This is a genomic window from Sporosarcina saromensis (assembly GCF_033253735.1).
In the GTDB taxonomy this organism is placed as follows: domain Bacteria; phylum Bacillota; class Bacilli; order Bacillales_A; family Planococcaceae; genus Sporosarcina; species Sporosarcina saromensis.
Map to the genome: position 1 here is coordinate 1 of NZ_JAUBDI010000005.1, position 115,343 is coordinate 115,343.

96 protein-coding genes and 1 riboswitch (1 of these 97 running past the window's edge) are annotated in these 115,343 nt (G+C 41.7%); of the genes, 28 read left to right on the forward strand and 68 right to left on the reverse strand.

Going from position 1 to position 115,343, the window contains the following annotated elements:
• From QT711_RS07280 to QT711_RS07295, 4 genes are all read left to right on the forward strand, one after another.
• On the forward strand, window positions 1–183 hold a 183-nt coding region (locus tag QT711_RS07280; RefSeq protein WP_317943029.1), incomplete at its 5' end, for a hypothetical protein.
• Between the two features lie 279 nt (window positions 184–462).
• Window positions 463–1,698, forward strand: a complete 1,236-nt coding sequence (locus QT711_RS07285) for a dicarboxylate/amino acid:cation symporter (RefSeq protein WP_317943030.1) — start codon at window positions 463–465, stop codon at window positions 1,696–1,698.
• Window positions 1,699–2,517: 819 nt separating this feature from the next.
• Window positions 2,518–4,470, forward strand: a complete 1,953-nt coding sequence (locus tag QT711_RS07290; RefSeq protein WP_317943032.1) for an FUSC family protein — start codon at window positions 2,518–2,520, stop codon at window positions 4,468–4,470.
• Between the two features lie 258 nt (window positions 4,471–4,728).
• Window positions 4,729–5,013, forward strand: a complete 285-nt coding sequence (locus tag QT711_RS07295) for a phospholipase (protein ID WP_317943034.1) — start codon at window positions 4,729–4,731, stop codon at window positions 5,011–5,013.
• Window positions 5,014–5,016: 3 nt separating this feature from the next.
• Here QT711_RS07295 and QT711_RS07300 read toward each other — a convergent pair whose 3' ends face one another.
• The gene (locus QT711_RS07300; RefSeq protein ID WP_398295752.1) at window positions 5,017–5,313 is read right to left on the reverse strand and encodes an excalibur calcium-binding domain-containing protein; all 297 of its coding nucleotides are present in this window, start codon (window positions 5,311–5,313) and stop codon (window positions 5,017–5,019) included.
• 164 nt (window positions 5,314–5,477) lie between these two features.
• Between QT711_RS07300 and QT711_RS07305 the strand changes: the two genes are divergently transcribed.
• The gene (locus tag QT711_RS07305) at window positions 5,478–6,119 is read left to right on the forward strand and encodes a metal-dependent hydrolase (protein ID WP_317943036.1); all 642 of its coding nucleotides are present in this window, start codon (window positions 5,478–5,480) and stop codon (window positions 6,117–6,119) included.
• Window positions 6,120–6,168: 49 nt separating this feature from the next.
• Here the strand turns inward: QT711_RS07305 and QT711_RS07310 are convergent, their stop codons facing one another.
• Window positions 6,169–6,984 carry a hypothetical protein gene (locus QT711_RS07310; protein ID WP_317943038.1) on the reverse strand — a complete coding sequence of 272 codons (816 nt, stop codon included), beginning with the start codon at window positions 6,982–6,984 and terminating at the stop codon, window positions 6,169–6,171.
• Between the two features lie 199 nt (window positions 6,985–7,183).
• On the opposite strand from QT711_RS07310, the gene QT711_RS07315 reads away from it, so the two are divergent.
• A complete protein-coding gene (locus QT711_RS07315) occupies window positions 7,184–7,654 on the forward strand; it encodes a DUF4352 domain-containing protein (protein ID WP_317943039.1) in 471 nt (156 codons plus the stop codon).
• Window positions 7,655–7,984: 330 nt separating this feature from the next.
• Here the strand turns inward: QT711_RS07315 and QT711_RS07320 are convergent, their stop codons facing one another.
• Window positions 7,985–8,401 (reverse strand): VOC family protein, encoded by a 417-nt coding sequence (locus QT711_RS07320; protein ID WP_317943040.1) that lies wholly within the window; start codon window positions 8,399–8,401, stop codon window positions 7,985–7,987.
• A 542-nt stretch (window positions 8,402–8,943) separates the two neighbouring features.
• Here QT711_RS07320 and QT711_RS07325 point away from each other — a divergent pair.
• Window positions 8,944–9,612 carry a hypothetical protein gene (locus QT711_RS07325; protein WP_317943042.1) on the forward strand — a complete coding sequence of 223 codons (669 nt, stop codon included), beginning with the start codon at window positions 8,944–8,946 and terminating at the stop codon, window positions 9,610–9,612.
• Between the two features lie 58 nt (window positions 9,613–9,670).
• On the opposite strand, the gene QT711_RS07330 is transcribed toward QT711_RS07325, so the two are convergent.
• Together QT711_RS07330 and QT711_RS07335 are read right to left on the reverse strand one after the other, a co-directional pair.
• Entirely contained in the window at window positions 9,671–9,898 is a 228-nt protein-coding gene (locus QT711_RS07330) for a hypothetical protein (RefSeq protein WP_317943044.1), read from the reverse strand.
• 14 nt (window positions 9,899–9,912) lie between these two features.
• Window positions 9,913–10,233, reverse strand: a complete 321-nt coding sequence (locus QT711_RS07335) for an ArsR/SmtB family transcription factor (protein WP_317943046.1) — start codon at window positions 10,231–10,233, stop codon at window positions 9,913–9,915.
• Window positions 10,234–10,380: 147 nt separating this feature from the next.
• On the opposite strand from QT711_RS07335, the gene QT711_RS07340 reads away from it, so the two are divergent.
• Window positions 10,381–10,800 (forward strand): DUF4183 domain-containing protein, encoded by a 420-nt coding sequence (locus QT711_RS07340; protein WP_317943048.1) that lies wholly within the window; start codon window positions 10,381–10,383, stop codon window positions 10,798–10,800.
• A gap of 95 nt (window positions 10,801–10,895) precedes the next feature.
• A complete protein-coding gene (locus QT711_RS07345) occupies window positions 10,896–11,216 on the forward strand; it encodes a DUF4183 domain-containing protein (protein ID WP_317943049.1) in 321 nt (106 codons plus the stop codon).
• A gap of 434 nt (window positions 11,217–11,650) precedes the next feature.
• On the opposite strand, the gene QT711_RS07350 is transcribed toward QT711_RS07345, so the two are convergent.
• The 3 genes from QT711_RS07350 to QT711_RS07360 are packed head-to-tail and all read right to left on the reverse strand — an operon-like array spanning window position 11,651 to window position 13,884.
• Window positions 11,651–12,415 carry a tyrosine-protein phosphatase gene (locus QT711_RS07350; protein ID WP_317943050.1) on the reverse strand — a complete coding sequence of 255 codons (765 nt, stop codon included), beginning with the start codon at window positions 12,413–12,415 and terminating at the stop codon, window positions 11,651–11,653.
• 37 nt (window positions 12,416–12,452) lie between these two features.
• The gene (locus QT711_RS07355; protein ID WP_317943052.1) at window positions 12,453–13,154 is read right to left on the reverse strand and encodes a CpsD/CapB family tyrosine-protein kinase; all 702 of its coding nucleotides are present in this window, start codon (window positions 13,152–13,154) and stop codon (window positions 12,453–12,455) included.
• Between the two features lie 7 nt (window positions 13,155–13,161).
• Window positions 13,162–13,884: a YveK family protein gene (locus QT711_RS07360; protein WP_317943054.1), complete on the reverse strand. Its 723-nt coding sequence runs from the start codon at window positions 13,882–13,884 to the stop codon at window positions 13,162–13,164.
• A gap of 131 nt (window positions 13,885–14,015) precedes the next feature.
• Here QT711_RS07360 and QT711_RS07365 point away from each other — a divergent pair, with 131 nt between their 5' ends.
• Window positions 14,016–14,852, forward strand: coding sequence for a hypothetical protein (locus tag QT711_RS07365; RefSeq protein WP_317943056.1), 837 nt, complete (start codon window positions 14,016–14,018; stop codon window positions 14,850–14,852).
• Between the two features lie 182 nt (window positions 14,853–15,034).
• On the opposite strand, the gene QT711_RS07370 is transcribed toward QT711_RS07365, so the two are convergent.
• The 6 genes from QT711_RS07370 to QT711_RS07395 form a co-directional block, all read right to left on the reverse strand.
• Window positions 15,035–15,745 carry a hypothetical protein gene (locus tag QT711_RS07370; protein WP_317943057.1) on the reverse strand — a complete coding sequence of 237 codons (711 nt, stop codon included), beginning with the start codon at window positions 15,743–15,745 and terminating at the stop codon, window positions 15,035–15,037.
• Window positions 15,742–16,872 carry a hypothetical protein gene (locus QT711_RS07375; protein WP_317943058.1) on the reverse strand — a complete coding sequence of 377 codons (1,131 nt, stop codon included), beginning with the start codon at window positions 16,870–16,872 and terminating at the stop codon, window positions 15,742–15,744. Before QT711_RS07375 ends, QT711_RS07370 begins: the two co-directional genes overlap by 4 nt.
• A 54-nt stretch (window positions 16,873–16,926) precedes the next feature.
• Window positions 16,927–18,213 carry a hypothetical protein gene (locus QT711_RS07380; RefSeq protein WP_317943060.1) on the reverse strand — a complete coding sequence of 429 codons (1,287 nt, stop codon included), beginning with the start codon at window positions 18,211–18,213 and terminating at the stop codon, window positions 16,927–16,929.
• A gap of 188 nt (window positions 18,214–18,401) precedes the next feature.
• Window positions 18,402–18,992, reverse strand: a complete 591-nt coding sequence (locus QT711_RS07385; protein ID WP_317943062.1) for a class D sortase — start codon at window positions 18,990–18,992, stop codon at window positions 18,402–18,404.
• A gap of 16 nt (window positions 18,993–19,008) precedes the next feature.
• On the reverse strand, window positions 19,009–20,784 hold the full coding sequence (locus tag QT711_RS07390; protein WP_317943064.1) for a hypothetical protein: 1,776 nt from the start codon (window positions 20,782–20,784) through the stop codon (window positions 19,009–19,011).
• Window positions 20,785–20,801: 17 nt separating this feature from the next.
• Window positions 20,802–21,944 carry a hypothetical protein gene (locus QT711_RS07395; protein ID WP_317943066.1) on the reverse strand — a complete coding sequence of 381 codons (1,143 nt, stop codon included), beginning with the start codon at window positions 21,942–21,944 and terminating at the stop codon, window positions 20,802–20,804.
• A 322-nt stretch (window positions 21,945–22,266) separates the two neighbouring features.
• On the opposite strand from QT711_RS07395, the gene QT711_RS07400 reads away from it, so the two are divergent.
• Window positions 22,267–23,388: a response regulator gene (locus QT711_RS07400; RefSeq protein ID WP_317943067.1), complete on the forward strand. Its 1,122-nt coding sequence runs from the start codon at window positions 22,267–22,269 to the stop codon at window positions 23,386–23,388.
• 153 nt (window positions 23,389–23,541) lie between these two features.
• Here QT711_RS07400 and QT711_RS07405 read toward each other — a convergent pair whose 3' ends face one another.
• From QT711_RS07405 to QT711_RS07430, 6 genes are all read right to left on the reverse strand, one after another.
• Window positions 23,542–28,959 (reverse strand): SpaA isopeptide-forming pilin-related protein, encoded by a 5,418-nt coding sequence (locus tag QT711_RS07405; protein ID WP_317943068.1) that lies wholly within the window; start codon window positions 28,957–28,959, stop codon window positions 23,542–23,544.
• Between the two features lie 52 nt (window positions 28,960–29,011).
• Entirely contained in the window at window positions 29,012–29,644 is a 633-nt protein-coding gene (locus QT711_RS07410) for a class D sortase (protein WP_317943069.1), read from the reverse strand.
• Between the two features lie 188 nt (window positions 29,645–29,832).
• Window positions 29,833–32,886: a hybrid sensor histidine kinase/response regulator gene (locus QT711_RS07415; RefSeq protein ID WP_317943071.1), complete on the reverse strand. Its 3,054-nt coding sequence runs from the start codon at window positions 32,884–32,886 to the stop codon at window positions 29,833–29,835.
• A 434-nt stretch (window positions 32,887–33,320) separates the two neighbouring features.
• Window positions 33,321–34,043 (reverse strand): DUF6904 family protein, encoded by a 723-nt coding sequence (locus QT711_RS07420; RefSeq protein WP_317943073.1) that lies wholly within the window; start codon window positions 34,041–34,043, stop codon window positions 33,321–33,323.
• A 376-nt stretch (window positions 34,044–34,419) separates the two neighbouring features.
• A complete protein-coding gene (locus QT711_RS07425; protein WP_317943075.1) occupies window positions 34,420–34,551 on the reverse strand; it encodes a hypothetical protein in 132 nt (43 codons plus the stop codon).
• A complete protein-coding gene (locus QT711_RS07430) occupies window positions 34,551–35,849 on the reverse strand; it encodes a tetratricopeptide repeat protein (RefSeq protein ID WP_317943076.1) in 1,299 nt (432 codons plus the stop codon). Before QT711_RS07430 ends, QT711_RS07425 begins: the two co-directional genes overlap by 1 nt.
• Window positions 35,850–36,089: 240 nt before the next feature.
• Here QT711_RS07430 and QT711_RS07435 point away from each other — a divergent pair, with 240 nt between their 5' ends.
• Window positions 36,090–36,284, forward strand: a complete 195-nt coding sequence (locus tag QT711_RS07435; protein ID WP_317943077.1) for a hypothetical protein — start codon at window positions 36,090–36,092, stop codon at window positions 36,282–36,284.
• A 276-nt stretch (window positions 36,285–36,560) separates the two neighbouring features.
• Here the strand turns inward: QT711_RS07435 and aspA are convergent, their stop codons facing one another.
• The 3 genes from aspA to QT711_RS07450 form a co-directional block, all read right to left on the reverse strand.
• The gene (gene aspA / locus QT711_RS07440) at window positions 36,561–37,979 is read right to left on the reverse strand and encodes an aspartate ammonia-lyase (RefSeq protein WP_317943078.1); all 1,419 of its coding nucleotides are present in this window, start codon (window positions 37,977–37,979) and stop codon (window positions 36,561–36,563) included.
• 193 nt (window positions 37,980–38,172) lie between these two features.
• Window positions 38,173–38,994: a DUF6574 domain-containing protein gene (locus tag QT711_RS07445; RefSeq protein ID WP_317943079.1), complete on the reverse strand. Its 822-nt coding sequence runs from the start codon at window positions 38,992–38,994 to the stop codon at window positions 38,173–38,175.
• Between the two features lie 168 nt (window positions 38,995–39,162).
• The gene (locus QT711_RS07450; RefSeq protein WP_317943080.1) at window positions 39,163–40,953 is read right to left on the reverse strand and encodes a S9 family peptidase; all 1,791 of its coding nucleotides are present in this window, start codon (window positions 40,951–40,953) and stop codon (window positions 39,163–39,165) included.
• A 233-nt stretch (window positions 40,954–41,186) separates the two neighbouring features.
• Here QT711_RS07450 and QT711_RS07455 point away from each other — a divergent pair, with 233 nt between their 5' ends.
• The gene (locus tag QT711_RS07455) at window positions 41,187–41,642 is read left to right on the forward strand and encodes a hypothetical protein (RefSeq protein ID WP_317943082.1); all 456 of its coding nucleotides are present in this window, start codon (window positions 41,187–41,189) and stop codon (window positions 41,640–41,642) included.
• Window positions 41,643–41,708: 66 nt separating this feature from the next.
• On the opposite strand, the gene QT711_RS07460 is transcribed toward QT711_RS07455, so the two are convergent.
• From QT711_RS07460 to QT711_RS07505, 10 genes are all read right to left on the reverse strand, one after another.
• Window positions 41,709–43,103 (reverse strand): IS1096 element passenger TnpR family protein, encoded by a 1,395-nt coding sequence (locus QT711_RS07460; protein ID WP_317943084.1) that lies wholly within the window; start codon window positions 43,101–43,103, stop codon window positions 41,709–41,711.
• Between the two features lie 1,096 nt (window positions 43,104–44,199).
• Complete coding sequence (locus QT711_RS07465; protein ID WP_317943085.1) at window positions 44,200–44,457, reverse strand: hypothetical protein; 258 nt, start codon at window positions 44,455–44,457, stop codon at window positions 44,200–44,202.
• A 62-nt stretch (window positions 44,458–44,519) separates the two neighbouring features.
• Entirely contained in the window at window positions 44,520–47,192 is a 2,673-nt protein-coding gene (acnA, locus tag QT711_RS07470) for an aconitate hydratase AcnA (RefSeq protein ID WP_317943087.1), read from the reverse strand.
• Window positions 47,193–47,210: 18 nt separating this feature from the next.
• Window positions 47,211–48,365, reverse strand: coding sequence for a PrpF domain-containing protein (locus QT711_RS07475; RefSeq protein WP_317943088.1), 1,155 nt, complete (start codon window positions 48,363–48,365; stop codon window positions 47,211–47,213).
• Between the two features lie 15 nt (window positions 48,366–48,380).
• Window positions 48,381–49,283: a methylisocitrate lyase gene (gene prpB, locus QT711_RS07480; RefSeq protein WP_317943090.1), complete on the reverse strand. Its 903-nt coding sequence runs from the start codon at window positions 49,281–49,283 to the stop codon at window positions 48,381–48,383.
• A gap of 243 nt (window positions 49,284–49,526) precedes the next feature.
• Window positions 49,527–51,038, reverse strand: coding sequence for a tripartite tricarboxylate transporter permease (locus tag QT711_RS07485; protein ID WP_317943092.1), 1,512 nt, complete (start codon window positions 51,036–51,038; stop codon window positions 49,527–49,529).
• 16 nt (window positions 51,039–51,054) lie between these two features.
• Window positions 51,055–51,498: a tripartite tricarboxylate transporter TctB family protein gene (locus QT711_RS07490; protein ID WP_317943094.1), complete on the reverse strand. Its 444-nt coding sequence runs from the start codon at window positions 51,496–51,498 to the stop codon at window positions 51,055–51,057.
• 68 nt (window positions 51,499–51,566) lie between these two features.
• Window positions 51,567–52,544, reverse strand: coding sequence for a tripartite tricarboxylate transporter substrate binding protein (locus QT711_RS07495; protein ID WP_317943096.1), 978 nt, complete (start codon window positions 52,542–52,544; stop codon window positions 51,567–51,569).
• Between the two features lie 156 nt (window positions 52,545–52,700).
• A complete protein-coding gene (locus QT711_RS07500; RefSeq protein WP_317943098.1) occupies window positions 52,701–53,375 on the reverse strand; it encodes a response regulator in 675 nt (224 codons plus the stop codon).
• Window positions 53,368–54,900 carry a sensor histidine kinase gene (locus tag QT711_RS07505; RefSeq protein ID WP_317943100.1) on the reverse strand — a complete coding sequence of 511 codons (1,533 nt, stop codon included), beginning with the start codon at window positions 54,898–54,900 and terminating at the stop codon, window positions 53,368–53,370. Before QT711_RS07505 ends, QT711_RS07500 begins: the two co-directional genes overlap by 8 nt.
• Before the next feature lie 337 nt (window positions 54,901–55,237).
• On the opposite strand from QT711_RS07505, the gene QT711_RS07510 reads away from it, so the two are divergent.
• Complete coding sequence (locus QT711_RS07510) at window positions 55,238–55,684, forward strand: DUF4385 domain-containing protein (RefSeq protein ID WP_317943102.1); 447 nt, start codon at window positions 55,238–55,240, stop codon at window positions 55,682–55,684.
• Between the two features lie 201 nt (window positions 55,685–55,885).
• On the opposite strand, the gene QT711_RS07515 is transcribed toward QT711_RS07510, so the two are convergent.
• The 11 genes from QT711_RS07515 to QT711_RS07565 form a co-directional block, all read right to left on the reverse strand.
• Window positions 55,886–56,590 (reverse strand): CBS domain-containing protein, encoded by a 705-nt coding sequence (locus tag QT711_RS07515; protein ID WP_317943104.1) that lies wholly within the window; start codon window positions 56,588–56,590, stop codon window positions 55,886–55,888.
• Window positions 56,591–56,785: 195 nt separating this feature from the next.
• Window positions 56,786–61,120, reverse strand: a complete 4,335-nt coding sequence (locus QT711_RS07520; protein ID WP_317943106.1) for a S8 family serine peptidase — start codon at window positions 61,118–61,120, stop codon at window positions 56,786–56,788.
• 304 nt (window positions 61,121–61,424) lie between these two features.
• Window positions 61,425–61,964: a signal peptidase I gene (lepB, locus tag QT711_RS07525; RefSeq protein WP_317943108.1), complete on the reverse strand. Its 540-nt coding sequence runs from the start codon at window positions 61,962–61,964 to the stop codon at window positions 61,425–61,427.
• Window positions 61,964–62,602 carry a hypothetical protein gene (locus QT711_RS07530; protein WP_317943109.1) on the reverse strand — a complete coding sequence of 213 codons (639 nt, stop codon included), beginning with the start codon at window positions 62,600–62,602 and terminating at the stop codon, window positions 61,964–61,966. The genes lepB and QT711_RS07530 overlap by 1 nt, the downstream gene beginning before the upstream one ends.
• Window positions 62,603–62,664: 62 nt before the next feature.
• Entirely contained in the window at window positions 62,665–63,438 is a 774-nt protein-coding gene (locus QT711_RS07535; protein WP_317943111.1) for a hypothetical protein, read from the reverse strand.
• A gap of 37 nt (window positions 63,439–63,475) precedes the next feature.
• Entirely contained in the window at window positions 63,476–63,928 is a 453-nt protein-coding gene (locus QT711_RS07540; RefSeq protein ID WP_317943112.1) for a hypothetical protein, read from the reverse strand.
• A 322-nt stretch (window positions 63,929–64,250) separates the two neighbouring features.
• Window positions 64,251–64,892: a response regulator transcription factor gene (locus tag QT711_RS07545; protein WP_317943114.1), complete on the reverse strand. Its 642-nt coding sequence runs from the start codon at window positions 64,890–64,892 to the stop codon at window positions 64,251–64,253.
• Window positions 64,893–65,077: 185 nt separating this feature from the next.
• Window positions 65,078–65,161: riboswitch (cyclic di-GMP riboswitch) on the reverse strand.
• Between the two features lie 280 nt (window positions 65,162–65,441).
• Window positions 65,442–66,095: a hypothetical protein gene (locus QT711_RS07550; protein WP_317943115.1), complete on the reverse strand. Its 654-nt coding sequence runs from the start codon at window positions 66,093–66,095 to the stop codon at window positions 65,442–65,444.
• Window positions 66,096–66,120: 25 nt separating this feature from the next.
• On the reverse strand, window positions 66,121–66,732 hold the full coding sequence (sipW, locus tag QT711_RS07555; RefSeq protein ID WP_317943116.1) for a signal peptidase I SipW: 612 nt from the start codon (window positions 66,730–66,732) through the stop codon (window positions 66,121–66,123).
• The gene (locus QT711_RS07560) at window positions 66,680–67,297 is read right to left on the reverse strand and encodes a hypothetical protein (protein ID WP_317943118.1); all 618 of its coding nucleotides are present in this window, start codon (window positions 67,295–67,297) and stop codon (window positions 66,680–66,682) included. The genes sipW and QT711_RS07560 overlap by 53 nt, the downstream gene beginning before the upstream one ends.
• Window positions 67,298–67,436: 139 nt before the next feature.
• Window positions 67,437–68,039 carry a CalY family protein gene (locus tag QT711_RS07565; RefSeq protein ID WP_317943292.1) on the reverse strand — a complete coding sequence of 201 codons (603 nt, stop codon included), beginning with the start codon at window positions 68,037–68,039 and terminating at the stop codon, window positions 67,437–67,439.
• Between the two features lie 1,057 nt (window positions 68,040–69,096).
• Here QT711_RS07565 and QT711_RS07570 point away from each other — a divergent pair.
• A complete protein-coding gene (locus QT711_RS07570; protein ID WP_317943120.1) occupies window positions 69,097–69,990 on the forward strand; it encodes a hypothetical protein in 894 nt (297 codons plus the stop codon).
• 215 nt (window positions 69,991–70,205) lie between these two features.
• Here the strand turns inward: QT711_RS07570 and QT711_RS07575 are convergent, their stop codons facing one another.
• Entirely contained in the window at window positions 70,206–70,652 is a 447-nt protein-coding gene (locus QT711_RS07575; protein WP_317943122.1) for an alcohol dehydrogenase catalytic domain-containing protein, read from the reverse strand.
• Window positions 70,653–70,947: 295 nt separating this feature from the next.
• Between QT711_RS07575 and QT711_RS07580 the strand changes: the two genes are divergently transcribed.
• The 7 genes from QT711_RS07580 (at window position 70,948) to QT711_RS07610 (ending at window position 78,743) form a co-directional block, all read left to right on the forward strand.
• On the forward strand, window positions 70,948–73,203 hold the full coding sequence (locus tag QT711_RS07580; protein ID WP_317943123.1) for a TOTE conflict system archaeo-eukaryotic primase domain-containing protein: 2,256 nt from the start codon (window positions 70,948–70,950) through the stop codon (window positions 73,201–73,203).
• Between the two features lie 405 nt (window positions 73,204–73,608).
• Window positions 73,609–73,914: an antibiotic biosynthesis monooxygenase family protein gene (locus tag QT711_RS07585; RefSeq protein WP_317943124.1), complete on the forward strand. Its 306-nt coding sequence runs from the start codon at window positions 73,609–73,611 to the stop codon at window positions 73,912–73,914.
• Window positions 73,914–74,273: a hypothetical protein gene (locus QT711_RS07590; RefSeq protein WP_317943126.1), complete on the forward strand. Its 360-nt coding sequence runs from the start codon at window positions 73,914–73,916 to the stop codon at window positions 74,271–74,273. Before QT711_RS07585 ends, QT711_RS07590 begins: the two co-directional genes overlap by 1 nt.
• A gap of 11 nt (window positions 74,274–74,284) precedes the next feature.
• Entirely contained in the window at window positions 74,285–74,947 is a 663-nt protein-coding gene (locus QT711_RS07595; protein ID WP_317943128.1) for a cobalamin B12-binding domain-containing protein, read from the forward strand.
• Window positions 74,934–75,701 (forward strand): STAS domain-containing protein, encoded by a 768-nt coding sequence (locus tag QT711_RS07600; RefSeq protein ID WP_317943130.1) that lies wholly within the window; start codon window positions 74,934–74,936, stop codon window positions 75,699–75,701. The genes QT711_RS07595 and QT711_RS07600 overlap by 14 nt, the downstream gene beginning before the upstream one ends.
• 699 nt (window positions 75,702–76,400) lie before the next feature.
• On the forward strand, window positions 76,401–77,588 hold the full coding sequence (gene gltS, locus QT711_RS07605) for a sodium/glutamate symporter (protein WP_317943132.1): 1,188 nt from the start codon (window positions 76,401–76,403) through the stop codon (window positions 77,586–77,588).
• Window positions 77,589–77,768: 180 nt separating this feature from the next.
• Window positions 77,769–78,743 carry a hypothetical protein gene (locus QT711_RS07610; RefSeq protein ID WP_317943133.1) on the forward strand — a complete coding sequence of 325 codons (975 nt, stop codon included), beginning with the start codon at window positions 77,769–77,771 and terminating at the stop codon, window positions 78,741–78,743.
• Window positions 78,744–78,956: 213 nt separating this feature from the next.
• Here QT711_RS07610 and QT711_RS07615 read toward each other — a convergent pair whose 3' ends face one another.
• From QT711_RS07615 to QT711_RS07640, 6 genes are all read right to left on the reverse strand, one after another.
• Complete coding sequence (locus QT711_RS07615) at window positions 78,957–79,409, reverse strand: hypothetical protein (RefSeq protein ID WP_317943135.1); 453 nt, start codon at window positions 79,407–79,409, stop codon at window positions 78,957–78,959.
• The gene (locus tag QT711_RS07620; RefSeq protein WP_317943136.1) at window positions 79,409–80,209 is read right to left on the reverse strand and encodes a DUF3100 domain-containing protein; all 801 of its coding nucleotides are present in this window, start codon (window positions 80,207–80,209) and stop codon (window positions 79,409–79,411) included. Before QT711_RS07620 ends, QT711_RS07615 begins: the two co-directional genes overlap by 1 nt.
• A gap of 45 nt (window positions 80,210–80,254) precedes the next feature.
• Window positions 80,255–81,136, reverse strand: coding sequence for an NAD(P)-dependent oxidoreductase (locus tag QT711_RS07625; protein ID WP_317943137.1), 882 nt, complete (start codon window positions 81,134–81,136; stop codon window positions 80,255–80,257).
• 43 nt (window positions 81,137–81,179) lie between these two features.
• Window positions 81,180–82,628 (reverse strand): aldehyde dehydrogenase family protein, encoded by a 1,449-nt coding sequence (locus QT711_RS07630; RefSeq protein ID WP_317943139.1) that lies wholly within the window; start codon window positions 82,626–82,628, stop codon window positions 81,180–81,182.
• 85 nt (window positions 82,629–82,713) lie between these two features.
• The gene (locus QT711_RS07635; protein WP_317943141.1) at window positions 82,714–84,339 is read right to left on the reverse strand and encodes a helix-turn-helix domain-containing protein; all 1,626 of its coding nucleotides are present in this window, start codon (window positions 84,337–84,339) and stop codon (window positions 82,714–82,716) included.
• 271 nt (window positions 84,340–84,610) lie between these two features.
• Window positions 84,611–85,138 carry a hypothetical protein gene (locus QT711_RS07640; RefSeq protein ID WP_317943143.1) on the reverse strand — a complete coding sequence of 176 codons (528 nt, stop codon included), beginning with the start codon at window positions 85,136–85,138 and terminating at the stop codon, window positions 84,611–84,613.
• 509 nt (window positions 85,139–85,647) lie between these two features.
• Between QT711_RS07640 and QT711_RS07645 the strand changes: the two genes are divergently transcribed.
• Window positions 85,648–87,315 carry a hypothetical protein gene (locus QT711_RS07645; protein WP_317943145.1) on the forward strand — a complete coding sequence of 556 codons (1,668 nt, stop codon included), beginning with the start codon at window positions 85,648–85,650 and terminating at the stop codon, window positions 87,313–87,315.
• A gap of 5 nt (window positions 87,316–87,320) precedes the next feature.
• The gene (locus tag QT711_RS07650) at window positions 87,321–88,844 is read left to right on the forward strand and encodes a hypothetical protein (RefSeq protein WP_317943146.1); all 1,524 of its coding nucleotides are present in this window, start codon (window positions 87,321–87,323) and stop codon (window positions 88,842–88,844) included.
• Between the two features lie 89 nt (window positions 88,845–88,933).
• On the opposite strand, the gene QT711_RS07655 is transcribed toward QT711_RS07650, so the two are convergent.
• The 5 genes from QT711_RS07655 to QT711_RS07675 form a co-directional block, all read right to left on the reverse strand.
• Window positions 88,934–89,386 (reverse strand): putative toxin-antitoxin system toxin component, PIN family, encoded by a 453-nt coding sequence (locus tag QT711_RS07655; protein ID WP_317943147.1) that lies wholly within the window; start codon window positions 89,384–89,386, stop codon window positions 88,934–88,936.
• The gene (locus tag QT711_RS07660) at window positions 89,379–89,507 is read right to left on the reverse strand and encodes a hypothetical protein (RefSeq protein ID WP_317943149.1); all 129 of its coding nucleotides are present in this window, start codon (window positions 89,505–89,507) and stop codon (window positions 89,379–89,381) included. The genes QT711_RS07655 and QT711_RS07660 overlap by 8 nt, the downstream gene beginning before the upstream one ends.
• 269 nt (window positions 89,508–89,776) lie before the next feature.
• Window positions 89,777–90,922: an o-succinylbenzoate synthase gene (gene menC, locus QT711_RS07665; RefSeq protein WP_317943150.1), complete on the reverse strand. Its 1,146-nt coding sequence runs from the start codon at window positions 90,920–90,922 to the stop codon at window positions 89,777–89,779.
• Window positions 90,903–92,054, reverse strand: coding sequence for a M20 peptidase aminoacylase family protein (locus QT711_RS07670; protein ID WP_317943151.1), 1,152 nt, complete (start codon window positions 92,052–92,054; stop codon window positions 90,903–90,905). Before QT711_RS07670 ends, menC begins: the two co-directional genes overlap by 20 nt.
• 15 nt (window positions 92,055–92,069) lie before the next feature.
• Window positions 92,070–92,861 carry a MurR/RpiR family transcriptional regulator gene (locus QT711_RS07675; protein ID WP_317943152.1) on the reverse strand — a complete coding sequence of 264 codons (792 nt, stop codon included), beginning with the start codon at window positions 92,859–92,861 and terminating at the stop codon, window positions 92,070–92,072.
• 120 nt (window positions 92,862–92,981) lie between these two features.
• Between QT711_RS07675 and QT711_RS07680 the strand changes: the two genes are divergently transcribed.
• Window positions 92,982–94,382 carry a YfcC family protein gene (locus QT711_RS07680; protein WP_317943153.1) on the forward strand — a complete coding sequence of 467 codons (1,401 nt, stop codon included), beginning with the start codon at window positions 92,982–92,984 and terminating at the stop codon, window positions 94,380–94,382.
• A gap of 198 nt (window positions 94,383–94,580) precedes the next feature.
• On the opposite strand, the gene QT711_RS07685 is transcribed toward QT711_RS07680, so the two are convergent.
• The 4 genes from QT711_RS07685 to QT711_RS07700 all read right to left on the reverse strand — a co-directional run bounded on the left by QT711_RS07685 (window position 94,581) and on the right by QT711_RS07700 (window position 99,293).
• Window positions 94,581–95,258, reverse strand: a complete 678-nt coding sequence (locus tag QT711_RS07685) for an S-layer homology domain-containing protein (RefSeq protein WP_317943155.1) — start codon at window positions 95,256–95,258, stop codon at window positions 94,581–94,583.
• A gap of 687 nt (window positions 95,259–95,945) precedes the next feature.
• Window positions 95,946–96,770, reverse strand: a complete 825-nt coding sequence (locus tag QT711_RS07690; RefSeq protein ID WP_398295775.1) for a phosphoenolpyruvate hydrolase family protein — start codon at window positions 96,768–96,770, stop codon at window positions 95,946–95,948.
• 2 nt (window positions 96,771–96,772) lie between these two features.
• The gene (locus QT711_RS07695) at window positions 96,773–97,996 is read right to left on the reverse strand and encodes a Tm-1-like ATP-binding domain-containing protein (protein WP_317943158.1); all 1,224 of its coding nucleotides are present in this window, start codon (window positions 97,994–97,996) and stop codon (window positions 96,773–96,775) included.
• Between the two features lie 94 nt (window positions 97,997–98,090).
• Complete coding sequence (locus QT711_RS07700; protein WP_317943160.1) at window positions 98,091–99,293, reverse strand: phosphoenolpyruvate hydrolase family protein; 1,203 nt, start codon at window positions 99,291–99,293, stop codon at window positions 98,091–98,093.
• Window positions 99,294–99,590: 297 nt separating this feature from the next.
• Between QT711_RS07700 and QT711_RS07705 the strand changes: the two genes are divergently transcribed.
• The 3 genes from QT711_RS07705 to QT711_RS07715 all read left to right on the forward strand — a co-directional run bounded on the left by QT711_RS07705 (window position 99,591) and on the right by QT711_RS07715 (window position 102,778).
• Window positions 99,591–100,703, forward strand: coding sequence for an ABC transporter ATP-binding protein (locus QT711_RS07705; RefSeq protein WP_317943162.1), 1,113 nt, complete (start codon window positions 99,591–99,593; stop codon window positions 100,701–100,703).
• 70 nt (window positions 100,704–100,773) lie between these two features.
• Window positions 100,774–102,279, forward strand: coding sequence for a glycine betaine ABC transporter substrate-binding protein (locus QT711_RS07710; RefSeq protein WP_317943164.1), 1,506 nt, complete (start codon window positions 100,774–100,776; stop codon window positions 102,277–102,279).
• A 166-nt stretch (window positions 102,280–102,445) separates the two neighbouring features.
• Window positions 102,446–102,778 (forward strand): helix-turn-helix domain-containing protein, encoded by a 333-nt coding sequence (locus QT711_RS07715; RefSeq protein WP_317943166.1) that lies wholly within the window; start codon window positions 102,446–102,448, stop codon window positions 102,776–102,778.
• A gap of 714 nt (window positions 102,779–103,492) precedes the next feature.
• Here the strand turns inward: QT711_RS07715 and QT711_RS07720 are convergent.
• The 8 genes from QT711_RS07720 to QT711_RS07755 form a co-directional block, all read right to left on the reverse strand.
• Window positions 103,493–104,512: a sensor domain-containing diguanylate cyclase gene (locus QT711_RS07720; RefSeq protein ID WP_317943168.1), complete on the reverse strand. Its 1,020-nt coding sequence runs from the start codon at window positions 104,510–104,512 to the stop codon at window positions 103,493–103,495.
• A gap of 923 nt (window positions 104,513–105,435) precedes the next feature.
• A complete protein-coding gene (locus QT711_RS07725; protein ID WP_317943170.1) occupies window positions 105,436–106,104 on the reverse strand; it encodes a DUF4956 domain-containing protein in 669 nt (222 codons plus the stop codon).
• Window positions 106,105–106,125: 21 nt separating this feature from the next.
• Window positions 106,126–106,839, reverse strand: coding sequence for a polyphosphate polymerase domain-containing protein (locus QT711_RS07730; protein WP_317943172.1), 714 nt, complete (start codon window positions 106,837–106,839; stop codon window positions 106,126–106,128).
• Entirely contained in the window at window positions 106,840–109,965 is a 3,126-nt protein-coding gene (pelG, locus tag QT711_RS07735) for an exopolysaccharide Pel transporter PelG (RefSeq protein WP_317943174.1), read from the reverse strand.
• A complete protein-coding gene (pelF, locus tag QT711_RS07740; RefSeq protein ID WP_317943176.1) occupies window positions 109,946–111,412 on the reverse strand; it encodes a GT4 family glycosyltransferase PelF in 1,467 nt (488 codons plus the stop codon). The genes pelG and pelF overlap by 20 nt, the downstream gene beginning before the upstream one ends.
• Window positions 111,384–113,228: a DUF2194 domain-containing protein gene (locus tag QT711_RS07745; RefSeq protein WP_317943178.1), complete on the reverse strand. Its 1,845-nt coding sequence runs from the start codon at window positions 113,226–113,228 to the stop codon at window positions 111,384–111,386. Before QT711_RS07745 ends, pelF begins: the two co-directional genes overlap by 29 nt.
• A 2-nt stretch (window positions 113,229–113,230) precedes the next feature.
• Entirely contained in the window at window positions 113,231–114,124 is an 894-nt protein-coding gene (locus tag QT711_RS07750; protein ID WP_317943180.1) for a hypothetical protein, read from the reverse strand.
• A 5-nt stretch (window positions 114,125–114,129) separates the two neighbouring features.
• Window positions 114,130–115,343: the 3' portion of an NAD-dependent epimerase/dehydratase family protein gene (locus QT711_RS07755; RefSeq protein WP_317943182.1), read on the reverse strand. The gene runs 961 nt beyond the window's last position; only the last 1,214 of its 2,175 coding nucleotides appear in the window; its start codon lies beyond the right edge, outside the window; it ends in the stop codon at window positions 114,130–114,132.

Consider the following 115,343-nt stretch of genomic DNA (forward strand, 5'->3'; position numbering starts at 1 on the left):
AAACTGTTAAACTACGTCAACCGAAAGCTCAGAAAGAGTAAAGGAAGGCAAAAAGTGTCCAAGGAAGAAGAGAAACCAATAAATTATGGTGAAGACTCTGCCATTGTCGACCCGATAAATAAACAACATTTCATCAAAAAAGAGAAGAAGTTAAAAGCAACAAAGAAAAACAAAGCTAAATAAATTAAATTACAAAAAAAGGGAACTGATTTAATTGTAGACCCCTGTTCCCTTTTTTAAATTTTACCGGAGTACCATAATGTAAAAATATAGATTTTAATGTATTTAGTGTAAACTATGCAACGCTAGTGTCAAGGGACAGGCACCTGAACAATTCAGAATCTTGTCGGGGACTGGCACCCAAATACAAGCAGGGGAATTGACTGAACCGTCAGTTAGAGAGTACACTTTATTAGATATGCACTTTTATAAAATGATAAAGAATAGGTGGAAATAGAATTCATGTTGAAGCAAATTTGGAATGGATATCGGAAGACGCCCTTTGCGTTAAAAATGACCATCGGCTTCCTTATCGGTATTGCAGCAGGGCTACTTTTTGGACAGCAGATGCAAGTACTAAAACCATTTGGTACCTTACTCATCAACTTACTTAGCCTCGTAGCCATCCCAGTCGTCTTTCTCACGGTCGTCAAGGCAGTTGACCAAATGAGCATTGCCCAGCTTGGCCGTATGGGATGGAAACTGATTTTATATTACGCAGCAACGACTGCTGCAGCTGTTGGAATCGGCGTCGGCTTAGCCCTCTTCTTCAAACCCGGTCAATCTTTACGTTTGCCAGATGTAACGGTAGAGCCAAAAGAAACACCTCATTTCTCAGACATCCTTTTACAAATGGTTCCGGATAACTTGTTCCAAGCATTTGCAAGCGGTGACCTGATGGCCATCATCTTTTTAGCCGTCATCATCGGGATGGCGATGTCCTCCATGAAATTTTCGACGGATCAACGGATGCAACGAAATGCAGAGCTGCTTGACCAAGTCGTCGTCGCTCTGAATGATTTGTTCTACAAACTGTTGAATGGCATCCTCTTATACGCACCAATCGGCGTGTTTGCCATCAGCGCAGTTGCTTTCGGAAGCCAAGGATGGGAAACGTTCAAATCACTGTTGACTTTTACAGGTGTATTTTATTTAGGGATCGTTCTATTGTGGGTATTCGTTTACACCGGCTTTCTCCGTTTTTCCGGCACACCCGTTATCCATTTTTTCCGTCGGACGAAAGAAGCGTATACAACCGCATTTTTCACATCAAGCAGTATTGCATCCTTACCGATTGCCATCAAAGCTGCCAAAAATGCAGGCATCTCAGAGAAGACAGCGAATTTCGCATTGCCACTTGGTGCGATTTTCAATTCAGATGGCGGCGCATTGCGGATGGGAATTTCGATTGTGTTTGCGGCCAACATTACAAGCCTACAACTCTCTGCATCTGATCTTTTCGTCATCGTCCTCATCGGCACATTACTATCGATTGGGACTGCCGGCGTGCCAGCGGCCGGACTCGTCACATTGTCTGCCGTGTTGACAATGTTCGGCTTGCCGCTTGAAATTGTCGCTCTCATTGCAGGCGTTGACGCCATCATCGGCATGGGTGGAACTGCCTCAAACGTCGTCGGAGACATCGTCGGTGCTGCCGTCGTCGACAAATCAGAGAAAGAAACTTCGTTGCAAGCTTAGTGGAATCGCGACACTGTGTTGTTAATCTATCGTTGATTGCTCCGCAAAAATAATTTATATAGCCTACAAACGAGTGGCATCCAAGTACCAATAACTTGAATGCCACTCGTTTTTTTATGGTTTTTTCGCAGCAAATCGTATTCGGTACATTCTATCGCGGGTGACTGGGATATGAGACTAAGCATAGTCACGCTGAATGTGTTTTTACATATTAAGGCTTTTTTCTTTTATCTTCTGAGTATGCGGCGTTCCCGAGTGATATGCCGATATCTGCAGAAGTATGCGCCTTTCCGAGGAGTTATGCCGCGTTTTGCAGGAGTTTGCCGCGTTTCGAGGAGATATGCCGCGTTCTGAAGAAGTATGCGGTGTTCCGAAGAATTATGCCGCGTTCTACAGAACTATGCGGTTTTCCCTGAAACTACGCCTCGTTCGCAGAAGTTTGCTTCATTTCGCGGTTTGCTACCTACGATTCTCACGCATTGTCGCGCTAAATGGGTTTTGACAAATCAATCCTTTTCTCTTTCGCTTTAAAAAAGGCATTTCAGAAGCACTGCCCGTTGCCGCGTCTTACTAAAGTAATCAGCATCCACGTTTACATCCTTTTTATTACTTTCGCCCAACCGTCATATCGATTAAACAAGGTTTTGCAGGGAATGCTTCATCTAAAGGATTCGATTTCCTCTTGCAACAAAGCTGTCACTTCTCCAAGACTTTTCACTACTTTTCTCTTCAAATTGTTTTACCGGAAATTAATTTGATGTTAAACTTCTTTTCGCAACTTAGAAGATAATCGATAATTATGCGTCGACTTTCTTACGAATGAAGACATTTTTATTAACACGAAGTGAGGAGTTTACTGTGAACAAAAAAACAATTATTACAAATACAGTTTTATTTGTTTTGATTGTCGGATTTATTATGGGCTTTGGAGCGATTTTTGGGAATGAAAATATCCTTATTGGTGTCTCAACGATTACTGCAATGCTCATGTTGCTGGAACGTGATTTAACGAGCCGTCCAGTTGGCAATACATTGAAATTTATTGCACTGAATTTGTTCATCGGGATTGGAGCGTTTCTTGCAGGATTTAACGTTTGGTTAGCCATTCCCATTCATTTTATCGTCATGTTTGTGGTGAGTTATTCGTTACTTTTCAACTTGAAGAACCCTCTTTATTTACCCTTTTCGTTACAATATTTGTTTATTTTAGCGTCCCCTGTCCCGTTGAATTTAATGCCGACGCGTATCGCTGCCCTCGTAGTTGGGGCGTTGGCGATCATGGGCATTCAAATGCTTGCGAATAAAAACAAAATAACGAAAAGCGGAGATAAGAAAATCCAAGCAATTTGTACATCGTTAATTGACAAGATTGATTTACTGAAAAAAGGTGAAGATCACGTTAAAGTTGATGAAAAAATTGTAGAGGATATCGCGGGCTTACGAAGTATTATTTATGACAAGCGCGAAGAGAACTACTATTTGACGGAAGAAGGACGTTTAAAGTTAAACATTTCGGCCGCTTTAGAAAAGATGAATATGTTACTCGACAACCTATCAAAAGACGAAGCGCAAGCGGTTATTTTGGAAGACGTGCATCAATGCTTGCAGTTGGCGAGCGAAGCAGTTCAAGATAAGAATGCAGTCGACAAATTCGATACGTACTATTCAAGTATGTTAGCGAAGTATAAAGAGGAGCATAATCACTCGCTTATCGTCTTGCGCATGTTGAACAATGTCGACTTTTTAAGAAGTAGCCTTGCTGATATCCAAGACCTCAGCAAAAAACAGACGAACGTCGTGAAAAACTTGGAACAAATACCGAAAAAGTTCCAAAAGATGACGATTTCTACAGCACCCAGTCATACGAACTCCATTAAATTGTCGTATGCTGTTCGAATGGCTGTCGGGATTACACTTAGTGGATTCATCGTCGACTTTTTTGAAATCCAGGAAGGTCGCTGGATGATGTTTACGGTGTTATCGGTCATCATTCCGCTTTATGAGCAATCTCGCCAGAAAATGCGTGACCGGGTATTTGCTACCATTACCGGTGCAATTCTTGTTACGGGATTCTTTATGCTCTTCCAAGGGGACGTCATGCGTTCGATCTTGATCATGACTGCTGGTTATTTGATGAATTACATTAAAGTGTATCGCTACAGTACGATTCTCGTGACATTCTCTGCAATTGGTGCAGCAGCGCTCGTCACCGGAACAACAGAAATCTTGACGTTGAACCGGATTTTACTCGTCATTTCAGGAGTCGTTCTTGCTTTGCTTATTAATAAATTCATCTTGCCATACAAACTGGATGATGCCAATCGTGATTTGCAATCGATGTATGAAGATACGATCCATGAAATGCTGAAAGAAGTACATGACAAAGTGCATCGGAAAGGCAATGACCACGGCATTAAAAACTTGTTGCTCATTACAACGATGATTGAAGACCGTTTGAAACTGAACAATCAAGAAAACCATTCAGAAGAAGGCATAACCTGGTTAAAACATCAACGAAGAATTGCGTGTACACTCTATGAATTGTATGGGTGGATTGTACGAAACGGCATTACGGAATCGAATGTGGAAGTTGTTTCTTCGAGACTTACTTTATTGATGGATCGCTCAGCGAATGCCGATGTGTTAAGCAAGACTGCTCATGCATTGGATGCACATATTCATGTGATGCCTCGCATTGAGGATCGGATGGTTGCAAGTATGATTCTTGATGTAACTGAGGAAATGAAAGCGTTGAAGTTGATGAATGATTAAGTAAAATTTTGTGGAGAAACTCACTGCTAGAAAGCATGACCTTGCAACTTGCATGATGATCTTCCTGATTTTGCGGGAAGTTGTACAGTAAAGAAAACTTTATGGCGCGATTCAAAAAAAGGGTTTTAATAAAATGAAAAGGAAGTCCGCCGGTTCGTTCGGTTGGACTTCTTTTTTTGTTGGCGTATGCATCTGTACAGCTGCTTGGCCACTCGTTGCATAAGGTAGAGTAAAGACTTTTTTCAGGAGGTTTTTGCCATGCAACGGAGAGGTTTTCGGCGGCCACGGTTTTGTGTGTTTCCCGGTTATAACTGGTGTGGACCGGGGTGTAGTGGACCGGGTGCGCCTGTAAATCGTGTGGATGCTGCGTGTAAGGCGCACGACGAATGTTATCTTTCGGGCAGATCGCGTTGTGAGTGCGACCGGGAGTTCATGCATCGGTTGGAACGGGAAATCGATTCAACTAATCCCGAGAGTCGTCACGCGCGGATTTTGTATCGATACATGAAATTGCAGTCCGCTTTCCATTGTCGGTTTCGGTGATTGTTAGCGTTCACACGCAATGCCGTCTTTGTCACGGTCAAGCTTTGTATGATTTTTATAGATTTCCGACGAAACAGTAGGTGTGTATTTTGTTTTGCCACCTTTGTTTCGTACTTTTGCGTCTTTCGCGATCCCGCCTGCATACGTTTTGTTCAGTTCCTTACAGTTTTTGAATTTGACAGGTGCCGCGTCAGCTGTATACATCGGTGCTGCAACGATTGTACTTGCAAGTGCGAGTGCTGCGAATGCCTTCAGCCGTTTGTTCATTTTCATTCCTCCATGATCATAATTAATATTCATTAATTGTAACACATTTCCATCTAATGAACATCTTTACTTTGAAGATTATGTTAGCACATGTTACCTACTTCTGTTCGTAACATTATTAGCCCATTGCAATGATTCATTGGAATCAGCGATAATTGGACAACATCTTAGATTTCACAGACGAAAGAGGTTTTCACATGAAAGGAAGTTCACATGCGTTAATCGGCGTTGGTGCCGGTGCAATCGCAGGCTTACAAATAGAAAGTGATGTCATGACGGTTTCCGTTTGTTCAGCTATCGGCGCTATTTCTGCGCTCGTCCCTGATTTAGATACGAATGGGCTCGCACGAAACGGGATTACCCTTTCTAAACAAGTGGCGAAATGGCTCATGCACGCAATCGGGACATTGTTGTTCATCGCCATTACCTATCGTTTTTTCCAAACAGGGATGACACCTGACATTTTGTTGTATGGCGGTATCGCCGTGCTACTTTTCGTTGTTTCAAGATTTTTGAAGCAGAAGTGGATGTTAACGATGACCGGCTTGCTCGTTATGCTCGTAGGATTCGTCTTGCACCAATCGATTGGTATCATGTTAGCAGGTAGCTACATGATCATCGCTTCGTTTTTACCACATCGGTCGTATACCCACTCACTCGTTGGTCTCGCGTTTTTCGCATTCGTTTTGCATCATTTGCATGAACAGTGGCCGATTGACGGAATGTTGGCTGCCGGAATTGCCGGCTATGCAAGCCACCTTATCGCTGACATGAAGCTCCTACCAATGAACCGTCGAGGCGTCAAATGGTTCGCCCCCCTCTGGAACAAAGAATTTTGAATGGGGACAGGCACCGGGACAATTCAGAATTGTTCCGGTGCCTGTCCCCTTAAAAAGATGCGATGAAGACGTTGCTAGCTTCGCCGTCCGAACGTCCGTTGTATTGAGGTTCTTCTGATTCATCGTATCGATCAGCAATGATGCGTACCGTATAATTCCCTTTCGGAAGTGCGTCAATGCCGGCAATTTGCTGCACGATTTCTTTAAATTTACTGTTTGTCATTTCACCATCGTATTGCAAGTACAACCAAGTAACTAGCTCCTCTTCATCATCCATCGGTTGTTCGAATTCCACAAGCCATTGCTTCGCTTGTTCTTCAGATGGATTGGCAAATTGCTCGTCTCCGTACAACTTTAACAATTCATCGAGCTTGTCTTTTTGATAATCAACACCCTTAAAACCGATCTTTTCTTCCCCTTCTTCCCATGTCACCCCAGGATACAATGTGCTCACTTTTTCTACATTCGGAATGAGCGATTGGTTAGCTGCTTGCTTTAATTGTTCAATGAGGACTCTGCCAATTGGAAAGTTGCCGTAACGATCATCTAACCCAAGTCGGTTGATCCCATCGAGTTTACGAGGGCTAGCTTCTATATCGACGTCCACAAACGCCCTTCCCACATACGTCGGTTCATGCAACGTTTGATAATCAACAACGATGACACTTGTATCGATCTGTTTCCCATGATGTTCATAATCAATTTGTTGTATGGAAACGTTCAATCCTTTCTGCTCCATCGCACCCACGACTAATTCCTCGACAGCTTCAATTGTTTCAGCTTGCTCAATGAATTCCTGTGCTTCTTCGTCAACACATCCTGTAAGGAATAAAATGGTTCCCATAAGTCCTACTATTTTCTTCATAGACGCCTCCTTAACGATTTATCAAGAATGATGAGGTTGTACGAATGACAAGTTGGCTAGACTAGTGACACCAGCATGAGCGGTAAGCAAATCTTACTTGAAATAAAATACGAATTTCGTAATTGAACGTCGGCATATTACACACCTGCAGACTTGTACGAATTAGAGTTCATGCAACTACCATTCGGAGGTACTCTTTATGACAAAACTTTCTTGGCGCATCAAATTACTTGGCATTGGGGCAATTGTTACACTTGCAATTGCCGTTTTCTTAACACTGAAACCAAGCTCGTCCATCATTTCAAAACTACCCGTCAATAAACAAAACGGCTTCACGTCTGAAGTGTTACAGTTTGATGATGTGGCCATCCAATTGCTCGATTCATCGCATACCGAAAAAGATCAAACGTTTCATTTTACAATTGAGAACACACGCAATACACCGTTGTCTGTATCAAGCACTTCATTCAAAATCCATAATCAAGATAAAACCTATGCAAGTGAAACCGTCGACTTTGATCAGGAGCGATTGAATCCGGGAATGAAGACCACTGTTACAGTCACTTTTAAGATGAACAGTGAAGCTGTACTTTCCGGACAACCCGAAATGGAAATCACACGAGGACTCTTCTTTAGCAACAGTCAACAATTTCTGTTGCAACAAAAATAAGCTACAGTACAGGCCGAATGCCGCATTTCTCTTCCAAACGCGGCATATCTCGGCCAATCCCAGCATATCCAGCAAAAACGCAGCATTCCTCTTCCAAACGCAGCATATCTTGGCCAAACACAGCATTCCTTTTCCAAACGTGGCATATCTCGGCCAAACGCCGCATTCCTTTTCCAAACGCGGCATATCTCGGCCAATCCCAGCATATCCAGCAAAAACGCCGCATTCCTCTTCCAAACACAGCATATCTTGGCCAAACGCAGCATATCCAGCAAAAGCGCCGCATTCCTCAACCAATTGATTCGTTTAGAAACAAAACTAGTATTCCATTCAATCTTCGCGAACATTTTTCCGTAGTTGTCCCGCGACGTACGCTCGTATTTCCGTTTCCACCATTTCCGCATAATTCTCATGATACGGTTCCCATAATTCCACTGGATACCCATCCACATCTTCAATTCGAACAAATTTTCCGTAATCAAATTCTTCAATCTCCGTTAAAAACTTTACGTCTTTCTTCCTCAAATCATGAACAAACGCTTCCAAATGATCAACCGTAAAATTCAATATAACAGACTGTTCCTCTGCATCTGTAAATGTTAACAACGTGAACTCATTTGGCTTCAGGAAATTAACCCCGTATGCACTGACGTCCACACCGAGGACATCATGATACCACTGTAAACGTTTTTTCACATCACTGCTCAATTGAATAAAAACCCCACCTAAACCTGTAACTCCAGCCATTCTACCCACTCCCTCTTTTGACTGCAAACGAAACTTCCGTTGACATAGCAAACTTATACGATTAAAATTCATACAATTCTGTTCTACAAAACTAGTTACCCTTAATTTACGATGGTAATACCAAATTAGTTTCAAAACAGTTTCAATGGGGCAAGTGGATTACAAGTGGAAACTATTTTCCCTTGAAAGGTCATTTACGCTGTTTTGCACAAGTTTGCCGTATTTTCAGCTCATATGCCGCTTCATGAATACTTTTGCTGCATTTTCATGACATATGCCGTGTTCGAGGATATTATGCGGCATTCTGATGAAGTATGCCGTAATTGAGGATATTATGCGCTGTTCTGACATAGTATGCGGATGTAGTCTATTCGCGGGAAGCTCAATGCCATTCTTGCCACTGTCGCGCTACATGCACTTCACCAATTAGGAAGTGAATAGATGGAGCGGAATGTGCGTTGAGAAAATAGTATATTCAATACCAATCACGCATACATCAATAGGTCATCCTACTAAAAAGACTAAGAAAGTGGGTGGAAGCATTGAAAAAATGGATTGTCCTATTAAGCATGCTAATTGTACTTGTTGGATGTAATGAAAAACAAGAGGAATCGCCGATCGATTCTCCTCCTGATGAGCAAGATGGTACTAAGGTGGAGGATAGAGAAGGTTCATTTACACATGAAGCGATTCTTGAAGGAGCGGATATGGCGGCATTTTTCTTGGAAAATGGAGCAATTGCACACTTTCATGGTGAGGGGAATGAGTTTGCCACTTATACAACCCGCACAGAATGGCTCGATGAACGACATGTCAATGTGTATGAAAATAACGGAGGAGTTGAGCTGGCTAAGTCGTACCGGATTGATGATGACCGTATCGTTTTATTGCGCGAAGAACCGTTACAAACTGAAAACGAAACCGTATCAATTGAGGAGTTAAAAGAATTAAAACCCATTCGACCCTATCTTATTTTCCCTTTGGAAGTTGGAGATGAGATCGGTTCATGGACAGTCGTCTCAGTTGACGAAACGGTAGAAACACCGATGCAACAGTTTGAACAAGTCATCGTACTCGAAGAAACGTTTGAAGATGGTGCCGTCTCTAGGAGCTATTTCGCGATCGGTTTTGGGGAAATTAAACGATCCTACAGTGCTCAAGATGGAGACAATCCATTTGAAGTCACTTCCGAAATTGAATCGATTGAGTAAACAACCCGATGCAACCAATATCCATCTTGGTTGCATCGGGTCTTTTTCTATCATTCCCTCACTCTACTTCCTTCAATAATCTTTCAATATCAATCAAACGGTTATCCATCTCCTTCAACCGTTCTTGTAGCATATTGCTGTTTTCGCGTTCAATGGCTAGCCTTTCATCCGCACGCTTCTCAAATCTCTTCACGGTTTTCACAATAAAAACGACCGCAATGATAATCGCGAGTATCGGTAAGACAAAACTAAATAAGCTTGTAAAAACAAACAATTCTGTTAGCATCTTCAACTTCCCCTCTACTTCTTTTTCTTCATCGTCAATGTCGGTGCGAGCTCGCGAATGAGCCGCTCACTCATTTCAAACTGAAATGGATGTAACATGTAAAACTTTGCAGACTTGCCACTCTCCAGAATTTCCAAATTGCTTGTAACCAAGTTCGCCTCCTCCAACTTTTGAAGATGCAAGTACAACAACGGACGACTCATTTCCAACGCCCTCGCCAGCTCACTGACATATTGCCTACCCTCCGACAAAACGGCAATAATTTTCAGCCGATGCGGGTTCGACAATGCTTCTAGCACAAGTAATAAATGATCACCATCACCAAAACGTATCATATGTAAGTATTTTATTACACGTATATGAATTGTGCAACAAAATTCTCAAACAAATTGCAACTTCCTTTTCCTAGGGGATAACACCGTAGCTAAAAGACCAATGAACTCGCACTTTTTTCACATATGCTACTACATTGGAGGTGATACATGATGTACAGGTGCGATGATCAATCCAAAACCATCATAGCTTGCGATCGACGACAAAGAAGATATACGTATGTACTTCCACCATTTCCTCCACTCGAAGAAGAAAACGGAGGAAGTCCACCCACTTCTACGGTAACACCAATCGTCAATCGCTATTTCTATGTGGCCGAATCTACGATAGACTTGACGAATGGCGCTACATTGTCCGCTAATAATTTTACAGATGATGCAGGAAACCAAGTAAATTCTTTCACTTTATTCTCCCCTAACGGCTATGTAAATTTGTACGTGAATGGCGTCATGCAGCAAGGGAATATGTATACATTAGATACTAACTCCTTGACCATAACGGCTGATAACACAACGGTTGCCCAGGGAACGCCAATTATCATAGAAACTGTTGGCTTTACAACAACATAGTCGCTAATCAAATAAACCTACAATTGATTGGACAGCCCTGACAAGTTCAAGCACGCTTGCATGTACTGTAAAAGAATTGAAAGGAGGTGAACGAAATGGCACTATCCCTAATGAATATCCATGTCAACGTTGCAGCTTCTGCCGAGCGCTTCTTCAACGTGTTAGCGAGTGATTTAACGGTTGCAGACGGGACAACCATCCCGGCAACTAGTTTCCAAGATGACACAGGTACGGCAGCAACTGCATTCCCAGTCGTTACAAATGGCTATTACAACTTCTATATCAATGGTGTCTTACAAGAAGGGGCGTCTTATACGATCTCTGCAACAGAATTGACGTTTAACAATGTCACTGGCACCATTTCCGCAGGTACTCCGTTAGTCATTAAAGCGGTTGACATTAACACGCTTACGTAATAAAACTCGATAATCTTTCTCACCACTATTTCTACTCAATCACTAAATTGAACAGGGACAGACCCCCTGCTCACTTCTCCCACAGCTACTCTACCTTCCTAACAGGTTATCAAAAAGCCGCTTCCTTTTTTATAGGGAGCGGCTTTTTAGATGACGAAAAATGTAATTCAACATAGTAGCGCTGAAATACTAACCACTTTATTACTCTGCTAAGTTAGCAGACGGTGGTTGTTTTACGAGACTAAAGTCTTATATGCAGAATATGACAGGAGTGATTGATATAGGTCGTTTAAGAACGTCATTAGTTTTAAGATGAGTCCCTAAACACATGCCTGTAAGCTATCGTTCATACTTATTTCAGAAGCCACACGAATGAAAATGGTATTTACTAACTATCGAATAAGTAAACACAAAATTCTTTATAACGGTATGAATCACCATATACCAAATAACTTTTTAGCTCCAATTACTTCCGGTTCGAGCATGAACAATGGCTCATTTTTAATAATTCTTTCATTATTTTCGAGTATAACATCAATATGATCAAACATTTTTTTCTTTTCAAGAATAGCTAGACCTTTATCAAAAAGTAATGGCCTTGTACTACTATTATGGGCATCTGAGCCGTATGTATGCACTAAGTTAGTAGAAATTAATTTCAACGATAACTTCTGGATATTCTTACCGAAGTGTCCAGCAACACTTCCCGCTGTGATTTGAGAGATAGCTCCATGTCGAATCAGTTTTTCAAGGCGTTGCGGATTCTCAGCTATTGCTCGATTCCTTTCTGGGTGTGCTATTATCGGTACAATATCTATACTTACAAGAGATTGGATAATGTTAATTATATACGAAGGTATTGTATGTGAAGGTAATTCAAGTAATAAATATTTTGAATTCGCAAGCGTAAGAACTTCTCTGTTCAAAACTTTCTCAACTAAGTCTTCACACAGTCGAATCTCTTGCCCTGGATGTAATCGTATAGAAAGTCCTTTTTTCTCTATATTCTCAGACAATAAAGCAAGTTTATTTGTAACTTGCTCAATGGTTACATTGTATTGAGGGTGTAGCGCATGAGGGGTGCAAATAATATCTGTAATACCTTCATTACAAGCGTCTCCCAATAACTCCATCGACTCCTCTAGAGTTTCACATCCGTCATCAACACCAAACAGAATATGCGTATGTATATCTATCATAAGTCAAATACTCCTTTAAAATGAGTTAGGCAAATACTTAATTTGTTCCGTAGTAATTATAGTAGCCTTGATTTCTATCCATAACATAGTTATTTAATATTACGCCTAATACATTTGACTTAGCGGAGTTAAGCAGATCTTTTGATTTTAAAACACTTTCTTTTTGTGTTTGTTTCGTATTAACTACCAGTATAGTTCCATCACATGTATTTGATAAGATTTGAGCATCTGCAACCGATAATAAAGGTGGTGCATCAAAAATAATAATATCATATATTTTCCTTAATTCTTCCATTAAATCTTTCATTGACTTTGATCCAATTAACTCAGCTGGATTTGGTGGTATCGGTCCAGACGTAATAAGATGAAGACCATCAATATTCGTAACTTTTGTAACCTCTTCAAGTCGCCACTGCTTTGTTAACAAGTTCGAAAGACCCGTCGTGTTCGTAGTATGAAATGTATAATGCATGGTAGGCTTTCTCATATCAGAATCGATTAAGAGTACCTTCTTCCCTTCTTGTGCAAAAACAATTGCCACATTTGCAGCACTGGTAGATTTCCCTTCACCTGGGAATGATGAAGTGAAAAGCAAAGTTTGGAGGTCAATATCGGCATTTGAGAAATTAATATTTGTACGTATAGTTCTATATTGTTCAGAAATAATACTTTTCGGATTCACACTAGTAATTAACTTTCGTGCGACTGACTGCAAGTTATCTTTCTTTTTATTAAACACTGCAGTTTCACCTCTTTCTTCTTCTACGTTGTATGATTGTCGTATTACTTGGCATTTCACGGTCTGTTATCGGACTGACCAATCCAATAATCGGTAAAGAAAGTATTTCTTCTACATCTTGCTCAGTTTTAATAGTTGTATCTAAAAATTCCAATAAAAACGCAATACCTATTCCAATCATAAGTCCTACTACAGCAGCAATCGCTATATTTAAATTGGGGGTTGGCTTAATTGGGCTCTCCGACTTCTTAGCTGGTGAAAGTATATTAACGTTATCAACTTTCATGTAAATTTTTACTTTTTCTTGAAAAACCTCAGCTGTAGTATTTGCAATCTCCGCTGCTAATGCTGGATTAGGATGTTCAACTTTTATTACTACTACTTGTGAATTCTGCTCATTATTTATTGAAATATTGCTGTTTAATGTATCTGCCGTTTGGTCTAAATCTAATTTTTCTATGACTTCCGATAAAATGGCAGGACTTTTAATTATTACTTTGTACGTATTTATTAACTGCAGGTTTGTTTGGATATCTTGTGTGTTGAATTGTGCCTGTTCGGTTTTCTGTTGATTTACAAGGAGCTGTGTGGAGCTTTGATAAATTGGTGTCATTATAAGATAGCTATATACACCGGCAAGTGTAATGGCAAATATCGTCACCAAAAAAATAAGTGTCGCCCTCTTTTTGATTGTCTTGAATAAATCCTGAAGGCTTAAAGTTTCTTCCATAGTAAGTATTCCTTTCTATTCCATTCTATTAACCAGTACAATTATATCATAGGATGTTAGATTTTTCTCAGCATTTATTATTTCTATGTTATATTAAATTTATAAGTCATAAGGTAAGGGGGACCCGACACGTGAAAATTTATCGTTTCATACCGTTTTTATTCTTCATCATCTGTATTAGTGTTCTTATTTATAGTTACTTAGGTTGGAAATCAAAATTAGAAAACGTCCTTAGTAGTCAAACACCTTCGCATTCTGTCGACAATCATAATTTCGACTCGAATCCAAAATTAAATTCGACTGTTGAAGACACCAACACTCTTGACAACAAAAATCTTACATTAAAACAAATTGAAAGCTTATCAAGAAACATGGATAGTGATATTGCTCAATTGTTCATAACAAAATATAACAGTGATGAAACTCTCAGAATGCTTTTAATAGGTTCTACATCTTTAGAAGCTGGTGGAGACGGAGGTGCGGCAGGCTTAACAAAGTCAAAACTTAAGGAGCTATATGGAGACTTTATTGATATTGATATAATAATTTCGGATGGTACTTCACAAGATTTTATTGATACAATTGATGAAAACATAAATTGGAATAACAAATACGATTTACTAATAATTGAACCTTTCACACTAAATAACAATGGAAAAGTAGTTATTGAAGATGAACATCAACATATTCTTATGATAGACGAACATCTAAAAAGATTTAATAATGAAGCGGTTTTAATAATTACACCATCACAGCCTATACTTAAACCAAATTTTTATCTCTTACAAATTAATACGCTTAAGCAGTTTGCACTTGAAAACGAAATACATATTATTGATCATTGGGATAATTGGCCTGATGTTAAAACAGATGAACTTTTATCTTATTTAAATGAAGAGAGCTTACCGAATTCACTTGGTGCTAAGGCTTGGGCAGACGCATTACTTAGTTACTTTATTGGAGAATGATTCTCAAGAAACTAACAAGTGAAAACAATTACCTTAAATGATTTCTTTCTGCATCACCAAATTGACTAAAGAAGAACTTTCGTCAATCTGAAATACACAAAAACCACACGTAATGAGAGCTACTACGTGTGGTTTTTACGTATTTTTTTATGAAAAAAGAGTCATCTTATTGAACTGCCGTTTCAATCAACTTTCTTAAAGGTAATGAAAGAAGCATTCTTCACGCGAACAATTTGTCCATCGTGTAAATCGATGCGGCTTTCCGACTTCGCTACCGAACCACCAATCATTTCATAGACCAATGGCTCCTCGCCTTCCTCTAAGACGTGCAAATAGCCATAACCGGAGTCAATTGAAACTGTATACGTTCCTGCTTCAATATCTGTTCCCACTACCCATAGTCCTGTTGATAATGATTCAGTTTGGATAGAAGTCGAAATAGGTGTGAACGATACAGTATCATAGCCTCCATCTGCTCGGACCGTATACGATGCGTCGACGTCAATTGTTAAACTGCCCGCTCCTGCATAACTGCCCACAATCTCCGTTAGTATGAGACGCCCCTCTTCATCATACACAAAAATATTGCCAACGGGATCCCCCGTCATCACATACCTGCCTGTCGCAAGCTGCACGTCCACGCCTTCTTTCGGGACGACAGGAATGGATATTTGTTCAGCGTTTTCATTGCCCCGATCTACTTGCTTGTAAATTGCAGAAGAAACTGTTCCAATCATTTGTTCTTTTTCTTGTCCTTTAATCTCAAAGTTTTCTTCATAAGCTATCAATTTCTCAGTAGGGGCGGCGTTCATTGCATTACAACCTACGAGTAACGATAGACCGATACCATAACCGATGAGCAACAGCGTCCTCTGTTTCAATCGCATACTCAATTCGCGCTCCCCCCGCTTTCGGTCACAGGCAACCTTGCGTTCCGGTAAGACCATTTATTTTTCAGGAATAAACCTACAAACAGGACAATATTCATCCCGACGAGCCAAATAAGCGCACGCCGATAATCGAGCGTTTCACTTCCTAGCGCAAGCGCAGCATTCCCACTTAGAATGGCTTCAATATCTAGCATGTATAGCGGGTATAACCACTCCACGTGCATATCCGCAAACTGAAGGCCAGCTGGTACGAGTAAAATGAGAATTACGATAAAGAGACTCGCATACACATTTTTCGTGACAAGCGTTAACAATGCGAGCGCGAATAAAAGCAGCAATGCAGTGAGCATGAATGCCAAAAGCATATACAGTACATAACGAATTGTCGACACAGCGATATAGTCTCCACCCGTATAAAGCAGCATCGGTGATTGAACACTTCCCCATCCTGTTTGGAATGATACATATAAACCACCTGCTACGAGTCCAATCACGAGGAACAGTAAAATCTGCATCGCATGAATCCCCACTTTACTAAGCAGTTTTTGCATAAACGATACAGGAAAGATGCCGATAATCGTCTTTCTTTGCAAGTCATGTACATACATACTGCTACCTATAAGTAATACGAGTAAACAAAACACCAGTCCGCTTAACGATTCTAACGCGACAGGCAAATAATTACTTGCCACGAATGGATCCGGAACGAGCGGCAAGCTATGCTCTTTATAGTAGCGCAACAATGCCATTTCCTTGTAAATCTCTTCTTTCGGTATGACGAATGAAGGATGAATCCCTTCATTATCAAGCTCATGTAACCGAAGGCGCAGTTCATTCACACGTAAACCACTTTCGATGAATGCATCATGATCGACGTCTTTCTGCCAAAGCGCAAAACGCTGGTTATTCACAAGCGATGATTGTTCAGTAAGATTAGTATAAATTTCATCTCCTACTGACGTCTCCCGGTATTCTTCAGGCAAGTAGAAAAAAATTGATTGATACGTGTTTGCTTCTTCGTTTTTCAATGTTTGCAGATCTTGTACTTCCGTATCACTATAATGCATGTAATAGAGTGGGAAAAAGAGGAGCAATGCACAACCTAGCAACCAATTTTTCTTATTTCTCATTACTAATTTGAGTTCAAATAACAAATAGTTCCGATACATTTAATTGTCCTTTCTTCAGCCGATTTTATAAAAACGACGTTTATTGACAATACGGGACAAGACCCATATGCACACTTCGAGGAGTAGTAACGTAATGAGCAAAACCACAATTCCCTTTGTCATCGTAATCGTTTCCACGTTGAGCAAGAAATTCTTCTCCCCAGTGACGACTTTTCCAAAATCGATATACGTTTGAGGGAACGAGCTGATATCAATGCCACCTAACGTGCGCGTCGTTCGCGTAAAGTAAAATTGCTCCAGAAACAACAATGCACTACAAATAATCAATACAACCCACTCATTTTTAACGAGCAACCCGATCGCAATGGTTAAACGGGTGAACAAGTAAACAAGAACGAGCATCGCAACCGCCATGATGCCGATAAATGTCCCCATTGATAACACGTCATATTCTTCCCTCGTAAAGGTTTGTTGCGCAATCATGATGGGCACGTCCAAGTTCAAGTACCCAAATCCATATTGAATGGAGATGAGACCCACTGCTATTACAATCGTCACTAATGCAAATAAGCTTGTATACAAAAACGTTGAGAGCGTTTTCAAATTCAGCTGGCGATACCACGTTAACGGGAGCCCTTGCAACACTGATCGATTTTTCCGGTTACGTGTCAACACATCGCTACTGAAGAAAATGGCACAAAATAAGAAAAAGTACATGCCATAGTTGAGCAAGAACTTTTGCAACGCTTGCAAACCGGTCTTTTCCATGAGCAATCCATATGTAATCGGACGATTGTTTGACAAATAATCCTCAAATCGGATCATCGTTTGGTGATAAGCATGTTCTCGATCCTTTCCTGGAAAAGGAGAGTCTTTAAAGAATTCTTTGTCGTTCGTATATTCCCAGACATTATTCTCTAAGTAACTCGCACGCAAGTGCAAGAATCGATCATAGTTTTTATCCTCATAGGCTGTCAACAACGCACTATATAAACTGTAATAGTAGGCGTTATTCGCATAGACCGGCATCCCCGAAAACAACACGACCCCTGTATTCCCTTTTTGCAATCGGAATTGTTGCTCAGCATCCAACATCGTCAAATACTCTTTCGTCTTTTCAGGATAGAAAGTTTCCTTCACCTGTTCGTTTGGCAATAAAAGAAAACAGTAACAGAGCAATAGCACACCGATAAACACGACGAACGGAATGTTCTTCATACTTCTCGCGGTAATCAAAAACTCATGTTTCAAATATGTACGATTCATCCGAGCTTCCCCTTTGTTCATTTGCACGTCTGTGTAGGTACCAATAAATTGCACAAAGCGATTTACCAATTTCATACATCCAGCTTACTAGACACACAAGCATTCATTTAAAAACAGAAAAATCAAACTGCCAATCTACTATACCACTAAAAACAGTATTTTCCAACATATACTTACAATACCTGTCGATAAACGCCTGCAAAATTCATTAGTTGTAAACGTAAAAAAGCTGCACCTCCCATTGGAAGTACAGCCGTTCTTGTTTACTCTTCAATTTTTTTAGCCTGAACAACTAACCGATAATCATTTGAATAAGCTGGATAGCACGTTACGAGCGATAACATTGCTATACCGTCACGCGCTTTAAGCACGTCTACTTCATGAGGACGGACAATTTTAATGTTGAACACTTCGAACGTCAGATTTTTCTCCAACGTTTCAAATGACAATTCCTGACCGACTTCAACTTCATGCAACCGATTGAAGAACTTGCCAAAGACACGTGCTTGGTGACCTGCTATTGCGTAACTCCCTCCGACTTCACCTATCGGATCCATTTGTTCGATTGCACCAAGCGATCGATTCAACGTTTGCGCATCTGCTCCTTTAAGAACGGGCGCTTTCAAGTCGATTTGCGGAATGGATAAAATCCCTTCCACTTCACTTACATCTTGATTTCCTGCATGTGCATCGCTCGTTGACTCGGCGGTTTCATTCAGCGGTTCCGTAACTTGAATCGATTTGAATGCTTCTATTACCTCTTGCTGTTCATTGTCCGCTTTCGCATTGCCGGCATATAACCAGATGAGCAATCCACACCCACATCCAATGAATAACGTACCCATCCACTTCATGGCTTTTCGCATCTACTTATGCTCGCTGCCCTAGCGGGGAAGTTTTTCCAACATGTCTCAAGCCAACGCCCATTGTCAGTAACAACAATGCGATGACAATGATTCGTTTACCATCTAAAAGTCCACCAGTTGTAGGCAATGCCGAACGTTCATCCGCATTGCTCCATGGTGTTTGCGTGGATGTATTCCCATGCGCACCTGCTACGCCCCCTTCTGTAGAACCGTTCACGTTCCCGTTCGTCGGAGGTGTCGTTGTTCCGTCTTCCGTTGGCCCAGCATTGTTTACGCCACCATTGATACCTGTGTCATCGTTTGTTGTTCCGTCAGTCGTCGTATTTCCATTGCCATTCGTTGAATCTGATGAATCACCTGGCATTTCAGTTCCCACATCATCGTTGTCATTACCATCTACAGATGTGTCACCATTTTCTTCATCCGTACCCCCACTCGTATCCTCTTCATCGTCAGGTTGGGATGCATCATTTGATCCAATGAATCCAAATGAAGGAAGGAGATCTACGGAAATACTTCCTACTTGTGATGAACCGAGTTGAATGCCGACAACTTTGCCTAGCGATACATAGCCATCATTTGTCCCTATAAGCTGTTGATCCACCAAACTGAGTGATGTTTCATCCAGCACATTGCCTCCTACATTTACATCTAGCACAGCCGATGAACTGAATTTTCCTTCTTCACTCAGTGAAAGATTATTTTCAAGCAGACCGACTGATGTATCCTCCAACAATCCACCACCAACGTCTACTTGTAAAACGCCTGACGAACTTGTGAAACCTTCTTCATCCATGTTGACGTCTTGATCGAGCACACCAATCGATGTCTCTTCAAGCAGTTCACCATCTACATCGACTTGCAGCACGCCGGATGAACTCGTCAAACCTTCTTTAGTTGTTTCCAGATGTTGATCCAACACACCGATATGCGTTTCACCAACAAGTGGCAATTCTTCTACATTCACTTCTACAAAACCACCGTCAAACGAAGTGCCTTCTTTGTCAATTGCTACCTCTTTTGACGCAACATCGACTGCTACATCCTTAGTCAAAGGTGTTGTGACTGCGATCGATGCTAAAGAATGCTTTGCAGAAGTTGAATTCTCTGTAGCAGACGATTCTTCTTTGAGGACAGAAACCGTAACATCATCTACCACACTTTCGACAAGGCCTCCGCCGACATGAATATCCGCTACAGCAGCACTGTTCGCTTCACTTGTTGTTGATGATTCGTGCTCCCGTGCAAGGACGTTAACGGAAGTATCCTCTAGCAACTCTCCATTTACATCGGCTTGGACAACTCCTGTTGAACCGGATAAGCCTTCCTCATCTTTTTCTACATGTTTATCCAACACACCTGCATGTACATCGCCTACGACTGGCAAATCTTCAGCTTGCACTTCGACAAGGCCTTTTGTAGCTGTGTCGGATTTCACGTCACTTGTTGCAACGTCAGCTTCCACATCTCCCGTTAATGAAGTGGACAACTCTACGTTCACGAGGGAATGACTCTTTCCTTCCTCCGTTGGCTCTCCCTCTGAAGACGCCTCTTCGTGATTGTCACTCTCTGTAGACGCATTTGAAGGAATGTTCACTTGTAGTTCCTCAATGACGGGAAGCCCAGTGACCTCCACATCGACGACCGATGATTCACCCTGTTTGTCATTTAATAAATTCACCATCGTCTCGTCTGTAGACGCTTCCATGAACGATGGCGCCCATACAAATCCTGCACATAACCCGACACCTGCTACAACCTTTTTTACGTTTAGCCTCATTATCATTCTCTCCTTTTTTAGTTAGTCAGTTTGTTTACTAAAAAAGGAATAAATCGAGGCGGTTGACCAGGCGGAGCGTTTGACCACTGACTTTTTACATTCTGACTAAAATGACGGCCTACATGATAGACAGCATCTCTACTTAACGACAAGGGACGCAAAATGTTTGCAAGTACATCTGCATGTCCGCTCGTTGAAGGAGAAGAGAGAGCAGATGTAGAATTTGCTGTAATAACGAAGTTCTGAGCGTCATGTCCACTTGTAATAAGTTGCAAAGGTAATTCTTTTTGCATAGATCCCCGGCTATTTTCATTCTCAATTGCATTTTTCGCTCCACTTTTGCTCACTCCAACAACAAAGCTGGTTTCACCACCATCATAAGCGGGTATATCCCTAAATAATGTTTCTCCAAGTTGTTCACTAGAATGGTCCGCTATATGCATAGCGCTTTGCAGTTCAACCATCTCCATTTTTTGAACATGCTCCTCAGATGGATTTATTTCATCCTCTACATCATCCTTAGGAGTAAACGGTTCTGTAGATAGATCTGGATTTATACCTCCTTCAGATTGGACTTCATCTTGTACTTCAACAGCTTCAGGACGTTCCTCAATGAATGGTTCCTTACGTTTCAAAACAGCAGGCACTTGCGCTACTTCTTCCACTTTCTGATTGACCGTCGTGGTAACTGCAGATGTCGTTTTTTCAACAGTTTTCCCGACTTCTTTTCCTACAGGAGTTACTACAGGCAACTCAGGTAATGCTTCCGTAACGTCCTTTACGTCTGACACGGTACGGTCAATCGTTTTTGTCGTCTCCTCAACGACTTGTGGTAGATTGGAAACGGTTGATTCCACGTGGTCAATCGTTTGATTGAACACCTTAGAGACCGGCTTTTCCTCATCAATGCTCGTCACTGTTCTCAACGTATCTTGCGTGAAGGAATGGGTATCTCGAAGTGTCTCGTCCACACTACGAACTGTGGAATCCGTAACTTTTCCGACCGATTCAACAGAGTTCTTTACCGTAGTACCGACCTTTTCAAAAACCGACGACAAACTTCTCTCATCCTTGTCATCCAGCTCTGTAGCTTTTACGATTGTAAACGGAAATCCCATACATATTGCAAAAATGACTATACCTATTATTCTACGACTCAACAACATCACCCCCTCTCGAATAGACAGTAAAGTCAAACTTATTCGCACTCTACCCTTTTGACAGTAGATAAAACACTTGTTGTTTTGAAATACAATAACTGAACTTTAGATTCAGACCTGTAAGACTATTATTCTAGAAGATAATGTAAATCATTCCTTCAAAATATGACTATTGATTAATTCTTTAAAAATCACTTCCCTATCGAATGAATCATTATACTTCCCTGTTCACTCTATCTGTTGCGTGCATAATAGTTTACTGGGATAATCATTGGTAATATATAACTTTATTTATAAAAGTGATGGAAGTAGGTGATAGGTTTTGATACGAGCGGTCATTGTAGATGATGAGATTTTAGCATTGCAACATTTAGAAAAATTACTTTTAAAGACAGACCAGGTCGAAATCATCGGGATGTATACAAATGCAATTGATCTGTTAAAAGTAATGAAAACATTAAACTTCGATGTGGTTTTTTTAGATATTGAAATGCCAAAATTAAATGGCATCGAGTTTGCCGAACTAATCAGAGATTGGAATAGTGCTATCAAAATTGTCTTTGTTAGTGCGTATCGAGATTATGCCATTGAAGCATTTGAATTGCAGTCCATTGATTATTTACTGAAACCCATCACATTTGATCGTCTTCACAAAACTGTGAATCGCATTGTAGACCAACTACAGACGAGTGAAAAAACCGTTTTACTTAATGAAACATATACCCTAAAAATCATTTGTTTTAATGAATTTACGGTGTATCATCACAATGTGCCGGTGAAATGGAAGACAGCAAAAGTAAAAGAACTTTTCGCCTACCTCTTTACACATTTAGGTGATCACATACACCGTGATACACTAATTGATAATCTTTGGCCTGAAGTTGAATTTGAGAGAGCAAAAATTCAAATGCATACGACGATGTCTTATTTACGAAAAATGTTAACGTCCATGGGCTTCAGCAATGCCATCACGTTTTCGAATAGTGGTTATACTTTATCGTTAAACCGGTTTCAATGTGATGCACACCAATTTGAAAGACTAATTGGTGATCAACATCTTATAACTAAGGATACGTTCAATGTCTTTGAAGAAATTGTTGACCAATATAGTGGAGGTTATTTAGAAACAACTGGCTATAATTGGGCTATTCCGATAGCAAGTGAAATTAGACAAAAATTTTTACAACTACTGCAACGACTCGTCGACTTTTTCAATGAAAACGGTAATCTTACAAAAACGGAAAAGTACTTACAACTTCTCGTGTTGCACAACCCCTATTCAGAACATGTCATTCAGCAATTAATGCGCCATTATGTTACTGTTGGAAATCGTGGCGAAGCAGTCCGAGTCTATCACGACATGAAGAATCTGCTCATCACCGATTTTGGCATCCCCCCTGATGAAGCTACAACCAAACTATACGAATCAATTATCACGCGTTAATTCCGCTAGAATATTGTTCTTGCATTCTTCTAAGAGTGGTGGTTATTTACAGCACTTCTACCTTTTATAATTTTATAAATAGCCGATGCACTTCTTAAGGGCAACACAAAAAACGTGAGAAACCACAAAATAAGTGGTTTCTCACGTTTTACTTTATAGCTTTCTATTACGTATTTTTTTCGTCCCTACTAACCAACTTCCCAATAGAATAAACAGAATTCCTAACGCGATTGACCCAATTGGATACGCTTCTCCTGTTTGTGGAAGCTTCTTCCCTCCATCTCCTAATACACCGGAATTAGGAGGTTTTGGCGTGGGCTTTCCTGGTTTACCCGGTTCTTCTGGCTCTTCCGGATCAGTCGGTGGATCTACCGGTGGGGGGAACCATCCGCCAGGACTTTCTTTCGTATTTTCGACCGTCAATTCTAAAATCTCTGTTTGACCGACCTCGATTGTAAACTCGATTGGTGCACGCAGCTTCAAATAACCTGAAGGTGCCACTGTTTCAACAAGTTTGTAACTGCCTGGATAGAGATCCTTTATTTCAAATAATCCATTCTCATCCGATACAAGGGTGTCATCGAGAATAGTACCGGATGCATCTTCCACCCTAAACTTCGCTCCTGCTAAAGGATTCCCATTTGCTCGGTCCACTTTTTTGACACGTACATCTCCAGGTACAGCACTGTTCTCCATACGTAATTCTAACAGTTCTGCAGGGTCCACTTCACTTGTTTCCACCGTGAACTTTAATGGTTCAGCATTGAGTTCATAGCCATTTGGAGCTTTGGTTTCAACAAATTGATAAGTGCCCGGCGCTAGATTTTCCACTAGGATAATCCCGTCAGCATTCGTTGTATGTGTCGAGATAACTGTTCCATCGTCGTGTTGTAATTCGAACGTCGCTCCACTTAATGTCTTTGTTTCATCTTTTGCGTCAATCTTCAAGAGTTGAACATCTCGTGGGATGAGAGTGTTCTCAACCTTCAAGCCGAGTGGTTCCTGTTGATTGAAAATAATTGTAAAAGGAATCGGTTCTTTTAATGCTTTGTACGTTTCAAGCGGTTTCGTTTCAACGAGTTGATAGTTCCCAGGCGCAAGTCCTGTCACATCAATTTGTCCTTCTTTATTCGTGACCAACTCCGTTCTCAGCACATCCCCACTAGACGTTTCAATTTGGAATTCTACGCCTGCCAACGGTTCGCCTGTTACGCTGTCAACCTTTTGAATGACAACACTTCCAGGACGTGCCGTATTCGACTTCACTAATTTCATCATTTCTGCTGGAGAGACGCTGCTCTTCTCAACAGTGAATGGAAGTGGTGTCGTATCGAGCACATACCCTTCCGGAGCAACCGTTTCAACAAACTGATAGCTTCCTGGCGCAAGGTTCTTCACGAAAACCAAACCATCATCATTTGTCGTATGCTCTGAAATGAATGTTCCATCTTCGTATTGGAACTCGAATGTTGCTCCACTCAACTTGTTCAATGGATTGCTAGCATCCACTTTCTCTAACTGAACGTCTCTTGTAATAAGTGTGTTTTCCACTTCAACTTGCACGCTTTTTGACGATCCGGCTTCCAACACAAATTTTATCGGTGTATGGTCTAGTTGATAAAATTCTGGTGCTTTTGTTTCAATGAAATAATATGTGCCTGGATCAAGATTCTGAACAATCGCTTCACCATTTTCTTTTGTTCTGACAAGTTCTCTAACGATATTGCCGTTTTCATCTTCCACCCTAAATTCAGCACCTGTTAGAGTATTCGTGTTGTCAACACTATCCACTTTCTTCAATAATGCTGAGCCTTTTTTAATGTTTGTAGCAGTGACTTCTTTTCGAACAGTTGCATCTTCTTCAATTTCAAATCCAATAGAACCTTGAAGAAGTTGATAGCCAAGTGGTGCCTTCGTTTCGACAAAGCGATAACTACCTGGATCCAATTCTGTGTAAATAATTAATCCATGTTCATCCGTGATTAAATTTTCTTCTATAATTACGAAACCGTTTTCTGTCGCTTTTTGCAGCATAAATACTGCGCCAGCAAGTACGTTCCCCTCTTCACCAAACTTCTGAAGCTGAACTTCATAGACAAGCTTCGTATTATTGACGGTTACTTTGTTTCCTGGCTTATCTGCATTTTCCTTCTCATAAGGCGAGTCAATCGTAATCGATTGATCTGCACCAGCAAGATAGCCTACAGGGGCTTGAATTTCTTTTAGAAGATAGTTTCCATATAGAAGTCTATTAAAGAAGGCTTCGCCATCCTCATTCGTCTCCGCGGTCGCTAGTGTTGCTCCGCTGTCGTTATCAATCAGTGCAAATTTTGCACCTTTTAGAAGCTCCCCAGTACTGCCATCTCTTTTAATTACAGTCAATCTACCAACTTCACCAGTTCCTGCACCCATGCCATTAGTCCGCTTCACTTTAAACGTTTCACTTGAACCCGTTTCAGTAGTAATGTTATCACCAATAAACGTTATACCATTATTAATGTCTTCTCCTACCGCAGCAAGAATTCGAGTTTGGTATTCAAGAATATATGGCTCATTAATGACACGGAGAAAGTTCAGCGTAAACGAATCAGGATCCTCTGTAAACGAAAGGGTGTAATCCACATCTTTCTCCATCAATGCTTGTTTCTCAACAGATCCATCCTGAGAAACTACGGTCTTGTAAAGTTTAAAAGTATCTTGCATAATAACTTGCTTGCCATCCGGCACATCATAAATTTCTGCATTATGGACATTAGACTGTGCGAAGTTAATATCTAGTTTCCAATCAATGACCATACCGTTTTGAACACCTGATTTTTTGATGTACGATCCACCATTCGGGATCGGAACAGTTGCATTCAATTCCCATTGTTGCGAACCGTTATTCTTTAAGATCGCCGTGTTGTTATAGGATGCAGCTACAAGGGATACTTCATCCACTGACGTATTGTAAACGACTTTATATGGTTCACTAATCGCTCTGGTAAAGTTAATTTTGAACTGTTTCTCGGATGGATAGGAAATGGAGTAATCGATTCCTTCGACCGCTTCACCTATTTCTACTCCATTTGATCCGCCAGTAAGCGACATTTTATAGACAGTAATCGATTCTTTTAACAGCTTTTGATTCCCGTCATATGTGTCTTCAATGACCGCATTTTCTAACGTTTGTAAGTTATAGTTTACACCGATTTCCCACGTAATTTCTTTTGTGACCGCGTTGTAGGAACCATTTTTGAAACCGTTTGCCTGTGTATAGACATCTGGTGTGAATTTTCTTGACACAGTAAGAGTACGATCTCTATTGGAAGAGTCTTTCCAGTCAAGCTTCACCTGATTTTCAAGAAAGTCCGAATCTTTATCCGTTCTCGATTCATAATCAAAACGAGTGTTGTACGTAATAACAACCTCTTTTTCGATCGTTCTATGAAAAGTGAGAGTGAAGCCATCACCTGTTTCAACGACTGTATACTCGTCTTCAGGTACCGTAACCCCTGCCTCTTTTACAACAACAGTATCCGCCTTGAACGTCAGGCCACCGTTTATAAACGTGTCTGTTACAACAACATTTTTCATTGTATGGTGGTCTCTGTTCACGCGAATCGTCCAGCCAATTTCCTTCGTTTTGTAGTTAGGCGTTCCGTGGCTCTTGAACAGTATTTGTGGACTGATCTTTTGACCGACATCTCCTACAACGTAAGAACCCGCCGCTACTTCATTCACAATTGTCGCATCTTCATACACACGATCGATCGACTTTGTTTTGTACGTAATTTTGTAGGCTTTATTGATATCCTGATTAAAACTTAAAACGAACCCGTTCTTACCTTCTTTTGATTGATTGGTAACAGTGAAGTTGGTAAATGGCACCGAACCGGATTCTTTACCCGTTTCCGGATTAATCGTCACTTGCTCAACTGTGAATGACTCACCAAGCAATTCTTGGCTGTTCGTAAAAAAGTCTGTTAACTTTGCTTCGGACTGTGGAATTTTCTTCTCATTGTAATTGTAGAGAATTTCCCACTCGATGGACTGCTCCGCGCTGTTATATTGCTTAGCACGTTTTGCAAGCGGTTTGCCGCGTTGAATGGAAACAGAAGCTGTTGCACTCTGATCCTCTTTCCCGTCAGACGTCAGCGTTGCGGTGTTTGAGAACTTTGTTGCATCTTCGTTGACTACTTTCGTTTCGAATACAAGACGGTACGCTGTTTCGATTGTCCCTAGTGATACTGGGAACGATTGGGAAGCTAATTCAATCCCATCTCCAACCTCGACAGATCCATTCCATTTTGTATGCAGCTTATAAAGCTTTATCGATCCCTCTTTCAGTTCTTGTCCGGTTTGAATGGGATCGACGATTTGAGCGTTCGTCAAAGAAGCCAAGTTTTTATTCACGTCAATCGTCCACGTGATAAATTCACCATTGTACACACGATTTGGCGTCCCTCGCTTCTCAATCGCAGCTCCGCCTGGTTCGAAGTTCAGTGGGATACGAATAGAAGTCTTGCCTTCAATTGGCGTGATAATTAGTTCGTCCCCTGTAATGATTGTTTCTTCACTGATTTCAGTCCAAACTTTGACATAGCCGTTCACATTGGAATATTGCCCGATTACATCTGTAAATTGAATGGTTGCTGTACCATCTGTAGCTACTGAAAAATAGCCGACAACTTCCTCTTCAAATAGCATTTCTGCAGATACTATTTGCTCGTATACCTTTAATTCAGACGGTAACTGAAACGTAAACGTCGCTCCGGATGTATACCCATGACCATTTTCTAATGCCCACTTGTATTGAACACCAATAATGGTATCTTGATCGACTTTATCAACTGGTGTGCCATCGCTTTCCTTCTCAAACGTCAGCTCAACATCCGTTAAGATATTCTCCGTAATTGATCCTGCATTTGTAGGAATTGTTGTAGCTGTAGTCTCCGTTTCGGTTGGATTTCCATTTTCTGTCAGCTCCTCACCTTCGCCAACAGGTAGATTCTCTTCTTCTCCAGGAGATTCTTCTTTAGTGTTCCCACTTTCATCTCCATCAGCTTCAGGTTGTTCGTTTTCCACCGTAGCCTCTTCACCCGACTCTATTGGATTTTCAGTGTTTGTTTCCCAATCACTTGTTTGCTGACCATCCACTTCATACGTTTCCCCAGCAAACATAAAGTTTGTTGCCTCTTCTTTTAATTTACCAGAAACACTGAACGAGCCCGATTGCTGTGGGTGTTGCTCATTAATACTTGCTGTTATAAATCCATCCGCAATGGTATAGGCAATCGAAATATCTCCATCTTGCCATTCGCCAGCTACTTGATCCACCTGTACTTGTTGAGGAAACGGCAATGAGAACGACTGTCCTTCAGTAACGTCTCCTTCAACTTTCCATTCATAGTGAAGTTGTATTGTGGAATCGTGTGTAAAACTGTCACCTGCTGTCGTTGCTGTCCGTTCCATAACCATAAATGACTGCGTGGAAGTGCCAGCTTCACTTGCATGCACCATCGAAATTGGTCCTAAAATCGTTTGACCGATGAGCAGTAGAAATAATGCAAAAATTGATAGTTTCTTCATTTCATCCATTCTCCCTCTTTCCTGTACCAGTATCCATCGTGTATGGCCAATGTCATTTCTCACCTTGACCATTTACAAGTTTGCCTTGGACTATTAATCGATAAGGTGGATTGCGACTTCCTAAGGGTGTGCACGTAACGAGCGTCAATAACGGATCTTCCTGATCATCTAGAACAGACACTTCCGATTGGTGGACGACGAATGAATCGGTGATGACATACTCAAACGTTCCATCGGTCGTTACGACAGTCGCTGTATCACCTGGTTCCACTTCCCGCAATCGATTGAACTGCTTTCCATGTGTAACGGATCGATGACCTGCTATTCCGATATTGTTCATGCCAAACTGTTTTTCAGGCTCTATCATGCCAACACCTTTCGTCAGCGCTTCAACTGAGGAACTATCAAAAATCGCGATTTTCAGATCAATCTTTTCAATTTGTAATAGTCCCGTCACCCCTTCCAACAAATCGGCCTCCTCGGAATCCGCCGTGCTTCCAACCTCATCTTTTATCTCACCATCTACCACAGGTTGCTCTGATTCTTCAATTGTCCCTAGTCTTTCAAAAGCGTCTAATAGATCTTGTTGTTCTTTGTGATATGCTTTCTTTTCGATTTGAGGATAAAAAAGAATGCCAAGGCCAACAACCAGTAGCAAACTACCTACTACTCTACGAATGTACATCACACTCCTTATCAAACAGAACTTCTACCACCATATATACTCTATGCAATAGCCCTTAAAGTCTTCTTACCTTATTCTTAAACTTCTCTTAAACAATGAAAATCCATACAAAAAACCGCATGAAGCAAAGATATGATTCTCTTGCTTCATGCGGTATATTTATCTTAGACTAGCCACTTACAAACCCGTTATGACTCGATGTATGGAATTTGAAATTTGACAGTTGTCCCTATTCCACGTTCACTTTCAATCACTAATCCCTTACCGTATAATCTTCTTAAACGGCGTTGTGTATTTGCTACCCCAATCCCTTTCTCTTCCTTCGTCGCATCACCCATCAGTTGTTGCACTTGTTCAATTGACATCCCTATTCCGTCATCTTCAACAATTACATCATAGTATGTGTCTGCTCTTTTAATCCGAATGACGACAGTGCCACCTTCTACACGCTTAAGCACACCATGACTCACTGCATTTTCCACGATTGTTTGAAGTGCTAATGGAGGTATGAATAATCCTTCTTTCTCATCAATTTCCCAACGAACTTTCAAACGTTCACCAAATCGTTCTTGCTCAATATATACATACGATTTAGTCAATGACAATTCATCTGTAAGTGGAATAACATCGTCAATATTTTGGGTATGAAAGCTTTTACGTAAATAATTGCCGAACTCATTTAATAAGCGCGTCATCCTCGTTGCATCAATGTCTGCTAACGAAGCAATTGTATTCAACGTGTTATACAGAAAATGCGGCTGTATTTGCGCTTGGAGCCACGCAGCTTCCATACGACTCTGCTCTTTCACTGCTTGTCGCAAACTCGTCCACACTTGAACACGTGATTGCATCGAAAGTGCATTCATCGGCTTGGCTACATAATCATTCGCTCCTGCCAAATAACCTGTAAGTATATCTTCTGGCTGACTTCGAGCTGTTAAAAGAATGATTGGCAATTCGGAAAGGGAAAATCGCTTTCGTATCAACTTTGTCAATTCATAACCTGATAGATGTGGCATCATCACGTCAATTATTGCTATGTCGAATACAAACTCATCTACTAATTGAAGGGCTTCTTTACCATTCATTGTCATTGTAATACGATAATCAGATTGTAGTAGCCTTCTTAATATTCTTAAATTGACTGCATCATCATCGACGATTAAAATGTGGGGCTTGTTCATAGCTACCGGTTCTTCATCAATTTCCCAATCCGATTCCACACGCAATTCTCTCTCCATGTGTGATAGATTGACTTGATTACCTTTCTCACCAGTACCTAGCTCAAGTGGAAGTGTGAAAGAAAATGTTGAACCTTTTCCAATTTCCGAAGTGACTGAGATGTCTCCCCCATGCAGTTCAACTAGTTGTTTACAAATCGCTAATCCAATTCCAATGCCACCTGCTGGTGAATCCCCTGCATCGTTTTGGACAAATCGATTAAAAATTCTTGTTTGTAATTCAGTCTTAATTCCAACACCGGTATCTTGGATGCTAATCGTCGCCATCTTTCCATCGTGTGCGGCGCGCAACGTGATTGTTCCTTCCTCTGTAAATTTCACAGCATTATGCAAGAGGTTAAACAAAACTTGCAGCAATCGATTTTCATCCGCCCGAATAGCCGGGAACTCATCAGGTACTTTCATACGTAACTTCAGTTTTTTATCATACATGACAAATTCCATCATATCGATTGCTGCAGATGCGATTGATTGCAATCGGACTGGACGAAGATGCAGTTGCAATTGTTGCTCTTCTAGTCTCGTACTGTCCAGTAAGTCATTTAGTGTAAACGACATTTGTTTACCGACTCGAAGCAGCAATTGCAAACTTTTTCTGTTTTCAGGAGACAACTCCTCTTTTTTGTCCAATAAAATCGAATGTGTAATGTTCAATATGCCATGAAGGGGATTGCGCAACTCATGAGATGTATTTACCAGAAAATCATTCTTCATCTTATCCGCCTTCTGAAGCTCCAATGTTTGCAGATCATTTAACTTTGCAACACGGATATGACGATTCACTAAAAGTAGCCCAATCATTATGATTGCGATAATGAAATCAAAAGGATAATACGGAATAGCGATAAAACCTAACTGTATCGCAGTGCCCCAAAGGACATTGGACAAATAACTTGTGATGAATAATAAAATAAAAATTGCGTCTGGGAAACCAGCTGAAACAGCCCTAATAGTCTTAAAAAATAAAAAGAATAGACCCATTCCGTAATATAACGCAATAAATGTCATGATTAACGAATTGAAATGGAATGGAAGGAGTAGTATTCCGATGACTAGAATTGCGAACAGTACGGTTAATACATCATATATACGTGATGAAATCGCAAACAAATGTTTAATAAATGTAACAGTAACGAATAGCATTGACAAAAATAAAAATAGTAATAACTTGTTGGCCCATTCAATTGGAATCGGCAGCTGTAAAACGATATCATCATCTATTAAAATCGAAAAACCACTTACTATAAGTAATAATCCATAATAGAAAACTTCTTTTTTATATTTCCCTTTCCCCAAAAAATAAATACAAAAAGCATAAAGACTATGCAACAAATAAATCATACATACAATAATCTGCAGCGTTATGGATTTCTTTGATTCAGCAAGGATCGAATGTGCAGATCCGATTTTAATGCTGTCTACAATTCCCCCTGATAACGGCACATCATAATTTGACACATGAATCAGCAATTCCACTTCTTCGCGATCGGTAGGAAACAGGACCGTAAATGGCCCCCGTTTTGTTGCATGCCCTTTATCCGATTCCATCGGTTCATTTTGCCATGCAACAAGCTCACCATTTATGAATACTTTTGTCGCAGACAACACTTTCTTCAAGCGTAATCCGTACAATTTTTCGGTTGTTGGTGGGAGAAGAACCGTTAACCGATAGGTCGCATATCCATATGCAGGAATCGCTTCAGAAAGATGCGCCGTCTTTTCCCAATTGCTTGGAACAAATATGAATTGACTACCACTACGCTTGTGATCATCAGGCTGCAAAAATTCATCAGGATAAAACTCCCATTCGCCATCTAACGTAATTGCCTCGTTCTCCGCAAAACGCCACTCACGCAAATCAACAATTCCTTGTTTCGCTTTAGGATGATCGGGAATCTGATGAGTGACAATCCAACCAATCCGAAACATCGTTAAACCAAGTAGAAATAAAACAATCGTCAAAAATATTTTCCGCTTTGACAATCGCAAACCATGCGCCATTCCCCATTCAAATCCTTTACTAATTTATCCACCGTACAACTTTTGCATTAAGTTGCTTGAAAGTAAAGAATACAGTAAAAACCACTTTAGGTAAACGGTTAGTTAGCTTTTTATCGTTTAACACACAGGCAAAAAAATTCTCCCCTTAAATAAAACGACTCACATAGGAGCCGTTTTAAGAACTTATTAATATACTGAAATAGCAATAAGAAGTTTGGTACTCTAATTAGAATGTCTTAGATTCCAATTACAACTTTACAGCATTAATCACCCTAATTCCTCGTGAAAGATGGCTTCTCTAATCGACGCTATGTAAGGTTGAGCTGTGTAAGTCAAATAGTGCTAGCTAATACTTATTCCCAATTTAAAGTTAGCAACCTTAGAGACTTCTTCCCATACATCTTCTACTTGAAGAGGGTAATCGACTAGTTCATTTACCAAACAATCTCTTTAGGACATAATTCAAACGGCAACACTTCCGTCGGACACGTTTTCTCTAACAATGCCTCAGTTTCAATTTTACGTTTCAAATCTATATAATTCTTGTCTTTATTCGCAATACGCTTGGCAACGATACTAATGTTTGCTAAACGTTTCTCTTTCGGCATTTTAAGTAGTTCAACATTTAAATAATCAATATACTGCGGATAATAGTTTTGATAGTAACCAATGAAAGTTGGTGTAAGCGCACTTTTTAACAATCGAAATTTCTTATCCCCTATTGTCTTTTCTAGACAGCACGCAAGTACTGCTTGGAATTGCCGAATAACAGCGGGATTCAGATCCCAAAAATGTTTTCGATGCTTAGCCGATAGCTCAATAAATTCATTCATGACAAACCCGATGAACAACATTTCTGGCCAAAGTACTTTAAAGTGATAATACGCATTCTTACGAGAAACAGGTGTAACAGGAACCCCTTTTTCAACAAGTTTGTCCACTCCATTTGGTACAAAAGCAATGCCTCGTTGGCCATCCAAAGTGAAATGAATCTCTTCACAGAACTCTAACACCCGCTGCCGAACTTGCTCGTACCCTAAAAATTCCCCTTCATCCCCAACAATTGCATGTATCGCTTTACTCAGACACTCAAAGTCATTTCGATCACCAGCAAGGTGTACACCTGCAAAATTAGGCGTATTCTCCATACAGATCATCTACTAATCTCTCCTCTAGCAATCTATGGTTTGTCTTTAAATCCTACCACCATAATGTGAGTAGGTCTATAAAACTATTAAACTTTCTATAGTATGTTACTATTATGATACATATTAACAAGAGAAGAGTAAGACGGTTATAAGGCGAATGACGGAGAGTGAACCTTGAATAATTTCTGGTAATTGTTGTGAAAAAACCGCTATAAATGCTGTCAAATCTAGTAACAAGCAATACCTACTATTACATTATAACGATTATTATTTCATAAATTTACCACTCATTACTATTATTATACAGAAAATAGGATTCTGTAATAATTAAGGGTTGAAAAATAAAAAAAAACGCCCGAAAATGGCGTTTTTTTGGTCTACATGCTTACTTTGAAATTGAAGTTGTTTTAATGCTCATAATTTCTGGTACTTTATCATGACTTGCATGTGCTTGTTGGTAAACTGTTGTAAAAGTAAAAACAGTTAATAGGCTTAGTACTAATAACAATTTTCTCATTATATATCCTCCCAACTTTCAATCTTTTTATAGATATAACCATTCCGATTTGCTTCTTTGAAGTATTTCGAAGATAGTTTATATTTTCGGTTCATATAGTACCACTCCGCTAACGCAGTACAATATTTTTGTACATTCCTATGATCATCTAGTTCTTTAAAATAATCTATTATTTCTAAAGCAATTTCAACATCAGTATTTTCATCACAATACAAGAAATAGTAAAACTTGAGATGATAATAATATGTGATGTGATGTTTATCTTGTCTTTCCTCAAATAGAATTATTCCTTTTTTTGTCCATTCTATAACTTTTTCAATCTCATTAGACTTTGAATACTCGACAACTAAACAGAAGATAATTAAATAAGGATTTATTATATACTCTTTACTTTGCATGCTTTTTAAATAATATCCGATAGCTTCTTCTCTATTGCCTAATATCGAATTCAAACTACCTAAGTTATGATAAACTAACCCTTTTTCATCTTCCAAATTAAAATCCTCACAAAGTTGTTGTGCTTTTGTGTATGCATCAAAAGCTTCTTGATATTGCTCTGTCTTTTTATAAGTTATCCCCAAAAGAACATAGCACTCAAGTACTCTCTTCATAGAAAACTGTTCCCTGAAATAAGTAAGCGCTTTACGAATATGTTCAATCGAATGAAAAATCCGAATATCCGCAGTGTAGGCTACTCCTAAAATATAGTCCAGCTCTGCTTGTTCCCACTCTTCTAGATAGAGAGTATCAACTATTTCGCTGACAAGCTCAAAGTTTACTACTGCTTTCCCAAGTTTTCCAGACGAGTAGTATAGCAATGCCTTATTCAACGTGTATAGGTACATTTGATGATCATCAAAATTCGAAAGAAATTCATCTAAAACTTCTAGGTCATTCCACCTTTGTTCAATATCTTGCCCTAGAATCAATCGAAAACGAAAAACGATGAGTAGGTAAGTATAATAGAGTGATTGATCATAGAATACAGGGTTTTCATTAACTAATAGATCTAGTTGTTCTTTTGTGTAGGATTTATCACGTTTTGTAATGACTGATCGATACGTATCTTTTAATAGTTTCGCAAACTTCTGCTCAAAATCGCTTTCAACAGGAGAACGAAACTTTGAAGAATCCATTCCAAGCCGATCCATTAGCAGCTCGACGACTTCTTCACTTGGATTGATCATGTTGCGCTCGATTTTTGATAAGTAAGAAGGCGTGCAAATTCCTTTTGCAAGAACAATTTGTTTCATGTTTTGCCGCACCCGTTCGGCACGAATCACATGTCCTACTTTCATCGCCCTTCCCTCTCTTCATTATCATAAATCATCGGTTGCATCTATCATACCATGAAATGTTGGGAAATATATTAGAAAAAACGATAAAAAATGCCCTTTTCGAAAAAAAATGTCCCAACTTGCTTGTAAACCGCTACAGAATCAAACATGTTATACTTTACACAAGGAACAAAAGATATAAATTACAAAATATTTTTTCACGATAAATGGACTACATCAAAAATAGGAGAAGGGAAGTGTGTGAGGATGGCACTAGATCATCGAAATGCGATCGACTTCAGGGACATGGAAATCATCATGATGAAAATTGAATTGAAGAAATTTGTACGTAGAATGCAAGCGGAAGGGTTTTTGTCATCCGTGAATGCGAAAGAACCCATTCCAGTACTAGAAATGCCGATTGAACCATTTAAAGTAGCTGGAAAAACGAACTAACGAAAAGAGGCTGGGACAAAACTCTAAATAGACCGTTCCTCTGCGCTCCAAAAGGCACGCTTTCCGCGGGGCGCGCTTGAGCCTCCTCGTCCGCGTCGCTTCGCTTTGCTCCCTGTGGGGTCTCAACATTCGCGCTAAATCCCGCAGGAGTCGGCCTTTTTCCGCTCCGATCCACTTATGAAGATAAAAAAGAAACATTGTAAAAGCAGAAAAAATGCATGCCGGCGAATTTGCCTTCATGCATTTTTTATGTTTTGTCCCAGCCTCTTCTTTTATTTATTGACTTACTTTTTCTCTCTCTCGTTGAATTTCCGTCATCCGATGCGGATCGAGTAGTTTATTGAGCTCCTCAACCGTTAGCACTTCGTAACGCAAGCATAGTTCACGTATTGGTGCTCCTGTAATAAACGCCTCGCGTGCGAGTTGGGACGACTTTTCGTAACCGATATACGGCATTAACGCTGTAATTGTCCCGATACTCCGTTCAACGTATTCTTGCATCTGCGCTTCATTTGCTGTTAAACCGACTAAGCAATACTCACGGAATACATTGAATCCGTTCCGCATGATTGTCAAGGATTGCAGTAAGTTGTAGACAAGCACTGGTTCCATGACATTTAATTCAAATTGGCCAGCTTCAGACGCTAAACTGATTGTATGGTCATTGCCGATCACTTGGAAGGCGATCTGATTAATGACTTCCGCCATGACAGGGTTCACTTTACCTGGCATAATCGATGAGCCTGGTTGTCTTGCAGGCAAGTTGAGTTCATTGAAGCCTGCACGTGGACCTGAAGCCATAAGACGTAAATCGTTCGCCATCTTGGACATATTGAGCATGCAAATTTTCAATGCACTTGAAATTTCTGTGTAGACGTCCGTGTTTTGGGTAGAGTCCACGAGATGCTCTGCGGATTGTAATGGCAACCCGCTTATGTCACGCAGTTGCTCAACCACTTTCTCAATATACGCCATGTTGGCATTAAGTCCAGTTCCGACTGCGGTTGCGCCCATATTAATTTCTGAAAGATGAATACGCGTCCGTGCAATTCGCTCAATATCTCGTTCAACGACTCGGCGGTAAGCTCCAAATTCTTGTCCTAGACGAATCGGAACAGCATCTTGTAAATGTGTTCTGCCCATCTTAATGATTAAATCGAATTGCTGCTCTTTAACACGCAGTTCGTCTACCATCTCCTCCATTGTATCGAGAAGTTCATTCACAAGCGTATGTACAGCTATTTTAATGGCTGTTGGAAAAGCATCGTTCGTTGACTGGGACATATTAACGTGATTGTTTGGGCTAATGAACGCATAATCCCCTTTTGCGTGCCCCATCATTTCAAGTGCACGATTGGCAATAACTTCATTTGCATTCATATTGACAGACGTACCTGCCCCGCCTTGAATCGGATCCACGATGAACTGGTCATTCAACTTCCCGTCAATCACTTCTTGTGCCGCGCAAACTAACGCATGACCAATTTGTTCAGCCAATCCATTCGCCGAGCAATTTGCAATGGCAGCAGCCTTTTTCACCATACCGATGGCACGAATCATTTGTGGATGAATGCGCTCATTCGTAATCGGGAAATTTTCCGTTGCACGTAGCGTTTGAATACCATAGTACACGTTATCGGGTACTTGTTTCTCCCCGATAAAATCTTTCTCTATCCGTCCAGCATAAGTTTTCATGTTAACGTTCCTTTCAAAGGTCATTTACAATAATCGTTGTTTACGCATTTAAGTATAACGTATTGAATTTTATTTGAAAGGGGTATGGAGGAATTTTATTGGCTTGAAAAATTGGAATCGAAAAAGCGAGAAATCGACATTGTTTTCAATCGATTTCTCGCTTTTTACTTATATTTAATGAACGAAATGTCCTTTATACTTGTTGCCATAAACTTGCCAAGTAGCTATAAATGGCTGCATCTTCCAACATACGGTAGAGCACGTTACATGCGATAACAAGTAACAGGGCAAAAACGGTAAATCCATATACGGGATCTACAGCTTTAGGGCGCTTCGATAAGAGAACACTTACGACATAACTTGGCGCCAGCATGACCACATAGAAAAGACTAGCAACTAGCAGGAGGCTGCCATAATACCCTGAATTTACGAGTAGCAAGCCGCAAGCAACAAGATTTATGATGATTGCGGGAAGTGCGTGAGCGCTATAGACGATCAACATCTTTTTACCTGAATCATCCGGACCGAACAATTTATTGGCAATGAACAATGCAAGGATTACGACTGCCATGCAAACGACAACGAAGAGAAAGACGGTAAAGAAGACTGAAAATGCGGATGGGCTGCCATATTCGTTCATACCTAGCACTTCCATGTTGCCGTAAGATTGTTGCAACTTTTCTTGAATGGCCATGAACGTTGCTACACCAAACAAAATCGCGTATAGAAAAAGAGAGATGATGCCATTGATAAATTCAGGCTGTTGTCCTGAAAAGCTGATGGATGGGTGTTTCACATGTGCAAAGAAATATTCTTTGTATTGATTGGCTTGTTTTTTAAGTTTGTCGAACTGAATGGTCGCGTTCACTTTTGCAATCTGGCCATCCTCTGTCCGTTCGTCATGTGGTACAGCGAGTTGACTGGAAGTAGTTGTGCTCGACCTGCCCAGTGGCGTTCCACACTTCCAACAATAACCCGCGTTCGCTTGTTCATTCCCACAATGAACACATTTCAATTTGTCCCCTCCATTATTTAGTAAATTCCGTGGTGAGTGCTTTGTTACTACTGTATTAATGAGAGAGGGGAGGTAGACCTGTTTGTTTTATAGGAAGATGTTTTTGAGGGCGCAGGACGAAAAAGATGGCACTTGTTCAGCGAAGCAAGTGCCTTCCTCTCACAAATTTCAGTTTTGGTTCAAGTGGCGATTAAGAAATTGAACCGTTTTGGTATGTAATGCTACGTGATTTTCAATTTTGGAAGTTTGGTGTCCTTCATCTTCAAATACAATGAGTTCTACGTCTCGGTCCCTAGATTCAAGATCTTGTACAAGCTGTTCGGCTTCACTCACTGGGACACGCGAGTCATTTCTGCCATGGAAAACGAGTAAGGGAGCAGTAATGTTCTCAGAAAGATTCATAGGTGCTATTTTATCAAAATAGTCACTGTACATATTTAGAGAACCATACTCATACTCTCTTAAACCCCTTCTCCACTCACCTGTATTTTGTAAGAACGTTTTTAAATTAGACATTCCAACAATATCTACGCCAGCAGCCCATAAATTTGGATAGTGCGACAAAGCAGCCAATACCATGAATCCACCGTAACTTCGTCCCATAATGCCGATTTTATTCGGAAGAACTTGATGAGCATCCGTTAATTCCTTCGCTAAACTCGCCAAGTCGGCGACAGCGTCCAATCGCTTATCTGCATCGTCAAGCTTTATATAGCTTCTACCATATCCTTTGCTACCTCGAATGTTTGGTGCTACGACTGTGAAACCTTGGTACACAAGAAATTGAAAAATCGGGTTATACTCTGCTTTTATCTGACTTTCTGGTCCTCCGTGCACATAGATGATTGCAGGTTTATTGTCAGGCTGCCCTTGATGATACATAAAATAAGGGATTTGGAGCCCGTCAAAAGATCTATAAGTATATAATTCCGGCTCCACCAAATTTCTAGATGTTTCAAATTTCCCGATAAACGTTAACCTTGTTACTGTTCCACTCAATCGATCATATTCCCATACATCTCCAGGCTCGGTTGGTGTTTTCAGCGTAAATAATAAAGCATTCTCTGATCGCCAAGACATTGATCCGATGACACCATTCGGTATATTTTCTACCCATTCCCATTCACTTGAGGACGTATTATACATGCCTAACTTCGTCATTCCTCCTTCATTCAGACAAAATGCTAGGACATCCTCTTTTGGGGCTAAGCTGATTGCGTCTATATCCCAAGAATCCCAATGGAGCAAATTTGTAAGTTCATCAGGTTCATCTATTGAAAATGCGCTAAGATACAACGTTTCTTCATTCTCATCTGTAAGGACATAACCTACTTCTCCATCTTTTTTCATAACGGGAGCTTCATAACGCGCTAGCACATCATGATCGCCAATTTGATAATGATTCCCTGTTTGTAGACAAACAACATGAATGGTGCTATCAATATTCGTTTCCTTCACATTGACGAAAAGTGTCTGTTCATCCACCCATCCGAGCGGAATGCAATTTCCGTTGTGCGTAAAAACTTGCTTCACTTCTTTTGTATCGACGTCCATTACAAACACATCAAAATAGCCTGGAGACCGGCGATTGCTTGAATAGGATATGTATCTGCCATCTGGTGACCACCCACCACAGTGATGAAAGTGTTCCATTGACTCCACAAGCACTTCAGGCGCTCCACCTGCTGCTCCTACAATATAAAGTTGCTGCTTTTCGTTTCCTTCACGATCTATTCCAACGACGGTTCTATCACCACTTGGTGAATGATAGACACTTTGAACGCGATCATGCGCATGAATAAATTGGATGGGCTCATCGTTTTCATTCAGTTTCCACACTTGTGGAAGACCCGATAATTTAGAGAGGAATGTGAAATCACCTGTCCTTTGTATCGCTTGTACGTCGTAAGCTGAATGTACTGTTAATAAATCTAGTAATATATCTTTTTGATCAACCATCGAGTATCCCCCTATTTTTGTAAAAACCGACTTAAATATTTCAATAATTTATACTTTAGAGTAAACTTAGGTGGTATTCAATTAAAACAGCTTATACTAGGACAACATGCGCTACCTTTATTAATATATGTTACAATCGAACATAATCGGAATAATTAGACACAAACTCTTTATTTGGACGCATAATAAAATTCCAAACGAAACAACCAATCACAAACGTCATGGAGGTTCCAATGAAAAAGAATTTCGCCTTGTTGACTGCATGGGCTATTTTGACCCTTTCTGCGTGTACCAGTGAGAACGAAACACTTGAACGTGCAGACGCGTCCACCGTTCCAACTGAAGTCCAGTTGCCATTAACAAAAATTTTAGAGGTTCGAACAGATTTTGAAGAAAAACATGGATGGGTCATCGTTCCGAAAGATTCACGTTCAATGACCATTTCAGTGGAAGCAGAACATGTGGATACGATGCTGTTTTGGATAGCGCCAACGGGAACAGGAACTTGGCGTGAAAGAGAACTCATTGGTTATGACATTGATGGCAGCGATGGTTGGTCCATCACTTGGGATTTCGGAGATCGGATTTTCCATGATCACATTTCCATTCAGGCACTCGGTAGTGACAGTTCTACATTAACAGCCACGTCAATAAATGTGCATTCAGAAGATGAGACGATGGGAGATTAGATATTAAGCATAAACAAATAAGTGCCTGCCCTTCATTCATAAAAGGACAGGCACTTCTTATACGTTTTACCCACAACATTTCTTATATTTTTTACCGCTTCCACATGGGCACGGCTCATTGCGACCAGCTTTCGCTTGAGCATGTTTAGCTGTTGCAATCATACGCTCTTGTTCATAGGGCTGCAATTCTTCGGGTGTGAAGCCACGGTTCTCCCACAGCCTCGTTGTGTTGGCGATTTCAATAATGACGCCGATATAACGTTGTGCTTTTTCTACAGAGAGTTCCAATCTTTGAAGGAAGTCAGAGAGAGGCGTTGTGAAGGCACCGCCACTAATTTGTAAGTTTACAACGAGCTCATGCACTTCTTCTTCAATATCAATCGCTGTTCCGAAGTCTTCTTTTAACATCTTTACTAATTTTTCTTGAGCAGGTGTTCGTTCGTAATAATGATCATCGACGTAGCGCAAAAGCTCTATTGCATCTGGAATGTAGAAAGGCTTTCCTTCTGCTGCCTTGCGTAATGCTATACGGTCAGTAGGATCGATTAATGCTTCTGCAACAAATGTATCTTGTTCGGTATAAGCAAACCGTGCTTCCAACTGTTGTTGAACACTGTCAGCACGTACAAGCTCGTTTAGTGTATTTAAAGTAATGGAATCACTGTTTTGCTCATTATAAATCGCCACTACTTGCTCCATCGGCACAATACCGTATAAATTTGTGCATGCGACAATATAATCGAGCAACTGTTGGTCCTTTTGAGTAACTTCCTTTTCTGCTACGACTTTTTCTTCTTCTGCCTTTTGTGTCGAGGGACCGCGATATTTATCGGACAACACTTCATAATTCCGATGATCAATTTTGTCCCATTCTGTCTTTTGATACTTGGAAAACTTCAGCATACCGTTTAGGAAATGAGGATCGTACGGGCGATATTGTTGCGCTTCTGCCCATGCACGGATTTCTTCATAATCAGGATCTGTCGGATCATGATACGTTAGTAGAAATTGCTCATACCCCGGTGGTCCACCGACATCTTCGGGCGGCGCTGTTCCTTCACCTTCAAGAAGTGTAGGAAAACCGAAATAATAATCATCCACGATAGCTTCCAGTTCTACGAGAATCCGCCAATCATCTCCGCTATCATAACGATACATAAGTTGTCGGTTTTTTTCTAAGTAGCTGTCGATTTTCAAACGAGATGGACGCTTTAGCACTAGGCCATTCAACTTCGACTTGCCGTATTGTTCATGCATCGCCTCATTGTTTGTTATAAGCATCCCATCGACTTCCATCTCAAAAAAATGATATGGCTCGTCCATGAAAAAACTCTGAAAGTTCGTCACGCGCTGTATGATTTCATGCAAGCGATTAAAAGTCGCGCCTGCTGGCATGGCCACCCGTCGCCAAATTTTCGGTTCAATCTGTTCAAATGTTATGTTAACGATATACGCTTTCAAAAAATCGCTCCTTGCTCGAGTTTCTTGTTTTTTTACTGTATCACAAGCTTGGCATTTGTGCTGATTTGATGAGTTTGGATTATGAGGAAATTGTTCAAATATGCCGCGTTTGGGTCAAGTATGCGGCGTTCTAGGTTGATATGCGGCGTTTGGCGGAAGTATGCTGCGTTCTAGGTTGATTTGCCGCGTTTCTAGGAATTATGCGGAATTCCAAGAGAATATGCGGCGTTTGCTGACAAAGTTTAGTTCGCGGGAAGCGGCAAATGCTAACTGGTTTACTCATCGCGCTAAATGCCTTTGAGCATATAAAGGTTTTATCTAAGAGATATGCGATGAACTGAAGATGTTTTTCTTCTTAAAAGAAGCTCGCTCGTCTTTAACATATTTCTAATAACGCGGTATTCCAGAATATCGGTTCTCGCGCGTCGTTAAACTATTTTTAATGACGCGTTATGCCAGAATTTCGATGTTCGCGTGTGTTTAAACTACTTTTATTGACGCGTTATGCCGGGGTTTCGATACTCGTGCGTCGTTAAACTACTTTTATTGACACGTTATGCCAGAGTTTCGGTCCTCGCGCGTCGTTAAACTACTTTTATTGACGCGCTATGCCGGAGTTTCGGTCCTCGCGCGTCGTTAAACTACTTTTATTGACGCGTTATGCCGGAGTTTCGGTGCTCGCGTGTGTTTAAACTACTTTTATTGACGCGCTATGCCGGAGTTTCGGTGCTCGCGCGTCGTTAAACTACTTTTATTGACGCGTTATGCCGGAGTTTCGGTCCTCGCGCGTCGTTAAACCACTTTTATTGACGCGGGATAGCAGAATCTCGATGCTAGCGCGTCATTAAAATGTTTTTTAAGTTCCGTTGAATGAATGCTGTAAAGGAATTAGAGCTAACAGCGTTTCAAGGGATTATGTGGGAATCCTGGAGAATTTGCAACGTTAATAAACAAAATTTAAATACGCGAACAGATGCTGTTGCTAACTGGTTTTCTCATCGCGCTACATGCCTTTGACCATTCATCTTGATCTTTTTATTATTGCATGGAAAAGGAGCCCTCTCGATATTCGAAGGACTCCTTTAGCTACGCGTAACTATGCAGTACTGAGTAGGCCGTATTTGCGTCGGACGCGTTGTGGGATTTTTATCCAGCACGCACCGAAGACGATTAGGAAGAAGACGTTGGACAATGCGTGGGCCAAGTCGAAGTAGATGCTAGATACATAGATGCCGATCAAATATTCCCATGAAAAGGCTTCGATGTTGCCGACAATGATCCATAGATTCATGAACCAGCCGAAGACGTAGCCCCATACAAATCCGAAAATACTTTTTCCCCAAAGTTTTTTCATCCAGCACAGATTGCGCAGGAGTCCAGCAGACATGTATAAGCGCTTGCAATCGGCAGTTTGGATTATTGATTGCTCAGCAGTTTTTCCATAACAGTAGGCAATATGCCACCATTCATGTAATATTCTCTTTCAATAGCATTATCAATTCTGATTTCTATCGGGAAGCTGACAATTGTTCCATCGTGCCTTACCGCCTGCATTTCAGCTCGCTGTCTTGGAATAAACGTTTTTTCGGTGAGTCCATGAATTGAATAGGTTTCAGTACCATCTAAACTAAGTGAATTTGCAGTCATGCCTTCTAAGAATTGCACTGGAAGAACACCCATACCAACTAGATTGCTTCGATGAATTCGCTCAAAACTTTCAGCTAAAATAACTTTCACACCAAGAAGAGTCGTTCCTTTTGCAGCCCAATCTCGAGAACTACCCGTTCCATATTCCTTTCCAGCAATAATAAGCAAGTTTCGGCCATCTTTTTGATACCGACTTGCAGCTTCAAACATGCTGACTATTTCTTCAGTCGGCAAATGCTTCGTGTAGCCACCTTCTTTACCATTCGCCATGCGATTCCTGAGACGGATATTCGCAAATGTCCCTCTTTCCATTACTTTATGGTTCCCCCGGCGTGCCCCGTAGTTGTTGAATTCACGTACCTCAACACCTTGGGATTGCAGAAATATACCTGCTTCGCTCTGAATCGGTATATGCCCTGCAGGCGAAATATGGTCAGTTGTAATCGAATCACCAAGAATTGCTAACGAGAGCATCTCCTTCAAGTTACCCAAAGGTGAGGTAGTTGTTGATACAGCCTCAAAATAGGGCGCCTTTTGAATATAAGTCGAGGTATCATCCCAATCATATAACAAGCCTTCTGAAGAATTGATTGTCGCCCACTTTTCGTTTGAATCAATTCGATCATATTCTCCCTTAAACACTGTTTCATCAATTGTCTCTGATATAATTCGCTCTATCTCTTTCGAAGATGGCCAAATGTCTTTCAAAAAAACGGGCTCTCCATCGTTTCCTACTCCAAGCGGTTCTATTTCCATATTAATATTTACACGACCTGCAAGCGCAAACGCTACTACAAGTGGAGGTGATGCTAGATAATTAGCTCTAATGAGTGGATGAATCCGACCCTCAAAATTTCTATTGCCACTTAAAATAGATGCGACGACAAGATGATCTTGCTGTATCATTTGCTCGATTCCATCGACAAGCGCTCCCGTATTTCCACAGCATGCGGCGCATCCATACCCATCAATATAAAACCCAAGATGCTCTAGCCCTTGAAGCAGGCCAGCTTTTTCGAGGTATGTCGCGACCACTCTTGAACCAGGTGACAACGTTGTCTTTACATAGCTTGGTGGCAGCAATCCTTTTTCTACAGCCTTTTTTGCAAGGAGTCCTGCTGCTACCATAACGGACGGATTTGAGGTGTTTGTGCAACTTGTAATTGATGCAAGTACCACTGCTCCTTCTTTAAGGGCAGTATTTACAGTGTTATCATCTGCGCCGTACCCACCTTCTTCCATCGGTTTCCTAAGAACAGTGTCGAACGCTTCCTTCATTTTTGGGAGTGGAATTGTGTCCTGTGGTCTTTTAGGTCCGCTAACCGTTGCAGCGATTGTATCAAGATCTAGTTCAAGTACCTCCGTATAGGCAGGTGGTTCATCTCCAAGATTAAACATCCCTTGGGCTTTCCAATACGCCTCTGCAAGTGGAACAATTTTGCCACGTCCAGTCTCCTTTAAATAGTCGAGAGTTCGATCGTCAACAGGGAACATGCTCATTGTGGCACCGTATTCAGGAGCCATATTGGCAATAGTCGCTCGGTCAGGTACCGAAATATCCCGTACCCCCTCTCCAAAGAACTCGACAAATTTACCAACGACTCCTTTTTTTCGAAGTATGCTTGTAACCGTCAATGCGAGGTCCGTCGCTGTGACTCCCTCTCGTAAACTACCTTTTAAACGGATTCCAATCACTTCTGGCATCACAAAATAGAGAGGCTGACCTAGCATAGCAGCTTCTGCTTCAATGCCGCCGACTCCCCAAGCAACAGTGCCGATACCGTTAATCATCGGCGTATGCGAATCAGTCCCAACGAGTGAATCAGGAAATAACCAATAATTATTATCTCTCTGCTCCGTACGCACACTACTTGCCAAATATTCCAAATTCACTTGGTGGACAATGCCATTTGAAGGAGGCACAACATTAAAATTTGTAAAGCTTTTTTGTGCCCACTTAACAAATTCGTACCTCTCTTTATTTCGTTCGTATTCCAACTCAACATTGCGACTAAAAGCATACCTGTCTCCTGCATGTTCAATGATTACAGAATGGTCAATGACAAGGTCAACCGGGATCATGGGATTGACGGATGTAGGATTTCCACCTCGTGATGCAACCTCGTCACGCATGGAAGCAAGGTCAACAATCGCTGGAACACCAGTGAAATCCTGTAAAATAATTCTAGTCGGCTTGAATGGAACTTCTGTTGCATCGTAGCTGCACCAATTTGCAAGTGCGTAAATATGTTCATTAGTAATGAACTTCCCATCCCAGTTCCGAACTGCAGATTCCAATAATATTTTAATGGAATACGGCAAATCTCGAATGGTACCAAGCCCAAGCTCCTCAAGACGTGGCAAGGAAATGTACTGATAATTTATGCCTTCAACGGTCAGTGTAGCAATGCTTTCCGTCAATTGAATATCTTCATGTTGCACACTTTTCCAACACCTTTCTTACAGGATTCTTCCCTCATGTATGTAACATTGTCCTGACATAATTCTGCGAGCTGTCCGATCCAAACCGACAGTCGCCACGTCTAGACCATCATTCGTAATGGATGCATGCACTTCTGCCACACCGTCCGGATGACCAATGCGGACAATCTGTCGGCCTGATTTCTTAGTACCTGTGTACAGATTACTAGGAACGGTTCCTGATAGTAATAGTGCGCTTGCCAGGTTGTAAAGACCGCTCCCCGCAAATGTACGATGAATTTTCCCCATTGAAACCATCCTGGAAACGACATCGACTTCATTCGCCTTAATTACATCCCCTGATGTTGTCCTGTAATCAGTAGGAGGAAACACAAGCGCGATCTTCGGTATCGAAGGAACCTTCCTTGCTTCTTCAATAGTAGAAGACAATCCAGCCTTAACAGCTCCGGCTAACCGAATTTCTTCAAGTAACTTCATTAGTTCGTCGTTAGCAGTCAGATCGAAATTCATTTCCGTTCCATTCAGCCCTAATTCTGCTGCACGTACAAAAATGAATGGGTTGACAATGTCTGCAATTGTTACAGTAAATACTCCACGTGTAGTCGTAAGTTCTGTTGTATGGTCGCAAGGAAAGGTAGTGCCTGTTTTACCACCGCCTGGAGAAAGAATGGAGACTGAAATACGCGCACCCGGTCGACTTAAACCAGGCATTAGAAAATCACCCTGTACTTGTGCGTTTCCACGAGCTGTCACAGGGACTTCCATGCGGACATTCCGGCCAATATTCGTATTGTGAACAACAAGATTAATGGATTTTTTTCCTTTAGGCACAGAAACATATCCTTCGTCTACTGCAAACGCGCCGACTGCCGCCATCAAATTGCCGCATGTTCCTTCCTTATCAACAATAGGATTGCCGATACCAATCTGGTAAAACGTATACGAGAGACATACTTCTTCTATAAGCGATGCTTTGCTAACTACGATTATTTTGCTTGTATGAGAGGTCCCTCCACCAAGTCCATCTACCTGAGATGGATTGTAAGCATCGATTGCTTCCATAAAAATAGAATTCCATTGTGAACGAGATGTCGGCAAGTCTTCCTCTTTAAAGAAAATCCCCCGGCTTGTCCCACCTCGATAAATGGCACACTTAACTGAAAGTTGCTTCATATAAGTTTCTCCTTTTCATTCCGGCAACACCGTTTTGGCAATCTCTCCATCAAGTTCCTCGTAGGCTTCGAGCTTAATCGTCTCATACAATTCTTTTCTCGTCTGCATGCGATGAAGAATATCTTTTTGAGTTCCTTTAGCGAAGATTTCCTTAAAGACATCCTCATACGCTTTTGCAGCTGCTCGCAATGATGTTACCGGATAGATAACCATCGAGAATCCAAAATCCTCAAACTCTTCTGCTGTATAGTAGTCCGTCTTCCCAAACTCAGTCATATTGGCGAGCAAAGGAACGGTGAACATCCTCCCAATTTGACGGAATTCTTCTTCCGTAGTGAGTGCTTCAGGAAACAAACCATCCGCTCCTGCTTCCACATATAATTTCATGCGTTTTACAGCAGCTTCAAACCCTTCCACTGCCAATGCATCCGTTCTTGCAATGACAATTAGAGAAGGGGCAACTTCTTTGATTGCCTTTATTTTCTGTGCCATTTCCTCCGCTGGTATTAATTTCTTACCATTCAGATGGCCACACTTCTTCGGTAAATCTTGATCTTCTATTTGCACTGCTGCAACGTTTGCTTCCACCATTTCCTTTGCCGTCCGAGCGACATTTAGCACACCTCCAAAACCTGTGTCAATATCGACTAGCAACGGCAATCCAGTTGCGCGTGTCAATTCTCGTGCGCGTTCAGCCACTTCCTGGGAGTGTAATATACCAAGATCTGGTAATCCCTTACTTGCTGTGAAAGCCGCGCCAGACAAATAAAGTGCTTCAAATCCTACCTTCTTCCCAATTAAAGCAGACATTCCATCGTGTGCCCCGATAATCTTAAGAATGGGTTTCTGTTTAATCTGAGAAAGGAACTCACTAGAAAGTTCCTTTTGTGTCTTTTGTTCAGTAATAAGCCATGTCATATGTATCTCTCCTTCATTAAAAATAAAATACAAATTATAACTAGTAAATAGCTTCAATGTGAGTGAGCCCTTCTTTTATACTGCAAAGGAAAGACCTCATCCATCCAAAGTGCTTGGAATTGATGAGGCGGACCGACGCTTTAATTACTAGTGATAAGTGAAAACCGAAGCTAAGTGTGCACGGATCAAAACAGGTAACCAAATTTTCGTCTATATACTTCATGCCGTACAAATACTTGCAGATTAATTTCCACCTACCACTTTTTGTGTTTTACGCTTTCGTAACCAAGAAGAAAGGAACGGTAAGCCTAAAGAAATAACTGTCATGATAACCAGCGCAATTGTAATTGGTGAAGCAGTAAACATGCCGACAACATCAGGATAAGAAATCAAACTCATTCTAAAATTCTGTTCCATGTCTGATCCGACAATAGCCGCAAGAATTAGTGGTGCAACTGGGAACTTCAGCATCTTCATAATAAGACCTATGAATCCGAAGATGATTAATATAACAAAATCCACTGTTGTATAACCCAGAGTGTATGTACCAATAAACGCAAGCAACATGATCAGCGGATAGAGAATTCTTGGCGGTGTATCTAGAATTTTCACTAGTAACCCGACAAGCGCAATGTTTAAAATAACTAGAAAGATATTGCCGACAAACATACTATTTATGAATGTCCACACCATGTCCGGATTATTTTCGAATAATAAAGGACCAGGTTTTAATCCGAGCATGACAATTGCACCAAGAATGACTGCTGTTGTACCCGATCCAGGTATCCCCATCGTCATCATAGGTATGAAAGCTCCTACCGCTGCTGCATTATTAGAAGATTCTGGAGCCGCAAGTCCTTCGACTGCTCCTTCACCAAATTCTTCAGGTTTTTTGGAAATTTGCTTTTCCAAAGAATAGCTCAACATGGAAGCGATAGCTCCACCGGCACCAGGAAGGACACCAATTACGAAACCAATGGGTCCATTCCGAATGATTGGCCATTTCGAGCGTTTCCATTGTTCTTTCGTGATCCAGATCTTTCCGACTTCCTTCTTCTCACCTACCGGTTTATTAATAGACAAAAAGTTAAACAATACTTCACCAACCGCATAAATGCCAATGATAACAACGAGGAAATCAACCCCTTCGCTAAGATGCGGATTCCCCATCGTGAAACGATAAACACCTGTCTGTAAGTCAATGCCGACTGTACTGATCATAAGTCCTATCGCCATTGAGATGAACCCTTTTACCATCGCGCCTTTAGCAAGCGAAACGATTGCTGATAAGGTAAAGACCATAAGAAGGAAATACTCAGCAGGACCAAACTTTAGAGCGAAATTAGCAAGTGGTTTTGCGAGCGCAATAAAACCTACAACAGCAATTAGACCGCCTATCAATGAAGCAATCGCAGACATGGCAAGTGCCTGTCCGGCTTGGCCTTTCTTTGCCATTGGATAACCATCAAATGTCGCTGCAATCGCTGAACCATCTCCTGGTGTATTCAACAGAATTGAACTTCTTGATCCACCGTACATAGCTCCATAATAAATTGCTGCCATTAAAATGAGCGCACTTGTAGGATCCATTCCGAAAGTAATTGGTATGAGTAATGCGATGGCCGTGGCAGGTCCTAGTCCCGGTAACATGCCTACAACCGTACCAAGGAAACCACCGAGAGCAATCCAAAATAAGTTGACAGGTTGTATTGCTGTTAAAAATCCATCAATGATTACTTGTATATCAGAACCCATTGTTCTTCCTCCTCTCTTACGGCAAACTCACTTGCAACAATGTACCAAAGGCATACCATGTAACAAATGAAAAAATAATAGCAACGAGCACGTTAGCCAGCCATTTCTTAGCACCATTTAATAAGAACAGTAACCCGCCTAAAAATAAGATGGTTGAAAGTAAAAAGCCGATTCGCTCAAAAGCAATAGTATAAAAAATCATTAACACTAAGGTTATACCTAGATACATTGGTGATTTTCCTTCTCTTAGTGCAGCAAAATCTTTGAAAGCAAACCCTCTCGCTTTAATTTCTTGAAATAAATATACAAGACCGCTAACGATTAAAATAACAGCTATTAAAACCGGAAAATAGATAGGACCATTTGGGTTTCCGAGGTTTGATTTCGGCAGGTTCAAGGAAGCGATGAGAAATACTATACCTAATACGACAGTGAATAATGGAGTGATAAACCGTACCATTTTCGCTTTCCTCCTTAACATGAAGTAAAAGGGAGCCCGTAAACTAGGGCTCGACCTTACGCTCGCAGTTACTTCTGCAAGCCGGATTGTTCAATCAAATCTGTATACATTTTCGTTTGTTCTGCTAGAAATTTCTTAGAAGCTGAGCTATCTTTATAGAAATCTTCCCACCCGTTGTTTTCGAGTAGTTCTTTCCATGCATCCGTTTCTACCATTTCAGAGAGGACTTTATCCCAATAAGCGATTTGCTCCTCTGTCATATCAGGCGGCCCCAAGATTCCACGCCAGTGAGGGAATACCATATCTACTCCTTGTTCCTTCCAAGTCGGCACTTCTGGAAGCTCATCCAACCGTTCATCAGAAGTAACAGCAAGCACTTTAAACTTGTTAGCATTGTGTTGTTCCGCAGATTCAGAAACAGCCATAGTAGCTGCATCTACGTGACCACCAAGCAAACTAGTCACTACATCCCCGCCACTCTCATATACAAGGAAGTTCAACTTTGTTACATCTACGCCATACGTCTTTGCAGCTTGGACAAATGATAGGTGGTCATTATTCCCTAAACCTGGTGCAATACCGATCTTCACCGAAGAAGGGTCCTTCTTTAATTGTTCCATCAATTCACCAGCAGTCTTGTAAGGTGAATCATTCGGGACAGCAACGGAGATCCACTCAGTTGTCAACGTGGCAATTGGTGTAAATTTTTCATATGTCAAATCACTTTGACCCAGTAAGTTGTTTGTAATCAATAAACTAGAGTTGATGGCAAGTGAATGCCCATCTTTTTTGGATAAATATTGCCAACCGACTTCTCCGCTACCCCCCGGCTTATTTACAACCGTCATGCTTTGCTCAACAATCTTTTCTTCCTTCAAGATTTTTTGGATAGCACGTGCGGTAGCATCCCATCCCCCACCTGGCGTAGCAGGTGCTACAAATTCAATATTTTTGTTCGGAAACTTATCGTCATCTCCGCTTGCAGAAGAACAAGCGCCAAGCACTAATAGCAATGATAGTGCTAGTAATATAAGTGATTTCCTCATGATTTCCTCTCCTTCGCTTATTAGATATGTTGATATGTTCATAATACATACATATTTTAACTATGTAACCGTTTGCAATTTTAATAGTTTTAAGTTTTTTATGGTAGTTTTGTTCATTTAGTTCATGAAAAAAGCATCTCTAAAAAATCGAGATGCTTAACTCGGAAAGTACTTACGCTCTGGACGGCCGACAATTCCGTATTCCAACTCAGCGCGAAGCACACCCTCTGACACCAAATATTCTAGATATCGTCTTGCTGTCGTTCGAGAAGCACCCAGTCGTTCCCCCACTTCCTCTGCTGTCATGCCTACCGTAAGATGCATGCAAATCGACTTGACATTCCTTAATGTCAATTGGTTAATGCCTTTGGGAAGTGTATCAATGGCTTCTCTTTCCATGTCAGACATTCCGAATAACGCGTCAATGGAAGTCTGGTCTACAATCTCGCCATTATTAATGAGATTTTGCCTATTTTGGTAACGTTGAATAACTTCTTTCAATTTAATTAGATCTATTGGTTTCACTAAGTAATGAAACACGCCTGCAGCCATACAGCGAGCAAGTAATTCCCTTTCCTTTGCGGCTGTAATCATAATAAATTCGGTTTCAGGATAGTTATACTTTATTTCTACCATTAAGTCTGTGCCTAACTGATCAGGCATATAAATATCAAGCAGAATAAGGTCAATCCTCTCCTCTTCTAAAAAACCCCAAACTTCCTTTGCACGTAGTGCCTGTCCGACCACGCGAATACCCTCTATACTTTCCATTATTTTCTGGTGAATGCCTGCAATCCGAAAATCATCTTCGACAATTAATACATTAATCATCCTGATGCGCCCCCTTATTTCTTTGTTTCGGAATGTATATTGTGAATACTGCCCCTTCCCCTAAGCTAACTTGAATATGACCACCAAGTTCGTCGATAACCCGTTTAACGTTGGCGAGACCAAATCCTCGATTGGCTTGTTTCTTAGTAGAATACCCTTGTGAAAAAATATGTTCAAAGACATCTGAAGAAATGCCTTTTCCATTGTCCGACACTTCAATAATGATGTCGTCCCCAATATCTAGTGTGAAAAATGTAACGCAACCATCAGCTTGCTCAGAAACTTCTTCAAGCGCATTATCAATTAGGTTTCCGAGTACAATCGCGATTGAACCGGTACTAATAAAATCGGGTAATTGTTCTAGGCTACTATTAGTATCAATCTGGAAATCGACTTTCATTTCTGAAGCCTTTCCTATTTTTCCAAACAAGATTGCTTGTACATTCGTATCCAAAATATTTTCCAAAATAAACTGGCTTGTTTGGTCATTCATATCCATTTCACTTTGAATCGCTTGTACAGCTTCCTCATACTTACCAAGTTGTAGCAGGCCTGATAGTAGGTATAACTTATTTGTAAACTCGTGCGTCTGCGCTCTAAGATCATCAGAATATTTTTGCACCTCGTAAAGCGTGTTAACCACTTCCATAATTTCAGTCTTGTCACGTAATGTGATTACTGCACCTTTTTCGACCCCCTCCAGTTTTAGAGGCATGGTTTGAACAATTACCTTCCGATTATTTCGATTCATTTCATACATATGTGGTTGCGCTAAGTGACAATCACTTAAAGGATTCAGTAACTCAGGAAGAATTTTATTAATTTGTTGACCTTTACTATCTTCCGTAACATTCAGAATTCTCCGAGCAGCCGTATTAATAATTGTCACCTTACCTGTCCGATCAATGGCAATTATTCCTTCATCGATCGAGGCAAGTATCGCCTTACGCTCCATGTAAAAGTTTGCGATATCCTGGGGTTCAAGTCCAAATGTATCTTTCCGGATGCTCCGAGCAAGAAAAAGACTAAGAACAACACCAAGGGCAAGAACAAACAACGAAAAGTAGAAGAGATTTATCACTCTTTGATAAACGATATCCCGTAAATCCGAGAAGAGGTATCCAACCGTTACGACCCCAATAATTTGCTTATGATCATCATAAATCGGTGCCTTGCTAACAACAGAAGGACCTATGATTTCATTAGACACCATTGAATAATTAGCCCCAAATACTACCGCTTTAAAGCCATCCTTATAAGGTTCCGTTTTGCCTATTTTCTCCGTTTGTGGCGAAGCCATTATGACTCCATCCTTGCTATGTATGACAATAAACGTTGCATCAATCTGACCTTCATAATAATTTATAGTCGCTTGTAGTTCTGCAGCCCTCACCGGATCGTTTCCATTTAAAACACCTTCGTTGATGGTATCCATATAGGAAAGCATCTTGGCTGTTTGAAGACCGACAGATTTACTACGGTCTATTAAGTTGTTATAGTCCAACACCATAAACATAGAACTCATCAATAAGATGATGAATGACAATAACGAAATTACCGTGCTTAAAATCTTCCTCTGCAACTTACTCTTTAACACAATCATCACTTCCAGAATAGACTGCTATCTATTATATCGCGCTTCCTCCCAATCCGATAGTCACAATAGTAAAAAATATCACTTAATAAAACTTCGTTTAATATTTATAAGAATGATTAGAATATTTCAGGTGCCTGTCCCCGGCAAAACTCAGATTTGTTTCGGGGACAGGCACCCGCGCAATTCAGAATTGTTTTTTTGTAATTCTCATCTTCGTTTGACTTGCGGGTTTTCGGGAATAGGTGGAAAAAAGGTGGTGAGGTCGGTGGCTTTTGATTATGAATTAGATTACAGTAGCCTCAATTTGCGTGAGAAGCCTGAATTGTATCGGGTAGGACGAGGAGAACAAGGCGTTTTGCTTGTGGAACCTTACAAGAGCGAAATCTTGCCACACTGGCGTTTTAAGACGCCTGCAATTGCTCAAAAATCTGCCGAAAAGATTTATTCGATGTTTGAAGCGTACCGAAAAGAGGATGATTTCGTTGGGATGGATATGGCTCGGAAATTCATTCAAATGGGTTATACACGTGCACGACGTTACGCCAATTATAAGGGCGGGCGCAAGTATAACGAGGATGGTTCGGTGAAAGAACGCGAGATTGATGTAGTAAAAGGAGAATCTGCTGCAATCTTTAAAGAATACTGGGATAAGATACGCGCGGACGAGGATTATGTGAGGAGAAAGAAAGGTCATCAAAAGACTTATGGATAATCATATAATTATATACAACTGCTACATAAAACCAGCTGTCACAAGAGAAAATGTATTAAACTTTCATAAAAAGTTCGCGTGAAGCCCATGGTCTACATCCAGCTTCACGCAATCGATTTATAGGCTAGCTTAGCAATTTTTTACTGTCACACAAAATTTGTAGTTGTCAATAATAGACTTCTACCTATTATACAGACTGTCCTATCGAATCCTCAACAAATCAAATGGAGTAATAATACCAATCAAATCTTCGTCAGGTTCAGCATTTTCTGTTATGAGTAACGCTTCCAATCGAGTGCCCCTTGAAATGGCCCTCTTAAAATAATCATCCGCTTCATACACAGAAAGGTCTTTCTCGACAAACTCGAAAGATTCCTTTCGTTTTTCATAGTCGTAAACTGTAGATAGTGTCGGTATTTCCCGGGAAATCGAATCTTCTGTCGATTGACCCGCCAACCAATACGTAATACCTGCTGCAGTAATCAGACCTTTAAACTTTCCCTCCTTATAAATCGGCACTTGGCTGAACTTATTGTCACGCATCATTCGTAAAGCCAAGGTCAAATGATCACTCGCTTGCAATGTATGTACTTTGCATCCAAATAATGCACCAACACTTAGTGGATTGCTTAGTCTTTGTTCAATTTCTTCGATTCGTTCAACAATGTCATCATGAGGTTCTGCAATTACATAATCGATATCTGTTCGATGATGAACAATTGCATTCCGCAAATCGCCAAACTCCCTTAAATCATCTTTGTACTTGCGAACAACGGAATTTTTTATTTTCGCTTTATCAATAAGTCTATAAAACGGTAAATAACCATTATCATCTACTTTCATTGATAAAGTTTTTTCAATCCGGTTGTAAGCCACAATAAAACGATCGGAATTTTTCACACCCATCTCATTCATCTCCTTTCACCAAGTATACCCAAAAACAAGCTAAATCCATAATTCCCAACAGTTAGACAGTAGAAAAAGCTCTGTGCAAACAGCTGCGTTGCACAGAGCTTTCTAGACAGCATTTAAACAATTTCGAATTTTGTCGGGGACAGCCACCAAAACAATTCCGAATTGTGTTGGGGACTGGCACCTTTGTTATTGGACGTTGATGAAAAGTTTGCCTGGTGCGATTTTTTTCATTTCGTTGCCGAAGATGTCTCTGACTTTGACTTCAATTTGTGCTCCTTCAGCTGCTACACCGAACGGGATTGTCCAGTAGCCTACGTAGTGACCAGGGCGAACTTCGCGTATCGGAAGTTCAAATGCGTTGCCTCTGCTCTGGCCGACATTTGTAAGTGGCATATGAACAGAGAACGTTGCCGCTAGACCCGCTTCGCTATCGAACTCAATTTTCACAGTTTGACCAACTGAGACGTACACATCTTCTGCAGGTGTCAAATTGGTAATTGTCAGTTCTTCTGAGAATTTAGCTGAGACCGTTACAGTTTTTGTTTCTTTATTGCCTGCTTCATCTTTTGCAACGACTTTAATGATATTTTCTCCCTCATCAAGAAGAATGCGCTTCGAGTACGTTCCTTTATCCGTAACTGTAGCTTTTTGGCCATTGACCGTTACAGATTTCAAGTTTGCATCTGCAACTTTACCTGTTACCGTCACTACTTCGTTTTTTGTTTTGGAACCATTTCTCGGGCTTGTAATTGTGAGAATCGGCTTCTTTGTATCCAACGTAAATGCCACTGGTGCTGACTCGCCTGTTACCCTGCCGTTAATTGTAGAAACGGCTGTAAAGACGTTTTCACCTTCTGTCAGAACAGTCGGGAATGAGAATGCCCCATTATCCCCAACAACTACTGAACTAACATTCTTTCCATTGTTTTTCAATGTAATCGTTGTTGTTGGTGATGCAGTACCTTCAACGACAACATTTGCTTTATTCGTAATTGAACCCGGTGTCGTGATTTGCGGACCAGCTACTTCATAGTCAACACGTGCACGGATCATGTAGTTCCCTTCAGCTGCAGGGGATGGTGCCCACGCCGATCCGACATATTGGTAACTTCTCTTAGCATTCGGACCATTTTCATCCGTTGCAAGACCTGGAGAAGCTGTATTGACTTGTGTTTGAATATAAACCATGTAGAAATCGCCATCGACTGCAATGTTGTGTTCTTGCAAGTTTACGTGAGTCCATCCGCCATCACGCTTCGCTTGCGCTTGGATTGGCCCAGCAATTTTCTTACCTGGAGCACCATTTGCACCTTTTGCATCCCATACTTCAATTGCAAAATTTGTTCCGCCTGGTACTGGCCATTCTGTATCCCAGAATCGGAAAATCCCTTCAGATACGATTCCAGAACTCTTTCCTTCAGGTAGAGACATCTTCACGCCCCAACCATTTCCAGCTTCATAGAATGCACGAGCATTTTCTGCCGTACCATCATCATAAGCAATTACGCCACCAGGATACGTAAAGAATGGTTCGAGAACAATGTTTTTCACAAGTGCTTGAGAACCAAGTGTTATACTCTCTTCTTTACTATGGAAACCGCTTGCAACAATCTTCATTGTGTAGTTACCTGCATACGCAGTCAATGAATAGTTACCGTTTGCATCTGTTACCACAGGCGTAACGTTTGCATCTTCTAGTAACAGAACTGTTGCACCTTCTACTGGGATACCATCAGAAGTAATTGTTCCACTTACTGTTGAGATAGGTGTTTCTTCTAACGTAAAGTTAGCTGTTGTTGTTGCATCTTCGGTAATCGTTACTGTTTGTTCTTGTGATTGGTAACCATAAGCTTCTGCTTTCGCTGTGTATGTTCCCGCTCCAAGCGTTAGGGAATACGAACCGTCAGCTGGGCTTGTATTAACGGAACGATTTGCTTCGAGAATGCTAACTTGAGCACCTAACGGCAAAACCGATGGCTGATTTTTCTTCATGTCAACTGAAGGAGAAGCAACTTCCTCTTTCGTCATGACTGGCTGAATTGTTGTTGGATCAATTGGTTTTTCTGTTGCTTCTTTTTCTTTCTCCATTTCAAGTTCTTCTTCTGTAAGTTCTGGTAACTCGATTTTACCTACGGAAGGACTTGCAGGTTGAACTACATCACTTAACGCCACATCGTCAATGTACCAACCAGGTCTAACAACACTACCATCTGAGAATGCGTTAAATCCAATATAGACACGTTGCCCACTATAAGCAGACAAATCGATTTGTCCATTAATCCATCCGTTTGATAAACCTTGCACCTTTTGAAGCTGTGTCCAATTCACCATATCTGTAGAAATCACAATATGACCGTAATCCCACGCTCTTCCAGAACTGGATTGTTCAAAATTGTGCCAGTGTTTGAATTGTAAATATGAATTGCCTTCTGGCAAATCAACCGGAGGCATGACAAGCGTTGCATTCATTCTGCTATCGTAATTTCCTGCTAGATTCGTTGCATACACTTTTTCACCTGAAGCCGCATTTCCTGGGCCTGAAGTTGGAACACCCCATTGCCAAGAGTTATTGTCTCCAAATGATTGCCAACCAGCCGGTGCATTTTCAAAGTCCTCAAAATACCCGACAGTAATGCCTGCATTCACAGCAACAACATACTCATTCGTCGTCACTTCATTGTTACCGAAATCGTTAATGACCCATTTGTACTTAAATTCAGGACCGACTACTTGATCGCCTGCAATGGAAACGCCATATACTCCAGACTTGTAATCTCCGGACTTCCTTGGCGCTTCAACCGTTTGCCACTCACCTTCACCGTCAACATACTGGAAGTTGACAGAAGAAACGCTAATGTTATCACTTACTTGAATTGTTAAGTCTAAATCCATACCAGCAAATGTCTCTGCAGGTGCAGTGTGTTCGTATACTGGAGCTTCAGAATCCTCACCGTCTTTCGTTACTTGACCACTGAGTTTTCCAAGCCCACTTGCAATTGCCGATACTGCTGCATGTGCATCGACAAGCCCGTAACCGTAACCATGGTTAGGTGTCGTAGGATATTGACTATCCGTTAAAGGAATTGCCGTATCTAACAAAATTTGCTCCATTTCATCTACTGTAATATTGGCATTTGCTTGGCGAAGCATCGCCGCTACTGCCGATACAGCTGGCCCTGCCATCGACGTACCATTCCATCCACCTTCATAGCCGCCACCCGGAACAGAAGAACGAATGTTTACGCCCGGAGCAGAAATATCCGGTTTAATCTCCCCGTAAGGTGATGGACCGCGTAACGAGAAGCTTCCTACCTTATTGTTAATGTCTGTTGCACCCGTAGCAAAAGACTCAGGATAGTTTGCTGGATTTGCAACCGATCCAGGGCCACCTGGGTTTGACAACGTCGTATTCCCTGCAGAGAATTCTGGGAAAATTTCTGCTGCACGCCAGTTTCTAACGACGTCACGGTACCACTCATCTAAACCGCGGCCGCCGCCCCATGAGTTGTTAACAACGTCAGGTGCTAAATCGACACGCGCATTCCCGTTCGCATCAGTTGGAGCTAGAATCCATTGTGCTGCTGCTAGTAAATCACGGTCTGTTCCACCTTGTGAAGTAAATGCCTTAACAGCAATCCACTTCGCGCCCGGCGCTACGCCAACTTGGTTTGACCCATTCGGCTCACTACCGACCATCGTGCCCGTAACGTGTGTTCCGTGCCCATGATCGTCATACGCTGCAGAACGTCCTGCAGTCGCATCAAACCAGTTAAAATTATGATCGACTTGCCCAGTTACTGCATTGTATCCACGGTATTTCTCTTTTAAGGCAGGGTGATCCCATTGAACGCCCGTATCGATACTCGCAACGACAGTACCAGTTCCATCAAAGCCCATCGCCCATGCTTGAGGGGCTTTCACACGCTCAACGTTCCATTCAACGTTTGCGATTCCAGAAGTAGGCGCTGTTGCATTTGCAGATTTCGTTGTGAATAGCTGACGTGTTTCATTCGGAAGAACTTTCGCAACTTCAGAGAATGAAGCAACCTTTTCAGCAACTTCCTTCGTAGCTGTAACAGCTATCCCATTGACGATATAATAGGGAGTAATTTCTTTTACAAATCCTTTTTCCATTTGCTTTTCAAGGAATTCTTTCACATCTTCCTGCGTTTCAAGCGAAGTTGCTTTCAACTCAGAGACAACAGCAGAACGAACCATCAACTCTGTCTTTGCCGCCGATAAGCTCGCTTTCCCTGCATCTTTTTTCGCTTGAGCTGCAACTTTTTCTGTATCCGCTTGTTCTTTAAATTTGATTAAGAACGTTACCATTTCTTCATCTTTAAAACTGTCTAGTAAAGTATTGCTCACTTTATTCTTTGAAACTGATGAAGATTCCTTGAAAGATTGGTGCAATTTGTTCGTTTGTTCTGCGCTTACCATTCCAGGTGTAAGTAACGAGAACACCATTAGGAACGTCATCGCAATGCTAAAAATCCTACTTCTACTGCGCTTTTTCCTCAACTTCCATTCCTCCCTTTCTTGTAAAAGACGATGCATGTTGCACAAAAATTAACCCCATCACCCCTTTCAAAATTGCCTTAGGTAGTATAATGGCGTCTCCATGGCGTCTAGTAATATGTGTAAATACCATTTACCTTCAAGTTGTCTAGCAAACCGACTGCTCATTGTTTATAGTTGAACAAGCCCTTAAAACACACAAAATCACTGTATGTCAGGACTTGTTTGGATATTCATTTCGGAAAATATTAACGAGCAAAACTACAAAATACTATGTTTTCTTATAAGCTAGCTTTCCCTTTTTACACTAAAACTCAAATGGGAATAGCGAGAAGAGCATTTCGCCTTTCATGCGCTCTTTTGGAATAAAACCAAACTCCACATTTCGACTGTCCAAGCTTTCACCTGGCGTCCGATTATCCCCGACGACAAAATACGCGCCTTCTGGTACAGTCACTAGCGCCATGTCGTTCGGCACACCCATTGCATAGTCCTCTTCAAGCATTTGTCCATTTACATATAGATGACCATTATTAATTTCCACCGTATCATTCGGCATAGCAATAATGCGTTTAATGACATCAAAGCCATTGACATCTTCAAATTGAATAATGTCGTTTTGCTCAGGCGAATAAAGTAGATTACTCGTCATAATAATCGTCCGATCTTGAATTGTGGGTGCCATGGAATTTCCACTTATGACTGTAATCCCGATTGCAAAGCGGAAGATAAAAAATATTGCCGCGATGAAAAGCAGAAACTTCACCCAACTAAGGACGCTTTCTCGTGATGTACCTCGTTCATTCGCACGATCAGTGGTCTTCGTTTCCAATTCAATCATATGCATTATTGGTCACCATCCTTTGCTTTACTGATTTTATTTTCAGCATCTTCACTTGGGTTGGGCTCGGGACTTGGCTCAGGATTTGGTTCAGAAACAGGATCTTTTTCAGAGACTGGGTCTTCAACTGGTTGTCCTTCAGCTTCGGGCGGGCTTTCCGATATCGGACCATCTTTTGAAGCGCTATTTGCCATAACTTGTTCCATCTCACTGACGGCACTTTGAAAAATACTTTCCAATTCATGTACCACGTAGTTTTCTTCTTCGGTGTTATCAACCGAAAACTGTTGAATTAGTGTATCGGTATAGCTTCGTAATGCTGCTGTTCGTTTTGTCTTTTCATCTTCCGTAAATGTTTGAAGTCGTTCATTTGCCAATTGAATTTCCGATTGCAGCTCTTCTTTTAAGCGTTCCATTTGAAACTCACGTTCTGTATCAATTGCGCCTTTGATATCTTCAATCGCGTTTCCTCTTTGTGTATCAAACCAACTTGTCAATAGAGATTGAACATCTTGACTAGCAAACGTAATTGATACACTGCTGCCAATAATTCCGATTAAAAGAACAGCTCCAATGAGCAACTTTGCTACTTCCACACGACTTTTCTTCTTTCTTCTCCGATTACGCGCCTCTTTTTTATCCACAGCACACCCTCCAAACGTAAATAGTAGGACCCACAACGGGGCGGGCCCTACTTAGTTGTTAATTATTCATTGATTCCTGAAACGACATCATCTAATGCTGTTATAGCTGCAGCTTCGAGTTCAGCTGCTTTTGCTTCAATCAAAGCTTCTTGAGCGGCTACTAGTTCTAGAATAATTCCATGAATCTCATTGAATAAAGCATCAATTTTATGATCAACATGTATCTTCAAACTGTTGACAGTGCTTGTTTTTTCTGTTTCCACCTGGGTTGTAATTTCACTTTTCGCGTTCGCAATCGCTTGCTCTAAAGCTGTTACCGCCTGCTCTTTTACTGCATTAAGTTGTGTCGTTACTTCTTCAATTGCAGCAGATCCTTTGTTATCTGTATAGCTCGTCAAATCAGTTTCTGCAGCTCGCAGTGCTCTATCACCAGCTTCTTGTATGCGTAGGTATTCTTGTTGATAAACAGCATCAAACTGTTGTTGCATTCCAGCCAATATTTGATCTTTGGCAGCACCGAGACTGTCGAGATGACTTTGTTTAGCATTGTTAATTGCAGTCGTTGATCCAGCGATTTCAGAGTCTCTTGACATGTCAATACTCTGCCCAGCACCCGCTTTCATGCCATCGTATTCGGCCAACAAATCTTCCCGTTGATCCATCACGTATTGATCGATTGAATCCGTAACTTCAGCGGAAGCATCATTAAAGATACCGCTATACCAAGTTTTTAGTGCTCCTCCTGAATCTGTGTTCGCAAATGCAAGACCAATTCCAGATAGTAACCCTACTGAGATGGCACCAGCAGCCATTTTCTTTTTCACTGTCATTTTCAAATTCATTTCCTCCTTAAATGTTTAAGTTTTTTTCAATTTACTGTTTTGTTGTGTCTTCAGAGCTCTCTTCACGTAAGAGCTCTTCTAAAATAGCGAATGCACTGTTTTCGATCTCTTTTTCTGTCTTCATCATCTCTTGCTCAATGTCCAGTAATTCTTTTTCCAAGAGTGTTGCTTCAGTTTCTGCAAGTCGTGTGACGTAATCTTCTTTATACTTCTCAATGTCTGCTTTAGCAGTTGTCGAAGTCGTCAAAACGATATCCCCAATTCCCTTTCCAATTCCAACGAGGTACTGCTTTTTCTGGTTCTCAATAGACACTTCTAATGAAATAAGACCGTTTTGTACTTCGTCAGACACTTGTCCAACTACGCGCTGAAATTGTCGATTATACCAATCTAGCAATGACATATTTGCAGTCGCATGTGCATAAAATGAAGTACCTACGAACAGAAAGCTGCAAGTACATAGAGCAATTACAAGTTTTCTCACAATCACCATCCCCCCGCTTAATTCCGTAATGTGACAATTTTCTATTGAAAGCCACAATACGTTAGCCCCCACCTAGAACAGCAATTCACAAGTCTTGTACAAGAGCTTTTTTCACCTGTTTCCAGTATAAAATCTATTCTTTACCAATTCCTCCCTCTTAAGGCTACTCTTCTCTTATCCATTGGAGACTCATACGTAGCCTTTCGAGTATTTTCTTCTACTACTTTTGAATAACAAAGTATACTAATGAACCGGTTCATCGCTCAAAACTTTTAAATAAATAAAAACCAAATCCAGTATTTCCGGATCTGGTTTCTGAATCTTAATTCACAACATAGCGGACAAGCCCTTTCGCGTTTGCATAAAGTGCAGCTTGCGTCCGATCAGAAAGATTTAATTTCGCCAAAATCTGACTGACATGCTTTTTAACTGTGTACTCAGTCACAAAAAGGATCTCTGAAATTTCTTTGTTGGAGAGTCCTTTGCCTAATTCTATTAACACTTCGATTTCTTTTCGTGTTAATGTTTCAACTTGGCGGGAAGCCGTTGGAGCCTTGCGTGTTTTCAATAGGAAGTCAAAGAATTTTTGATCATAATAGTTTCTGCCGTTACTGATCATGCGTAAAGCAAGAACCAACTCTTCCGGCAATGATTCTTTTAAAATGTACCCCGATATCCCTAAGTTTTTCGCTTGTTTAAAATCTTCTTCAGAAGATGAAGAAGAGAGAACGACAAATTCGCAAACGACGCCTTGCCTTCTCGCCTCAACAATGACATCTAACCCTGATTCCATTCCTAATTCTAAATCGACAATGACAATGTCGGGATGCAACGTAGTTAACAGATTAATGGCCTCCAGACGATTGGCTGCCTCTCCGACCAACTTTAACGAATGCTCGTTACCAAGAATGGACGCTAAACCCGCTCTTATTAACGGATGATCATCTACAATTACAACATTCATACACCGACAACCCCTCTTATCATTATTGGTTTCATTTAAGTTTTCATGTCGTAGTTGTGTAGGTTCAACGTGCGATTACTAGCTTATTACTGTGTCAATGATAAGTATTTACTAACGACGGAAAAGCTTGTACACTTCCTCCTCTCAACAAAATAAAAACCTAACTAAATCGGATGACGGTCCGATATTAATCAGGTCGGTTGCACCAATTACTCCATACGTCCCAGGTGCCCACATAAGGAACGTACTTCACAGTCTCCTCGTATTCACTTACTTCTACTCCTATTCTACAGCATACTCTGGCAATAAAATGTCAAAACGTGCGCCAATCAACATTCTATTTTTAACACTTCCTACCTTTTCATGTCACCAAAAGTCGAAACAATCACCTATAGATTCGACAATATAAATCAGTTCATTCAGAATTGTTCCGGGGACAGGCACCGTTTTTATAGGTCTTACTTCTCAACAGACACCAACCTCTAAAGAGAGGAAAGCTGCCAAGGCATGGGTGGGTGCTTTGGCAGCTTGGATTGGTGATGAATGTGTTTATACCGGTTTCATTCGGTTGTATTGGCGCATGATAATAAGGGTTGCAGTGAGTAGACATAGCCCAGTTATAAGAAGGTAGATGGTGTTCGTGAGAGAGATAGGAAACGTAGGTAGTGTTTGCGCTATACCACTACTCCCAATCAGTCCTTCGGTCATCGTATGGACTACGAGATTACCTTGCCCTTCTGCTACAAATTGGAATGAAAATGCTGCTTCGAGCCCTTGATAGTCGTTTCCAAGATGCTCTGGAAAACGAATGACCATTTCGAGCGATTCTTCACTTCCACTTACTAGCTTTCTAGACGGCATTGCGTCGAAATCAGTCATTCTCCCGTCATACAAAATATGTTCTCCAGCTTGTATTTCAAGTACTAACGCATTGAACAGTTTTGGATCCCCTGTATTTTGAACGCGCACTGAATAGTCAAAGTCTTGGATACCAACGTTTTGCACGGTCACCATCCGAGGTGCCCAATCACCAGGTTTCATATTCTCAACTTGGAATAAGGGGGCCCCTCCTGGAGAGATGTTAATATCAACATCTTGTTGCGCAGGTGCTTCCTCAGCCACTGCGTTTATACCTGTTAAATAAAAGTACAATAACCCGATCATGAATATGACAACGAACGAGATTCGAATTGACTTCATCATCCTTATGCCTCCTTGAGCGACTACGTTAAGACGAGCGATTTCCGCTTTCTTCGCCGACTACTGTCGCTTGCTTTTTCTGAGGCAACTCGATTTGGGCAAACACTCTCCACAGCGTCACGACAGAATGAATGAGTAACAAAAACCCTGGAATTAATAACAGTAGCGCACCATTTTTAGACTGTGCAAAGTTGACGAAGTAGCCAACGTACGGGATTGTAAATCCAGAATATTGTGCGACCACGTTTTCAGACAGTACCGGATTCATATCTTCAGCGTTATTATTGTCACCTTTTGTCCGAAATAATATCGTATCCCCACTGGTCACAACCTCGGTAATTCTGTGTGTTATTAGCATTTCTTCAGTCTCTCGGAACGTAATGACGTCACCAACTTGGAGCTTTGTTGCATCCACGTCTAAATCTACAGCAATAATCGAACCTGTTTGAATGCCTGGCTCCATCGACCCGGAAAGCACGGTTTTTAATTGGTAACCGAAAAACTGCGGCTCGCCACCTGATATTTTCGTAATGACCACCGCGGAAGCGACTGTTAGTAACAACACCATTAATAACCCTGTAAGCAGATTATTGATCCACTTCATCATTATTTTCGTTTTCGACGTCTTTCTCGCTCTCATTTGTCTCGACCTCCGATTTATTTTCTATGTCCATTTCAGCGTTTTCATCTTGTGAATCTACTCGATCTACAACTTGACCTGTTTCATCTGTATGCTTTCCTTGATCATTGGAAGATCCTTCATCACGCGTTTCTTCTTGAACTTGTTGCTCACTACCTTCCACCTTGTCCTCCCCATCTATCATTTCTTCATCATTTTCATTCCCATCTTCCGTGCTCTCATCGCTCAACTCTTCACTTTCTTCCTCTTTAGTCGTTTGGCCATCACCTTCGCACCCAGTGGTAGTCGATTCGTCCTCTTCGGTAGATGCTTCTTCCGCACTTTCGCCTTCAAGACTAGTTTCCACATCGTCATCTTCAATCACATTGCCACACTCGTCTACTATTTCCCAAACGCCAGCGTTAATGGATTGACTAACGACAGATTGACTTGTGAATTCTGCATTCGTATGAGATGAGAAATAAGTGATAAGGTAAAGGGATAAGTAACAAATGAATGCAATTTTCAAGTTGAAAAGCAGCGTTTTGGCATCTCTTTTATACCTACGTCTTCGGTTACTTTTCAATCTCACACCACCTTTTTCGCTGTTGAAATGATTCACTTTACAGCTATTTCTCCAGCTATACGCTCGTTATAAGCAAGAGAAATAGACATAAAATTTATTAAAAAGGAGGAGAAGTGCTCCCCTCCTTTGGAATAAAAGCTTATTTTGCTGTTCCAGCTGTTTGCTTCGCATCAAACGTCCACTCAAGTTGTAATGAATCGCCTTGGAACACGTTTTGATCTTTCCCATTGTCTACAAACTCGAACTTAACCGTTAAGCTATCAGATGTTTTAGCTTTAAGCCCGTCCGGCTCTCCACCCAAGATCCAGCCAAGTAAGTCTCTATCGACGACATCCGATTTACTTAAATCTTTTAGTGTGGTTTCATGGACAACTTCTGTCTTTTTATCTTTATTAACAATAAACTTCACTTTAATATGCTCTCCGAAGTCCGCACCCGCATTATTGCCATTTGCATCAGTCACCGTATATTTCGATGTTAAGAATACTTTTGACACATCCAGGCTTCCAATATTGTTTAGGGTGAAATTACGTGTCATTGTATCGCCTGGTTTAATGTTCTTTACATCGATGATTGCATTTGCCGCGTCACCCCCCGTTACATTAATATCAAGCGTACCTGCTGCGAAACTGCTGTTGTTCACTTCCACATCATTGAAATAGGCATACGTGCCGCCACCAATCATACTAACTGCCAATGCACCTGTTGCGATTCCCATTGCTAATTTCTTTTTAAGACTCATCATTGATTATTTCCTCCTATTAGGTGATTTAGTTTGTAACACATCGTTCCACTACCATTTTGAAGTCTACAAATTTCAATGCTTGTAAATTCGCTACCTTGCACCAATTTCATAGTTCTGCGACTGTTTCACAGTGTTTTTTCAGTACTCTTGAATATTTAGTCAGTATAAGTTCTAGTCTGTAAAATACTTAGTTGGAAGATTGGTCATTCTAACGAGCAACCAGACAAACAATCAACATATTTCGAAAGGTTCATTTTCCCAATTTATACGTTTCTTTTTACAGACCATCTCCCCCTCTTGACTATGCTTGTAGAACTATGAAAGTGGAACTGTTTTTAGTATATACAGAGCAGAAGATCTCTACTTCCCTCTTAAGAACACTCTTTCATCCAGACAGTATTCTCAAAAAGAATACGATTCACCGTACACTTTCGTACCACATATCATTCATAAGTGGCATTTTTCGAATGTATCCTTGATTTTAGTTCGATGATTTTGGTTATAGGGCTTATAACCTATATTTAAAAATAAAATACTGCCAATGCATCTTTAATCGCCTTGGCAGTAAGCCTACTGGTATTTATGAGAATGAACGGAAACCGTTAGGAACAGGTATTATTGAAGCAATCTATTCTAAGTCCGTGAAAGAGCCAACTTTCAAGTTTAATATAAATCAATCATTGCTAATGCTTTGATTTCGCCAATTTTCCGGTAGTTACGTTCTTTATCATTTTTTGCGAATAAAATGAAGTCCTTTATACGCATAGATGACGCGTGGGCTAGATTGCTTTTAGTTTGACAATATATCAAGCATGGCACCTCTATATTAAATACCTTCTTCGTAATCTGACCGAGTATATGTATGCAATCGTACAATCCTTCCTAACTGACTATGCGGTTCAAATTCATGGTATATACTTCATCTTCAAATGATGAGCTAGAGATAAATAGGACAAATATTTAGGTACTTACCACCATAAAATCAATAATATTTATTACTTTTAACATCTAAAGTGCTATACTATCAAAGACGATTTGAATAGGAGGAATTCAATTGAAAAAACCATTTCGTGTAACGAAGCTTATCTCTTCTTTCGTGTTGACAGCAGGCTTACTTTTCAGTAGTATCCAACCACTTGCCGCTCAAGCTGCGAGTGTAAAAGAAGAACAACAAGTAGAACAAACAACTAAATACACGTACAAGGTGATGAAAGTTTTACGTGTCAGCCTTGGCGTGGACAAGCATTCTACTGTGAAAGATGACGAGATTGCTAGTATGAACAAAGCAGAAGTGATGAATCGGTATCTTTCATCTCAAGGAAAGAAAGTGAAGGGGAATGAGGTGCGGAAAGCTGTTGAATTAATTTTCAACATCGACTTGGATTTCATTTCAAAACAAGGAATTGGCACGACGGTATCTTCGTATGATGCTGCGGTCATGGAAATCCTTCGTCTTGACTTGGGATTAGAAAGAGACGACATTTCACGTGATCAAGACATTATGGCGATGAAAAAAAATCACGTGATGGACCGCTACAGCAAAATGTTTGGGTACAAGCTTTCTGGACCTGAATACCGTGTTTTAATCAATCAAATATATGGGGTAAACTTGGACGGTATCGCAAATTTGGAACACGCTCAAGTCGCAATCTATTCAAAGGGTCAATGGATTTTAAAAAGCGATCAGGATTTAATCATCCTCCGTTCCAGCCTGGACGATGTTGAAGTGTACGTCGCACCGACTGACTACTATACGGCCCTAACCGGCTCAACTGAACTTCCAGCATCGCTAATTGCAAAGTTAGCAAGCATGGGTTTCACCTATGACGAGTCAACAAACGCATACTACTACGCCAACCCAACAGGCGAATCAATCCCGGACGCCTTTAAAGGCCAAACCCTCGGCACAATCGTTGGAACCATCGCAAACGAATTCCCAAAACAATAAACAACCACTAGGAAAATGAGCAAAGCACCCATCCAATTTCAGTATGTTTGAAATTGTTTGGGTGCCTGTCCCCAAAACAATTCTCTATGTTCAAAATCGTTTGGGTGCCTGTCCCCCAAACAATTCACGAATGTAATTCTTTATACCCAATCCTAAATCTCTTCACCATAATTTTTCTCTTCAATCAGACGAATATAGTACTTAACTCCCCTGAATTATCGACAATAGTTTGAATTCAGTTGTAAATCAATTTTCAAATTCAACGCTTTCATGCACTCGATCGCCGTTTTACCGGCTACCGGAAAAGCAGCAAAATGAAGATTTGCGCTCATCTTAACCAAATTGCGCCGTGGTACCGCTACATACTCCGCTAAACTTCCCCCTTTTTCTAACATACTCGTACTCATCATGACATTGTCCCCCACTGCCAAACCTGTCACAGCATTTCCCACTTCAACAATTGTTCCAGCACCCTCTGAACCGATTACATAAGGAAAATGGACAGTTTGCGGGATGAAATACCGATCATGAATACCTACTCCGAATGCCTTCACTTGAACGAGAACTTCTTCATCCGTGAAAACTAGTTTCACCACTTCCATCATTTCAACAGTTTGAGCGGTTGCACTTGTTCTTACAAAAGCTTTCATTGTTTGTACCATTCTCTCTCCTCCTTTGTTTTTGAGATGATTGCGGGTCTTACTTATATATGTGCAATAGACTGTGACGCGATGACAAAAAATTGCTTTGCTCTTACAATGCGCCCGACTGGGGAGTGCTGCATTTTTTTAGGTATGGTTAGTGATGAATGACTATTTGTCGTATAGAGTCGAACACCTTTGACAAGCAATCAAAAATATATGAAAATACAAGTAAATTACAAAACGACTAGTATACAAGCGTCTATTTGTGCTTTATTCCAATACATTTGACTTCCCCTACTTATGAGGTGATTCCATGGATACAACGAAAAACGATACTCAACTCTCTGACGACTATGAAAAAGTAGTTCTTGAAAATGCATATTTGAAGCAAATGATTCATCATTTATTGCCAACAGTTCAATTGCGACCGCCTGAAGAAATCGTGACGAATGCATCCGAACCGGCTGAAAAAATCCGTTTGTTTAAGGAGCTATTCATCGGAAGAACGGATGTCTTTGCTAGAAGATGGGCGTCGAGTGACGGCAAAGTAGGCTACTCACCTGTCGTGTCGAATGGGAAATATGTTCCTTTAACGAATCAAGTCATTTACGATCATCTGCGAGGAGAACATGTCATTGGCATATATCCCATGCTGTCAGGGGATACATGCCGCTTTTTCGTCGTGGATTTTGATAAAGGGGATTGGCAAAAGGATGTTTCGGCATTTGTGGCTATTTGCAATGAAGTGTTCCTTCCATGCTATATTGAAAAATCACGCTCCGGCAATGGCGCGCACGTATGGATGTTTTTTGCCGAAGCGCTTCCAGCTGTTCTTGCTCGCAAACTCGGGAATGCGTTATTGAAAAAGACGCAGACTCGCACTTCAACATCACTTTCCTCGTACGACCGTTTTTTTCCCAGTCAAGACCATTTATCCGCCTCAGAAGGGTTAGGGAACTTAATTGCACTCCCATTGCAACAGCATGCACGCATACAGGGAAACAGCGAATTTGTCACCTCTACATTTGATTCGATAGACAATCAATGGGCTTATTTATGCTCAGTCATTAAAATCGATAATAACCTAGTACGAAATGCTTTATATGTACTTGGTGCACCTGCGCCTGAACTCTTTGTGAATGAACAACCCGTTACCATTACGGCTGTCAGAAAGAATGGCATCCATTTTGCATTAGACCACTTATCCGAAGCAATGCTGAACCAATTAAAATCCTTGGCGACTTTTGGCAATCCAGAATACCATAAAGCGAAAGCAAAACGGTTGTCCACACAACACCTTTCTGCACGAATTGAATGTTTTGATGTAACAGAAAAGCACCTTATTCTTCCTCGAGGGACAGAAAGGGCAATTCGTGATTGGATTGCTTCGACGGATTATTCGATCGTTTGGCAAGATGAAAGGTATGCAGGTACGCTCTTTGAGACAGAGTTTATGGGCCAATTAACAATGCAACAACAAGATGCTATGGATCAATTCATGAAAAATGAATGTGGCGTTCTGGCGGCAACGACCGGTTTCGGGAAAACTGTAACAGCTGCAGCGTTAATTGCGGAGCGGAAGGTCAACACACTCATCATCGTGAACCGAAAACAGCTACAAAGCCAGTGGATCGAACAGTTAGCCACTTTTTTAAGCATTCCCAAAAAGGCAATTGGTCAAATTGGTGGCGGTAAGCAGACGGGCACTGGCAAGCTTGATGTCGCAACCGTCCAAACGTTAACAGCTAATGGCATAAGCCCACTCATTACACAATACGGACAAGTAATCATCGACGAATGCCATCATGTGTCAGCCTATACGAATGAGCAATTGTTGAAGATGGTACGCGCAAAATATGTGTACGGATTAACGGCCACCCCTTCCCGGAAAGATGGGTTGCATCCGATCATCCACATGCAATGCGGCCCAATTGTCTATAAAACACATGCCAAAACGCAAGCACTCATCCGTCCGTTCCATCATGTGTTAAAAGAGCGTTTCACCTCCTATCAAACAACTTCTTCTACGCTGCCTTCGATTTACAATGAGTTAGCTGATAATGAAAGACGCAATCAACTCATTTTCAACGATGTGCTGCTCGCTTTGGAAGACGGATTCACGCCTTTAATTTTGACGGAACGGGTGAGTCATGTAGAAACTTTGGCAAATATGTTTAAAGGATTTGCAAAGAACGTTGTCGTGCTTTCAGGAAACCTTTTGAAGAAGAAACAGACAGAAACATTGCAAACGATCAACGAGCTGCCGGCACAAGAGGAACTCGTCATAATCGCGACAGGGAAATACATCGGAGAAGGTTTTGACTGTGCAAGACTCAGCGCTCTGTTTCTCACAATGCCCTTCGCATCATCGGAAATGCTTACGCAATACGTTGGACGGCTCCACCGCCAACATGACGAAAAACAGGAAGTACGGGTGTACGACTACATTGATCGGAAAGTCCCCGTGCTGCTCAACATGTCCCATAAACGTATGAAAGGCTATAAACAATTAGGCTACATACGAGAAGCAGACCAATCAAGTACAGCTGATCAACTGCAACTCTTTTAACAGCCGATAGAAATTAACTCGTACTTAGAAAATCTTATCTTCCCCAAAATCGCTAGACACGAATAAACACCTTAGAAAGCATGAAGGCAAAACTCCCTTCATGCTTCTTTCGTAATTTGGAGGGCCTTAACGGAGGATTGGCATCTAAACATTTTAGTTTATTCATAATTGTTTTGGGGACTGGCACCGTTTTTATGTTCCTTTTGCACTACTTCCTACAACACACCTTTCTCCATTCGTATAGCCGAGTAACTTCTACCAACACAATTCAAACCATTCCAAATTGTTCCGGGGACAGTCCCACATTTTCATACCTTTAGTCCTCTCCGCCACTTTCTTCCATTACTATGGTACACTGAATCTATCGAATCTTGTATTTTTAGTAGATACTTAAAGGAGCTTGCCATGTATATCGTTAATTCCACTTTTCAGGTTCCACCTGAGAAGGCTGACGAAGTGATTCGCATTTATAACAATCGTTCGAAGCGGGTGGATCGGGCGGAGGGGTTTCTCTCTTTTCAATTGCTGCAAAATCAAAAGCGGGCCGGTGAGCTCGTTGTCCATATGGAGTGGCAGACGAGGGAGCACTATTTACAATGGGTACGCAGCGAAGAATTCAAGGAAATCCATGAACTGGAGAAGAAATACCCTGACCAAGAGCTCGCATCGATCATTCCGAAAGTTTCTCAATACAAGGTGGTGTCTACCTGATGAATATAGACTCGAAAAACCAAGTTGTTGAGGAAATCGTCCACCAGATTTATGAAGCATATCCTTGGCTCGTTGAGAAATTCGGTGAGAACGGGCGTAAACGCACAGCGGAGGACAATTATCATCACCTCGACCATTTGGAAATCGCTTTTCAAATGAATGACGCTCAATTTTTCATTGATTATACGAAATGGTTGGACGAAGTGTTGACGAGCAGAAATGTAAGCAGGGCTATAATTGTCGATAACTTTCAACGACTACAACACGTTCTTCCTGGCAAATTGGACAGCGATCGGGAAACAGCTTATTTGCATTACCTAGCCGAAGCCCTTACAATTCTACGGCAACTAGACGTTTGAGGAGGAATTGAATGACGGAACATGCCATCCAACTCGCGCATAAATTTCTAAACGGAGATGAGCAAAATGCCCTCTCCTTCATCCATACAGTTTTAGCGAACAACGATCGACTGTCGCTTTACGAAGACTTGATTACCCCTGCAATGATTCATATCGGCAAGCTATGGGAACGAAACGAAATTACAGTTGCGGATGAACACTTGGCAACTGCAATCTGTGATTATATTATTTCATATGTTGAATTTAAATCGGCAGCGATGGATGCGGCCAGCAATCGAAAAGTGATGCTATTCGGAGTGGAAGGCGAAGAACATTACATTGGGTTGAAGATGGCGACGTCTGTCTTTCAGGAGTTCGGCTGGAAACTTCGTTATTTAGGGCCGAACTTGCCGCTTCGCCACGCAGAAACGGCGGTCAATGCGTGGCAACCTGACGTTGTCGCCATGTCAGCCGCACTTTCATATCGCTTGCCAATGCTTCGTAAATCCGTTGAGGTGCTTGCGAGTGTTGCACACAAGCCTACTATTTTAATTGGCGGTCGGATGTCGCCACACGCAAAGTTTGAAGATGTAGCGGCTCCTGGACAAGTCGTCGTCCTACAAAGCTTACGGGATCTTCATGCGTGGCTACAGCACACAGGTAAAGGAGCCGTTACTGAAAATGTCATTTCCTAATTCCGCTTTTCCATTACCGATGTACGCCATTAATCAACACTTAGAGATCGTGCAAATGAATCAAGCTGCCCTTAACACGTTGACGATTGGGACAAGCTTATTGGACATCATTGAATCGGAAAGCCGGTCTAAACTCGCAGAGCATCTCGAACAATTCCAGACGATTAAAGCGCTCGAGATTAACTTACTTACAAAAACAAGCGACATCCAACTTGCGGATCTGTATGTTTCTTGGACGGATGAGACAATTGGTGAAGTTATTATCGTTCCAAAGGACGAAGCGGTTCGGAAAGTGAGTGAGCAATTGGGGAGGCTACGTCATCGACTGACAGAAACCAACTTTGAATTGTTGCAAGCGAAGGAATCAGCAGAGGAATTGTTACAAGAAAACATTAGACTTTCTTCTCCTTTCATTGAACTGACTCAAACAGTTGGCCTCATTCCAATTTTCGGCCCTCTCGATGAACAAAAGTCTGAAAATATTGCCGCTACCGTTTCTAACCGGGCATATAAATCCGATGCTGATACCGTCATCATCGACTTCACCGCTGTCGGGGAGATTGAACAAGGTGGATTGAACGGCTTCCAAAAACTTGTTCATATTATGCAGCTTCTAGGTTTTACAATGCTTGTCGTTGGGCTCCATCCCGAACACGTAAAGAAATGGAGTGCATTGGAGTTCACTGCTGATGTTCGTTTCTTAAAGTCCCTACGGCTAGCCCTTGACAGCGTTTTAACTACACCTGTCCGTTAACATACCCTGTTATTACAGAAACTACTTGAATGCACAAGCGAGGATGTGGACGAAAAATCGTCCCATCCTCTCTTTTTTGTAGCACTTTGCATCTCCACAACCGCCACACATTTCCACATCCCCATAAAACTCCAGCTACATCTTTGACACTTAAAACTTGAAAAACCTTGCAACCGCAACGCGCACACTACTTTTTACTCCATTCAAAAAAGCGTACTATTTTTCAATTCAAATCATTTCAAATTGTTTTGGGGACTGGCACCGTTTTCATCCATCTTATGCACTACTCCCCGCAATCCACCACGCCTCATTGGTCGGTATCGGAAAAGCCTTCTCGGAACGATTCGAATCATTCTAAATCGTTCCAGGGACAGGCACCGTTTTTCTCCCTCTTTAGCCCCACTCCCCTTTCCCTCCACAAAAACTAGTGCTTCATCTTTATTTTCGACAAATTTCTCACGTTTTGGGTGAAAATCTGTTAAGGTATATACTGTTGTTATTGAATGCGCATGTCTTTCCCATTTCTGTTTGAACTTAGACTCAAGACAACTTAGATGCGTTTTAACAGCTTCCTATTACCGATACATAGGAACGTTCTTTTCATACGGCTTCGTTGACAGTACTGGATCTATGTACAACCTAATAGCCGTGCAGATAAGAATAGAGGTCGCTCTCTATTTAAAGGAAAGGTGAATATGCATGATTGAAATTAACCAAATTACAACGTTATTTTTAGCCGCAGCAGTCTACTTGCTCGGTACGGCACTCGTTCATCGAATTGGGATTTTAGATCGATTTCTGATTCCTGCACCCGTTGTCGGCGGTCTTTTATTTGCTATTTTGGCGCTCGTTTTACAATCCACAGGCATCGTGGAAATTTCCTTGGACACGTCGTTACAGTCCTTGTTCATGATTGCTTTTTTCACGACGGTCGGACTAGGCGCGAGTTTCAAGCTGATCAAACTCGGTGGAAAACTGCTCGTCATCTATTTGTTACTGTGCGGCGTAACCGTTTTCATGCAAAATGTGATCGGCGTCTCACTCGCTAAAGTCTTTCATATTGACCCATTACTCGGCGTCATGAGTGGCGCTGTGTCCATGAGTGGTGGACACGGAGGTGCTGCAGCGTACGGCCAAACGATTGAAGAACTCGGCATTTCTTCTGCTGTGACGATCGGGATGGCGGCTGCTACGCTCGGACTCATTTGCGGGAGCCTTTCTGGTGGTCCGATTTCCCGTCACTTAATTGGCAAGTACAATTTAAAACCAAAAGAAGGCAACGTAGAAGAGTATGTCGAGCAAGACGAAAAGCCGATCGGCCAGCATTCATTCATGGTGCAAGTCGCAATGATTACGTTGTCGATGGCTGGTGGCACGTTGATTGGTGATGTCTTCACAGAAGCGACTGGCTTTGTATTGCCTGCGTACATCGGAGCCATGTTCGTCGCGGTTCTTGTTCGAAACATCGTCGACCGCTTCCTTCCAGGTACCGTCAATATGAAGGAAATTAATTTAATCGGAGATGTTTCACTCGCCATTTTCTTATCCATGGCACTCATGAGCATCAAACTTTGGGAAGTCGCAGGTCTTGCACTCCCACTCGTCGGTATCATCATCATTCAAGTGGCATTCATCGTTGTTTTCGCGGTATTCGTCATGTTCCGTGCACTCGGCAAAGACTATGATGCCGCGGTGATGATTGCTGGTTTCCTCGGCCACGGCCTCGGTGCGACGCCAAACGCGATGGCCAATATGGGCGCTACTGTGAATAAATTCGGACCTTCCCGTACAGCATTTCTCGTCGTACCGATTGTCGGCGCGTTTCTAATGGACGTTATTTTTAGCGCCCCAATCATTATTACGACAATTAATTTCTTTGCTCCATAAACGATGCTATCGAAAGCCAGCTCGCTTTGCTACTTCAGACAGGATTTGTCCAGAAGTCAGCTAGAGAGAGCTGGCTATTTTTTATTCATCACCATACAAGGTACAATGGAACATAATAGACAGACAATTCACGCATACATTGCATGAATCAAAACCGTGCGTTTTAAAGGAGGAAAACACGTGGAAAAGCTGAAAGAACTTGCAGGAATGGCGATCATAACGGTACTCTTCACCCTTTTCACAATCGCACTAGTGTCCGCGTACATAGAAGAATACAACCTATTGAAAGCAGAGCCCGTAACCGTAAAGACGATCGAGAAAGCAGGCGCAAAAGGCTTATATGGTCCCCCTTCCTATTATGTTCGTGTGGAATTGCCAAATGGAGAAGAGGCTCCTTACTTGAATCGAATTTCCAACCAGCAAATAAAAGACTTCCAAGTGGGTGATGAAGTTTCAGGCTATTCACTGCGCCCATCTGATTTTTCCACACTGCGAGATTTCATTTTCGACAGCATCTTTTACTTGGCCGGTATCTTGATTCTCGGTTTATTGGCCTTCTGTTGCTGGGTCGCGCTAATCCTCACCATTCCATGGAAGCAATCAAAACAAAAGACGCTATCAAACAAGCAAAAGAAACGAGAACGCAAACGTTGGAAGAAGTTAAATCGCAAGAAAAAAGGTAGTGGCTGGGGCATTGTAGGCGGCATCATTGCATTCTTTCTGCTGTTCCTCATTCATCCACTATGGAATCTGCTCATGAAGCTCCTACCATTCGGCAAAACCCAAAACGAAGCGCTCGTCCTCGATCGGGATTCATATGTCACATACAGAAAACACGAAGATTCTTCGTATGAACTGACCCTTTCCTTTCAAGACGATGCAGGGCAATCTGTTCAAGTCATTAAAGACGTAACACGCAATACGTACCATCAGTACAACTCCGGTGACGCAGTACCCATCACGTTTCGCAATGCAAATCCGTATGATGTGTTCATCCAAAACACGACATTTTGGGACCTCTTTCAGCTAGCGACGACATGGCAAGCCTATCTCTATTTCTCCATTATCGCGCTTACCGTGTTTGTTGGGCGAATCTATTGGCGGGATTATAGAAAGAAAAATTCAAAGAGTCAAGACATACAAAAATCCAGGTAGCTCCGTTTGGGAGGAACCTGGATTTTTTGCATGCGCTTATGTGAAGGTCATTTAGTAAGGAAAAATTATTAATAAAAGCAAAACTCCATACTACAATTTTAAAGTCGAAGAGAATTATAGTGATTGTATTCAACTCAACTTTGACAAGTAAAGATTGGTTTCAACAAAGCAGTCTTTTCTATCATCCGTTCTTCAAAACGTTCTATAAAACTCTTAAATAATCCCTTGGAATCGTAAAATAATCTCCGCAATAACAGCGGATCCAAGAAATGTTCCCAGCATGACAAGCGTCGCAACAACGATTGTTTTCCAACCGAGTTTCACGAAATCTGTCCAAGAACGCCCAATCGCAATGCCTGCATAGGCGAGGATCGGAGTCGCTAGTGCAAGAAGCTGAACTTCTGATGTCCACTGTACAACCTTTTCAGAGCCAGGAAACCAAGGCATGGAAACGATGACACCGATAATCGAGATATACGCGATACTAGGGAAATTCACGGGAATCAGCTCTTTTAGAATAAAACCGGCCAAACAAATAACAACAAGTGTAATCATGCCAGGAACAGCTTTAATTGGCAGAATATCATACCCTGCCAAGTTTCCAATAAGGGCGGTGATACCAAAGATTCCAAGCAACAATACCCACTCTTGTATGTTTTTCAGCATTAGTACCCCTCCTTATTAGGCGTCATTCGCGCATAAATTTTCTCTGTTAATGGAAGTCCAATGAAGATACTTACCCACAAACCTGTTGACAGTGAAAGCAAATTACTCGCACCCGAAAATGCGACAATTTGCGATTCAAGCTCTGGAAATGCAGCAATGAGCGAACCACTCGCGGCAGCCATCATACTTCCACTTCCGACACCTGATGCCATTGCAAACGATAATGGGCTCAGTGGCGTCAATGTTGCGAGTAATCCAGAAATAAGCCCAAGGAACACAGCACCAAACACGGTTCCAAAAATGTACATCGCCATCACACCCCGTCCCTCAGGAGAGTTAATGCCGAATTTGTCCATAATTAACCCCACGTTCGGCTCACGGCCGATGGAATGCGTCATACCGATTGCTTCACGTTTAAGTCCAAGCCATACCGCAACTGGTAATGCGATTAAAATCGTTCCTAAATTTCCGAGTTCCTGCAAGAGCAATGCTGGACCTGCTGCAATGACTTCAGGTAAAGACGGCCCAATAATAACCCCAATTTTCGCTAATAATAGTGATACTCCTAAAACAATAATCGGTTCGGCATTTTTTGACTGCTTCTCTTTAACCACTGGTGTGAAATAAAGCACCAAACCAATCACAAGTGCATATAACATCGGTAGTAATAAAATCACGCCTGGCCCAACTGGAATTTTAAATGTACCAATCAATTCAGTAATTACCACAATCCCCAGCACAATCGCATGTAACCGCCAGTCCTTCCAGATACCAGCTAGTGAATTCTCATTTCCAACCATGCAAATCTCCCCCCTCTTTTTATTCCCACTCCTCTTTGCAATCCATCAAGTTACTGCCTCACGCTCAAGCAATTCCGCTACCGCAGTGGAATCACGTGATCCACTTCCTACTGCATTTGCTCGTTTAAACAACTCCAGTGGTGCATCACTAATTGTTGTAGGTACACCAACATTGCTAGCCAAACTCTGATACAACGTAAGATCTTTTAACATGTTGTCAAGAGAAAACATCACTACGTCATAGGTTTCGTGAATCATAGCAGGACCAAACACATCCATTACTCGTGACTGAGCAGACCCTTTTTGAAAGAGCTCTCTTAACTTTTCTTTTGAAATACCTGCCCTTTCTCCAGTTAGCAAGGCTTCCCCTAACAACGAAATGATGCCGCCTACGACCATATTATTACACAACTTCACAATCTGCCCTGCTCCACTTGAACCCATATATTCAACATGCTCTCCCATTGCTTGAAGCACAGAAGAAACTTGTTGAAACGCATTTTCAGGTCCACCGACCATGATCGTGAGTGTCCCTGAACTTGCACCATCAGGTCCACCACTTACCGGACAATCAAAATACGAAATGCCAACAGAACTTGCTAATCCTTCGATTCTCCGTGTCCTCGCAACATCATTCGTGCTCATATCCAATATCGCCGATCCAGGCTTCATAATGTGTAACGCTCCATCCTCCTCATCCAACAGGACGCGTTCCACTAAATCCGTCGTCGGTAAAGACAATATGACGACGTCACTCGACTTGGCGAGTTCTGGAACTGAAACAGCTCCACTTCCACCTTTCTCCACAACCCTTGCAACTGCTTCAGGATTCGTATCATATACCGTCACTTCAAATCCTTTGCAGATTAAATTCGTAGCAATCCCAAATCCCATCAGACCGCATCCAATAACACCTATTTTGGTCAAAAGATTCCCTCCAGACATTTCTTACTGATAAACCACTTGCTGATCAAGGTCTAATATAAACGGTTTTATAGTCCGTCCAAAAATCCAATGTCGTCGACCCTTGCTCACGTGGCCCAATACTGGAAGCTTTCTTGCCACCAAAAGGATACTGATTCTCAAAATAGTTGGACGGGATGTTTACATGAGTTACGCCCGATTCAATATGGCGAATGAAGTGAAATGCTTTCTTTAAATCATTTGTATAAATCGTCGATGACAAACCAAATTCACTATCATTCGCTAGTTCCAATGCTTCTTCATACGTATCGACAACACTCATTGCCATGACCGGGCCAAAGATCTCCTCTTTAAAAATCGTCATGTCGCGCGTCACACCACTAAACAACGTCGGAGCAACGAAATAGCCTGCGTCCAGTCCATTTTCCATCAATTGTTCGCCACCACATTCGAGAATTGCCCCCTCGTCAATGGCCGATTTCACATAGTGTAAATACGTTTTCAGTTGTCCATCATCGACGACAGGCCCGTTGTCAACGCTTTCATTAAAACCATCACCAATTTTTAACTGCTGAGTCCTTGCAACGAGTTTTTTCGTCAAATTTTCCGCAATGGATCGGAGTACGATTAGACGACTTGTACCTGTGCAACGTTGTCCGTTGTCTAAAAATCCACTGATAATCAAGTTTTCCACTGTTTCATCCAAATCTGCATCTTCAAGCACAATCGATGCGTTCTTACCGCCCATTTCCGCTTGCATTTTCGCACCACGTTCACTCACGGCCTTCCCAAGAGCGAGTCCTACTTGTGTAGACCCCGTAAACGATACGGCTTTGATCTTTTCATGACTACCGATTGCATTTCCGATGACTCCGCCTGGGCCTGTCACCATATTAATGACACCCGCAGGAACTCCTGCTTGCTCAAACAGTTCCATAATCTTGACACTGATTAACGATGTGTTACTTGCAGGTTTGAAAATCACCGTATTCCCCGCGACTATTGCAGGCGCAATCTTCCAAATGCCGATTCCAAGCGGGAAATTGTACGGAGCAATCACAGCAACTACACCAAGTGGTTCACGGATTGTATAGGCAAAAATGTCCGCATCATGCGACGGAACCGTTTCTCCTGTCATGCGAGTTGCTTCTCCGCTAAATTGTTTCATCGCTTCAATCGTTTTTCGTACTTCTCCATTTGCTTCCCTGAATGACTTCCCGACTTCTTTTGTAATAATCGTAGCCAACTCTTCTTGCTGCGCTTCCAACAACTGAATGAGCTTGAACAACACGTCTCCACGAGTTGGTACAGCAGTATTCGCCCAACTAGGAAATGCATCTTCTGCCGCTTGTATTGCGCGTTCGACATCGATTTCATTCGACTTTTGGAAATAGCCTAACACCTCTTGATTTGCTGGATTCAAGCTTGCGTATGTTTCGTTCGTGTTCGATGAAACCCATTCACCATTAATGTAATTGTTATAAGTTGTACTCATCGTTGCACCCCTTCTCAAAGTATCTATCTATTACGATAAATTAAATTAAGAAGTAGTTATATGTGACCCATCACAAAATTTCCTATTATTTTTCATTGAGCTCCATAAAAATTTTAAAGGCAATCACAAAGTCAATCCAGTCTTCTCCATTGGAAAAATCAATGCCTAGTATCTCTTCCGCTTTTCGCAACCGATAGTAAAGTGTATTTGGATGCACATGTAATGCATTTGCAGTCCGTTTCTGACTACTATTTGACTGGATGAATACGTTTAGCGTATCGATTAACGTTGCATCTGCCCTTTTTAGTTGGCCCAACTTATCATTCATGAAACGCTCTAATAATTCCTGGTCGACTTCATACAATAACCGCTCAATACCGAGCATTGAATATTCCACAATGGGTACATTATATTTTTTTGCGTAACCGACAGATCGCATGGCCTCCTTGTAGGACACTGATAACTCCTGAATCGGTGTTTCTCTACCAATTCCTACACTAATATCAGAACTCCCTGCCCCCATCTGCCGAATGCTTTCGTATAACTCTTGTACCGTAGAACGAGAAATGGTCGGGACAAGTATAATCAGTTGAAAGGCTCGTGCAAAAATTAACGGATGCACGCGCTCTGAACGAAGCTTTTTCTCTACAGATTTCACAAACTTTTCTTTTCCAATTAATTCTTCCACTTGCCACAAGGGTTTTTCGTTTCCTTCAATTACAATACATTGTACGAGCGTATCTGATCGCCAATTCACATACTGTAATGCTGCCTCCAATTCCCTTCCAGATAACCCTTCCAGTAAACGATTAAACACTTGCTCTCTAAAATAAATCTCTTTTTCGTACAATGCGTTTTCCTTAATCAGTTCCAATGCAATCGACAAACTTGCCTGTTCAATTGTAATTTTGTCCATTTCACTGTACTGCTCAAAAGGTTTCGGCAAGGAAAGAAAACCTAATGTATCCACTCCCCTTCGAATCGGAAATAAATGAGCCTCAGAAGTTCTATCAAGGTAGCTAAAGTAACGCACGGCAACCCCGATTCTCCTTTTCAGTAATGAAAGGATTGCATCTATTCCCCGCCCTTCAATAACAAGCTGATAGAACGTATGATGAATGGAAATCGATTTTTCCAATAACGCGTTTTGCTGTTGCAAATGCTCATGTACCCTTGCATTCTCAATTGCAATCGCGCTCTGCCCGGCTACGACCTCAATCACCTTCATATCTTCTGCTGTAAAAATACTGTCTTCTCGATAATTATTGACAGCGACCACACCTAAGCATCTCTTCTCGTAGAGAATCGGCACACAAAACGAACTTCTAACCGTTCTTTGTTGAACGCCTTCAAAATAGTACCTAACATTTAACGCAGACATATTCTTCATATAGTCATTAATCTCATCACGGGATGTGAACAACTTTGGCTGTCGCTGGACAAAGACTTTTCCCGTAATCGACTCACCTTCAGCAAATGCAACATGGCGCATTGATTCAACGGCAACCCCTTCACCTTTTGCAAAACGGAGTGTTTTTGTGTCCTCATCATATAAATAGATAATAATGACATCCGCCACATCGACTAATTCACTAGCCGCCTGTATCACACTATGTAAGATTTCTTCGAGTCGCAAAGACTGCGTCAGAATCTTATTAATTTCCAGCAACTTATTCGCTTTATACAAATCCATCTCACTTTTCACTAACATCCGCTCACCCCCTTCACTTATTCTTTTAATTATCTGTCAAATAACCTTTTATCTCAATACTTAATTGGAAAAACTATAGACAAGCACTATAAAAATCCCTATTTGAAATAGGATATCGTTTTCTCCAGCAAAAAAAGAACGGACCTATGACAATTGCCTAGACCCGTTCATCGCTTTTCATTTTTGATGTATTCCTTTTGCTCCTTTTAGACGTTGCTCTTCCGCTAAGAGCAATCATTGCAAGGACTACCTTACCCACATAACCCTCAACCTACTCCTGTTCATGTAAGATCCCTCCAAACGGAATCGTTTCAGTTTTCGTTACCCCGAACTTCTTATACGTAATCTTCATATCCGAAATGTCATCTGTTGCACGATCTCCATCGTAATGTACCTGCAACACCATTCGGAATGTATCACTGGTTAGTTTGTAATTGTTAATTGGCACTAACCGCTCCTTCAAACCACTTTCGTTAACCGTCTCTTCATTAGCAGAGCCAATCGCATTCCCATCAGTTGTCTCATCAATGAAAGCGACGATTAGAAAGGCATCTTCTTGCGTTAACGACTTGCCATCCTTTTTGATAAATTCCACTTGCTGCAATGTCGGATAACCGCTTCCTTTCCACGAAAATTCATAGCCCACATACATCGCGTCACCTGTTTCAAAATGTTCCTTTGGCAAGGTAACATGGCTGTTCTTCTCAAACTTTCCATTGTTAATGAAATACGTCGCTCCCCCTATAACCGCTATACCTAAGATGAGAAAAAGGAACACAAACAAGATGTTCTTTTTCAATTAATCCACTCTCCCCAGTTTACTTAATGCAGTACAAATGCAACCTCTATCACCTACATATCAATATATACGCACTAACTATCTGAAAAGTTTCTTTTTTAAATAAAAACCCAATCATATGGATGGATGATTGGATTTGTTCATCATTGAGACTTTAAACAGCAACATTTTTGCAGATTGACGCGTCATTGAAACCTGTTTAATGACACGGGAGCAACGATATTGAAGCCTGGCGCGTCATTAAAACTCTCTTAATGACACGAGCGCGACGATTTTACAGCCTAACGCGTCATTAAACCTCATTTAATGACACGCGTGCGTCGATTCTGTAGCCTAGCGCGTCGTTAAACCTCATTTAATTACACGATAGCACCATTTTAGCAGACCCCCGTGTCATTAGGGATACTTTAGTTTCCGCAACATGTAACAACATTTTTAAAAATCAAACACCCCTTCCTATCCACATGCTATAATTAACCAAAAAGACCCACATGCCTCAGGAGGATAATATGTCTATTCAAAAATACATAAAAGAGCACATTACTTTGTTAGGAGACAGTACGTACACTGCTCCTGGCATTCCCGATAAAAAGCTGAACGGTGCTATTTCTTCCTATGCGCCAGATGTGAATTTGGAATATGTTGTCGCCTTAAAAGATACGTCAATTCTTTCAAACGGCAAAGAAGGATGCTTGTTTTTAGGGGATGCAGTGTATTTGAAAACTGCGTTTGAAAAGCCGTTGAAGTTGGAATATGCCGCCATTAAATCAATTGTCCATACGTCTTTTGAAAAAGCTGCAAGTTTCGGAAAGACAAAAACGGTAGAAAACGTGGAAGTGTTCATGAAGGATGGCACTTCTTATAACGTGACTTCCCTACTACTAAACGTTAATTTGAAAGGGTTTGTTGCACTCATTGATGGTATTTTAGCTGAAGCTGAGCAAGGGAAGGACTTTACAAATACATCACAAATTACGCCACTGTCTGAGATGTCGGAATCCGTTAAGCAACACTACATTAAACTTGTTGCCAACTTTGCATTTTCGGATGATCAAACGATTGATGTACTCGAGTATACAGAAATCATTTCGTTAATTTCACGCATCGAACTTAGCGCTGCCATGCGTCTCGACATTCGGAGGTATATGAGCAATGTTGACAACCTCATACCGACAGAAGAATTGCTTAAAACGCTAAAAAATACGGTTGAAGAAGGCAGTTTTGATATTTTAAGTAAGTCTTTATTCAAAGATGTGTTGTACATTTTCGGGAAGAAAAACAACATCCACGATTGGGCACAACATACTTTTCTATGCGAACTTGCAGATGCATTATCGGTTACACGCGAAGAAATTGACCTTATCATCGCTGCAATCCAACATGATGAGGATATTTTGAAACACCGAAAAAACGACTCGCAAATTAAAAAGTCGATGAAGGATTTATCCGCAAAAGCTGTCGCGGTTGGATTACCGATGGCCGCGATCTATTTTTCCGGCTCCGTCGTCGGATTGAGTGCAGCAGGCATCACTTCAGGCTTAGCCGCGATGGGTATGGGTGGCCTCCTTGGATTCTCGAGCATGTTTACCGGAATTGGGACGCTCGTCCTAATAGGCGTTGGCACGTACCACGGGCTGAAAAAAGTGAGTGGCATTAGCGATATTGAAAACAATAAGCAACGCGAATACATGCTACAGGCGATTATTCGGAACACACAAAAATCGCTTTCCTATTTAATTGAAGACATCAATGGCATTACCCAGCAGTTGATGCTTGAGATGAAGAAAGGCAATGAGAATTCCGAGAAAATCCACCAATTGTCGAACATGCTGGACATGTTGAGCAGAGGTGCGCAGTTAAGTGCGGATAAGCAAAATGCCTCTCAAATCGAGCAAGTCATGACGAAGCTGCCTGCAACATTAGATCGAGATCGACTCATCGGCTTGACGAACAAGCCGACACTTGAAAAAGTCCGTCAGTTCATTGAATCTTGTTATGAATTGAAACACGCGACCGAGGAAGAAGTTCACTCCAAACCTGTGTGGCAATTAAAAGAGGGATTGACGTTGGCAGAAGTGGAAAATCTGCATAATTGTTTTTCGGAAATTGATTACAACAAAGTAGCTCAAGCAGCGTTCGCAACCGCTACGACAAAAGCGAAAAACTTGTTTAGGTGAATCAAATGAAAAAATCCCATCAGATTTCCTCAAAAGTACTGGATGAAAGCGGAAAAGCGCTCATCGTCCAACAACACATTGTGCAACAAGCCGAACAACGACTTGGACACTTACACGACAATTTGGACCAACTGAGCCAACTACAAGACGTGCAAAGTGATGCATTGGATAAGTTGTTACAGCAAGCTAAGCTGCTCGCAAATGGTTCAATAATTTCCGATCCAGTTGATACGCCCACCTTCAATAAATTGGTAGAAACCCCATATGAACAACTGGAAACCTTGCAAGCAAACGAGGCAGATTCGTGGACCGACTTTCTCCAACAAAACGAAACGTTCGCGGCGACGCACAACATTGACCTACAAGGCGATCCGTTTGCAAAACTGTTTACGGACAGAGAACGTGCAGAACTAACGCGTCAAATACGCGAAGATTACAAGATGGTGACGCCAAACTGTGATCGCTACGATTATGCAATTGCCGCCACGTGCGGTGCGGTTGCCGGGCTCATCGATAGTTTTTTCGTCGGAATGCCTGGTGATAGCAAATTAGGGAAATGGACAGACCAACAAGTCGATAACGTTGTCGTGAAATTTGCCCAAACGATTTGGCGTGCCGATAAAAACAACGGTGCACAACTTCGTACGGAACCTGAAAACATCGCACAGGCAATCGGGTTTTTAGAGCGGAAATTCAAAGTGAACTATGATGCGCGGTACGCTGCGGATTTAGTTATGGGAGAAGAAACGTTAAATATGCGTCCGAGTGATCACCATTTAAAATCCCTTGGCCATTCACCGGATATCATCGGGCTATTCTTTTCATTGCTTGATCAGTTCACGGGCAAAGCGAGTTTTATTGCCGATGGACGCATCATCCGACTGGAACCAATTGAAGGAACGAATGCCTATAAGCTGCAAGGCGAGAACTTTCTTGCAAAACTGTATTGCGGATTTGCCAACTGGCTCGGGCATTTGCTATCGGATATCTCGGGATCGAGTGGAACAAGAGGACATAATGATGGACGGCGGGGAGCTGGCATTCCCCTCCCGTTCTATTCATTATTCCAACTATGTGACTTCGGCTCCATCGAAGTAAATGGACAAAGCAAAACCTTTGCAGAGTTTTCCACTGCCGTCTTCGAATCGGGTTACGACGCACGTTTCGGCATCACGATGGCAATCCCTGTCGCCTTCAATGAAATCGCCATTCGATTACTATGGGCACTAAAAAGTAAATTTTATCACAAACGGAGCTGGAAAGAATCCCTTCCAATTGGCAATAAACCCGAATTGCGACGCATGCTCCTCGTTGGTCATGGAACACTTTGTGTAGTCGACGGCGCAGATGCCGCGTTGCGCGCAGGCGGCAATCCTCTTCTATTTGCAACACGTATGAACATGGTCGCTTGGTCAAGATTGGCGTTTAGCGGGTTGTTGGAAGTGCGAAGTATGTATAAAGAAAAGGGACTTGATTTGCAAGCGTTGGAGAGAGATTTGGTGAGAGAGTGGGAGCGATTGGGGAGGTAGGTTTATAAAATAAATTTGGAAGTTCTCATAGAGCACATTGTCTTCAAAAATCACATTTTTCACAAGCATCCTTAAATAACAAAGACACATCATTGAGGATGCTTGTACCCTTTCATATGTTCCAAGAACTCGATTGAGGGTACAATTTTAAATTCATAACAGTTTATATCTAGCAATCCAGACTTAGTATCATTGGTAACTAAATAATGTACTTGCCCAGCATAACTACACTCCAGAAACATGTCATCAAACTTGTCGTTACAATACACCTCAAGGTTTCCTCTAATTTTTAACGTATTTACAGATTTAGAATAAAAAAACATATCTGCGATGTACAGTAGAAATGCAATCTTTTCTTCTTCCAGCTGTAACTCCTGATTAGCAATTTTCTTAGTAATATACATGAGCTCACCGATTGTTTCCTGGGAAAATGCCGCTCTAAAGATACCGGCATTAAAACAATCAATAATTTCTTCACAGTCTGATCTATGCCCCAACAAACCATCAATAATTACATTTGTATCAAAAACAACCTTAATCATTATACTTATCTAGTTCTAAGTCTCTTTTCACATCTTTAGAACTTCTCTTGTTTTCTTTCATTGCTTTTTGAATAATTTTTTTTGCTTCTAGTAAAGGATTCTCTTTTTTAATTGTAACCAATTTATTTTCCTCCTTATCCCTCAAACGTATCACTTCCTTTGGAATATGTATACGTGTAAGTGTTCGTAATCGGTACATTAATTATACCATAACTCCATTAAAAGACGAAATTATACGAAATTTAAATAATCCATTAAACATTCCTGTTAATTTAATGCATTTGGATAGTTGGAAAAGTGATAAATAGCTATTAAACAATTCAAATTGCTTCACTAGTAGTTACAGACAAACTCCCCCGCACAGCACAAAACCATGCAGGGGCACTTCATTTATGACGGTATTGGATGCGCAGACTCTCCCGTACGAATCGTCTCACGATGAACAAGCACTTTCCGCAATTTCTCTTCATCTATTTCATAACCAATTCCGAAGCCTGTAGGAACATGAATAATCCCGTTTTCCATAATAATTTCAGGTGTTACGATGTCTTCTTCCCAGTAGTGGGAGGATGGAGCGGTATCACCAGGAATTGTGAAGTTCGACAACGTCGTCATTTGAATGTTATGAGCGCGTCCTACGCCAGTTTCTAGCATGCCTCCACACCAAACGGCAATATCGTTCGCTTTGCATAAGTCATGGATGCGGATGGATTCGGATAGGCCACCGACGCGTCCAATCTTAATATTAATGATTTTGCAACTGCCGAGTTCGATTGCTTTCCGAGTGTCTTCGACAGAGTGGATGCTTTCGTCGAGGCAGATTGGTGTCGTCAGTTCTCTCTGAAGTCTCGCGTGGTCAATAATATCGTCATGGGCAAGCGGTTGCTCGATCATGATGAGATTGTATGGATCCAGCTGTTTCAGATGTTCAATATCCTTTAAGCTATAAGCAGAATTGGCATCTGCCATAAGCACGATGTCCGGAAATTCTTTACGAACAGCTGCGATGTAGTCGATGTCTGCGCCTGGTTTGATTTTTACTTTAATCTTCCTGAAGCCTTCGTCCACATATTCTCGGACTTTCTCAACAAGCGTGGCAGGATCTTTTTGAATCCCAATGCTTTTACCAACCTCAATTTCCTTCTTCTCTCCGCCAATCAGTTCCGCGATCGACTGCTCGTTCTTTTTAGCGAATACATCCCAAATCGCTGTTTCAATTGCTGCTTTTGCAAGATTGTTCCGTCGGACGAATTCCAGCATGCCATGGACTTCGCCTGGATGACCAATTTCCCGATGAATAAGCCGTGGGATAAGAAATTCCTTCAACATATAAACCGTTGTTGCAGTCGTTTCTTCATTGTAATACGGTTCATTGCTCGTAGCCGTTTCCCCCCAACCGGATAGGCCGGATTCGTCAATTACTTCTACGAGGCACACATCTTTGTTCTGCATTGTTCCAAAACTTGTCGTAAACGGAGCGATGAGCGAGACATTCGTATGGTGGAGTTTTACTTCTTTAATTGTGACTGATTTCATTCCCAGTTTCCCCTTTCGCATGCAGTTCTAAAATCGTTGTCATGACGGCAATTCCGTTCATCATGGCATCGCGGTCAAACGTCATCTTCGGATGGTGGAGACCTGGTTTCAAGTCACAACCAAGTCCGATCATTGTTCCTTTCAAGTGCGGTTTTTTGATTGTATAAAAATGAAAATCGTCTCCGCCTGGTGTACGAATTGGTTCAGTCGTATTGTTCTCGCCGAGCACTGCTACAATTGCTTGATGCGCTACATTTTGTGCCTCCGGATGAACTTCGGCAGCTGCGATGCCGTATTCTTCAGTAATGCGAATGTCTACACCGAAGAACGAACGTGCTGAATCGAGAACTGCGTGAATCCGTTTTGACAGTACTTCCATCGCATCATTTGTTTGTGCACGTAAATCGACTGCGAGCGAAGCACTTCCCGGTATGATGTTCGTGCTTCTGCCGCCTGCTTCAAAACGCGTCACTTTCGCCGAATGTGGTACGGTCGGGTCAAGATGAATCGTTTGGATAGCATTCACAATATACGTGCCAATTTCGATTGCGTTATGTGTCAGATGCGGCCTAGCACCATGTGCATCATCCCCGCTTATGTCAAAATGAATGGTGCCGGTCGCTCCATGAACAATAGCCGGTGAAGCTTTGCCGTTTTCCGTCTCTTGATGAGGTCGTAGATGAATCCCGTAAAAATAGTCAACTGCGTCAACAGCCCCCTTTTCCACAAGTTTCAATGCACCCGCACCAACTTCCTCCGCGGGTTGAAAGATGAACCGGATGCCTATCTGTTCAAGTAAATCACTACGATTCTTAACGTTTTCTACAACCCCGAGAACCATCGTCATATGTGCATCATGGCCACAGGAATGATTCGCCTTTAATGCCCCATCAACTTCCTGCCAAAGTGCATCCATGTCGGCACGTAGCGCGATAACTGGCACGTCTCCCGAGAAGTTCCCGATATCCCCGATGACACCTGTACAATCATCAAAAACTGTCACTGCACAGCTGGCCTCTTCCAATCTCCGCTGAATGAACTTCGTTGTTTCAAATTCTTCCCAACTCAACTCAGGATTTGCATGTAAATGTTCAAACGTACTCATTACTTGATCTTTCGTTAACGTGCCCATCAATCAAAACCCCTCTCATTGAATATAGTAATTGTTTGCCGGATTAATCAGATCCAGCTTGTCAATTCGTTGCGCGACATGTAGCAGCAGACTGTTTAAAACCGAAAACGTGACAGGTCCTTTTTCGAGAACAGATTTCTGCGAGATCGGAATAACGAGTACATGATCCGCAAAGTCGACGACAGGTGAAGAGCCTGAATCGGTAATAACGATGACTTGATTGCCATTTGCTCGCGCTTCTTCCGCCAGTCGAATCGTGCCAAGTGCATACCTGTAATACGAGAAGATGACGACGCACTGTCCACTCCCACGCTTTGTCATGCCAATATCCGTTTCCGGGCGATACAGTGTCGTATTGCCAAGCAATGTGTTCAGCAACACGGTGAACCAGTGGGCATACGCAAACGATTGATAGTAGCCAATGACGTTAATTGCCTCTGCTTCGACTAAACAATCCACAATCTTTTCGGCAACAGCCCAATCCAAATGCCCCGCAATTTGCGTAATATTATCACTGTCACTTTCCATAATGCCGCTGAACGGATGCTGATCTGCTCGTTTATTCTCAGGTGATCGGATGGTCAGCAAACTCCTCTGCACATCCGTTTGAAGGGCACTAAAACCCTCATAGTGAATTGCTTTTGCAAAACGAATGATCATTGTTTCGCCTACACCAAGTACATGCGCAATCTTTTTCGCTGGATGTGTGGCAAATAGAATCGGATTCGTCAGCAACGCTTCTGCCACTTTCTTTAACCCAGCTGTCAGTTTTTCATATTCCTTTTTTGTTCGTTCATCGTAACGCATCTCTACAACATTCCTTCATTTGTAATAAATCATAAAATTTATCGTTGTCAAAATAAATTATATGATTTACTATATATCTAGTCAACCAAATTAATAAATAATTCAGGATGGAGTGATAGTTTGGAAAAGAAAAAGAAATGGACACTCGGTATTCCTGACGCCTATGTCATTCTCTTCATGATTCTCGTGCTCATGGCCGTATTGACGTATATCATACCGGCTGGTGAATTCCAACGAGAAGAAGTAGACGGTGTCACGATTGTCGTACCAGACAGTTACACACAGATCGAATCTTCTGCAGCAAGCCCGATGGATATTTTCCTTGCCATCCAAAATGGAATGATTGCATCTGCTCCACTGATTTTCCTCGTCTTGATCATTGGGGGTTCATTTGCGGTCATCGAATCGACCGGGGCAATTGACGCACTAATTTTGAAGACTATTGAGCGAACGAAAAACAAAGAAATTGTATTAATTACGATCGTGATGATTCTCTTCTCGATTTTCGGTACGCTCGGAATTATCGTTAATGCTGTTATTGCTTTTATTCCAATTGGTATTATTTTGGCTCGTTCGATGAAGCTAGATGCGATCGTAGGTGTATCCATCATCTATTTAGGGGCATATGCAGGATTTAATACTGCATTCCTTGACCCACTAACGACGGGAACGGCACAGCAAATTGCCCAACTACCGTTATTTTCTGGCATTGGGTACCGTATTATTATCTACATTACTATCCTGCTTGCAACCATTCTGTACATTGCATGGTATGTAAAGCGTATTAAGAAGGATCCGATGAAAAGCGTGCTAGGCGATAATCCGTTTCCGAAGTACGAAGAACGCGACGATTTGAATAAAGAAGTACAGCTAACAGGAACCCACAAATTGGTCCTCATTTGGCTCGTACTCGGAATTGCTCTTTATGTATTCGGTGTTTTCAAGTACGGTTGGAGCCTTAATCAGATGGCTGCGATCTTCATCATCATTGCAGTCGGTACTGCAGTTATCGGCCGACTCACACCGAACCGTCTCGTCAAAGAATTTTTCGAAGGGGCAAAAGGACTTGTATACGGCGCAATGATTATCGGGATGGCCCGTTCAATTGTCGTCATTTTAGAAGACGGTAAAATTCTCGATACCATTGTCCAAGGTATGGCAACAGTCATGACCCCTTTCACAAGTGTGAGCGGAGCGATTGTCATGTTCATCGCGAATGAATTATTCAACATACTCGTCTCTTCCGGCAGCGGCCAAGCCGTCATCGTCATGCCAATCATGACGCCGTTAGCAGACCTTATGGAAATTCCGAGACAAGTAGCTGTACAAGCCTACAAAATGGGAGACGGCTTCACAAATGTCATCACCCCAACATCCGGCATTCTCATGGCAAACCTTGCAATCGCAGGAATCGCCTGGACAAAGTGGGTCCGCTTCGTCTTCCCGCTACTCCTCATCTGGACAGTGCTCGGCATCATCTTCCTGGCTATTGGTGTCATGATGAATTGGGGACCGTTTTAAGGATTTATTGTGTACTTGTAAAAACGCCTTTCTGCGGGATGCAGAAAGGCGTTTTACTTTTCTTTGTGAAGCTGAATAAGTACAGGACGTTCATGTTCATTGAAATTGAAAGGTTCACACAAATGAAAGGTGAACAACAGAATAACATAGTCAAAAGGTCACGAAATGGCGATACTTGAGCTTAAAATAAAGTATTCTTCATTGTAACTCCAAATACTGTCGTCTTAGCGTTGACCATTTGAAGAGTTCATCCCTTGTTTCAACGGAATGTAATGTTTCTAGTTTATAAAGAAATATAGCTAGTTCACCCCGGTTGATCAATTGTGCCGTTCGGAACTTGTTACCTTGATCGCCAGACAAGATTCCATACTCAATAAACGCCGCGACAGCTTCTTTGTAAAGTGGAGCAACGTCAACGAAGTCAACACTTGCTACATTCTCGTGAATTCCATAGGCTTTTGCCAACATTAACGCCGCTTCTCCTCTAGTCATCATAAGATTCGCACCAAAAAACGTCGTTGTAAGTCCTTTTACAATTCCTTTCGCTTTTAATGCATTTATGTATGGAACTGCTCGAGCAGGCACGTCAATAAAATTCGTATAAGGCGCCCTTTCAATCTCCTCTTTCGTCAATGTCGCTTTTGCTAAAATGACCGCCACATCGACACGCTTAATGTCCAAATCCGTTCCATACTCCGTTGGTGAAACACCAGCTGTAATATTGTTATTCACTAAATAATTTACTGCATCTTTATACTGCTCACAAACGTCCTTGAATGAAGTGCTAATAATTTCTTCACATACCTCTTTAACGACTGCCGATCTTACTAATGAAGCTGTAGCTGCCGACGCTACAAGCTTATTGTATCTATGCATATATGACTTTCCTTTCAAAAAAGGGTAAGCAATTCAAACCCGTATTGCCATTAGGAATTAATTGTACCTCTAGCTAACGTGCGTTTACTATAGGCGAATAGGTAATACTACACAAAATAATGATTAAATACCCTTTGATAGGATACTATAGTACTGCATTTTATCAGCATAAATAAGAATAAGATTCACCTTAAACTCTGTATTGACAAGCTTTCCTTTTGATTACTCTACTTCCTAAACTGTTAGCTAAGAAGTAGTCTAACTTACTTTAAGAGATTATAAATTAGCTAGATTAAGGACTTTAGATCTATTGAAACTGCTGATTTTCACTGAAATAGCGGTTACCATTTTTTATTATTAAGATAGTCTGTCGCACCACTGTTAATGGGAAATAATTGAAATAAAATTTGTTTAACGAATAGGATAAAGGTCCCAAAATAGCGATAACTTTGTGAACTTGATCGATAACTCTCCCTATATGATCGATAACTTTGTGAACTCGATCGATAACTCCACCTATTCGATTGGTAACTCAGCGTGTCTGATCACACTTGGTATTTTTCATCAATAACTTCTACACTTGGCTTCCTAATCACTTCTTCCACTTAGGAAGTCAGCCTTCCTCATAAAAAACCCTTCGAAAAGTACGTGTATGACGTCTTTTCGAAGGGTTCATTTAACTTACTATCACTTCTTCTTAATCTCTTTAAATCTTTCCGATTGTTCTTTAATGCCTTTTTCTGCTGCAAAACGTTCAATACTGGATGCGCCGAAGAATCCGACGATCCCGTCAACACGTTCGATGATGTATGCTGCGTCTTCGGGTTCAGCAATTGGTCCCCCGTGACAGATGACCATAATATCCGGATTAACGGATTTGCCGGCTTTGACAATCCCTTGTATCCGTTCTACGCAGTCGTCCAACGTCAATGCAGTTTGTGCGCCTATTGTTCCTTTTGTCGTCAGCCCCATATGTGCGACGAGCATATCCGCGCCGGCTTTCGCCATTTTAATCGCTTGTTCTTCGTCAAATACATAAGGTGTTGTCAACATGCCCAGTGCATTCGCTTCGCGGATCATGTCTACTTCTAAGTCGTAGCCCATACCCGTTTCTTCTAAATTCGCGCGAAATGTTCCATCGATAAGACCGACTGTCGGAAAGTTTTGGACACCTTGGAATCCTTGATCTTGTAACTGTTTCAAGAACCTACTCATGATGCGAAATGGATCCGTGCCGTTTACACCTGCAAGAACAGGTGTATTTTTCACGACTGGGAGCACTTCATTCCCCATCTCGACAACGATTTGGTTTGCATCACCGTAAGAAAGCAACCCTGCTAAAGATCCACGACCAGCCATACGATACCGCCCTGAATTGTACACGATGAGCATATCGGCACCACCCGCTTCACTGCTTTTCGCCGTAACACCCGTTCCTGCACCGACTCCTAATAGAATATTTCCTTTGCTGATTTCTTCTTTAAAACGATTTAAGATCGCTTGTTTTGACATATTCATGCTCCTTTCTTCTTTTCAATCATTTCGATAAGTTGCTTTGCTGCAGTGATTGCGAAGTGTTCATCGTTAATAGACGTTTCCACTTCCATTATGTCCACTTTGGTAGCATCCACATGCTTTTTCAACGTTTCAAATAAAACCTCGTCTTCATTCGGCCCATAAAACGGCTGCCCTTCTACGTCGAGCGCAGATAATCCTTTTAGTGGCAACATTAAAACGGTGTCTTTCTTCGCTTTATTCAATTGTTGCGCAAGCACTTGCCCAATCTGCTCGTTTTCTTCCACAGTCGTCCGCATGAGCGTCACGGTTGGATTGTGTTTATAGAAATTACGTCCTTCGAATCGGGGAGGTACTGAAGCGAACGGTCCAAAATTCACCATGTCTAACGCACCGACAGAAACAACTTGTGGAACGCCACGTAAAGCCGCCGCTTCCAATCGATTTGGCCCGGCAGCCAATACGCCACCAACAAGCTCGTCTGCCCATTCCGTCGTCGTTAAGTCTAGCACTCCGTCAATAAACCCATCCGCTATCAAACTCTCCATCGTACGACCACCGACCCCAGTCGCGTGGAAGATGAGCACTTCGTAGCCTTTATCCTCCAAATAGCTTTTCGCATAGTTAATGCACGGTGTTGTGACGCCAAACATTGATGCAGCTATCAGTGGTTTCTTCTCAACTTCTGTATGGCTTTCAAATTTCACCATGCCAGCAATCGCAAAAGCGGCATTCGTAAAGATTTTTGTAGAAATGACATTTAACCCAGCAACATCTACAACTGAAGGCATCATGATCAAATCACTCGTACCGATATAAGGTTCCGTATTGCCTGATGCAACCGTTGACACCATCACTTTCGGTACGCCGATCGGCAATGCACGCATACCTGCCGTTACGATGGAAGAACCACCCGTTCCTCCGAATGACAGAATACCGTCAAACTTCCCCTCTGCATAGAGACGAGGTAGCAAAGTTTCCATCCCTTTCGACAGAACTTCCGTTGCATGTGCTCGGTCTTTTTTCGCAGCGATTGCTTCTATATCTTCACCTACAGATGCTGCTACTTCCGAATTGGTAACATCCGGTTGAAACACTGGCCCAAATACCCCTGTGTGAATTGTAAATGTACGCAATCCTAAAGACTCGATCAACTCTTTCACAAATAAAAATTCGTTCCCTTTTGAATCAAAAGTACCTGCTAATGCAATTGTCTTCGCCATACAAAACACTCCCTTTTGATTAGTGAAAGCATGTCCAAACTTCCTTCTATATTCAATAATAGCGCTTTCAAAACAAAATGGTAATGGTGTTATGTTAGGAGTCGTTGTCCTTTTGTTTCTTCTCCAACAATTCGCTAGGCGAGAGCCCTTTATGCTTCTTGAAGATTTTACTGAACTGTGGGTAATTGAGGTAGCCGACCATCTCCGCAATTCGATTTAGGGGTAAACCGCTGACTTGCATCAGCTCTATTGCACGGTTTAATCGGAATTCTATTACATACTGTGAAAAAGATAAGCCCACTTCTTTTTTGAATAAAGTGCTCACATACGAGCGGGATAGTCGTAAAATCTTCGCGACTTCCTGCAACGTAATTTCTTCCATATAATTCAAACGCACATAGTTCTTCATAAAGTCGATGTAATCAACATGCGCATCGATCCCTCCCATTACATTTGCAAGTAAATCATCGTAATGGAAGTTCGTCGTTTCTTTGAACGATTTCATAATATGCAACAGCATTTGTTCTGTAGGGATGCGTTCAAAGACGGATCCACCAATGTAGCCCATCGTTGACGTACCATCGTACATGAACTGGACATCAATTGGTTTATTCACCGGTCCACCGTAAATCATTTTTACAACAGTTGAATTGAGTTCGTCACAACGTGCAAAAATTTGATTGGCCAATCGCTTCGCCGACTGCAATGATAAAATGTTTTTTGCACCTACATCGCCACCTTGTGTGAGGCCTAAGTGAACACAAATGACATCTGCCCCTGCCTGAATCATCGCTTCCGCCTGTTGTGGCGTAAACACGAAAGCGACCGTAAACAAACCTTTCGCGCTCGCCAACCGAATCGCCTCAACCTCCAACGCATATGACATTCCTTGTTCGGCCAACGCTTCACCAAACTGCCCATCAAACAACCCGACACTCGGAAAATTATTAATTCCCGCAAAACCTTTACTTTGAATAACGTCAATAAAACTGTCAAGGGAAATCGTCGGATCCGTTGCACACAAACCGAAACAGACAGGAATATCATGGATAAGCGGAACAAGCTCTTTCGTGGCAAACGTCATAACGAGCCCATTACTATTCGCATACGACAAAAAGCCGGCCAATGAGCTGACCCCCATCTGCCGGAATCTCCCTGCACTCAATGCAAGTATGAAATCAGCGCCACCTTGCTGCGCATACTTTGCCGTCATCCCATTCCCTGCCGCTACGCCAATCACTTTCTCATTGTTCCTACACTGCTTTCGTAAGCGTTCCATGATCTCAAATTTATCCATCAGGCATACCCCTAATTTCTTCTATGAATGAACTACTTTCCTATTACTGTAGCATAGGAACAGGAGACTTGCGTAGCAATACTCTCTTCAAGCTCATTGAAGAAACTGGAGACTAATAATTGGTGACTGTCACTTTGTGGAATAGGTTAAAGGTCCCGGAATGGAGATAACTTTGTGAACTTGATCGATAACACGCACAAACGACGGATTACGCCAGCTCTATTTTTTGATTTCACACTGAATTCGAACTAAACTAGTAGTATGCAAGATAACTAACTGTCTGAAGGAGGCGGAAGATTGATTACTTTTGAAAGCGTTTCAAAAAAGTATTCGGATGGGTTTGAGGCATTGAAACAGCTGAATTTTACGATCCGGCAGGGGGAACTGTTCGTTCTGATTGGCCCGAGTGGTAGTGGGAAAACGACGACGATGAAGATGATTAATCGGCTCATTGAACCGACTGGCGGTACCATTAAAATTCAAGATAAGGATATTTCGACAGTCAATCCTGTGACATTGCGACGGGAAATTGGGTATGTGATCCAGCAAATCGGTCTACTGCCGCATATGACGATTCGGGAAAATGTCGGCCTTGTGCCTCAGCTGAAAAAGATGCCAGAAGCAAATTACCGAGACCGTGTGGAGGAACTGATGCATATGGTGGGACTTGAGCCGGACGTGTTCGGGGACCGGTATCCGAAAGAACTAAGTGGTGGGCAACAGCAGCGTATTGGTGTCATTCGGGCAATGGCTGCAGAGCCAGATATCATTTTAATGGACGAGCCGTTTAGTGCACTCGATCCGATTAGCCGAGAGCAATTGCAAGATGAACTGATGCGTCTCCAGCGTGAAGTGAAAAAGACCATCGTTTTTGTCACGCACGATATGGACGAAGCGCTTAAAATTGCGGATCGAGTTTGTATTATGAAAGATGGTGAGATTGTCCAAATTGATACACCAGAAAACATCATTCGACGTCCTGCGAATGAATTTGTGAAAAACTTCATTGGTGAAAACAGGCTCGCCGATTCCATGACATTGCCTTCGCTAGAATCGTTGCTCATTCCTGCAATCACCGCTTCACCAAAACGCGGCCTCGCAGAAGCATTAAAACTCATGCAAAAACGACGAGTCGACTCACTTGTTATTGTTGATGAACAGAAGAAATACCTTGGCATTACAACGATTTGGGATTTACAAAAATCCTTTAACGATGAAAAGTTGACCTTACAAGACATCCAACGTACCGACATCCCCACTTATTATGTCGACCAACCTGCAGAAGAAGTGTTTAAAGCAATTACTGAATCGAATTATTGGTTCATTCCCGTCATTGATCGAGACGACCAGCTTCTCGGACTCGTTACACGTTCAAGCGTCGTACAATTCGTTGTAAATGAACTCATTTAACCACTAGGAGGTTTTTACCATTCGAGAAATTTATGAAGATACCGTAACTGTATTTACTGAACGTTGGCCCATGATTTGGAGCCTTTTTGTCGAGCATGCATACCTGTCCATGGTCTCCATTGCAATTGCCATTATTATCTCCGTGCCACTTGGCATTTTTCTTACACGTAAACCGAAAATAGCAGACCCTATTATCGGCATCACTTCAGTCTTTCAGACGATTCCAAGCCTTGCACTACTTGTCTTTTTAGTACCTTTTATCGGCACAGGAAAAGTACCCGCCATTATCGCGTTGACCATTTACGGTCTTTTACCGATTCTGCGCAATACATACATCGGTATTCGCGGCGTAGACCGATCGACCGTTGAAGCGGGCGTCGGGATGGGAATGACGAGTCGCCAAGTGCTCACGATGATTGAGCTCCCTCTTTCCCTGAGCGTCATTATGGGGGGCGTCCGTACAGCAGCCGTTCTCATTGTCGGTGTCGCGACGATTGCAGGACTCATCGGCGCTGGCGGTTTAGGGGACCTCATTTTCCGCGGATTGCAAACTTACAACTCTGGCCTCATTCTTGCAGGTGCTATCCCTTCCGCATTGCTCGCCATTCTATTAGACTATGTGCTAAAGAAAGTCGAAATGGCAGCCCAACCTGGCAAAATGTCAAAGCGAGCGCGCAAAATTGCAAGTCGTGTATCACTTGCCGGAGTTGCTGCAGTACTCATTGTGGCAGTTGTGCTGGCAATGCCTTTTGGCAATAAACAAGACACAATCACGATTACCGGAAAAAATTTCACTGAGCAAGAAATCATGGTCTATATACTAGGAAATTTAATTGAAGAACATACCGATTTGACCGTTAAATACGAATCGTTTCTTGGCGGTTCATCCCCTGCTTTCGACGGAATTCGTTCAGGCAGTTATGACGTTTATGTTGAATACACTGGCACGGGTTTGATGAACTACTTGAAAGAAGACGTCATCACCGACCCCGATGAGGCGTATGACTATGTAAAAAAAGTGTTTAAGGAAAAATATGACCTTGTATGGCTAGAACCGATTGGATTCAATAACACTTACACATTCACCGTCCGTCAAGAAGATGCCGATCGCTATCAACTTGAGAAAATGTCGGATCTGGCCAAAGTGGCTGATGACTTCATACTTGGCTCCGAACCGGAATTTCTCGAACGAAAAGATGGCTACCCTGGCTTCCAGGAACTGTACGGCATTTCTTTCGGCGCGGTGAAATCGATGGATACAGGCATCATGTATAGCGCGATTAAAAACAAAGAAATTGACGTTGTTGACGCATTCGCCACGGACGGCCGGATCGTCGCGTTCAACTTAAAAGTGCTAGAAGATGATAAGCAGCTTTTCCCGCCGTACTTCGCGGCTCCACTCATCCGACAGGACACACTCGATGCGCATCCTGAGCTAGAAGACGTACTAAACATGCTTGCAGGCACGATTGACAATGAAAAAATGCAGAAACTCAACGCACGCGTCGACCTCGACAAAGAGCAATACGAAACCGTCGCCATCGACTTTTTAAAAGAAGAAGGATTGATCGACTAATTGCGAACCAGTGTGCATAGGTTAGTAAACGGACTTTAGACAACTGTCTAGGCCCGTTTTCCTTTTTGTGAATAAACCGAAATGAGGAAGCCTGAAAATAAAATCCTTCAACCTGTATCCTTTCTGATCAGTCCTCGCTATATAGAGGGTAAAGGAGGAATACGAAATGACAATCTGCTTACAGCACTACAGTAAATTCACCACAACGGAGGAAATTGACACAGCCGCCACTTTGCACGCCAGTCGTCACGCAAAAGCGCTCACCACTTCCGACAGCAAAGTACTCGACGTCATTCGCCACCACGCAGTCGACAACGGCGTCGCCCAACTGAATTACAAAACGTTCCAAGACGAAACGGGGAAATCCAACGCTACCGTCCGACGCGGCATCCGCAAGTTGGTGAAACTCGGTATTATTAAGAAAGTTCACTTCATCCAGCCCGTCGTAATGGGGCTGGGAGCCAATATCTACATTCTCTTGCCGTTTGACGAGAGTTGAAAGAAGGATTGGAGAGGCCGGCCAAATTTGGACTGGCTTCTTTTTTATTTCGCGCGTTAGATGGCTTATTTTAGGGTGCTGGATGGCTCGCTTCAGTCAAGTGGCACACTGCTCTAAGATTAGAGCCTCATACATTCAGCGCAGAACAAACTACTTCCGGCCATGCTTCCTTACCCTGAGCATACTACATCCAAAAACCGCATAACGTCAGCGAACACGGCATATTCCTTCAAAACGCCGCATACTTTCTCCAATCGCAGCATATTCCTTCCAAACACAGCGTACTTCGCTCAAAAGCCGCATAACCTCACAAAAAATAGAAATCTCCAAGCACAATACAAATCCCCCCAACAACCCCCTTGAATTGTCAAGACCCATTTGGCGCGATTTTAATAGAACTAAGACAAAGAAACCCCCACGAGAAAAAGTAGCAAAGAATTACAAGTATAAAAGAAGTTCAGATTTTTAAAACGCGGCATACTTTCTCCAATCTCGTCATATTCCCTTCAAACGCCGCATATTCCCTCCAAACACAGCATACTTCGCCCAATCGCGGCATAACCCCGCCAATCACAGCATATTCCATAAACATAAAAAGACCTGCACCTATTCTTACAGATGCAGATCCTCTCGAACGAACTTACTATAACTCAACCACAAACTCCGAATGCTCCACTTTGAGATTAAACTGACTCGTCATTAACACGTATAGTTCTATTCAACCGGCATACAAACTTCTTCTGTTTCTCCTTCTAACTGCTGGACAAAGCCAATCTCCCTAGATTGTTTTCTCTCATTCTTCTGTTGATACATCCACTGATCCGCTTCCGTAAAAAGTTTTGTCATCTTTCCAATGGAATGAAGCGAGTAAGAATACCCAATCGATAAATGGATTTTAGTTTGATCAGAATTCTGGTTGTTCATATGTATTTCCTCAGTTATTGTTTGGACGAGTTGTTTAACTTCTTCTTTCGTTTGATTCTCCACAAGCAAAACAAACTCATCTCCACCAATGCGTGCAACGATTATCTCTTCGGAAGAAAAACGATTTAACAGTTCCCCTGTCGCTTGCAGCAAAGCATCGCCCTGTTTATGGCCAAAATGATCATTAGCATATTTCAGTTCATCTAAGTCACATAAAATGATGGTAACCGGCGTATCTTCTTTTTCATCAAGCCGCGTAAGCGCAATCTCAAAGTATTCACGGTTATATAGACTCGTCAAATAGTCATGGTATAACCGATACTTCAAATTCTTTTGCAGTTCAATCTTTTCATCAATATTGCGAATGATCCCTTGCATGGCGACAATCCGTCCATTCTCATAAATCGGTGTCGCATACTCCTCAAAATATCTATACGTGCCATCACTGTCGCGCCACCGTTGAATAATACCCTTACTGAAATCCAGTTCACCTTTCACTTTCTTGATTAGCAATTCATAATCATCCGGATGGATGTAATCAAAGGGCATTTGCGGGTCTGCAAATGAACGCTCAATGGTACCTTTACCTATCCACTGCTCTGCCGAAGGACTGATATATTGAAACTTCAGCTCGGGATAAATCTCACAATAATAAATAAAGTCTTTCGAGTTTTCTACGATATGTACAAATCGACTTTTTTCTTCTAAAAGAGCAGCCTTCTCCTGCACCCATCTTCTCTGCACAAAAGTAAACAAAACAATTGCTATAAACAAAGCACTCATAAAGCCATAAGCGTATTGTCCATTCATCAAATCTACCTTCTATCTGTAAGTTATGGAATAAAAGGTCGTCATCCTACCAACTCCCCCCATCCTCTATACCACGTTACGATGAAAAGTAATCATATATTCCTAGACCAAAAGATGTGTTTTTTCATATGCTGCAAGTTAAGTCTTCAATAAGCAGTGATTATTTAAATAGTATTTCTAATTATATAGTCAAAAAGAACTTATTTCAAAATAGAACATTTTACTCATTAAAGAACAAAGTAGTAAGCTGAAAGTAACGCAATAAAAGACGATTTCTTAGAAAGATCCAAAACATCAAGAACTAACATGAAATCGTCATGAGTGAAAGACTATTATTTGACTGCAAAGATCAATTTTTCGTATTCACATCTGTAAACAAGATACAACTTTTCAAGGTACATGACAGCTACTCTTCGGACAGTTGGCCAACCCCCAAAAATTTCCATTATATATTCCATCTAAACGATGCAAGACACTTGAAAACCGTTCCTCATCTAAACAAATGGCATAAATCTATATTTTGTCGCAATAAAAAATCAAACGCAGCATAATTCCGAAAAACGGCTCATATTCTGCTCAAACACCGCATAACTCGTGAAATCACCGCATAATGCTTACAAACACAGCATATTCAAAAAAATCGCGGTTCACCTCTAAGCAAACCCTTAATTTGTAAAAAGCCATTAGGCGCGAGCTGGGAGCATAGGAGATATAAAACTCCCGCGATCTCGTACATCGGCTCAATAACAATCGCGGCATATTCCCTAAATACGCCGCATATTTCTTATAAACACAGCATTTTTCCGGAAAACGGCTCATATTCGGCTCAAACACCGCATAACTCCGGAAATCGCCGCATATCCGCCCCAAACACCGCATAATCCCAGCAAACGCCGCATAACCGCCCCCACATAAAAATCCCCCTATTGCGCATAATCCCCCGTATACTGCACAAGCGACACATCGTTCACGCCTTCAATGTCACCAATCGCTTGAACAAAAGCTGTATTGTCATCCTTCAGCCGAATTTCAACGGTCAATTCCGTGAAGCCTTTCCGGACTGTTTTTGACTTCAATTTCGTCTTTAATTTCATGAGCTCAGTCCGTAATTTCACTTCGGCTTCTTCTGTATGGCGGATAATGAGTAAAAACGATTGCTCACGGATTTTGTGTTTGGAGAGCCAGAAGACGACAAGCCCGATGACGAGTGATCCGCCGACGGCAAGAGGGTAAATCCTTGCGCCGCAAGCGATGCCAGCAGCTAAAGACCAAAACATGTAGACAATATCAAGTGGGTCCTTCACGGCAGTTCGGAACCGGACGATACTGAGTGCGCCGACCATCCCGAGTGATAAGATAATATTTGTACTAATCGTCATAATGACTAAAGCGGTAATCATCGTCAGCAGCACGAACGAGATATTGTAATTGTAGCTATAGACAACACCTCTGAAAGACTTGCGGTAGATCCAATAAATGAACATACCAATTAAGAATGCAAATAGTAGTCCAAAGAACATATCAAAATAGGAAACTGTTCGAAACGCCTCTAACTTTAATACACTATTTTTAAAAAAATCTTGAAAACTCATCTTGTCTGCTCCATTCACACATCATTCTTTAAAATGCTGCAATGTTTTTTCCCGGCATAATACATACTTTGAAATCGAAGACCGAACATGACTTTTCGGGCTAATCAGCATGCGTATGTGCTCTGGTAAGAACGAATCGAATTTCACTTCCATAATTGTCAACTCTGTCGGCAACACTTCTTCTAACGTCAAATTCGGATCGAACACATCATACGTATTGACCGCTGCAGACAGCTTTTTATCAAACGTAATCCGCACATTCCCCCACGTATATACATACGCCTCCCGCCAATAATCGACTATCACACTCGGCCGATAATGGCGGGTCGTGAGGGCGGCGTAAAATTCATGCAGTAAACGTTCCTCCCGTTGCAATAAAAACGAAAAGTCACCCGCCAAAATGGCTGTATATTCCTCTAAACTCAACGGAGCCGATTCCTTACAGACATACTCTCCAAACTTACTCTTGCGTTCTACATTAATAACCTCATTGCTATCGTTATACATCCGAATCCGGTATTTCTCCCGATTGAAAATCCCGTCATTTTTAGTTGTCAGCGCTGTTCGGTGCGGATCGTCAAAATAGAGACTACGAATGTTGTAGCCTTCTTCATTGATGGAATGTTTATCTAAATCCATTACACTGGACAATCGATTCCTTAGCGATAAATAATCATGGATATGCAAATAGTATTTTTGCTCCGTCCGTAATTTACGTCGTTCGCGTCCTAACAATCACTCCACCTCAAATTCTCTAACGCCATCATGGAGGACCTCTTCGTCGTCAACAATCAAATCAAATGCAGTTTGACGATTTCCATGCTCATCTCTTACACTCGACTTCCAATAATAGGTTCCTGTTGGCAACTTAGCAATCTCAACTGTATTCAACCGAAGATCGTTCTTTTCAAACACCACTTCAGTAAATGCTAAATCTTTCGCAACAACAATTTCATAAAACAGTTCATCGTCTTGCAGATCAAATGACAAGTCCCATGTGAACTTCAGCTTCGAGCCAACCGTTTCAACTTCCCCCATATAATAAGGTTTCGGGCGTTCCAAATCGTCATAATACCGTTGTAGACTCGCTTCCGGTGTTTGCATGAGCACTTGTAACTCTTCCTCATAATCGCCTGCATGACTCGGCAAAAACCGAATATCCGGATAGCGATACAAAAACGGCTCCACAATTGGACGGTAGCGTTCCAGCTGCTCGGCAACACGTTTTTCATTAATATAGTCTGCATGCAATTGTTCAATCTTCGCGGTTAATTTATCCACATTTTCCTGTTGCCTGAAATAGCGATTTGCAAGCTTCGACACCCAGTAATTGCTAATCCCGTTTTGCCAACTTTGGATCGTTTGAGCTTGTCTTTGCAACTCCCATCCTCCATCATAGTCCCACGGCAGGATGTACCACTTATTATTGTTGATGGGTGAATAAAGGAAGAAGTTATTCGCTTCTGTATCCATATTGTCCATCAGAATATTCATCGCCGTCCACGTCAAAAAGTTCTCCTCATCGAAATGTTGCTGCATGACTTCATTGATCGGCATACTTAAATTATTTACATCCTCGAGCATCTTAATGAGCTTGCCATGTTCTTTTCGGCCTTTCACTTCTAAAATCGTCTCGAACTGCTCCAGGTCAAAATCCGGATCTGTTTCTTCTTTAATAAATTCTTCATACCGATCAAATTCAAAGAACTGCACTTTATACAAATAGCCATTCGGATCGAGCATATGCGCCTTCAAAAACTTCTTATTCGGTTGCTCCACATGTGTGAATAAACCATAGTCTTCGTAAGCCGCATCCCCCTCACCTCTTGACAAATCCTTCACATACAAATGAATGAACTGCGTCCGCAAGCTCGTCATATTCGGGATTGTCTCCATTAAGTCAAAACTCAACTTATTCCGCATACGGGAAAATTCACTAATGTGCTTGTTTAAGTTGATCGTTTGCTGCCCCATATATAAGCCCGCTTCGTCGTTTAATTTAATGCGGAATGATTTTTGCGGTTGGTTCCATGCCGAACGTCCCCGCAGTTGAATTGTCGCGTTTTCCATCGTCGTTCCATACCCGAACATCCCTGAACGCGGCGCACCTTCATCACTAAAGCCTTCCTGCATAATGATCGGTAACTTTTCGCCGTACGTTTTTTCCGTCTTACGGTTTAGTCCATACCAATCAAGTGGTTCGTCTTTTTGCTTCTTGTCAGGTAGAACTGTTATATACAGCGTCTTGAGCGACTCATCTTCATCCCGCTCATACAACCTTTTATCTTCTAGTAATCGTGTGTCGATTTCGTCCGGCATTGATGCACGATTGGCTTTCGCTTCAGTCTGTTCGTCCGTTCCTTCGTGATCATCCGCTAAACGATCCGGCATACACCCGGCCAGTAACATCGTTGAAACAAGCAATAAGGCCGCAGTCGATGTCGCTTTGCCAAATTGTTTATGCTTTTTCCGTGCGGTCTCCACAGTAATCGGCTGCGCACAAAATGTATAGTAGTCGAGGTTTCGGAGGACGTACAACAATCTTGCAAGTACGAGAAGGACAACAATAGCAGAAGCGATGAACATCCCAAGCCCGTCGAATTCGATTTGCATCATCCAGTAAGTGAAGCCAATATTCAATAGCGCAAACAGCATACTAATGCCGAGCACCCCTTTACGATCATCAAAATACATTAAAATATGCGTTAACATGAAAAAGATGATGAACAAATAGTAACCAAGCGCTAAAATGATGAACAAATCCAGTTGAGCCATCGTAAAGCCGATTTTAGGCAAGAATTTGATCCCTAGTGCAATGGATAAGACGGTGAATAACAATTGAACTTCTACGAGAAACCCAACTTGTTTGATTAACGTCTTCTGCATTTGTTGCTTTGCCGCTTTGATATCCCGAATCGTTCCACCATTTATGATTTGTAAATAATAAACCCTAAATTTCTCATAAAAAGCCGTCTCAACAGCCACGACGAAAGTGACAAATGACGGTAAAACGGTTATGAACGCATAGAAAACCGGCAAATCATAAAAAGGCATAATGCGGAATTGATCGGCCACTTCCCTCCCATTCGGGCTTAGCCAATAAACGAAGTTATGCAAGTAAATGCCCGAGTATACAAAGCACCCCGCAAAAAATAACGAAGAATACTTCTTGAAATAGCGAAGATATTCAAAGAAATAACCGTACTCCGCACGTGGAAAGCGCTGTTCAAAATGGTAGTTTGATAAGATGACAATGACCAAAAAACCGATATCCAAGCTCAATAACGGTATAATCGTCGGATCAATACCCGTTAACCTTGAAAGCAGCCAACCACTCACAAGCGCGGTAACAGAACCACTGGCAAACCCTTTTACAATGCGGACATAATCTTTTAATGCAGATAAAAAGACGCCTTGGATCCACACAATAATAAGTAGTAAAAAGAAGAAGTATGCGGATAGCTTATACAACCATCCAGCGGTCACACCACTTAAAAACAGCGCCCCGATTATCGCCGCAATGGGCAGCATGACAATGAGTGCTCCGTAATAGGCTGACATCAATCGACCATATTTCTTTTCGTACAGCATGTCAGCCGTATAGCGTGTGAGCACCATCGAAATACCGCTCGTTAAAACGATGGAAAAGATGAAGCAATAAGATACAGTTGCAATATACAATTCCCAATCCGTATATTCCATCTGCTCTGTCGCTGTTATTCGTTGCAAGGCGACAATAAGCCCCATGCTCATAATCATCGGTCCCACCGTTGTCAATGAAGAATAGGTATAAGCTTTCAACTGATTTACCAAGCCCTGCTCCCGAAACATCTTTCTCAACTCAAAGCCAATGCCCGCCATCTTTTCCACCTCCTATCGTTTCATATACGCTACGGTAATTTCGAATGACCTCTTCATGTTGATAAAATCGCTCTACCCGCTGAAATGCATTTGTCCCCATTTCAAGACGCAACTTTTCATCTTTACATAATTTCACCGCAGCATTTGCAAGTTGTTCATAATGCATAACCGGTACAACAAGCCCTGAAGGTCCAATGCCATCATCCAACCCTTCAAGTAACTCTCTGCAACTACCGACATCTGTTGCAACGAATGGTTTTCCAGCTGCCATTCCTTCTAAAATCGCAAGTGGCTGCCCTTCGCTTATGCTCGTTAGCATGAGCACATCCATCTTGCCAATATAGTCTTTAATCGGCACGAGTCCAGTGAAGATGACGTCTTTAAGTTCTAGAGCATTTACGAGTTGTACACACTCCTCGAAATACGCCTCGTTTTCTTCTGTTGGTCCCATAATGTAGAAGACGGCATTCGGCAACTGTTGCTTAATGATGGCAAAGCTTTGTAACATCGTTTTTATATCTTTGATTGGCACAATCCGGACAATCGCCCCGATGTAAAATTCGTTGTTCGGTTTCGTGGACGGCAATTCTACATAATCGGTCACTGAAACGCCGTTAGGAATGATCTTAATCTTGTCTTCCGGGCAACCCAATTCCACTTCGATTTCCTTATTCCGGCTGAAGAGTGTCGTCACGCAATCTGCCCCGTTGTACGCACTTGAAGAGAGGCGATAAAAATAGTGGATCCACAAATCTTTGAAGTATCCTTTCACCCATTCCGCTTTGATGATTTCCTCCTCGCGCTCGCGTGAATAGATGCCATGCTCCGTCAACAAAAATGGCTTCGCATACACTTCCTTCGCAACAGCGCCGATAATGCCGGCATATCCGGTAGATACACTATGGTAAAGATCCGCTTCAGGTAGATCCTCCCGGATAATGATAAGCAACGGTAAAATCATTGAGCGAACCGTCCAAAACATTTCAGTGAAAGGCACGAGTGGATAGTGCTCCTCACACAACTCGCGCAGAATATCGTAAAAGTCCCGGCTTGTTAGAAAATCGGATACGTTGTTAAACCGTGCACTACGGACCATTCGGATAAAGGCTGACCAGTCCATCTCTCCTTCACTTCCAAGTAACGACTTCACATTGCGTTTTTCCTCATGCGTCAACTTGAATTTACGCCCCCACCTGACCTTCTCTTCCAAATAGGAATCAAGAAATGACTCACGTACTTCAATGAGGTTCTTCGGCAACTCATACTTGAACTGACCTCTTTGCTTTTTCTCCGGCGAAATCGCATAAATGATAAATTCATGCTCAGGCATGTCTTTTATCATACTTTGAATCCAGCTTGAAACACCGCCTGTTACGTAAGGATAAGAACCTTCTGCAATGATACAAATCCTCATTTTGTCACCTACCCAGTTCCATAGAAAAATCATTACTTGTCGCTTTTACTAGAAAAACGCCCTTATCGATTTTTTGTATTGTACAATGTTGCATGTTCCCGATTTTTTTATCCGTACGTAAGATGAAATAATGTTCATCCAAAGTTGTCGCAGTCGTGACCTGAAGCGTGTTTCCTTCTTTTGAAACAACCATCCCGCTTTGCAATTGATCAGCTACACTAATCGCCGCTTCTGAAGACGTAAGGCTGCGCAACCACGGGTAGGTCGTATGCAACCGCGTTAACAACTCTTCAAAGTCTTCATATAGACTTTTCCACGTTTGTCGGCGCCCTCGTTCTTCATCCAACAAATCATCCGGATGAATGAAGTGGGAAAACACACCAATTGAAGAAATCGCATTCGCTTCCACCCATCTGTTGTAATCCGTGTCAAAATACCCCGATGTAGTACGTGGCATATCGAGTACGCCATCTTCCCCCATCTCAAACTCTTGTACATAGGAGCGGTTAAATTGGTCAGGCATATACAAAGAAGCGATGACTGCAAGATTTGGCCAAGCACTGACTAATGCTCTTCTTCCTTCACTGTCAAGCACATTGGAAGGCGGTACATAGGACATCATGCTGTAACGCGGAAATGCCTGCTCGAGATAATTCAACATGGTTTCAATGGACACTTCCATATCTTCAATCGTTTCCCATCGCTTGTAACCAAAATAATCGGCTATTTCTTGATTCATCTGGAGCGACTGATGATTGTATCCATGGACCCCTATTTCACCACCACTCTTCAGCACTTCCCGTCCATATCGGATTACGTTATGCAATTCCTCATCACCTAAACTCGTAAAAGGCTGTTTGACTTGATCCCCATATGTTTGAATCGCTACTGCTGTATACTTCACGTTGAAGTTGCTCGCCGCTTTAAGCATTTGCGGCCACCATATATCATGGAAAAAAGTCGGAATATCCATTTTATATTCTTGATAAATCAAGGCGTCAATCCCTTGAGGAATGGGTGCAGGAAAATCATCAATGTAGAATAATTTCGTATTAAAAATCGGATAGATGTAATCGGGCGCAAGGAGGCTGATGCCGCCAGCGATAAGTCCTCTTGCGTCCTTGCCGGAAAGATTGCTTCCGTTAAACACCATGAAAGCGCCTTCGCCAAACTGTTTTCTCCACATGAGCGGGTTTTGATCGGTCGTCGTTGCCAACAATTCCACTTCTTCATCCAACTCTACAGGGAGCACGTCATTGTAAATGAAGTCCCCTTCGTAGCGAGCGCCTGCTTGATTGATTAAAACGTTAGAAGTAAGCGTAATGCCATACTTGCCTTGTAAGTATTCAAAATTTACGATGCCTAATTTTCGGTGTATGTTAATAAACGCATCAGAAGGATTATCAGAGCGCATCCAAAACAGATACCCCCCATTTTCGATGAAGTCCAAAATGGCGGGAATTTCATACTCCACACTATCAACAGAAGCTGTCAACAAGACGGCTTGACAGTTCTGTACTTGAAGACTGGTTGCATCCAAATCGATTGTTGAATAAGGCTGTTGCATATAACCGAGTACACGCTCGGTATTGTCTTTAATACGAACGCTCAATTCATCCTCGCTGTCATACGCCAAGCAATAATCCTGATGCGTAGATGCCGGCAGAGATTGCTCCAAATTCATCGCCAAATAATCTTCTTTTATTGCTTGATATTGTTCATGTGTCTGCTCATTTACAGTAGAAGTCAACACGAGTTTAGATCGGGTTAATTGCGACACACCTGCCAACAGCAGAACAAACAGTAGTATGATGTATACTTTCTTTTGTAACTTCACATCTCTTTTCATTGTTACGCTCCTTCTGACCAAAACCGCACCATCGTAAGCGCTTCGCTAGATAATTTAATGGGTGAATTCTTCAACCTTTCCAACGTTTCGTGCAGCCGTTGAATTGAACGGGTTTCATAATGGACCTTCATCATCGTTACATACGCTTTCTCACTGTCCGGTACCGCCTCCATATAAGCATGAGCGATTCGTTCAGCGTCTACATACGATCCAAGTGCCAATTCGAGATCGACACTTTCTTGATACGCCCATTCATGGTGCGGTTCCAATAGCAGCCACTGTTTTAATACCGCACGATATATATAGCGATATTTCAGCAATGTCCGTTCGTCTAAAAATCCGCTTCTCATGTAGTCATGCAATACTTCCGCATACGTTTTCACGACGAGCAAATCTGTCGGATCCTTCTCAAATTTCACCGAGAAATCTTGCAAAGCAAGTTGTAGTTTCCTCTTTGCCTCCATAATTGCGCTCACTGCGTAGTATGAAGTCTCTTTGTCTTCATTGCTAATTGCGCTTTGTAAAATCTCCAAATAATTGACAGCATCTTGTTTCAACATATCAATGAGCACGCGTCTGCGTGTTTTGTGCTCACTGACTAGAAGTGCATCTTCAATCGGAATGACATCAAGTTCTTGTTGACGCTCGATATGCTGATAAATGCCAATCCTCTTCACTTGATGCTCTTCCGATTGTCGTGTAATGAATTCTTCAAAGTCTTCCTTGCCCTCACCGATCAATCGTTTCGACCAAAATATCGGCAACAGCCATCCAATACCAGGAAGCGCGGCAATACTGACCGCTTTTAGAAGTCGGTCTTGCCAAGACTTCCGATACAATACAACAATCAGCAAGAAAGATAGTAGTACGTAAATGCTATAGATTAACCAAAACATCTCGTTCACTCCTCTGTTGCTGTGAGAATAATGGAATCGTGTGCCAGTCGGTTGACAATTTTCTCTTCATCATCCTTACTCGTATTCGTTAAGAGAATGAGCAAATTTCCTGCATAATCCATTCCAAGATAATCCGTCTCTCTTAACTTCGTCGATAAGTATTCGGCAGTAGCACTCGTAGAAAGGTCAAAGCACTCAGTATTCAATAACAGATAAGGTACGCCATAGTCTTCATACATCTTTTTCTTAGAGGTAACGATATCGCTGAATACTTCAGGTTTTAAAATGATGGAATCCTCATAGTAACGTTGTGATTCAGTTGCTGAAATATGTGTAAATGCTTTGTTCAACGCAGATGAGATCAAGTCCGTCGTAATTTTAAACAAGTTTTGGTGATACATCGAAAAGCTTTCAAAAGACAAATCGTCAATTGCGATGATTGCGGTCACTTTCTCGTTATGGAAGAGCGGCGCAACCATTAACGGCACATCCTCCCGCAAATGCTCATTCCGATAAATTGCTCCAGTGTTAATGACTTCATTCAAATAGGCATGCTCAGCAACCTTCAACGATTTCGCTAATCCACTCGCGTCATATCCCGAACTGGCCATTAGGCGCAAGTACGTTTGTGGTTTATTCACAACATAGATTTTTACTTTTTTCACATGCATAATTGATTTCACGACACTAACCGCGGAATTGAAGACATGTTCAGGTTCTAAGCTTTCCAATTCTTTTGTGGCGGCATAAATCTTCCCGTAGCTATCCCCTGCATTTAAAATGCGCGTCTGCAATTCATCTTTTACATCCCGCACATCCGTATAAATACGGTCGAGAAAAACATAGCGGTTGTTCATCTCATCCAACTCGTACGCTTGCTGTTTGATAATCGTTTTTTTCCGCTCAATCGTATAACCGATGACAAGTCCGACAAATAAGTAAATCGCCAACTGAAAGAAGAAGTCCGTGTCATACGTCAGTGAAATGACATCACGGCCACCTTCGAGTTTCTGGTAGGTGAACAAAGCCGTTGACAGGACGACAGCAAGCATTGCTTGACGACTACCGTGCATAATCCCGATGATGGTAATAAAGAACAATTTCAAATCGATCACGCCACTACCACTACTGGGGTAAATGAACGTCAGCCATGTAATTAGACTGAAAGCAACGAGCGTTTCCAACGTAGGAATCGCTTTTGAAAGGATTTTCCTCGCCT

What these genes read in the sequence shown, in the direction of transcription:
- QT711_RS07285 (WP_317943030.1), top strand. Translation starts at nt 463, where the DNA reads ATGTTGAAGCAAATTTGGAATGGATATCGGAAGACGCCCTTTGCGTTA.
- QT711_RS07290 (WP_317943032.1), top strand. Translation starts at nt 2,518, where the DNA reads ATGAAGACATTTTTATTAACACGAAGTGAGGAGTTTACTGTGAACAAA.
- QT711_RS07295 (WP_317943034.1), top strand. Translation starts at nt 4,729, where the DNA reads ATGCAACGGAGAGGTTTTCGGCGGCCACGGTTTTGTGTGTTTCCCGGT.
- QT711_RS07300 (WP_398295752.1), bottom strand. Translation starts at nt 5,313, where the DNA reads ATGAATATTAATTATGATCATGGAGGAATGAAAATGAACAAACGGCTG.
- QT711_RS07305 (WP_317943036.1), top strand. Translation starts at nt 5,478, where the DNA reads ATGAAAGGAAGTTCACATGCGTTAATCGGCGTTGGTGCCGGTGCAATC.
- QT711_RS07310 (WP_317943038.1), bottom strand. Translation starts at nt 6,984, where the DNA reads ATGAAGAAAATAGTAGGACTTATGGGAACCATTTTATTCCTTACAGGA.
- QT711_RS07315 (WP_317943039.1), top strand. Translation starts at nt 7,184, where the DNA reads ATGACAAAACTTTCTTGGCGCATCAAATTACTTGGCATTGGGGCAATT.
- QT711_RS07320 (WP_317943040.1), bottom strand. Translation starts at nt 8,401, where the DNA reads ATGGCTGGAGTTACAGGTTTAGGTGGGGTTTTTATTCAATTGAGCAGT.
- QT711_RS07330 (WP_317943044.1), bottom strand. Translation starts at nt 9,898, where the DNA reads ATGCTAACAGAATTGTTTGTTTTTACAAGCTTATTTAGTTTTGTCTTA.
- QT711_RS07335 (WP_317943046.1), bottom strand. Translation starts at nt 10,233, where the DNA reads ATGATACGTTTTGGTGATGGTGATCATTTATTACTTGTGCTAGAAGCA.
- QT711_RS07340 (WP_317943048.1), top strand. Translation starts at nt 10,381, where the DNA reads ATGATGTACAGGTGCGATGATCAATCCAAAACCATCATAGCTTGCGAT.
- QT711_RS07345 (WP_317943049.1), top strand. Translation starts at nt 10,896, where the DNA reads ATGGCACTATCCCTAATGAATATCCATGTCAACGTTGCAGCTTCTGCC.
- QT711_RS07350 (WP_317943050.1), bottom strand. Translation starts at nt 12,415, where the DNA reads ATGATAGATATACATACGCATATTCTGTTTGGTGTTGATGACGGATGT.
- QT711_RS07360 (WP_317943054.1), bottom strand. Translation starts at nt 13,884, where the DNA reads ATGGAAGAAACTTTAAGCCTTCAGGATTTATTCAAGACAATCAAAAAG.
- QT711_RS07375 (WP_317943058.1), bottom strand. Translation starts at nt 16,872, where the DNA reads ATGAGAAATAAGAAAAATTGGTTGCTAGGTTGTGCATTGCTCCTCTTT.
- QT711_RS07380 (WP_317943060.1), bottom strand. Translation starts at nt 18,213, where the DNA reads ATGAAATTGGTAAATCGCTTTGTGCAATTTATTGGTACCTACACAGAC.
- QT711_RS07385 (WP_317943062.1), bottom strand. Translation starts at nt 18,992, where the DNA reads ATGAAGTGGATGGGTACGTTATTCATTGGATGTGGGTGTGGATTGCTC.
- QT711_RS07390 (WP_317943064.1), bottom strand. Translation starts at nt 20,784, where the DNA reads ATGAGGCTAAACGTAAAAAAGGTTGTAGCAGGTGTCGGGTTATGTGCA.
- QT711_RS07405 (WP_317943068.1), bottom strand. Translation starts at nt 28,959, where the DNA reads ATGAAGAAACTATCAATTTTTGCATTATTTCTACTGCTCATCGGTCAA.
- QT711_RS07410 (WP_317943069.1), bottom strand. Translation starts at nt 29,644, where the DNA reads ATGTACATTCGTAGAGTAGTAGGTAGTTTGCTACTGGTTGTTGGCCTT.
- QT711_RS07415 (WP_317943071.1), bottom strand. Translation starts at nt 32,886, where the DNA reads ATGGCGCATGGTTTGCGATTGTCAAAGCGGAAAATATTTTTGACGATT.
- QT711_RS07420 (WP_317943073.1), bottom strand. Translation starts at nt 34,043, where the DNA reads ATGATCTGTATGGAGAATACGCCTAATTTTGCAGGTGTACACCTTGCT.
- QT711_RS07425 (WP_317943075.1), bottom strand. Translation starts at nt 34,551, where the DNA reads ATGAGAAAATTGTTATTAGTACTAAGCCTATTAACTGTTTTTACTTTT.
- QT711_RS07430 (WP_317943076.1), bottom strand. Translation starts at nt 35,849, where the DNA reads ATGAAAGTAGGACATGTGATTCGTGCCGAACGGGTGCGGCAAAACATG.
- aspA (WP_317943078.1), bottom strand. Translation starts at nt 37,979, where the DNA reads ATGAAAACTTATGCTGGACGGATAGAGAAAGATTTTATCGGGGAGAAA.
- QT711_RS07450 (WP_317943080.1), bottom strand. Translation starts at nt 40,953, where the DNA reads ATGGTTGATCAAAAAGATATATTACTAGATTTATTAACAGTACATTCA.
- QT711_RS07455 (WP_317943082.1), top strand. Translation starts at nt 41,187, where the DNA reads ATGAAAAAGAATTTCGCCTTGTTGACTGCATGGGCTATTTTGACCCTT.
- QT711_RS07465 (WP_317943085.1), bottom strand. Translation starts at nt 44,457, where the DNA reads ATGAAAAAACTTTGGGGAAAAAGTATTTTCGGATTTGTATGGGGCTAC.
- QT711_RS07475 (WP_317943088.1), bottom strand. Translation starts at nt 48,365, where the DNA reads ATGAAGCAACTTTCAGTTAAGTGTGCCATTTATCGAGGTGGGACAAGC.
- prpB (WP_317943090.1), bottom strand. Translation starts at nt 49,283, where the DNA reads ATGACATGGCTTATTACTGAACAAAAGACACAAAAGGAACTTTCTAGT.
- QT711_RS07485 (WP_317943092.1), bottom strand. Translation starts at nt 51,038, where the DNA reads ATGGGTTCTGATATACAAGTAATCATTGATGGATTTTTAACAGCAATA.
- QT711_RS07490 (WP_317943094.1), bottom strand. Translation starts at nt 51,498, where the DNA reads ATGGTACGGTTTATCACTCCATTATTCACTGTCGTATTAGGTATAGTA.
- QT711_RS07495 (WP_317943096.1), bottom strand. Translation starts at nt 52,544, where the DNA reads ATGAGGAAATCACTTATATTACTAGCACTATCATTGCTATTAGTGCTT.
- QT711_RS07500 (WP_317943098.1), bottom strand. Translation starts at nt 53,375, where the DNA reads ATGATTAATGTATTAATTGTCGAAGATGATTTTCGGATTGCAGGCATT.
- QT711_RS07505 (WP_317943100.1), bottom strand. Translation starts at nt 54,900, where the DNA reads ATGAGTTCTATGTTTATGGTGTTGGACTATAACAACTTAATAGACCGT.
- QT711_RS07515 (WP_317943104.1), bottom strand. Translation starts at nt 56,590, where the DNA reads ATGGGTGTGAAAAATTCCGATCGTTTTATTGTGGCTTACAACCGGATT.
- lepB (WP_317943108.1), bottom strand. Translation starts at nt 61,964, where the DNA reads ATGCATATGATTGAATTGGAAACGAAGACCACTGATCGTGCGAATGAA.
- QT711_RS07545 (WP_317943114.1), bottom strand. Translation starts at nt 64,892, where the DNA reads ATGAATGTTGTAATTGTAGATGATCATCCGTTAATAAGAGCGGGTTTA.
- QT711_RS07550 (WP_317943115.1), bottom strand. Translation starts at nt 66,095, where the DNA reads ATGATGAAGTCAATTCGAATCTCGTTCGTTGTCATATTCATGATCGGG.
- sipW (WP_317943116.1), bottom strand. Translation starts at nt 66,732, where the DNA reads ATGAGAGCGAGAAAGACGTCGAAAACGAAAATAATGATGAAGTGGATC.
- QT711_RS07565 (WP_317943292.1), bottom strand. Translation starts at nt 68,039, where the DNA reads ATGAGTCTTAAAAAGAAATTAGCAATGGGAATCGCAACAGGTGCATTG.
- QT711_RS07575 (WP_317943122.1), bottom strand. Translation starts at nt 70,652, where the DNA reads ATGGTACAAACAATGAAAGCTTTTGTAAGAACAAGTGCAACCGCTCAA.
- QT711_RS07580 (WP_317943123.1), top strand. Translation starts at nt 70,948, where the DNA reads ATGGATACAACGAAAAACGATACTCAACTCTCTGACGACTATGAAAAA.
- QT711_RS07585 (WP_317943124.1), top strand. Translation starts at nt 73,609, where the DNA reads ATGTATATCGTTAATTCCACTTTTCAGGTTCCACCTGAGAAGGCTGAC.
- QT711_RS07590 (WP_317943126.1), top strand. Translation starts at nt 73,914, where the DNA reads ATGAATATAGACTCGAAAAACCAAGTTGTTGAGGAAATCGTCCACCAG.
- QT711_RS07595 (WP_317943128.1), top strand. Translation starts at nt 74,285, where the DNA reads ATGACGGAACATGCCATCCAACTCGCGCATAAATTTCTAAACGGAGAT.
- QT711_RS07600 (WP_317943130.1), top strand. Translation starts at nt 74,934, where the DNA reads ATGTCATTTCCTAATTCCGCTTTTCCATTACCGATGTACGCCATTAAT.
- gltS (WP_317943132.1), top strand. Translation starts at nt 76,401, where the DNA reads ATGATTGAAATTAACCAAATTACAACGTTATTTTTAGCCGCAGCAGTC.
- QT711_RS07615 (WP_317943135.1), bottom strand. Translation starts at nt 79,409, where the DNA reads ATGCTGAAAAACATACAAGAGTGGGTATTGTTGCTTGGAATCTTTGGT.
- QT711_RS07620 (WP_317943136.1), bottom strand. Translation starts at nt 80,209, where the DNA reads ATGGTTGGAAATGAGAATTCACTAGCTGGTATCTGGAAGGACTGGCGG.
- QT711_RS07630 (WP_317943139.1), bottom strand. Translation starts at nt 82,628, where the DNA reads ATGAGTACAACTTATAACAATTACATTAATGGTGAATGGGTTTCATCG.
- QT711_RS07635 (WP_317943141.1), bottom strand. Translation starts at nt 84,339, where the DNA reads ATGTTAGTGAAAAGTGAGATGGATTTGTATAAAGCGAATAAGTTGCTG.
- QT711_RS07645 (WP_317943145.1), top strand. Translation starts at nt 85,648, where the DNA reads ATGTCTATTCAAAAATACATAAAAGAGCACATTACTTTGTTAGGAGAC.
- QT711_RS07650 (WP_317943146.1), top strand. Translation starts at nt 87,321, where the DNA reads ATGAAAAAATCCCATCAGATTTCCTCAAAAGTACTGGATGAAAGCGGA.
- QT711_RS07655 (WP_317943147.1), bottom strand. Translation starts at nt 89,386, where the DNA reads ATGATTAAGGTTGTTTTTGATACAAATGTAATTATTGATGGTTTGTTG.
- menC (WP_317943150.1), bottom strand. Translation starts at nt 90,922, where the DNA reads ATGAAATCAGTCACAATTAAAGAAGTAAAACTCCACCATACGAATGTC.
- QT711_RS07670 (WP_317943151.1), bottom strand. Translation starts at nt 92,054, where the DNA reads ATGGGCACGTTAACGAAAGATCAAGTAATGAGTACGTTTGAACATTTA.
- QT711_RS07675 (WP_317943152.1), bottom strand. Translation starts at nt 92,861, where the DNA reads ATGCGTTACGATGAACGAACAAAAAAGGAATATGAAAAACTGACAGCT.
- QT711_RS07685 (WP_317943155.1), bottom strand. Translation starts at nt 95,258, where the DNA reads ATGCATAGATACAATAAGCTTGTAGCGTCGGCAGCTACAGCTTCATTA.
- QT711_RS07690 (WP_398295775.1), bottom strand. Translation starts at nt 96,770, where the DNA reads ATGTCAAAACAAGCGATCTTAAATCGTTTTAAAGAAGAAATCAGCAAA.
- QT711_RS07695 (WP_317943158.1), bottom strand. Translation starts at nt 97,996, where the DNA reads ATGGCGAAGACAATTGCATTAGCAGGTACTTTTGATTCAAAAGGGAAC.
- QT711_RS07700 (WP_317943160.1), bottom strand. Translation starts at nt 99,293, where the DNA reads ATGGATAAATTTGAGATCATGGAACGCTTACGAAAGCAGTGTAGGAAC.
- QT711_RS07710 (WP_317943164.1), top strand. Translation starts at nt 100,774, where the DNA reads ATGATTTGGAGCCTTTTTGTCGAGCATGCATACCTGTCCATGGTCTCC.
- QT711_RS07715 (WP_317943166.1), top strand. Translation starts at nt 102,446, where the DNA reads ATGACAATCTGCTTACAGCACTACAGTAAATTCACCACAACGGAGGAA.
- QT711_RS07720 (WP_317943168.1), bottom strand. Translation starts at nt 104,512, where the DNA reads ATGAATGGACAATACGCTTATGGCTTTATGAGTGCTTTGTTTATAGCA.
- QT711_RS07725 (WP_317943170.1), bottom strand. Translation starts at nt 106,104, where the DNA reads ATGAGTTTTCAAGATTTTTTTAAAAATAGTGTATTAAAGTTAGAGGCG.
- pelG (WP_317943174.1), bottom strand. Translation starts at nt 109,965, where the DNA reads ATGGCGGGCATTGGCTTTGAGTTGAGAAAGATGTTTCGGGAGCAGGGC.
- pelF (WP_317943176.1), bottom strand. Translation starts at nt 111,412, where the DNA reads ATGATTTTTCTATGGAACTGGGTAGGTGACAAAATGAGGATTTGTATC.
- QT711_RS07745 (WP_317943178.1), bottom strand. Translation starts at nt 113,228, where the DNA reads ATGAAAAGAGATGTGAAGTTACAAAAGAAAGTATACATCATACTACTG.
- QT711_RS07750 (WP_317943180.1), bottom strand. Translation starts at nt 114,124, where the DNA reads ATGTTTTGGTTAATCTATAGCATTTACGTACTACTATCTTTCTTGCTG.